We start from the raw sequence: 85,049 nt of genomic DNA on the forward strand, positions 1-85,049 counted from the left end.
TATTACACAGGCTATCTGGTCGAACAGTCGCTTTCGATGGATAACGTCTTTGTCATGGCGCTGATCTTCAGCTTTTTTCAAATTCCGCGTAAATACCAGCATGAAGTCCTGTTCTGGGGTGTACTCGGCGCCATTGTCATGCGTGCCATCATGATTGGCGTTGGCGCTGCGCTGGTACAACGCTTCGATTGGATCCTTTATGTATTTGGCGCGTTCCTATTGATCTCAGGAATCAAAATGCTCTTCAGCCGCCACGACGACCAGCCCGACCTGGCCCAAAATCCCATGCTGCGCTTCTTGCGCAAGCATATCCGCGTGACGGACCAGCTTCATGGTGATCGCTTTCTGATACGCAAGGAAAAGGAAGGCTTCAGCAAGCCCCTGGTCTACGCCACTCCGCTTCTCTTGGCGTTGATACTCATCGAAATGGCGGACCTGGTTTTTGCGGTGGATAGCGTTCCGGCCATCTTCTCGATCACCCAGGAGCCTTTTATCGTTTACACATCAAACATTTGTGCCATTTTGGGCCTTCGAGCGCTCTACTTTGCCTTGGCTGCCATGATCAGCCGATTCGCCTATTTAAAATATGCGTTGGCGTTGGTGCTCATTTTCATCGGGGCCAAGATCTTTGCGCACTCCCTCATTGGCCCAGTCCCGGCACCGCTATCACTGGGTGTGACCTTTAGTCTGCTGGCTGGTGGTATCGTGTTGTCGTTGTTCAAGACCCGCGGACACGCCGAGCACTTAAAGACAGGCACCTCTAAAAACAACTCCGGCTCTTGGGGGGATCATAAATAACGGGTCCAAAGAATCTGGACCGTAGGCTGAGCCCGACCAATATCATACATAGCGCCACTGTTTGTCGTACCAGAGCCTTCCGGCGCATTACCGGGGGCCTGCTCGGGAGAAAAGGTGGAAGGCCACGCTGTGGTATCAATCGTGGTTGAGCCTCCAAGTTGTTGAACGCCTCCGCCTTGAGCGGCAGACGTAATCGTACCGTGGACCCGTGTGTTCCCGGTTGTCACAACGTTATTACCCGCCACTACGCTGCCATAAACATCGTTACTGGCTCCCAAAGTGACCGTCCCCCCAGAGAAAGTGCCGTTGAGGTAACCCCCCGCTAGCAGCGCCACGTTTCCTACAGCAGAGGGCTTATAAAGACCTTTTGCTATATCACAAAGATTCAAAGGATAGAGTCCAGCCAAATCCAGGCTGGCCGGAACGTTGTCTTCTGCGCGTCGCGTATTTCTACAAATCGGATCAAAGCCAGCATAATTGACAGCGATAGTTTTATTTTTGGCGGTAGTTGCTATGTTGCCCGTCGCAATAATGCTGTTGTAATAAACACCGCTCCCAGCTTGAACATCCCCTTGAAACCATAGGACGCCTGGCGCAAGGCTCCAGCCAGAAAGCGACCACAAGCCATCTCTGTAAGTTATGCAGCCATTAAATGTAGTTGCGCCCTGACATATCGTCTTATTAGGCTGAAGCGGAGCGGTACACATACCCTGAGCATTAACTTCGTTACAAAGAAAATCACGGTAACCTCTTCCGCCGGCATCCGGGTAATTTCCCAAGAGATAAACACCATTAGCAATACCACCCACACCCTGGACAGTTACCTGTCGCTGCCCAGTGGATGAGAGTTGGAATACATAATTGGCGTTGGAACGAAGTTGATAAGCGTCTACCTTACTCGTCTGCACTACTGTTTCTTTCACAGTTTGAACAGTAACGCGCGGTACATTGACCTGATAATTAATAGTCCGTACTACGTTTACCTTGGAATTTTTATCTACCGTGAACGCACCGCCAATTGTTCCGCTTGCAACAACAGCAGTACTTGCGGTCAAAGCGCCTTGTCCATCGAGGCGGCTAGTTATCTCTCCTCGATCTATTAGCGTATTACCCTGAGTTCTAACCGTCTGGACCGTGCCGTCATCAATTCGTACATCGCCAATGGCTGCCACAGCCGTACCGTTATTGGAACCGGAATACGTAACCTTACCATTGGTATTGATTTCTCTGGATGAATCCTTACTTGTCCAAAAAACGTCTGCTTGACTATTGAGTGTCGTGATAGCGCCACTGCTTATATTGACATTCCCGGTTACGTTCGCTGTCGAAATCTGACGCCCAGCCATATTAAGCGTGCCATTGGCGGTAACCGTTCCCGCGCTGGCATTTCCGGTTAGAGTTACGTTCTTGATAGCTGAGACGGTTAGTGCCGAAGCGTTTCCTTCCAGCGTCACGTTGCCGTTTGTCGTCAATGAACTGACAGAGACCGAGCTGCCAACCGTAATATCATCTGTTGAACTGATTGCATCCAGACCCGTGACATTACCAGAAAGATTGACCTTTCCTTTGACACTTATATTGGCCTGTTGCGGCCCTTCGAAGCTGACAGACCCATTAAGGTTGAGATCTGTACTAATTCGGATGAGAGGCGGTACTGATGCAGGACTTGAGGGACCGGTCGCACCAGAAGCAGCTCCAGTCGTCGGGCCTGTACCCGTTGAGGTGTAGTCCAGCGGATTGACCTCAAAAATCGCTTGTACGATGGCAGTTGAGTCGGCTGCTCTACCCGTAACATTAGCTACTATGCGGTACTGATCGCTTTTGGGCTTAGTCTTGGACAATAGCTCTACCCGTAATCCTTCAGTTCCACCCACAGCAATTTCTCCCGCTGCAAGCGCCTCCAGATCGTTTGTAGATCGGTTTGTCAAAAATTGCCTCAGCAGCTCCACGCCTGTCCAGGCCTTCAACTGGGCTGGCGTTGTTGCATGAACCGCCAGCTGCCGCTCCTGCGTGCCTTGCACCATGTACATCATGCCTAGCGCTGCAATGGTCAGCGTCATTCCAGTCAGCAGAATGACCATCAGTGAGGCGATACCTCTTTGGCGAGCCGGAAAGCTAATCATGGCGCGAAATTCGACAGGCACGTGGTAAAACTAATCGTCAGCGGCTCAGGCTGCGGTTCCAGATCCAATACGGGAAAACGCACCTGTACCGCATGAACCCCTTCATTTGTACTAAAAGGCCAACATGTCGCTTCGACCACTTGCATATAGGCGCCCTGTGTATCGCTGCCCATCTCGTTGATCAGGTCAGCCGTGATCCAATCCAGCGATGCCCACACCTTCGCACTTGTGCACTTCATGGGTTTGAGCAGTACAAGCCCTGAGGAAGTCGAGACCAGACCGCTGCATTGATAGGCATCCGCGATCGGAGCAGCCGTAATGGTGCTGGCATTGAAGCCCCAGATAATCGCGTTTCCCAACGACCCTTTAATCGGGTCCGCTTTGGTAAAATCGATTACCGTTCCACCCGATAATTTGCGCACATTGTTTTCGTCTGCCTTGGACAGCACTGCATCACGGATGAAGACCAGATCCGTACCTAGTTGAGGTCGCTTGGTACCAGTTACCGGCAAACCAAACCCTGCCTGTTGCAAAGCGATCTGTGCAGTCAAAAGTCCCGAGGCTTTCTGCCCCTCCACCTTAGCCAGGCTTGCCGACTCTACACTTACACCTACCAGGGTCCGGTATAGCGACAACATCGCCAGTATGGTAATCAGCGAAATGACCATGCCTATCATGAGGCTGATCAGGTTGAATCCCCTTTGACGACTGCCTGTCACAGATCGCCCACCTGAATGGGCAGACCAAATACCTCCTGATCCATGGCACGGGTCTGTAGCATAACGTGTTGAGGAGACGCATCTACCGTGCGTCCACCCAGCGAAATAGCACCCGACGTCGTCGTGCATTCCACATCCAGTGGAAATGGGGAACCATCAATGGGTGAATAGACAATGGCTTTGCTATTGGCGCTATTACCTGGACAGAGCGTTGTTCCATAGACATGCAGCAGGTTGCGCATTTGCACCACGATATAGTTCTGGATATGCAGGTCTGTTTGCGTCTGCTGAATACGCGTGGCGATATGAATCATGCCGATGCCTATGATTGACATCAGCAAGACACCCACCAGGGCCTCGATCAGCGTATCACCGCGCTGACAAGACCTGCCATTAGATAATGGTGATCGGAAGCGCATCTTCTCGACCCGCCTTCACTGCCAGATCCACCGTGGCGCAATCAAGTCCCGACGGGCTACTTTGGAAAGGTAGCGCTCGGTTATCCAATGCGACGCACTGGAAGGACTTGTTGTCGGACTCGATGGTAACTTGTTTGGGTAGCGCACTGCTCCATACAACCTGGGCATTACCCACCTGCCCGCAGTTAAAGGCGCTTTGCCCGGCAACTGGCTGGGCCAGCACCAAGGAAGTGTCGTTCAAACAGAGCAAGGCAGCAGGTTTATCCGCTCCGACGACGCCCGCCGGGTTCCTCAATGCCATCGCCTTGGCCCGCGCAATTCCCTGTTGAAGAACACTGGCAGCATCACGCTGATGAGCACTGTTCAACCATCCCTGAGTCAAGGGAACGCCTGCCATCAAAAGAATACTCATCACAGCCAACGTGACCATTAGTTCGATCAGGGTGAAACCCTTGGCCTGTTTTACCATGATGTCACTCCTGGGCACCCGGTCGCGGTACGTTCGTTCTTGCTTGTCAATGTAAGTGTACAGGTGCTCAACTTGGCACTCTTGCCACGGGCAGATACCGTATAGGCCGTATCGGTGACTTGAGTGATCATGTATTCGAAATCCGCACCCTGAGCAGGCTGCCATTTGCCATTGAACAGCGCCTCTGTGGCAGCTGTGGTCGCTGTAACCGGCGCAGAGGAATATTTCAGGGTACGCTGCCGCACGTTCTCCATATTAAGTCCAAGCGCCACAAGGTCGCCCTGCGCTGTCTTGATCTGGCTGCGAGTGACATACGAGCTGTAGGACGGAACCGCGATAGCCGCCAGGATGCCGACTATGGCGACCACAATCAGAATTTCGATAAGTGTAAAACCGCCGCTGCGGCGAGTATCGATATGCTTATGCATGTGTTTGAACCTACGTCTCTTTAACGTCCATGCACGATAATTCCGAACAGTGTTCGGACTTTCCCTGAACCGTTGATCGTTATACAGCCAACTACCAATACCTATTCAAATGCTGTGCCAGCTAAGCAAACTGTTGTTCTGCTTCAGGCTGGACACAGCATCAATAAAGGGCCAGAGCACCTTCAAACTTTATGCATATACGATAAGAGAAGCTGGTAAAGCGCCATGAGGCAAGTCGTTGATGACAATATTCTGGCGCAAAGCTAGCGAAGCGGAAGACGCTGCCAGAAAACAGTCTAGCCAGAAGGACCCTTTCCTCAATCACATACTTACTGTTAGCTTTAACTTTATTAATTAAGTAGCTGATTAATCTGTATAAATTAGACAATCCTAGAAATTACTTTATTTTTTTAATCTGTGTTCTGAAATGAGGTATAGCTTTTTAGGCCTCTCATCCGATAACGCTTTAATACGGCAAATACCTCATGCAGTGGCTTACGTAACGAAACCCTGCTCAGCAGCGTCTACACGGTAATATCGCTTTATTGGATGCTTAGCTAATGATCCAATAAACAGTTCAAACATTCAGGAACGCTTTTGTTGTCCATGTCGAACACCGAGTCCCAATCACAGCGACCTTTTGCAATTACGCTTGTAGTCGTTTCAACTGTCCTCTTTACTTTCCTTGCTTATCTGACCATCGGGATTCCACTTGCGGTCCTGCCCAAATATGTGCACGACCAGTTGGGGTTCAACTCGGTCGTCGCCGGACTCGTCATTAGCAGTCAATATCTCGCTACGCTTCTCTCACGATCCCATGCTGGTAAAGTCATCGATACCATAGGCGCCAAGCAAGCCGTCATTTATGGCATGGCTGGATGTGGCGTAAGTGGAATACTCATGCTGGCATCTACGCTTTTGCAGAACGCACCCTCAATCAGCTTAGGGTGTTTGCTGGCAGGACGCCTTATCCTGGGCTGTTCGGAAAGTCTTGTAGGCACGGGAGCCATCAGTTGGGCGATTGGTCGTACCGGTGCAGCGCATACGGCCAAGGTCATTTCCTGGAATGGCATCGCCAGCTATGGGGCCTTGGCCGTTGGCGCACCCTTGGGCGTCATGCTGGTCAATGGTCTGGGCCTATGGAGCATGGGTGTCAGCATTCTTTTGCTTGCCCTGCTAGGCTTCTACCTGGCCAGACCTAAACCTGCCATTGCAATTGTGCCTGGTAAACGCATGCCCTTTCTCAATGTGCTGGGGCGGGTTGCTCCGTATGGCATGGGCCTTGCCCTAGGCGGAATCGGGTTTGGAACCATCGCAACCTTCATCACACTCTTCTACAGCAGCCGTCATTGGGACAACGCAGCCTTTTGCCTAAGCGTATTCGGCTTTTTCTTCATCTGTGCACGCCTCTTGTTTGCCAATGCCATCAATCGACTAGGCGGATTTCGGGTAGCGATTGTCTGCCTGACCGTTGAGACGTTCGGATTACTGATGCTCTGGCAGGCCTCGACACCCTTCCTTGCGCTTGCAGGCGCAGCCCTGACCGGATTTGGCTTTTCCCTGGTATTTCCTGCACTGGGTGTCGAGGCCGTCCGGCTGGTGCCAGCCGCGAACCGAGGCTCGGCGCTGGGCGCCTACTCAGTTTTCATTGATCTCTCATTAGGTATCACGGGTCCATTGATTGGGGCCATTGCAGCGAACTTTGGCTATTCCATCATGTTCCTAAGCGCAGCCCTGGCGTCGTTAATGGGCTTGGCATTGAGTATCACGCTGCTAAAACGGAATCCTAACGTCTGAGCCGGGAGGCCTTACCTACTGATGAACGCTTCAGAATCCGTTGCCATTACCTTGCGTATCGCCTCAATCGTCGTTTTCAGCTTTTTGACGTTTCTGGCCATTGGTCTACCGCTTGCCATCCTGCCCGGATATGTCCATGACACCCTGGGCTTTGGGTCGGTCATGGCAGGCCTGACCATCAGCATCCAATACATCGCCACCCTGTTTACGCGCCCGATTGCAGGCAAGATTGCTGATAGCATCGGCCCCAAGAAAGGCGTAATCGCAGGGCTGTTTGGCTGCGGCATCTGTGGCATCCTGACTTTCATCTCAACTCTGCTACAGGACTTTCAGGTTGCAAGCCTGGTGCTGCTTATCATAGGGCGAGTCTTTCTAGGATGCGCCCAGGCACTGATTGGTACAGGCTCGCTGAGCTGGGGCATGGGCAGTGTTGGGATGCAGCACGTCAGCAAGGTGATTTCCTGGAACGGGATCGCAGCCTACGGCGCCTTGGCCATTGGTGCTCCGCTAGGCGTTGCCATGGTAAGCAGCCTGGGACTCTGGAGCCTGGGTGTAAGCATTGTTTTACTGGCCGCCATCGGCTTGGCCCTGGCCTGGAATAAAGAGCCAGCTCCTGTCATTCCTGGCGAGCGCCTCCCCTTTCTTCGCGTCTTCTGGCGCATCAGTCCTTATGGATTGGGTCTACTGTTAAGCTCGATTGGCTTTGGCACCATCGCGACGTTCATTACGCTGTACTACGGCAGCCATGGCTGGCCTAACGCTGCCTATAGCCTGACCGCATTTGGTGCTGCGTTCATTTGCGCCCGTCTTTTATTTGCAGGAACAGTCAACCGCTTCGGCGGCTACCCCGTCGCCATTGCCTGCTTTATCGTGGAAACACTAGGTCTGCTGCTTCTGTGGCTAGCCGTTTCACCCGGCATGGCCATGGCAGGAGCCGCGTTAGCAGGCTTTGGCCTCTCGCTTGTTTATCCCGCCCTGGGTGTAGAGGCCATTGTAAAGGTCCCCGCCACTAACAGAAGCGCTGCGCTAGGTGCCTACTCACTGTGCCTAGACATGTCGCTCGGAATTACCGGCCCCGTAGCCGGCAGCATTGCCAATGCGTTTGGCTTCAACTCCATTTATCTCTTTGCTGCAATAATGTCTCTAGCCGGCCTTCTGCTGTGTCTTTATCTTTTCAAACAGGCGCAGCGTGCTATGGAAACACCTAACGCCAGGCAGGATCGGCCAAGCTAGGCTTACAGATGAAATTAGCCAGCTGATACGCATGTCAGCTGGATACTTTCGTTCAGCACACACTAACAACCTATGGCGTAAAAGCTTCGGGCCAAGTTAGCAAGATATTATCAATAATGCCTCGCATTACACATCAAGCACTTACTGTAGAACCCGTGCTCATCATCGTGATGGCTTAACAAGCCCTCACAATGGATACACCCTCCATGCAGCCTTCCTTTTTTCCAGCGCAGCAGTTTTTGGAGGCGTGTTAACAGCCACGACAGACCTATCGACAAACTTACCAACCACATCATCAAGCTAATCAGCTTGGCAGTAATCGCTAGATCCAAAAGCACTAGCGCTTCAACGTTACCCGCCCAAACGAAAAGAACGATCGAAACAGCCTGGCCTACCAACAGCACTAATACAGGCATGGCAAAAAGTCTAAAACCCATAGAGCCCAACACGAATAAAAGACAATTAATGACTCCTTTGAAGATGCCTGGCCATACAAACAACCGGGACAATCTTATCGGGTAAGCCGAAACGTTGACTCAATGTCAATTTAACGGCCTCCTATCCCAAAGCTGAAATGAATATCAGACTCAAAGCATTCAACGCTACGTCGATCCAGGAGAGCCCATTATACAATCACCAGACGCTATCAAATGGCCACTAGTCTAAAAGCTTTGCCGCTGGTGCCATAAGGAGCCAACAGAGCATGGCTCCCATATCCAAGTGATTAATAACAACCCCTTCCGCACTTAAGCCATTAATAAAGCTTACGCCTAGGCTGCTTGTCTTGAAAAAGCCCCTACATCAGGCACCCGCTTAATGCCCATGTTTTTTAGAAATGGAATTTTCTATATAAATTCATATTAGGGCTTCGTAATTTCATTAATGACCTGAAAAACGCCAGCTTATATTTCTTACTCTACGATCTAAACACTTGAAAAAGCGACAAGCGGTCCATACAACCCAAACAATTGATATTGTTTTTAACCCTCTCGACCCCATATCTGTAAAGCACGACCTAGAACTTCGGAAATTTATAACTAGCGCGTAAGTTAATTATAAAGCACGCTTCTGACCGTTTAGATGTCAGCTTACTGAGCAACTCTCAACTTCAGTTTTCAGGAATGATTGAACGTATCGATGGGCAAACTAAAATAGTCGGCTTATACGTATGGACATCAGTAATGTATACAAAAGACCGCAGCCCTAGTGCTGACTGTGAGGTTTCGAATGGCTAGAGGTATCAACAAGGTTATTCTCATTGGCAATGTAGGTGCCGATCCCGAAATCCGCTATACGCCCAATGGTAACCCCATCACCAATATCACCCTTGCAACCAGCGAAAGCTGGAAGGACAAACAGAGTGGTCAGTTGCAAGAACGAACCGAGTGGCATCGGGTCGTCTTTTTTGGCCGGCTGGCCGAGATAGCCGCCGAATACCTTCGCAAAGGGTCACAGGTTTACGTAGAGGGTACATTACGCACACGAAAGTGGCAGGGCCAAGACGGGCAAGACCGCTACACGACTGAAGTTATCGTCGACATAAGCGGTACCATGCAACTGCTTGGCGGCCGAGGGGATAACGAACCATCGAGTAACCAACAATCCGGCAAACAACCCTCTGGGCAAGCCCGTAGGCCTACACAGCCGCAGCCCTCAACCCAGCCGGCTCCAGACTACGACAGCTTCGATGATGATATTCCCTTCTAAAGGCGCTTAGGCGCCTTTTCTTCTGCCATGTGATGGCTGGCTCTCAGTTCTTCAGGGCATACGCACATCGCTTCTCAGGCGGTGAATGATGTGTCATTCACCTTTTGAGCTAATTTTTTTCGCCCACTGTGCAGCGCTTTTAAATTTTTATGGTCATAGCTGGCAGATCAGCTTCATCACTTCGTTTTGTCGCCCAGCTGACTCACGCTTCCGCTCTATCTCTACTCAGCAAGGAATGCTTTATGACCCGCATACAACTTCGCCGTCGACTCATCTGGACAAGTTTTGCTTACGCACTGCTTTTTTATGCAGGGGTTATTTCTGTATTAGGCTTGGCTGATTTTGTATCCAGTTAGTGATAGTTAAGAGTTAACATTAGTCACACCTAGAGCCCCTTCCTCTTTCGTGCAATCTATTAGGCAAAGCACTTATGAGAAGTTAGCTACGCAACTAACTCAAGCTGTTCCACATATTTTTAAAAGACGCTGTTAATTGTTAAACAAGCACTAGCCAACTTCAAACGTTAAGAGTAAAAAGAGAGCGGCACCAAAATGCCATCATCCTTAGCGTATTCATGGAGCGAAACGTTATGAACGAGTCGTCAAAAGTAGAGACCGGTAATTTGCTGAGCTGGCTATTTCTTGCCGCTTTCAGTATGACAGTATGGTGGGCGTATGATGGAGACTCCTGTCTTGAGCAGTGTAGGCCATCGGCTGACATGTTATTAGCGGCCAATGTCAACGACCAACGCAGTGTTGACATGAGCCTGACGGCGAAAACAGATTTCGATGTTTCTCATCGTCGTTATCGCTGACCGTAAAACAAAGCTCCACTGCATGTGGAGCTTTGTTTTTAAAAGGCTTAATGATCGCTATTTACAAGCAGCCTGATACGGTGCTTCTGATTCCAGCAAAAGGAAAGGGATTATTCGCCTTGCCGTCTCGCAGGACGACTTTAGTCCCATGCGAAGTCTTGTCAGCAATAACCAGTGCCGGAGCTGGCGAGGCCAACCCTTGAGGAACCAGGGCCTTGATACTACTTCCCTTCCTCTCAATAATAACTTTTGACTGATTGACAGACAGGTCTGTCATCAGGCACTCCATAAAGGCATCTGGATCTTTATTTGATCTTCCCGCTAGAGAAGGCTGTACCTTTTCAATATCGCCAACCCCAGCGCAACCTGTTAAAGCAAGGCTGATAACTACTACTAAACGCTTCATGCCTACCCCGGCTAAACCGCTCCATTGATTAAATACGAATCCAGAACCTCTGGAGCCGTCTCGATCAATTAACGTCAAGAAAGATGTTCGAATGAAAGCTGCATCAACAGTATTGGTGCGGCCGCGTCAGATTGGCTAAGTGTCACGGTAGTTCTTCAGGATCTTTGTCTGGCATCAGTCGATGCCAATCAACACCCAACCCTAGACACAACGGGACCAGCATCCACAGCCAGTAACTGTGCCTGAATCCAAAGAAAATACAGCCAAACGCCAATAAAAACGCCCACCCCTCTATCTGGAGATTGCGCTTCAGGTTGATCCATTTTCCCATATACACTCAGCCGCTCCAGACTATTCCGTACAGAGCGAACTACAACGTTAAACGTGTAAGGATACTCAAGATTTGAGTGATCGAAAACACAACCCGACACTCAGTACCGATTTCAAGATCGCTGGTTATCGATCAGGATAGCGCGCGTTTCTTTCGATACTCTCTATTTTACACCAAATAAAGTACTGCTTAACCGACTATTGCGGCAGAGTTGTCGATGTGCAGGAAAGGCTTTGTATATCCCACCATCAAAGTTACGCATCGGCGCTTCAGAAATACAAATAATTCTTATTTAGAATACAGACAAAATGCATAATTACGTCTGAAAGTAATTTAAGAGTATTTTAACGCGCTACCAATTAGCGTATTCAATAGCTCGAACTACCCTGAAATACCAGCAGCCCTAGCGCTTGCCTCTGAGTATTCATCGGTCAGTACAAGAGCCACGTCATCATCAGTCGAAGACATTTTTTGTATGGATCTGGGTCGCCCTTCTAGGTGCTTCATTAACTTCCTTGGAAGCCCAGAAGTCCAGCAATGTAAAACTGGTCAGCCAAAAGAAGCATTCAGTACCGAAATGGCTGAGCGCTTATAGCCTGTTTTCTCCAAACAAGCTCCATTTGAGTACTGCTTGCAGATCATCAGTGAGCAGAACACACGTTTGGCTAGTCGCACTAGCCAAGCAGGCAACACCAGACGGCACAACTATTCTCCAAGCCGTTTCAGCCTCAATGAGCCTACTTCCCAATGTTTATGACTCGATCGAATATGACCCGATCAACGACTTTACGCCCCTCGCCTTGTTAGGGACTACACTTATGCTCTTGCTGTAGGGCCAGCAGTTCCGCAGTCTATCCAGAGCGTGGGTGCCTATGTCGACTGGGTTAGCAAAAAACCACACTTCCGAGATGTAGGTATAGCTCTGTATGGGTCTCAAAGTCATCTGGCAGGCTTGATGTTGGGCTGCGAAGAAGAAATTGCTCTGCGCATGCAAACATACAGTCACACCACAGCTATTATCGGCGACCTACTCGAAGGAGGATTGGCCGCCACGATATTTGTATGCGGACAGGTTAACAGCCGTAGAGCAGAAGGAAAGGTACACGCTCTTACTGTAACCAGCAAAGATCGCATTCCTAACTGGCCGGCCGTCAAAACCTTTACTGAGCAAGATATGCCGATGGATATAAATGGCTGGATTGGATGGTTCGTGTCAGCTAATACACCAGACCCAACGATTTCCGACCTTTTTAATAAAGTAGCCCGTATGCAGCAGACCCAGGACTATCAGGAATTGCAAAAGCGTTATCTGCTTACTCAGGCTTCTCTTTCACCCGAGCAAACTCAAACAACGCATCACTGATGAAAATGGTTATTCCGGTAAGCTCATAACAGAATTAGGTATAAGCAAGCTAAGCAATAGCGCCTAAGCGCCACAACGGATAGATTCTGAACTTAACTAGCAACGCTTCGGCAGCCTGTTTAAGGGCCTATCTGCACAATCAGCAGGCACATAAGCTTAGACAACGTGAAGACCAGCTTGATACGAAAGCGAAACCCGACTCATCGGTCGGGTTTCAACAAGCTGAGTTAGCACTTATGAATACTCTCTTCGAAGCAGGCCATATCACTGCGTGCTTCGTACCAGTGTATAAGGCGCTGCTTCCAAACATTATTTCTCTTGTGAAGGAATAAACTCAGCGACTGCCTGATCCGCCGCCCGAGCCGGATGAAGATCCGCCCACCCCGCCAGTGCCGCCCATACCGCTGCCCGCACCTCCAGCTCCACCTGCCGCACCACCTTGCTCCTGCGGACTGACATCTCCGCCCCCTTGATCTTTGCCCCACGGTACACAGCCAGTCGCCAACAATGCCCCGAATAAGATACTCGTCACCCATGCTGCTCGTTTCATTTTGGATCCTCCTGTCTGGACTAAGTGGGACCCTCAACATGGCCAATAAGTGCAAGGCGAGAGGCTCTACGGCGTTTCTTTCCTAGGGTTTGTCTAAAAAGTCGCGTTTGTTAGCTTAATGCCGTTATGGCAAGCGGAGGCAGACATGACAGGTCGCTACGAGCTTTCGAGTCAGCGCTGGGCATTGATTGAAGACATCGCTTCTCCTCCCAGGCCATGGGCCGTCCTCGCCGGGATGATCGACAGATGCTCAATGGTATGTTCTGAATCTTTTGCTCCGGCGCCAAATGGCGTGATCTACCCGAACGCTACGGCCCTTGGAAAACGGTCTATCAGCATTTTCGCCAATGGCGGGACGACGGCACGTTTGAGCGCGTATTGACTCGTCTGCATCTGCGGCTTCGCCAGGGTGGCTTTATCGATCTGGATACCTGGATGGTAGACTCCACGACCATTCGAGCTACCCGTGCTGCGGCAGGAGGCGGAAAAAAGGGGCCGGACGAACCTGTAGATCACTGCCTGGGACGCAGCCGGGGTGGGTTAGGTACCAAGATTCACCTAATCTGCGATACCAATGGTTATCCGCTGAGCTTTACCCTCTCGCCTGGTCAGCAGGCCGATTCGCGCAACTTTATTCCGTTACTGGATCAGGTGCGTCTTCCTGGCTCTCAGGGCAGACCACGCAAGCGTTGCCGGACAGTGATCGCGGACAAGGGCTACGATAGTGAAGGGGTGCGCCGCTATTGCGACCGCTTCGGTATGCAGCCGGTGATTGCCCAGCGCACGACGCACCGCAAACCTCGGCCAGGTCTGCCTCGCCTGTTTGATAGACCCAAGTATCAACAGCGTAACGTGATCGAACGGCTATTCGGTTGGTTAAAGGAGAGGCGTCGGCTCTGTACTCGCTTTGATAAGCTGGCTAACAGCTTCAAGGCCATGGTAACGCTGGCCTGTATCGAACGATGCATGCGTGCCGACTTTTCAGACAAACCCTAGTGTGGTGAATCACAACTACCAAGCACAAATATGGTCTGCAGAGTGAATGCTCAAAGCTGAGTCGAGGAGGCATGCGATGAGAACAGGCCGTCCCGCTGTACAGATCACACTAACCAGGCAAGAACATGCCGAGCTCAGCCGTCGTAGGGCTCAGCGTAAAGGTCCTGCGGATTCAAAACTACGCGCTGAAATCATCCTTTCTTACGCTAGCGGTGAACCTGGCTCATCGATTGCCAGGCGCCTGGGTATTACCGCTCAGACCGTATCGCGGTGGCGTCTTCGCTTCTCACAGTGGGGACTTGAGGGGCTTAATGATGAGCCCAGATCTGGGCGACCCCGCAGTATCAGTGACGAGAAGGTTCAGGAGGTTGTTGATCGGGTCCGGCAAACCAAGCCTGAGGATGCCAGCCACTGGAGTTCGCGCCGCATGAGCAAGGCTACCGATATTTCCATGGCCAGTGTGCAACGTATCTGGCGAGCCTTTGGCCTTAAGCCTCACCTTGAGCAGACGTTCAAACCCTCAACCGATCCGGCCTTCGTTGATAAAGTTCATGACATCGTTGGGCTATACCTGAACCCACCGGATAAGGCTCTGGTGCTGTGTATCGATGAGAAAAGCCAGATCCAGGCCCTGGATCGAACCCAGCCAGGTCTGCCTTTGACATCAGGCCATCCGGTAACTCGAGCACATGATTATTAGCGCTTTGGCACAACGTCCTTGTTTGCTGCGCTGGATGTTGCCACAGGCGAAGTGATCGGGCGTCTCAAGCGTCGTCATCGTAGCGCTGAGTTTGTGGAGTTCTTGAAGGCTATTGATGAAGAGATCTGTACGGACCTACCGGTTCACTTGATCATGGACAACTATGCGGTGCATAAGACCGATCAGGTAAAGGCCTGGCTAGCCGCACACCCTCGTTATCAGGTGCATTTCACCCCAACCTCGGCTTCCTGGCTAAACCTGGTAGAACGCTATTTCTCGACCCTTAGCCAGAGATGGATCAAGCGGCAATCACATACCAGCGTAAGCGATCTTGAGAAGTCTATTAACCATTACCTGGCTACTTACAACCAGAACCCGAGGCCCGTCCGCTGGAGTAGGAGCGCTGGTGAAATCCTGGCTTCGGTAGGTCGGGCAGCACGAGCTTTTCGTAGGAACTAATTAAACGTACTTGTGATTCATCACACTAAGAGTCATCCTGGTGCTTGTCCTGGGCACTATCCATAAGCGTCAGAAGAGCTTCACTAATGAAATCAGCATTTGCTGCAAGCTCTTCAAGATGCTCCATGGCACGACCTGACACATCGGTTGACCCGCGCTGATCAATCCAAATTGCAAGCTCCTCAACCGCTGCGCCGAGCGCTAATTGGTTCCGGTTCAAACGGGACAGTAACGCCACCATGATTTGTTGATCACCGTAAAGCATACCGGGCAGACTCCTGAGCTTAGGAATGAAACTACACATCACTTGAACGTTATACCTAACCTACTCATACGCCGATATGATCAAAAGATCATGAATCGTTAAAGCATGAAAAGACAAGCTCATCACTAGGCTAGCAACCGCACAAAAGGTAGTGATGCCTTCTTTGTAGCTTTTCGCCAGCAAACGCAGCCGTACTCTAAAGCCTGGCCTGAGTATTGCTAGAACATTGAGGCACTATTCCTCAAGCTCTATTCTGTCAAAAAACCATCAAATTAAATTTTCGGCTGGTTTTGACGATAAGCAGACGTGCGCTCCGTTGTCCGTATTAGGTGTGAGCAATGAATATCCTTTTTTATCTGTCCGGCTTTATCAGAAAAGCGCCGCTTTTCCTGTTATTTTTTGTTTTATTGACCGTCCAAACCGAAACTGCTAAGGCATCCGTAGACCTAATAGGTCTAAATATGTCTGGAGCAGGGTTTGCAGGACAAGTGCTGCCTGGCGTAAACGGCCGTAACTACATTTTTCCTACAGAGCCTTACTTTCAGCAATGGAGCACCAAAGGCATACGGCTGATTCGCTTTCCTATTCTTTGGGAACGCCTTCAGCCTACCCTAGGTGGGCCGCTGGATCCGACTTACGCTGCCTTGATAGATGGTACGTTTAATCTTGCCAATAAATATGGCATGAAGGTAATTCTGGACCTGCATAATTACATGCGTTATCGGGGACAGATTATTGGTACAAGTGGTGTGCCTTATCAGAGATATCAGGACATCATGGCCAAGATTGCACAGCGCTGGAGCACCCAACCATCGTTGTATGCTTACGACATCATGAACGAGCCCCATGATGCCCTAGCCTATTGGCCAACGGCTGCTCAATATGGGATTAATGGTGTTCGCAGTATAGATAATGTTCGCCCCATCATGATCGAAGGTAACGGATGGGCTGAGGCCACCCGCTGGGCATACTGGAATGATCCGCTGCTCAAACTGCAGGATCCTGCAAATAATATTATTTTCGAAGCACATACCTACTTTGATGAGGGAGCTGGCGGCACATACGACGCTGTCGACGTTAGCACCCTAAGCCCAACATATGGTGTTGAACGTGTTAAGCCCTTTATAGAATGGCTGAAGAAAAATGGCAGGCGAGGCTTTATTGGAGAATTCGGTGTTCCAGATAACGACCCCCGCTGGCTCACTATTATGGACAACATGCTGGCCTACCTAAGACAGAACTGTATTCCAGCAACTTACTGGGCAGCAGGTCCTGGCTGGGGAACATATAACCTGTCAGTAGAACCCGTTGGCGGACAAGACCGCCCTCAGTGGCCGACACTGAAAAAATATATCGATAATACAAGCTGCTCTTCCTATGGACCTGCAGTAACACCTGTTACAGCTCTGCCATCAGGAGCAGGAGTCATTACTCCGTCGACACCTAATACAGCTATACCAACAGCCACACCTACAAATACGGCTCCTGTTTCAAATATCTCTGTGTCACTAGCCGGGTTTGATGCACTAAATTATATAGCATCGTATCCGGACTTAGCGGCTGCTTTTGGTACAGACGTTCAAGCTGCAACGCAGCACTATATCAATACTGGATACAAGGAAGGACGGGTTATATCATTTAACCCTTTAAGCTATATAGCTTCATACCCTGACCTAACTACAGCCTTTGGTACAGATACTAATGCTGCGACCAGACATTATATCCTTTATGGATATAGGGAAGGCAGAAGGGTACTCTTTAATGCTCTATCTTATATCGCAAGCTATCCTGATCTTATAAAAGCGTTTGGTACTGACATCAATGCAGCAGCCAAACACTACATACTAAATGGATCTAAAGAAGGCAGAAAAATTTCCTTCAGCCCAGATAGATACTTGGCAAAATATGCAGACCTTCGCGCTGCGTTTGGGTCGAATAGAAATTTTGCGACCCTGCACTATATAGATCATGGCTATAAGGAAGGGCGTACACCCTGACGCTCATATAGATTTCGAATCGCACGAAACTATCCGCTTGACGATTCGAAATCCAAAAAATCTTTATAGATATTTCAAAGCAGTTTCTGGTCAGCCAAGACCTTCAACAATCTATTGTTAACCAAGCCAGCCACTTACTTCAGCTATAATGCACTAGGTTTTAATTCTCACTGATCAGCATCACTGAAAAGCGGGCAAAACTAGCGGCAAAATCAGGGTACAGTAGACTCATGTCTAGGCCTGCACAGGCGGACCCGATTACCACCTGCAATATAATTAGCGCTGCGGACTGACAATGCTGACCCCTAGCGATCACAAAGACCTTTTTTGAAGGAATCCCTTAAATGGTATGAGTCTAGGCATAGATCTGCCTCTACTCATGGATCAATAAATAGCAGTTTTCTCGCCACTGAGCTAGGAGTCCCAAGCGCTGCGTTGGCCCTCCCCTTGCTAGCGATGCCCTAATTTGTCAGCCCTCGCGTTGCATAGATAATCGCCTATCGCATATACAACGCCAAAGACAATCTGCGTTTCCCCCGCTCTTCTATCCGCAGCACATGCCGAAGGAAGCGAGCTGGTGGATAGCTTTCCACGCTTGTACAACCGTAATCAATTTTTAATCCCCCAGCGCCCTGGTAAACTGAAAATATAAACCATCTAGACTCTTTCACACCTCTCGGGCGGTCTTTATACTCCGCAACAAACTCACACCCCCTTAAAAGACAATAAGGATATGAAATAAAAAAACACTTCACTTCAAACTTTCATGAATTTTATAAATCATCCATTTTTAAAAAATGGATCAAGAATAAGCAACCAGCCAGATGATTTTAATAAATACTTTAAAAATTTAGCTTTTTAATACGCTCCTGATACTAGTCATGCCTTAATTGGAAGTCCTCATGCTTACTAACGAATCTTATTTATGGCACAACAAAAAAGCACCCAGGTCATCTACTGCAATTTCGGCACTTGTAGCAATAAATCTTTTCGCAATAGCATTCATGTTATTTTTTATGCGAAATTCAGAGCCACTCCTCAATCCGACTGTATTTGCTGAAGATGGTGTTTGGACAGGTATGGGAATGGAGCATGGATGGCTACAAACTGCATGGAATGCAAGGCCTGATTATAAGGTCGTCCTAAATGTCGCTATGCTTTGGCTAGCTGCAAAAACAAGCTATATTTTTACAGGAAGCCACATAGAAGGATTGGCTTTCTTTATAGCTATATTTTCATATGCTTTTTTTGCCGCTATCGCTACGCTTGGCTACCTTGCTACGCAAGGTATTATCAGCCACCCATTGAGGATCGTGCTTTACATTCTAATTGTAATGGCTCCAGTGGGTCTGCATGGAAATGAAATATTTGGAAGGATTCTCCAAATAGGGTTCTTTTTGCCGCTGGCTTCTATTTTTCTTCTGATGATAAGAGACCAAACGCTTGGAATTATCGGCACTATTACTATCGATGCGATTTTAGTTTTGTTCGTGATAACAAACCCAGTCGTTGCGTTACTGGTATTTCTATACGCAGCGCTTTACCTCCTAAAAAACAGGAACCTCCTCGCCACTATTAAAAGCTTAGCACCACTATGCTTGATTTCTCTAACCTACATTATCGCGGTAAAGGACAACGTTCGACCAGGCTCGTCGCTACCTATAGCGTGGGACCAAAATCATGCTGTAGAGGCGATTGTAGCAAGGAGTGTGCTCTACCCATTCGTTCATTTAATTTATAGAAACATGACCGATGTTACTTCTATAGTTTTATTGGTTGTATTTATTACACTTATTGCATGTGCACTTTACCTTTCCCGCAGGAACGGTAAGTGGTTTATACTCGCATTCTCAGCTGCATCGCTGTTCATCTACGTCGCGCTAACATTCAAGATGCGCGGGGGACTGACGACGCTGCTAAACGGATACAACTCGACGTTCCCTGACCGTTATTTTGTCGGAATAAACTTGATTGCGATGCTTTGCTTTGTTCTGGCACTCTCGATTATTATCGAAAGCGCAGGTAGGAATGTGCGCATTGCATGCTATTCATTATTGGCACTGATTGTTTTTTCCTATGTTTGGAAAGCAAGCTCAATATTCGAAAGAGGCAGGCCGACGATGGTAATTTACCAAGACAAATCATTTGGAGACCGACTGTGTGCTGCTAAAAAAACTATGGATGGACTTTATTCTCAAGTGCTAATAGAACCGGCAGGATGGTCAATGAAGATACCAAATGGAGAGCTTCATTTAACCAGATGCCCGTAGCTAGAATAGGCCACGATCAGGCAACCAGAATATACCAAGGTGGCGATATTAACATTTTCACCTTGGCATATACTTATTTCTAGCAATGTGAGCTATATCTGCCATTTAAAACCAAAAGAATTAATTTAGAAACGCGCATCACTACTAGCCACTTTATTATGCACATAAACAGCGAAACCCGATGACTTCTCTCTGTATTCTTATTAGCGCAGCCAGATCAATAAGTTGAATTTAAAAAAATTTCACTTTCTCTAGATAACAAACTTCGCAATATCAAAAATTAATATTCAGATTCCTGATTGGCTAGCTGGATGCCTTGCATCAACACAGTATTTATTCCAATAGAGTCGATCAAAGATCGTTTCTTTGGTACCCAGAATACTCGTATTGTCAGGAGCCTCGACCCATATATTATTTATAACTAATGTATTTTCTTTAACTGACACTGACGAAACATACCTCATGAAACGTGGAGCAGTTTCCCTGACGCCTACCCCGCTTAAGCGTCCACATACATATCCGTCCCCAGTCCCGCTACTCAATGAGCCTAAAAAGTAGGTATACCCAAATTTTGCTGACTTTGGGTCTTTCAGCTCTTTCTTGACTAACGCCTGACTTTTTTCAATAGCATCCTTCTCGGTTGGACTACATCCAGCCAAGCACACAAAAGCAATAGCAATTAACAGGACGTTTCTCTTCATGACTGGTCTCTTCAAACCGCTCAAAGGCTAAATACATTTTTTACATTGAAGTCCGAATATGATTACGCCGGTTTCTACCGTTTCCTATGAACAGTTGGAGGAGTCGAAACCATAAATCTTGCCGTACACCTTTAAGCCAAACCTTCATCATTGGCCACCGTATAACTGTAGGCACAGTTATGCCACAATATGCCTAATGTCGGGAACGAATCCCGCTTTCATCACCGGTCAGCTGGGTCATAGCGTTCAACTGCTGCTATCGCCTTACGCCACTGGATCTCTTCACAATCAGACTGCAACGAGCTGGCAAAACTTCAAATTGGCCTTGAATCGGTCCTCGCCTCGCTTATGACAGTCTGGACACCGCGACAGGTAAGACTCTTGATCTCCACCGCCAATATCACCATGCAGTTCGGGGCAAAGCCCCTGTTTGAAAATGTTTCAGTCAAATTCGGCAATAGCAACCGTTACGGCCTGATCGGCGCGAACGGTTGTGGCAAGTCGACCTTCATGAAGATTCTGGGTGGTGATCTGGAACCATCAGCGGGTCAGGTCATGTTGGAGCCGAATACTCGTCTGGGTAAGCTGCGCCAAGATCAGTTCGCCTATGAGGAGTTTACCGTCATCGATACGGTCATCATGGGGCACACCGAGCTGTGGAGGATTAAAGCCGAGCGTGATCGCATTTATGCACTTCCGGAAATGTCGGAAGACGACGGCATGGCGGTTGCCGAGCTTGAAGTTCAGTTTGCTGAAATGGATGGCTACACAGCCGAATCACGTGCAGGCGAACTACTGCTCGGGCTCGGTATTCCTCTTGAACAGCATTTTGGTCTCATGAGTGCCGTATCGCCAGGCTGGAAGCTTCGCGTGCTTCTCGCGCAGGCGCTGTTTTCAGATCCAGACGTGTTGCTGTTGGACGAACCTACCAACCACCTGGATATCAACACAATCCGCTGGCTCGAAGGTGTACTCACTGCGCGTAACAGCACCATGATCATCATTTCGCACGATCGCCACTTTCTTAACAGCGTCTGCACGCACATGGCCGATCTGGATTATGGTGAGCTGCGTCTGTTTCCTGGCAACTACGACGAATACATGACGGCCGCCACCCAGGCGCGTGAGCGTTTGCTGTCTGATAATGCAAAGAAAAAAGCACAGATTGCCGAGCTTCAGTCCTTTGTCAGCCGTTTCTCGGCTAACGCATCCAAAGCAAAGCAAGCTACAAGCCGAGCACGCCAGATCGACAAGATTCAGCTTGAAGAGGTAAAGCCTTCCAGCCGGGTAAGCCCCTTTATTCGCTTCGAACAGACTAAGAAACTGCATCGCCAGGCTGTAACGTTAGAGAACGTTGCCAAGGGCTATGACGGCAAGCTGCTTTTTGACCGCTTGAGTCTTCAGATTGAAGCCGGTGAGCGCGTAGCCATTATCGGACCGAACGGGATTGGTAAAACCACCCTTCTCCGCTGCCTTGTCGGCGAGTTGCCTGTCGATAAAGGTGAAGTCAAGTGGACAGATAGCGCGGAGGTTGGCTACTTCGCCCAGGATCATGCTGAGGATTTCGAAGACGATATCAACCTGTTCGACTGGATGGGCCAATGGACCCAGGGCGGAGAACAGCTGGTACGTGGAACGCTAGGTCGGATGCTATTCTCCAACGATGACATTCAGAAGTCTGTAAAAGTCATCTCGGGTGGCGAACAGGGTCGTATGCTGTTTGGCAAGCTTATCCTCAAAAAGCCTAACGTACTGGTAATGGACGAGCCGACAAACCACTTGGATATGGAGTCCATCGAAGCCTTGAATCTGGCGCTCGAAAACTATCCCGGTACACTGATTTTTGTCAGCCACGACCGCGAATTTGTGTCCTCGCTCGCCACCCGTATTGTTGAGCTGACCGAAACAGGTATTACTGACTTCAGTGGTACCTATGATGATTACCTGCGTAGCCAAGGTGTAATTGGCTAGGCCAATGTAGCCTTTAGTATATAACGCTACAAAAAGCGGTGAGATTTATTAAAAGTCCACCGCTTTTGGGTTTTATCCTGAGCTCCGCGCTTGTATCATCCGCCATGCTTTTCCGATTCGCCCATGAAACGGATATTTCAAGCATGTTCCGGTATGTCCGGCTGTTGAAAAGAGAAAATGCCTTTTCCTACGTCGCTCACCTTATCGAGTCGTTGTGTACTCGATCCTTCCATCAGGCAGCCATGATGCCTGACCGCAGCGATATTCTTCGTTTCCTTAAGCATCGCCGCCGACTGTCTTCAACAAAATTATCTGTCAGCATTGTTAGTCTGCTTACGATCTGGCTTAAGATTGTTTATAACGTATTTCCGTTTGTGTTTTATGCCTCAAGCCCCATATGGATAAGGTGTGGCTTTGCATCGCGTCACAGCCAGATGTGTCTGGCACGCGAGCTCGAGGTATCTGAACTAGGTAATGCAGGCTCAAGTCGTAAAAGGCTTGGCCTTTATAATTCAAGAATGACCTTGTGCTTCAGGAGTACCATTAATGACCCAACGTGGTAGCGGAGAGTCGGATCTCGTTTTCGTGGGAGCCGGCATCATGAGTGCGACGCTTGCTGTCATGCTCAAGGAACTCGACCCCTCATTGAATGTGGAAGTTCTAGAGCTACTCAGTTCCGGCGCCGCCGAAAGTTCCAACCCTTGGAACAATGCCGGCACAGGTCACGCAGCACTTTGCGAGCTGAACTACACCCCGGAAGGCAAGGACGGTACGGTAAACATTACCAAGGCCATCGATATCAACATCATGTTCGAAACGTCCAAGCAGTTCTGGACCTACCTTGTCGAACAGGGCCATTTCGATTCGCCTAGAAGCTTTATCAATCCTGTTCCTCACCTAAGCTTTGTCCGCGGCGATAAGGATATTTCGTTCCTGCGCAAGCGCTTCGAAGCATTGTCGGCGAACCCCTTGTTTGCCGGGATGGAATACACCGAAGATCGTGCAAAGCTTAAAGAGTGGATGCCCCTGATGATGAAGGGACGCACCACGAATGAAAAGATCGCGGCGACACGCACTGAGAGCGGTACCGACGTGAACTTTGGCGCACTGACCACTAACCTGCTCCATCACCTGACCAAGCAGCCGGGTACCAAGATTACGTATAACCAGAAGGTTACCGATCTGCATCGCGAGCCTGACAATCGCTGGCGACTGACCATCCAAGATACCCAGACCGGCGCAACTCGCACCTTACGGGCCCGGTTTGTTTTTCTTGGCGCAGGCGGCGGTGCTCTACCACTCCTGCAAAAATCCGATATACCGGAAAGCCACGGTTATGGCGGTTTCCCGGTGAGCGGTCAATGGCTGCGCTGTGACAAGCCGGAAGTGGTCAGTCAGCATCAGGCCAAGGTGTATGGCAAGGCAAGCGTAGGCTCGCCCCCCATGTCCGTACCCCATCTGGATACGCGTGTCGTGGACGGCAAGAAATCTCTACTGTTTGGTCCATTTGCAGGCTTCACAACGAAATTCCTGAAGCAAGGCTCCTTTATGGACCTGCCTAAATCCATTCGAGCCAATAATCTGGGCCCCATGCTGGCTGTGGCACGGGATAACATGCCCTTGACCAAGTATCTGATCGGTCAGGTCATGCAGACGTTCGACCAGCGTATCGAGGAGCTTCGGGGCTTTTATCCAGAAGTGGACAAGAATGACTGGCGCCTTGAGATTGCAGGTCAACGCGTTCAGATCATCAAGAAAGATCCCAAGACGGGCGGCACTCTGCAGTTCGGAACGGAAATCGTGTCGGCACAGGACGGATCGATTGCAGCGCTACTGGGTGCCTCTCCAGGCGCGTCGACGTCAGTCTCGATCATGCTTACGCTCATTCAGCGCTGCTTCCCTGAGCAATACAAGAGTGAGGCCTGGCAGGCTCAGTTATTGAGGATGTTCCCAGCACTCAATGGTTCGCTGGATAAGGACCCTGAGCTGCTTCAGCGCGTGCGTTCACACTGTAATGAAGTTTTGCAACTCCGATAATATCGGTGAAAGAGGACGTGTTGAGCACGTCCTCCTAGAATAATTAGAATATCTAGCTAGCGTGTATTCACTGGACAACCGTCCACCCCGCCCCGAATACCGCCTCAGTGACTGTCGAATGCCATGAGAAACTCTTCCATGGCATTCGACTCGCGACCTTACTCAAGCCACTGCAGACGTCCAATCCACCCAGCCAAACTTCCAGGTTGCCAGGATCAGCAGACCAAAGACGATCCGATACCAGGCGAACATCGCATAACTGTGGTTACCAATAAATTTCAGGAGACCACGCACGGCGATCATCGCGAAAATAAAGGACGTGATGAAACCGATAGCGAATACAGGTAGGTCACTGGGCTGAAAAAGATCCCTGTACTTGTAGCCTGAATAGACCGCGGCGCCGACCATGGTAGGCATGGCGAGAAAGAATGAAAACTCGGTTGCAGCTTTTCGAGAAAGGCCAATCAGCAAACCACCAATAATGGTAGACCCCGAACGGGAAGTACCTGGGATCATAGCCAAACATTGAATGCAGCCAATCTTGAGCGCATCGACCCAGGTCATGTCATCGACATGATCGATATTCGTGTTGTGTTGGCGCCGCTCCGCCCACAGCATGATCACGCCACCAATAACCAGTGCCATGGCTACCGTGATGGGATTGAACAGGTATTCATGGATCGCATCGGCAAAGGCAACGCCCAGAATGACGGCTGGAAAGAAGGCTACCATCAGATTTACGGTAAACCGTTGAGCCTCTCGTTGACGGGGCAGGCCGACTACGACATCGATGATCTTGCGGCGAAACTCCCAAACGACAGCCAGAATCGCACCCAACTGAATAATGATGTTGAACGCCATGGCTCTATCGCCACCAAATCCCAACAGGTCGGCCACAATAATCTGGTGACCTGTACTTGAGATCGGCAGAAACTCGGTCAAGCCTTCTACGATGCCCAAAATTAGCGCCTGGATGGCACTCCATAGATCCATTCGTTTCTCCATATAGCTGCCGAGGTAGCAGCGCTAGCTTGCTTATTCAACTGGGGGAGTCAGGTCTACAACCGGAACGCCGTGAACAATACCAGAGGCCTTACTTTTCGTTGGCATACGTTCAATAAAACGGAGCGATACAACTGAAGGTAAGATACGGTCCCTGTCCGACATATTTTCCCAGGGTGCTTAGGGTGTCTTCTTTTGAAATAGTTGCAGCCGTTTTAGGCGTTATCGCGGTCTGGCTCACGGTTCGGCAAAATGTTTGGGCCTGGCCGGTCGGATTAGTCATGGTCGTGATGTATGCCTGGGTCTTTTATGATGTCAAACTGTACTCAGATATGCTGCTTCAGGGCGTTTATGCCGTTCTGCAGCTCTATGGCTGGTGGCAGTGGGTCAAGGGCGGACAAGATCATCAAGGACGACACGTCACTCGTCTTTCAAATGCAGCTCTGCTGGGTAATCTGCTGGTAGGTGCTCTCGGGACAATTGCCTTAGGTTATTTAATGAGCACCCATACCGACGCAAGCCAGCCCTGGCTGGATGCGGGGCTGACCAGCTTTAGCCTGGTTGCTCAGCTCTGGATGGCACAGAAGCGGGTCGAATGTTGGGTGCTTTGGTTCGTAGTCGATGTAATCTACGTTGCGCTCTTTATCTACAAGGCCCTCTACCTGACCGCCCTGCTCTATGTACTGTTTGTTGGTTTGGCCGCGCGCGGCTGGTTTGTATGGCGACGTGAGGTAGCAACCGTATGAAGGTGATCGTACTGACAGGCCCTGAATCCACTGGCAAGTCATGGTTGGCTCAAACGCTCAAAGACAATCTGGACGGAATGCTGGTAGGCGAATATGTGCGGGAATACTTTGCTACGCTAGGGCGCGATACTACCTACGAAGACATCACCCCTATCGCGCGTCGTCAGCTTGAACATGAAGACGCAGCACGCCAGCAGCGCCCCGCTCTTCTGATCCTAGATACTCATCTCTTAAGCAACATCTTGTGGAGCCGCTTTCTATTCGATGATTGCCCAGACTGGCTGGAAGCTGCATTGCTTGCGCGCCACTACGATCTGCATCTGCTGCTGGACCCGCGGGAGGTACCCTGGAACAGCGACGGGCAGCGCTGCCAGCCTGATATGCGAGACCGCCTGGCCTTTTATGAGGCTTGTAAAACGTGGCTGGATAACCATAAGCAAACCTATCGGTGCATCGGAGGCAACTGGGCGAATAGACAACGCCTGGCCTTGCAATATGTCACTGAGTTGCTGGAAGGTTAGCGTACCTGCATGTCTATCCAGTAAAATGATGAAATCATTTGGAGGCCCTATGCCAGACGACGATTTCTCATCATTCGCCAGTGAAATGCGAGGCGTTCGACGCTTGGTAGATGACCATGCAGACACCGGTAAACCGCGCACGGATCGTCAGCAGGTCGTCAAGCGTCGTGAAGCCGCCATACAGTCAACGGCAGCTATCAAGGTTGATGGGTTGTCTGATCAGTTCATCATCGACGTGGGGGCTGAAGACGAGCTTTACTGGGCACGTGATGGTGTTCAGGATAGCCAGATTCGTAAGCTCAAGGCCGGGCAGATTCCGTTTGACGGCAGCCTGGATTTGCATGGCATGACGGTAGAGAAAGCGCGCGCGACACTGTGGGACTTTATCGCTGAGGCAACGAAATTCGAAGTTCGCTGCGTTCGCATTACTCACGGGAAGGCAGCGCGCCTTGATGGACGACGTCCGCTCATCAAGAGTCATGTCAACACTTGGTTGCGTCAACATTCTCAGGTGCTGGGCTTTGTGTCTTGCCAACCGCGCCATGGCGGTACTGGCGCCGTCTATGTACTGCTTAAACGAACCATGCTGGAAGGTCGGGACGAATAACCTAGCTTTCCAGTCAGAATTGATTTTAATCGCCGCAGCCCCTACTCTCCTCATCCCGCATCGCTGCGGTGTCAATATCCATAGGAATTACCATGTCATTGGAACAACACTACTCCGCCATTCTTTCTCAGTTAGGCGAGGATGTTTCCCGGGAAGGCTTGCTGGATACGCCCAAACGTGCCGCCAAAGCCATGCAGTACCTGTGCAAAGGCTACAACCAGACGTTGGAAGAAGTGGTTGGAGATGCGCTGTTCACTTCAGACAATAGCGAGATGGTATTGGTCAAAAACATCGAGCTGTATTCCCTGTGCGAGCACCATATGCTGCCCTTTATCGGCAAAGCTCACGTAGCCTATATGCCAAGCGGCAAGGTGCTGGGCTTGTCCAAAGTTGCCCGCATCGTTGATATGTACGCGCGCCGCCTGCAGATTCAGGAAAACATGACCCGTGAAATTGCGGAGGCGATTCAGAAAGTCACCAACGCGGCGGGTGTCGCGGTAGTCATCGAGGCTCAACATATGTGCATGATGATGCGCGGCGTCGAGAAGCAAAACTCATCGATGGTTACTTCCGTCATGCTTGGCCAGTTCCGTAGCAACGATGCAACACGCGCCGAGTTCATGGGCCTTATTAACCGATAAGTCTGATGCTCGTGAAAAACCGGCCTGAATGGCCGGTTTTTTATTTAACCTGCATTGCGGTGTTGGGCCTGTACGTCATCAAGCCCCTTGGCCTGGATAGTCCATAACGACTCGAACAGTCCTCCACTTCGCTGCAGAACAGCCGGTGGGCCATCTTCGACAATACGCCCTTTGTCCATCACGATGACCCGATCGAACGATGCGACTGTAGACAACCGATGGGCTACTGCCAGAACAGTGCGTCCACGAACCAGGTCCGTCAGCGCCATCTGAATTTCCTTTTCCGAATGCGTGTCCAGCGCAGAGGTCGCCTCATCCAGAATCAGGATGGGGGAGCCTTTCAGAAACGCCCGCGCAATGCCCAAGCGCTGACGCTGCCCTCCTGACAAGCGAGCCCCTCGTTCGCCTACCAGTGTGTTGTACCCTTCGGGTAGCTGGCGTATGAAATGATCGCAATAGGCGTGGCAAGCTGCTTTATAGACCTCTTCATCCGTAGCATCAGGTTTTCCATAACGGATATTTTCACGGATGGAGCGATTGAAGAGAGCGATCTCTTGCGGCACCACTGCAATGGCTGCGCGCAAGCTGTCTTGGCTGACTTCATGAATAGGCTGACCATCGATAAGAATTCGACCGCTATTCACTTCATCCAGACGTTGAAGAAGGTTAATCAACGTAGACTTGCCTGCCCCGGAGGTGCCCACTAGTCCAACCTTTTGGCCTGAGGGAATGTGCAAGGACAGGTCATCAATGACTTTGGATCCGTCAGGATAGCTGAACGAAACATGCTCAAACGTGATGGAGCCTGATTTGGCATTGAGAATAGCAGCGTTTTCCGTGTCCTGAATGCCATGGGGCTGAGCAATCACCTTGAGCGTATCGGCCACCGTTCCGAACTGCTGCGCGGCATCGACCAGTGCCAGCGCCAAGTCTCTGGAGCCATGCAGAATACGGAAGGTCAGTGCACTTACCACGACGACGTCACCAGGCGTAACAGTACCTTGTCGCCACAGGTAAATAGCCCAGAGCAGCATAGAGCCAGCCATCAAGGTCAGGCATATATCGTGTAGAACTCGCGCTTTTTCAACATACATCCAGCTACGACGCTGAGCACGTGCCTCAACACCCAGTTCCTGCGCCAAGCGATCACGCTCTCGAGCCTGAGCCGAAAAAGCCTTGATAGTCCAGACATTGGAAACCATGTCTACAACCTCTCCGCCTACACGCGACGCTTGCTCGGCAAAGGCCTGATGCTTATGGCGACCACGGATGCCAAAACCCGTAATGATGCAGCCAACCAGCAGCACAAAGCCTATCAACGCCAGCGCCATTTCCCAGCGGATGGACAGCATAACGACTACCGCCCCCAGGAAATCGGTACAGGGCGGAACGATACGCCACGTCAACGCGGAAAAAATATTCGCGACGGCTGTGCTGGTCTGATTGATTCGATTGCCCAATGCGCCAGAGAAATGCTCCTTGAAGTAACGCATTGGGTGGCCGGTCAGATACTCGAACAGATCGATTCGCAGATCTACGCCTGTCCTGACAATAGTCCGACAGCCAAGCCACCCACCTCCTCGCCACAGGATGTTTTCAAGAGCAATAAGTCCGATGAAAAAACCAAAGGGGAGCCAGACATTGGCTTCCATTCGGTTGTCACTGGCCATAGCATCCACAAGAAGCTTCATGGCGTACTGAACGGCAACGGCGCAGGTGGCGCCGCCAACCATTAGGAAAAACAACCCTCCAAACGCCAAACGGCGCCGACAGACATAGCGCCATAGAAACGCGATCGGACGAGAGGGGAACGGTCGCCCCCCTGGAGAACTGGAAGTGTTGCTCATGAAGCCTGCCCTTCAGCCATCGCAGCGAACTGAGCCTGTTGACGCTCCAGCTCTTCTGCCAACGGAGAATAAATGGCTCGATGACCCTGAAGATCAGCATAACCATATAAACCGACTTCACATAGGCGCTCATCGTTCCATCCTGGATAGTCCAAGATCGGATACAGGCAAATGCCTTCGACAGGGATATCCTGAGTCATGGCATTACGAACTTCTTCACATACGTATGCCAGCCATGAAGGCCTCGCCTCACCTTCCGCTCCTGTCTCTGCAATCATGAGCGGTCGCTGGTAGCGGGCATAGACCTCAGCCAACATTCCACGCAAGGGACGATACAGTGGATCATCCCGAAAAACGGTTTTACCGCCGTTAAACCATTGATTGTCGGAATAGAAGTTGAGCCCAACGATATCAAGATATTCAGCCTTCCCACCGAGCCCCGGCCAAGCTTTTCCACACAGCATGTCCCAGGCTTCGAACTGAGACTGCCGGTAGGCTTCGGCCGCCTCGCGGTCTGCTGCTCTACCTGAGGCAGGAATCACATTGATGAGTGGGTCCGCCTGGACGAACCGAGCCTTGGGCGCAACACCACGAATGGCTTCGATGGCAGCAATCGAGGCTCGGATCAACTGATGCTTGAGTTCAGCTCCCCGCTTGACACCCTTGGGGTTGAATTGACCCGTATCACCACCACCCCATGCCCAAAAAGATATTTCATTGACTGGACAATAAAAGGGTACCTCTATGCCTTCGTCACGCATAAACGTGGCAACAGCCTTTGTGAATCGCTCAAAGCGTTCCACAAAGCCGGGATACCAAATATCGATGTCGTCAGGCCACCCATAGTGGCACAGGTCCCACACAATCTGGACACCCTCTTCCCGGGCGGCTTTGACCTGGGGAAGCAGGCTCGACCAGTCAAAAAAACCTGGCCGCGTCTCAATCAGATGCCAGCGCACACCATCACGAGCAGCCTGAATACGATGGGTACGCAAGCGCGCAAAGTCGGCTTTCGCAAAGCGATCATGCTCCGTCGCCTGGATTAAATCCAGGCGACGGTTATCGAAACGGCGGTGAGTTGAGCACTCGAACCCACCCAGGAAAAAACTGTTAAAAGTCCCAGGTACATGCATCGTAATGTGCTCCGGTCTTTATACTGCCGAGACTTCAGCAGTGTCCTCAACCACACCTTCCGATTCCGCGATACGCTTGTAGGCTGTCAATGCCTGTCCAACGACCTGGTCCATGTTGTAGTACTTGTACGTACCCAAGCGGCCCAGGAATGTCACGTTAGGAGTCGAGTTAGCCAACTCCTGATATCGCTTGTAGAGCTCGGCATTTTCCGGGCGAGGGATTGGATAATAGGGGTCGCCCTCCGCCGACGGATATTCATAGGTCACGCTGGTTTTCAAATGCTCTTGGCCGGTCAGGTGCTTGTATTCACTGATACGGGTGTATGGAACATCTTCAGAGGGATAATTGACGACTGCCACAGGTTGGAACTGCGCCGAATTGACCGTTTCGTGATGAAACTTTAGCGAGCGGTACGGCAGCTTGCCGTAGCAATAATCAAAATATTCATCGACAGGACCGGTATAGATCAGATGATCGAACTGGACTTCGTTACGGATCTCGCGGTAATCGGTGTTAAGCATGACCTTGATGTTGGGATGATTCAGCATCTTCTCAAACATACGGGTGAAGCCATGCAATGGCATGATCTGGAAGGTATCGCCGAAATAGCGATCATCCGTATTGGTACGGGTAGGAACGCGCGAAGTGACTGATTTATCCAGCTGTGAAGGATCAAGCCCCCATTGCTTGCGGGTGTAGCCACGGAAGAATTTCTCGTAAAGCTCACGGCCTACCTGATTGATGACAACATCCTCAGATGTCCGGATAGGCTCTACCGGTTCAGCCCGACCTTTCAGGAAGCTCTCGGCCTCCTCGTCTGTTTTCAGGTCAAGACCATACAGCGCATTCACCGTGGTACGGTTGATCGGGATCGGTACCAGTTGATCGTCCACATAAGCGAGCACCTTGTGCTCGTAGGTACGCCACTCGGTAAAACGGGAAAGATAGTCCACGATCCGCTGCGAGTTGGTATGAAAAATATGTGGGCCGTAGCGATGAATCAGAACCCCTGCCTCGTCATAGTGATCATAGGCGTTGCCCGCAATATGGGGCCGGCGGTCTACGATCAGGACACGCTTGTTGAGCCCTACGGCCAGACGCTCAGCCAGTACGCTCCCGGCAAATCCGGCGCCTACGATCAGATAGTCGAACCCACGTCTCTGGGATTCTTTTGAACTCGCTGCACCTGCAGACATGGCTTCCCCCTCGTTTATCGTGCGCATTTCATTTGCTCCGTCATGCCCTGCCAAGTGGCATCCCATGACATTTCACCCAGGATAGAGTCGGCCTGTTTCAAAAGCCCTTCCCGGTCCTGGGCATCTACCAGCGAAGCCTCTACGGCACGAATGAATGCTTCAGCGCTATCTGCAATACGGACGATACCCGACTCACCATAGGTGCGTACCACATCGGTAATGGGTGTCGATACGACAGGCTTACCGCCTGCCAAGTATTCGGGCGTCTTGGTAGGACTGATGAAACGTGTCGACTCGTTTAAGGCAAAAGGCATGATCGCGACGTCCCAGCCCGCAAGATAATGGGGCAGCTCGTCATATACCTTGCCGCCCAAGAGATGAATGTTGTCGAGCTTAGGCAAACTATTGGGATCTATCTTGACGACCGGACCAATCAGCACAATGTGCCAATCAGGCCGTTGACGCGCGACCTCGGCCAGCAAGTCGATATCCAGACGCTCGTCAATCACGCCATAAAACCCAAGACGCGGATGCGGAATACTGTTCTGGTCATCAGGATCAAGCTGCTCGGCGCGGACTTGAGCGAAATGAGCGATATCTACACTGCTCGGGAAAGGATGGGCGTTAGGGTGGCGCTCGCGCTTGGCCTCATACAGGCTATAACCGCCCGTAAACACCACATCGGCCTTTTCCAACAGAAGTCGTTCACGTTCCAGCATTTCCGGCGGCGCGCCTCGGAAAGCAGAAAGCTCATCCATGCAGTCATACACGGTAAGCGTAGATTTGAGGTGATGGCTGAAGGGCCAACTCATGGGAGTGTAATACCAGAGAACCGCCTCCTCAATTCCGGACTCTTCGACGTATCTGTCCAGCAGACGCTTCAATACTGCCTCAGCCGCCTCGCCCTGTACGTCCGAAGGCAGTCTGGGTACCAGACGCGTAACGCCTAGATCAGCCTCGATTTCTTCAAGCCAGGGATTGGGTTCATCCGATGGCATCGGCTCTTCAAAGAACAGTACGTTGTAGTCGCGCGCAAAGCGGGACATCAAGTGCTGAGGCCGTTGGTAGACGAAATTCCAGCGCAGATGGGAAAGACAGATCAGGGTAGGAAGGTTTTCCCTGCCTGATGCATCAAAGCCCATTTCCGTTCTGGATGACGGCTTTGACTTGCCAATCTCATATTGAAAGGGTCCAGCCCAGCTCATCGATTACTCCTTAACTCGTGTATGACCAAGTCAGGAACTCGTACAACACGAATCGAGTTCTATGCCTTTTCCCGTTGGAAAGATCCAATTCTTTCCATTTAAGAGCTAAACCCGCCGGCTACTCATTACGCCAAAACCGGCAAAAATCAGAACACCTTGCATTCGAACATCATCGAATATCAATAGAGTCACTGGGCGGTGAGACTGGTTCTGAGCAAACCCAGTTCCAACCCTTTCGTCGATACATGTTTTTTTACACTTACCTCATTCCTATAGGAACTAGTCGTCATATCACCGGGTCTGGCTTTATACATGCATATTCTTTGTGCATGGCCTGTCTTGTTTGCCGCTTCGAATAGGCCGCTGAACCTCGTTCAGCGCTTCGCTGTGTCGGCGTGCTTTGTATTACGACTAGATCAATGGAGCGTGACGATGATTCTTGTGACTGGGGGCGCGGGTTATATAGGGTCGCATGCTGTTTTGGAGCTGTTACTGTCAGGGCAAGACGTTCTCGTGTTGGATAACCTGTGCAACAGTTCACGTGTAGCATTACAACGGGTCGAGCAGCTAGCTGGCCGCAGCGTGCATTTCGTCAAAGGTGATATACGCCGACGCGCGCAGTTGGATGCTCTGTTTGCACAATATCCAATCGAGGCTGTCCTGCACTTTGCCGGGCTCAAAGCAGTAGGCGAAAGCGTAAGACACCCGTTGAGCTATTACGACAATAATGTGGGTGGCAGCCTGACGCTTTGCCAGGCAATGGCTGACGCGGGTGTTTTCAAGCTGGTGTTCAGTTCATCAGCAACCGTTTACGGCATGCCTGACACGGTTCCTATCAGCGAGCAGGCACCTACCGGTATACCAACCAATCCGTACGGGCAATCCAAGCTCATGGTTGAAAACCTGCTGCGCGATCTGGCTGCTGCAGATCCTCGCTGGTCCATTGCCCTGTTGCGCTATTTCAATCCCATAGGTGCACACGAATCCGGCATGATTGGTGAAGACCCAAGTGGCATTCCCAATAACCTTCTGCCATACATCACGCAGGTAGCCATTGGCCGTTTGGAGCGCTTGAGCATTTATGGCTCGGATTACCCTACTCCAGACGGTACCGGGATACGTGATTACATTCATGTAGTCGATCTGGCCAAAGGACATCTTTCCGCCCTGCGCAAGCTACAAAGCGTCAAGGGAGCGCACGTCTGGAACCTCGGAACCGGGCGCGGCTATTCGGTACTGGAGTTAGTAAGGGTGTTTGAAGAGGTTGCACAGATGCAGCTGCCCTATCGCTTGGCGCCTCGCCGCGAGGGGGATGTTGCGGAGTGCTGGGCCGATCCTCACAAAGCCGAACAGGAACTGGGTTGGAGAGCAGAACGCAGCCTGACGCAGATGATTGCCGATGCTTGGCGCTGGCAATCGCAGAATCCAAATGGTTATCGTGTTGCAGAGACAGTGAAGAAGTCCATCAAACAGATTCCAGCAAAGCCTATTACAGGCACTACCGGAAGCCGAATAAACACGTCTGCCAACGCCTCGGCTTGATTCTCAGATATAAAAAGGCCGCTGTAAAACAGCGACCTTTTTATTCCCGTCAATCAGTCATACATGCCCACATGCTGCGGATGGCTTGCAACACGCTGCAGCCAGGCATTGATGGCAGGGTACCGAGACAAGTCGAATCCACCCTCTGCCGCTACGTGCGTATAGGCGTAAAGCGCAATATCGGCAATGGAGTACGTATCGCCTACCAGATACGGTGTCCGGGAGAGTTGCTGCTCCATAACATCCAATGCCTTATAGCCTTCCTTAAGGCAACTTGCATGTTCGGCACGCCGCTCTTCAGGCATGTCAAGGTAAAACTGAATAAACCGCGCCACTGCTACGTAGGGCTCATGACTGTACTGCTCGAAGAATTGCCATTGCAGTACATGAGTCCGCAAACGCGGCTCCTGGGGCAGGAATGTGCTGCCTTCTGCCAGGTAGTTTAGAATGGCATTGGACTCCCATAGGTAGGAGCCATCATCCAGCTCAAGCACAGGAATCTTGCCATTGGGGTTTTTTTCAAGAAACGCTGGAGAGCGTGTCTCGCCCTTTAAGATATCTACATCAACCCATTCATAGGCAAATCCGCGCAAGGCCATCATCAGCTTGACCTTGTAGCAGTTGCCGGAACGCTGGTCTCCATAAATCCGGTACATAATGATCTCCTTTCATTACAAGGCCTGGGCGGCCTTTATGACACTGGCCAAACGGCTCAGCCCTTCATCAACACGCTCAGGTGCCACATGGCTGAAATTCAGGCGCAAGCGACCAAGGTTGCCCTCCGGGTCACTGAAGAAAGGCTCCCCAGGCATGAAGGCCACATCCTGAGCCAAAGCGGGCTCCAACAGCAAGCGTGTGTCGATTGGCTGGCGCAGTGTTAGCCAGAAAAATAGTCCCCCCTGAGGCTGATCCCAGTCTGCAAGCTCACCAAAGTGGCGAACTAACGCAGCCTGGAAGGCATCGCGACGAGCACGATAGAAATTGCGCAGCTCCTGAATATGGGCTTGATAGCGTGGCGTTCCGACCCACTGTAAGGCCTGCCACTGCCCGATACGGTTCGTATGCAGATCAGCGGCCTGCTTGAGGCGCAGCAAATAAGGATACAGATCAGGAGAGGCAATCAGATACCCCACGCGCAAACCGGGCAGTAACGTCTTGGAGACCGTACCGGTATAGATCCAGCTGGTTCTCTTCAAGCGGCTTACGATAGGCGTAGCCGGTGCATCATCAAAGATCAGCTCGCGATATGGCTCATCTTCAATCAGCGTGACGCTGAACTCATCCATCAAGGCCGCCACCTGATCACGGCAGGCTTCGGTGTAACGTACACCGGACGGGTTCTGGAAAGTAGGAATCAGATAGGCAAAGGCTGGCTTGTTGGTCTCGAGGCACTGGCGCAGCGCTTCAATATCCATGCCTTCCGCCGTCAGTGGTACTGTCAGGCAATCAGCACCGAAAAATTGAAAGCTTTGCAGCGCAGCCAGATAGCTGGGGCCTTCTAACAGCACCTGAGTATCTTGGTCGATGTAGAGTTTTGCAGCCAGATCCAATGCCTGTTGCGAACCAGCCGTAACCAGTACTTGACTGGCATCACACTCAACGCCCAAGGCTCTGGCCTGGGCAGCGATCGCTTCGCGCAGCTCCGGCTCTCCTTCGCTCGTTCCATACTGCCCCAGATTCACCGGCAGAGCATCCCATTCCACGCGCGGCAACATCTCCTGCGCAGGCAGACCACCTGCAAAGGACATCACTTCCGGACGCTGTGCCGCTGCCAGAATTTCGCGGATAAGACTGCTTTTTAGACGGGTAACGCGTTCGGAGAAAGCCATGGAAGCACCAGTAGTCAGCGGCCGGAGAATAAGTCAAACTGCTTGACCGAAACTACGCTGAACCGGATAGAAGCGTCAATATGCTTGACCTAAAAAATACCGTAGCCCAACGCCAGGCGATGCAGTCATTCTTCTTCGGCTACCAGGCATTTACCGCCAAGGCCGACGAAATGCTTTCGCGCCGCGGGTTTAGCCGCGTACACCAGCGTATTCTCTTTTTCGTGGCTGGCTCGCCAGGAATCAGCCACAAAGAGTTGCTGGAGGCTTTGGGGGTTACCAAGCAGGCCGCTAATCCGCCCGTTCGCCAGCTAATTGAAAAAGATATGCTTGTGGTGGAGTCAGACGCGGAAGACAAGCGCAAGCGCAAGCTGCGACTGACATCGCACGGTGCAAAGCTTGAGCAGCTCCTGCGGCGGGAACAAGTCAAGCTGCTACAGCGTGCCTTTGACGAAGCCGGAGAAGCCGCGGTAGAGGGATGGATGAAAATCAACCAGACGCTGGCAGGCCAGGAGCGCCAACGCGAATCGAGCCGGAAAGACGGGTCGACTTGAGCACAGCTAGCGGCTTCATTCAGACAAAGCCTGATCGACTGTACGGCTCCTTCTATAGGTGAGTGTATCGGTACGCCAGCCAACAGGCTGTTTATGCTGGAAAAAAAGGGAAGCCCAGCCATGACAGCCGAATTACTTACCGCTTTTATACTTTTTGCCTTCGTATCCTCAGCTACCCCGGGTCCCAATAACATGATGCTGCTCGCGTCAGGCGTTAACTATGGTTTCCGCCGGACACTTCCGCATATGTTCGGCATTAGCCTTGGGCATATGGTGATGGTAATCACAATGGGATTGGGTCTTGGACAATTGTTCAGCCTGTACCCCTCACTGCACATGGCCTTGAAGGTCGTGGCTACTGCATACCTGTTGTACCTGGCATGGAAAATTGCCAACGCCGCACCGCCTACGCCCAAGCAGGCTTCCGGCAAACCATTCGGTTTTTTTCAGGCAGCTGCCTTTCAATGGGTCAATCCAAAAGCCTGGGTAATGGCCATAGGCGCCGTCACTACGTATTTGCCCGTTCAAGATTTCAACAGTAACCTGCTGCTGATAGCGCTGCTGTTTGCGCTTATCAACTTGCCTAGCGTTAGCCTTTGGACGCTGTTTGGTATGGCATTACGTACACTTTTGAATAGCCCGATGCGTCTGCGTGCGTTCAACTGGACGATGGCTGCCCTGCTAGTTATTTCTCTGTACCCGATTCTGCTGTCTACCCATTGAAGACCGTACCATGACCGTATCCACCGCCTTGCGCCCTTTTGCCGACACATCGCCTTCTTCAATCGTTGCCGGTTTCGTAGCGATGCTGGTTGGCTACACCAGCTCCCTGGTGCTTATGTTCCAGGCAGGCCAGAATGCAGGGCTGAACAACGCTCAGATTTCCTCTTGGATCTGGGCGCTGTCCATCGGGATGGCGATAACCACGATCGCGCTCTCGCTGCGCTTCAGGACTCCCATCGTCATCGCATGGTCTACCCCCGGTGCTGCCCTGCTGATGACCAGCTTGCCTCAGGTCCCTTACAGCGAGGCTATTGGCGCTTTCATGTTATGCGCCCTCCTCACGGCCTTCTGCGGTATGACTGGCAGCTTCGAGCGTCTGATGCGCAAGGTTCCTGCTGCATTGGCCGCCGCGCTGCTGGCAGGCATCCTGTTTCGGATCGGCATTGAGATCTGCTCGGCTACTGAGCAGCAACCTCTGCTTGTAATAGGCATGTTCCTGACGTATTTGCTGACCAAACGGCAGGCACCCCGTTATGCCGTATTGGCTGCCCTGATGATTGGAATGATCATCGCCGCCGTCATAGGGCTGTTGCATTTCGAGCACTTTCATTTGCAATTGGCGGTGCCTGTCTGGACCACACCGTCCTTCTCCATGTCCGCCATCATCAGCATTGGTATTCCGCTATTTGTTGTTGCCATGGCTTCTCAAAACATGCCAGGCATTGCGGTTTTGCGGACCGACGGCTACCAGACACCTGCCTCCCCCCTGATATCCGTTACCGGAATAGCCTCGTTACTGTTGGCCCCATTCGGCTCCCACGGAATTAACCTGGCGGCCATCAGCGCAGCCATCTGTACAGGGCCTGAGGCCCACGAAGACTCACAAAAGCGCTACACCGCAGCACTCTGGTGCGGCTTCTTTTACGGTATAGCCGGAACGTTTGGTGCAACACTGGCAGCCCTGTTTGCAGCGCTTCCTAAAGAATTAGTGCTATCCATCGCCGCACTTGCACTGCTTGGGTCCATCATGAATGGGCTTAACAGTGCCATGAGCGACCCTAAACAACGCGAAGCCGCTCTTGTCACTTTTCTTGTAACCGCTTCAGGCATGACATTATTAGGCGTTGGGTCGGCTTTCTGGGGAGTGGTCGCAGGCCTGATCACCCAGCTAGTCCTGAATTGGAAAAAGGCTACTTGATCAACGATATAGGTAGAGCCCATACAAAAACGGCTCGCCTAGGCGAGCCGTTCGAGCACAGGTAACCGCTTAGCGTTTACCGCGATTATTACTACCAAAGCCTGGACGCTGACCTTCACGGGCTGGACCATTACGGCGCTGTGCCGGTGCGGCCCGTTCCCGGGCAGGACGCTCGCGACGTCCGTCATCACCAGAGGCATGCTCTTCACGAGTCCGTACCGGACGCTTGCGCCCACTTTCGGATGGACGCTCGGCTAATGGCGTGCCACCACGGCGGCCTTCGCCCTGCGGCTTGCCAGAGCGCTTGTCACCACGGCCGCCGCGGCCAGCCTCAACAGGCTTGCCGGACTTGCGCTGCATACGCTCAAGCTTTTCGCGAACCTTCGCGGTCACAGGAGGCAATTCAACAGGCGTCAGCCCTACTTCTGCGCTGAGAATATTGATTTCACCCTGCATCATCTCGCGCCAGCGGCCCATGGACAATTCAGCCGTCAGGAAAACCGGTCCGAAACGTACCCGCTTCAAGCGGCTGACCAGCACGCCCTGGGATTCCCACAGGCGACGAACCTCTCGGTTACGTCCTTCCATGACCACGCAATGGAACCAGTGGTTGAAACCGTCACCATTGGGAGCCTGTTGGATATCGGTAAAACGTGCAGGACCGTCTTCCAGCATGACACCTGCCTTGAGACGCTCGATCATGGCCTCATCGACTTCACCACGCACACGTACCGCGTACTCCCGGTCCATCTGATAAGAGGGATGCATCAAGCGGTTGGCCAGCTCACCGTCGGTTGTGAACAAAAGCAGGCCGGTCGTGTTGATATCCAGACGACCAATATTGATCCACCGCCCGCCTCTCAGGCGCGGCAATCGGTCAAACACCGTAGGACGCCCTTCGGGGTCATCACGGGTGCAGACTTCACCTTCAGGCTTGTTGTAAATCAGTACACGGCGAACATTTTCGGTGGCCTCTTCGCGGCGTAGCACACGCCCGTCCACAGCAATGGCATCCTGAGGCGTAACACGCTGACCCAGAGTGGCGACATTTCCGTTTACTTGAATACGGCCCTCGGCAATCCAGGCTTCCACATCACGGCGGGAACCTACACCCATACGGGACAGGACTTTCTGGAGTTTTTCCCCGACTGGGGTATGAGGAGTGTTGTCGTTCATAAGGCACCTCCCGGTGTAAGCGGCAACAAAAAGGCGCGCATCATAGCGTCACCTGGCCTTTGAGCCTAGCGACTAAATGACTCGACGTGCAGGCCTTTCGACAGAAAAGAGATGGATGGTCTGAGATGCAGACGGCCTGCATGATACAGGCCGTCGAACAAGATGACTGCCTTAATCGAGCGCAGCCAGGGCTTCGCGGCAAAGCTGCTCTATCTTTGTCCAGTCACGCGCCTTGATAGCGTCGGAAGGCAGCATCCAGCTACCTCCTACGCACATGACATTGCTTTGCTGGAAATAGGCTTTGACATTACTCGGATTGACGCCGCCCGTTGGGCAGAATCGAAGATCGCCAAAAGGACCGGCAAAGGCTTTAAGCGCGTCTATTCCACCGTAAACGTTGGCCGGGAAGAGCTTGAAGCGACGGTAACCCAGCCGATAGGCACGCATGATGTCTGAAGGCGTAGCAATACCGGGCAGTAGCGGCACATCGCTTTTAACGCCTGCCTCAAGGATTTCGTCCGTGCAGCCGGGCGTTACAATGAACTGAGCACCTGCTTCTACCGCAGCATCAAACATGTGGGTGTCCAGAACAGTACCGACACCCACCGTTAGCTCCGGGCGTTCCTTGCGCAGCAGGCGCACAGCATCCAAACCATGGGCAGAGCGAAGCGTGACTTCCAGTGTCTTGAGCCCCCCCGCTGCCATCGCGTCAGCAAAAGGCAGGACGTCAGCCGGATCGTTGATCACGATGACGGGCAGGATGCGTGCTTTCTGGCTCAGCGCATCAATGGCAGCGATCTTGTTTTGCATGTCACTCATCCTCAAGGGCACCAATAGATCTTCAGCGGCTCTCGCAGGAAGGCGCTGATAGGAGTCGCCAGCTCATCACCGGCAGTTGCAGCGGTTTGCAGAGCGGCCAACTTACTCTGGCCCTGGATGGCCAGGAACTGATTGTGAGCACCAGACAACAATGCGCGTGTCATGGTCAGGCGTTGACGAGGCACGGAAGGTGCCCACATGGGCAGGCACAAGCGCTCGCTCTGTGGATCAAGCGCATCTTCAAGCCCAGGGCTTCCGGGAAACAACGAAGCAGTATGTGCATCGTCGCCCATTCCCAGCACCAGTACATCGATAGGCTTGGGCAGATTCTGCAAGCGGTTATCAGCCTCCTGAGCAGCCGTTTCAGCGTTTTCGCCAGCGGCATAGAGGTCTACAAAAGTCGCTGCACGGGCTGCATTACGCAACAGGTGCTTGCGAATTAGCCCGCCGTTGCTATCCGGATGTTCTAAAGGCACCCAGCGCTCATCGGCGAGCGTAATCGTGACCTTCGCCCAGTCCAGCTCCTGCTCGGATAACTGTTCAAAGAACGGCACTGGGCTACGACCACCCGAAACCACCAGTGTGGCCGCCCCTTTCTGTGCAATAGCCTCACGAAGCGCAGCCGCTACAGCTTGGGTCAGCTGCTCAGCATGGGCCTCACGACCGTTCAGCTCGATGAATTCGACGCCTTGTGGCAGGTTAGATATCGCCATACCAGGATCTCCCGTCACGTGCAATGAGAGCAATGGAAGTCAGCGGGCCCCATGTGCCAGCTGCGTATGATTTCGGGGTATCGCCCATTTTTTCCCAGCCTTCCATGAGCTGGTCGCACCAGCGCCAGGCCGCCTCGATCTCGTCCTTGCGCACGAAGAGAGACTGGTTGCCCTGCATCACTTCCAGCAACAAACGCTCATACGCGTCTGGTACCCGCGCCGACTTGAAGGCCTCGGAGAAATTGAGCTGCAACGGACCGCTGCGCAGCTGCATCCCTTTACTCAAGCCTTGATCCTTGGTCATGACCTGCAGGGAAATCCCTTCGTCCGGCTGAATACGGATGATCAGTCGGTTGTTGATCAGACTCCGCTGCTCAGGCGCGAAGATGTAGTGTGGCGGTTCCTTGAAATGAATAACGATCTGCGAAAGTTTTTGCGGCATACGCTTGCCGGTACGCAAATAGAAAGGCACTCCAGACCAACGCCAGTTACGAATATCGGCGCGAATGGCCACGAATGTTTCCGTGCTGCTGCTCTCGTTGGAGTTTTCTTCCTCCAGATAGCCGGGCACCGGCTTGCCATCGCTGTAACCACTCGTGTACTGGCCCAGCACGACACGGCTGGCCAGCTGATCGGCGGTGATCGGCTCGAGCGCCTTGAGCACCTTGACCTTTTCGTCACGGATACTGTCCGCCGAGAGATCAGCCGGCGGGTCCATTGCAGTCAGGCAAAGCAGCTGCAGCAAGTGGTTCTGCACCATGTCGCGTAGCTGCCCGGCCTGATCGAAATAACCCCAGCGGCCTTCGATCCCTACTTTCTCAGCAACCGTAATCTCCACGTGGGAGATATAGTTCTGGTTCCATTGGGTCTCAAACAGACTGTTTGCAAACCGCAGAGCAATCAGATTCTGTACGGTTTCCTTACCCAGGTAATGGTCGATACGGTAGACCTGACTTTCCGGGAAGAACCGAGCCACGGAGTCGTTCACGACACGCGAAGACTCAAGGTCATGGCCGATGGGCTTTTCCATGACGACACGTGTACGGCTGCTAAGCCCTACCGCATCAAGATTCTCGCAAATCGAGCTGTATACTGAGGCGGGTGTTGCGAAATACGCAATCACCGTTTCGGAGTCACCCACGTCTTCGGCCAGTCCGGCATAGTCTTCCATGCGTCGGAAATCCATGGCACGGTAGCTTAAGCGGGCGGCGAAACGTTCCCAGACGGCTTGATTCCAGTCAGCATTCGGCACGTAATGCCGAACCCGCTCTTCAATATGAGCGAGCTGCTTGGTGCCGTCTCCTTGATCTCGAGCAAGCGCGACGATACGCGTGTCATCATGGAGGAGACCTTCGCGATCGAGTTGGTAGAGAGCCGGAAACAACTTGCGCAGAGCGAGATCGCCCAACGCGCCGAACAGGGCCAAAGTGCAAGGGAGTACGCGAACTGCTGGCATATATTCGTTCTTTTACGAAAAGTTGGTGAATGAAAGCCCAGTTTAAGTGAGCTTTCCCCTTTTACGTAGTATAAAAATCAAAAATTTAATAAAACCTTTTTGTGCAGCCTTATTCCTCTATAGCTGTACGATAAAAGGATGACAACTTTCAGGAGCATTTGATGGATCGGGCCAGCACATTGCTGCAATTGATTCAGACCCGTCTGCCGGAATTGAACCGTGCCGAACGCAAGGTAGCCGAGGTTATTCTAAACAATCCACGGCAGGCTACCCGCCTGACCATTGCCGCCCTGGCACAGGCAGCACACGTCAGCGAACCGACCGTCAACCGCTTCTGCCGATCACTGGGAATCAGCGGCTACCCTGAAATGAAGATTCAGCTGGCCCAGAGCATCGCCAGCGGCGCCGTCTACGTAAGCCAGGCGGTGGAAGCGGATGATGAGCCTGAAGCCTACTCAGAAAAAATTTTCAGTAGCACCATCGCCTCGCTCGATAATGCTCGTCAGCGCATGGATGCTCAAGTGATCAATCGAGCCGTCAATCTCCTGATTCAGGCACGGCAGATTCATTTCTTTGGCCTGGGTGCATCCGCACCCGTAGCGCTGGATGCCCAGCACAAATTCTTTCGCTTCGGTTTAGCTGTTTCGGCCCATTCAGACATTCTGATGCAGCGCATGCTTGCGTCTGTAGCGCAGATGGGCGAAGTCTTTGTCATTATTTCCTACACCGGCCGTACGCGCGAACTGGTGGATGTTGCCAAGCTGGCACGGGATAACGGGGCATCGGTTATCGGGATGACTGCTGCCAACTCTCCGCTTGCGAAGGTTTCAACACTTAGCCTTGATATTCCAGTGCCCGAAGATACTGATATCTACATGCCAATGTCGTCACGTATCGTTCAGCTGACAGTACTCGACATTCTAGCCACTGGCGTTACGCTGCGCCGCGGCGTTGATTTCCAGCCGCACCTGCGCAAAGTAAAGGAAAGTCTGGTAGCAACACGCTATCCAATGGAGCAGGAACAGGAAGAGTTGTAATCGACGAGAAAGGCTGGAGCAGTACGCTTCAGCCTGTAGCGAGGTTATTTCTTCTTGAGCTTCTTGAGACGCTTGCTGGCCTTTTCGACCACATCCTTGCGCTCTTTGTCCTTCATGGACTTCCAGCCCTTGATTTCATCGCGGCTGCGGCCGCATCCCTGACAGACTTCATCCTTGAGCTTGCATTGGCTTACGCAGGGACTCTCAACCTTACCCACAGGGCTACCTCAGCATCTGAACACAGCGAACAGTATAAACACACTGCTCGCTGCGCCCAGTACCATCTGCGGAATTAAAACACCGCTTGGACCTTCAGGCCGCCGACAACAGCATTATCGACTTCCTTGACGCCACCCGGGTTACGCATGTACTGAATATTCGGACGTAGGGTGAGCCAGTTGGTCACGTGTACGCCGTAGTACAGCTCAGCATCGTATTCGCTGTACTGCAGCGGTACGTAGCCTGGGTTGTCATAATCGTCGATACCGGTAGCAAGGTTGGCTGCACGCTGCGCATCACGCGCATCGCTGTTGGTGTGGATACGGGCCACACCGAAACCGATGTCGTCTTTTGGTCGCGCATCGAATGGCCCCTTGTACACCACACCAGCCTGGATGTAGTTGTCTACCTTGTTGGTAGCCTTGTCATGCACCGTGAAGTTGGCGAATACACTCAGACCACGAGAAGCATCACCGTTGTGCTTGGTCAGCTGCTGCTTGGCTACAACCCAGTAGCCATGCTTACTGGAATGACGGCTGGAAACACCATCCACATCATCCGCATCAGCGGTGCTGTAGTAGTAACCAAAGCGGTACTCACCCGGCAGGCTGTTCAGCGTTGACAACCATACCAGCTCAACTGGCAGGATCACACCTTTGGCACCGCTGGTATTCATCTTGAAGCCATTACCGGTTTCAAGCAGCGACGGGTTCTGCTCGTAAACCCCAACCTGGGCAAACAGCTCAGGTGTCAGGTTGTACTTGACGCGCATGGCCCACTGGCTGACCGGCCAGTTGTACCACTGATCACCTACCCAGTTACCCACCTGGGAACCACAGAACGCCAGGTTCTGGAAGTCACAGTCGAACGAGTTGAAATCTTCACCCTCGCCGAAACGACCAGCCTTGATGTCCAGACGGCCATCAAAGAACCCCTTGCTCAACCACAGCTGGGTAAGGCGCCAGGTCTGGCCGCGACCCCAGACTTCTTGTACGGAAGAATACGTACCGGAACGTGGATCACCAATATTGTCGTTGGTCAGGTTACGGCCGTCACGTGAAGTAATGGCAACCTTGAATACGGAATTCTCCCAACCCAACGTCTTGTTCATGTCGACCGCCAGGCCGAACATGTACTGGGAAGACCAACGTGCGGTGTGATCCTTGTCATATCCACCTCGCATGTTGGTAGCGCCTTCCCCGACGTACTCCAACTTGATGTCGTAACCCTTATCTAGCAGTTCAGTACGCAGGCCACCCCAATCGCCTGTCATACCACCTGCTTCAGGGTCGAAGGCATCGGCTGCATGGGCAGTGGCACTGAGTCCACCCAGTGCAGCTAACGACAACACAGCCAAGTGCCGTACGCGTTTGCCTTTATGCTTATACATTCTTCTCGGTCCTTTATAATTTTTAATGGGCTATACGCAACACACCACAGGTCCCGCGCCAATAACTGGCTAAACTTCACGGCAGAACATTAAGTACCTCGTAACAGGCTCCCATGGTGTGGTAGTCGACCTTTCCGGCCGGACTTTTTTCGTCGGAATACTTAGTATTTCGACGGTCGAGAATGCGCCACCAAGCGCCATACTCGTGATCAATGAAATGCTCCCAACTATAGTGCCAGAGCTGTTCATATTGTTTCCAATATTTACCGTTACCGGTGCGCTCGGCAAGCAAGGCTGCAGCCGCCAAGGCCTCGGCCTGAACCCAGAAGTACTTGTCTGGATCACAAACGCTGCCATCCGGAGCGAAACCGTAATATAGGCCACCATGTTCATGATCCCATGAGGTTTTCCACGCGGCATCAAACAGCTCTGCAGCACGTGGCGCCAACCATGCTTGGGGACGATGGCGCTCGAGAATCAGCAAGAGCTTGGCCCACTCGACCTGATGTCCAGGCTGGAAGCCCCAAGGGCGGAACAGGTTGGCAGGATCATCTCTGTTGTAATCCCAATCGATGCTCCAATCCTGATGGTAATGCTCCCAGATCAACCCGCCTGATACATCCTGAGCAACCTCAGCGCTTTCCTGGCTAAGTGCTGCCTGGCGCTGAGTCATGTTGAGTGCAAGCGTTTCGGCGCGGTCCAGATAGCGGGACTCTTGTGTCGCCTCATAGGCAGCCAGAAGCGCCTCGCAGGCATGCATGTTGGCATTTTGTCCACGATAGGAGGAAACCTCGGACCAGTCGGCACTGATCTCATCACAGTACAGACCGTCTTCTTCACGCCAAAAATGACGCTCGAAGGTAACCCACGCTTCAGCCAGCCATGCTCTGGCCTCCTCGACTCCTGCCATGACGCCGTGAGAGTACGCCAGGATAACGAATGCCAGACCATAGGCATGATTGGTGCCGTCTACTACTTTGTCGCCCTTCAGTAGCCAGGCGTAGCTGCCATTGGGCTGCAGATGCTTTTCCCTTAGAAAGCGAAGCCCATGCCGTGTGGCGCCCAAGTATTCAGCGTTGCCAAACTGCCGATGGGCCATTGCAAAATTGAAGACGAAACGGGTACTGGAGACAAGATGGCGCGTCTCTCGATCATAGATATCGCCATTGTCACGGAAGAACTGGAAAAACCCGCCCTGCTCGTCGATGCAGCGTGGATAGTAGAAAGCCAGCGTATGCTGGATATGATCCAGCAGAGTGTCACGTTGACGGAAGTCTGGAAAGTTCATGCGAAGTCCCTTAGGCAGGAAGTGGCGAAGTCGCCATCATGGCGCGAACGTCATCAAGCGTCGGCGCATAGGCCCCCGATTTTTGGCAAGACACCGAGGCACAGGCAGCTGCGAAAAGTAGTCGCTCTTCCAGTGATGCGCTTGAAATGATCCCTGACGCCAACCACCCCGCCATACAGGCGTCACCGGCACCTACGGTGTCCGCCACATGAATCGGAATACCAGGCTGAGTCCACTCCCCCTGGCTGGAAAGCAGCGTGATGCCCTTGGCACCCTGCGTATAGAGGATGTTGGCCTTTGGATTCATCTCCCGCAGGCGGCTCAAGCCCTGTTCAGGCGTTAATCCGGGATAGATATTTTCCAGGTCTTCGTCAGAAAGCTTGATGTCGTCTGCCAGCCTCACAAGGGTTGGAAAGATACGACGACAGTAGTCATCGCCCATCAGGTTTCGCCAGTTGGGGTCGTAGCTGATACGTTTACCTGCTGCCTTGGCCTTTTCTGCCTGTTCAAGCAGTTTGGAAGCCAACGGCTCACGGGCCAGACTGATGCAGCTGAAGTGGCAGAGTTCAGCTGCCTCGAGCCAGCCGTGCGGCAACGCATCCGGATCAAAGGCTAGATCCGCCTCCCCAGCAAAGAAATATCGGGGTGGATTGCTGGACGGTACTACTGCCACCAGCGGATCAGCTTCGACCCGCTGCAGAAAACGCATGTCCAGTCCGGACACCTGAGACTGCTCATGAATCTCATCGCCTAGAGAATCCTGGCTGATTGATCCCGCAAACGCAGCGGGTACGCCCAGACGCGCCAGCGTCCGGGCAACATTCCACGGTGCACCGCCTGGATGGCCTTGCCACTGTCCGGGTGAATGCTGGACCAGATCGGTCAAGGCCTCTCCAAAAACCACCACACGTGGCAATGTCATAACTTTCTCCTAAGCGATACGAGCACCTGAAGCAGGTTCGAATAATACGAGACGCTCTACATCAAGCTCTAGCGTTACGATTGATCCGATTTCAGGAGTGTCGACTGGCGCTACTCGACAACACACCTGGACGCCATTGACCTCGACATAAACCAGAGTGTCGGGGCCTGTTGGCTCTACGACCTGCACTCGGGCGCTGACCAATGGCAAATCGCCGATCTGACCACTGCGAATACAGATTTGCTCAGGTCGAACCCCTAAAATTGCTTCGCGACCGTCTGCCAGAGCGGTTTGAAGCATGGGTAGACCAATAGCGGTACGCTCGCCATGCCCCTGCAAACGCGCCACAGGGCGCCCGTTTTCCTGCTCCAACGCGACAGGAATGAAGTTCATTGGCGGAGAACCAATGAAGCTGGCCACGAAGAGGTTGGCGGGGTTGTTGTAGATTTCCTGGGGAGTACCAAACTGTTGAACTTCTCCCTCTTTCATAACTGCGACACGGTCGCCCAGCGTCATGGCTTCGATCTGGTCGTGAGTAACGTAGACAGTTGTAGTCTTGAGCCGCTGGTGCATTAGCTTGATCTCGGTGCGCATTTCCACACGCAACTTTGCATCAAGATTTGAGAGCGGCTCATCGAACAGGTAAAGCTTGGGGCGGCGCGCCAGTGCGCGCCCCATGGCGACACGTTGTTGTTGCCCACCGGATAGCTGCGAGGGTTTGCGCTCAAGCAGGTGCTCAATCTGCAAAAGCTTGGCGACACGGTCCACTTCCGCCGCGATCTGGTTTGCAGGTGTCTTGCGGATCTTCAATCCAAAGGCGATGTTTTCCCGCACCGTCATGGTCGGATACAACGCATAGGATTGAAATACCATGGCGATATCGCGGTCCTTGGGCTCGACCGCAGTTACATCCTCACCACCCAGCATGATGGCCCCGCTGGAAATATCTTCCAGGCCAGCGATGGCGTTCATCAGCGTAGACTTACCGCAACCGGAAGGACCAACCAGGATCAGGAACTGCCCGGTCTCGATACTGATATTGATACCTTTAAGCGCTTCCTGAGCAGCGTTGCCGTAGGTCTTGCGGACATTTTTAAGTTCTAGTGCGGCCATGATTGTTCTTATCCTTTGACGACGCCCGAGGTCAGACCACGGACGAAATACTTGCCGGCGAAGATGTAAACGAGCAGTGTCGGCAGCGCCGCAATCATCGCAGCGGCCATATCAACGTTGTATTCCTTGGCCCCAGTACTGGTATTGACGAGGTTGTTGAGCGCTACCGTAATCGGCTGCGCAGAGCCGCTGGCGAACACTACGCCAAACAGAAAGTCATTCCAGACCTGAGTGAACTGCCAGATCAGGCTTACCATCACGATAGGGGTGGAAAGCGGCAGCAGGATCTTCCAGAAGATGGTGAAGAAGCCTGCACCATCGAGACGTGCCGCCTTGATCAGGGCATCCGGAATACCGACGTAGTAGTTCCGGAAGAAAAGCGTTGTGAAGGCCAGACCGTAGATGACGTGAACCAGCACGAGTCCGGTGGTGGTATTGGCCAGACCCAGCTTGCCCAGGGTGAATGACATTGGTAACAGAATGACCTGGAACGGGATGAAGCAACCGAACAGCAGCATGCTGAACAATACGTTCGAGCCCTTGAAGCTCCACTTCGACAAGGCGTAGCCGTTAAGCGCACCGATGAAAGTCGAGATGATGACGGCAGGAACCGTGATCATGAAGGAGTTCCAGAAGTACTCGTGAACCGTACTCCAGGCCTTTATCCAGCCAATGAGTGTCCAGTCTACTGGTAACGTCAGCAGGTTACCGGTGCGCACGTCATCCGGTGTCTTAAAGCTGGTTAACAGCATGACTACCAGTGGCACGAGATAGACAGCGCAAGCCACCAGAAGCGTAGTGTGAATTGCAATGCGGTTGAAAGACCAGCGCTTGCTATGGGAAAGATCAGCCATGACGCTTGCTCCGCAGTTCGGAATAAAGGTAAGGCACCAGGATGGCAAGCACCGCGCCAAGCATCAGGACGGAGCTGGCCGCCCCCAACCCCATTTGCCCGCGTGTAAAGGTGTGTTGATACATGAAGACCGCAGGAAGGTCGGATGAGTAACCGGGTCCACCGGCGGTCATGGCCATTACCAAGTCAAAGCTCTTGATCGCAATGTGTGACAGGATCATCACGGCACTGAAAAAAACAGGTCGCAAACTGGGTAGAACGATGCGCAGATAAATCGTGGGCAGCGAGGCTCCGTCAATTTGTGCGGCACGAATGATGGCGCTATCCACGCCGCGTAAACCGGCCAGGAACATTGCCATGACAAAGCCGGAGGCCTGCCAGATCGCAGCGATCAGCAAGCAATAGATGACCCTATCCGTATCAACAAGCCAGTCAAAGCGGAAACCTTCCCATCCCCAGTCGCGCAGGAGCTTGTCCAGGCCTAACCCTGGGTTGAGCAGCCACTTCCAGGCAGTACCGGTAACGATCATCGATAGCGCCATGGGATAAAGATAAATGGTGCGGATAAAACCTTCGCGTCGGATGCGTTGATCCAGCAGGATGGCGAAGAACACGCCGATGATCAGGCAAAGCAGGATAAACATCCCGCCAAAGATGGCCAGGTTTTTACAGGCCACCAGCCAACGGTCGTTGGCCAGTAGGCGTTCAAACTGGGCAAGACCTGCAAAGTTATACACCGGCATGAAGCGGGACGTGGTCAATGAGATCACGGCCGTCCATAGCATGTAGCCGTACAGGCAAACAATCATTGCCACCGCGGTAGGGGCCAGAACCAGCTTGGGAAGCCATTTCTGGAGGCGGTCAGGCTTTCGTACAGACGTGCTGGTACCTGTGCGCATGATTTGCACTTCGCTTAAAGACATCGAAGAACTCCTGATCCAACCCGTAGGTTGGTATTTGCATCAGGACCGGGCGTCTTGCAACGCCCTGCCCTTACTGCATTACTGCATTACTGCGCCGCTTTGATGGAGGCGACCAGTTGTTCGGTCGCCTTTTTGGGGTCGGCGCTTGGATCGTTGAAGAAGTTGGTGATCACATCGAAGACAGCGCCCTGGATATAGCTGGTGTTGGCCATGCTATGCGCCAGGCTTGGCTCCGCTTTGCCCGAGTCGTTGGCTGCCTGGAAATCCTTCATGGACTGTTTGGCACAGTCATCGAACTTCGCCATGTCGATATCATTGCGAACAGGAATCGAGCCTTTGTTCAGGTTGAAGACTTCTTGGAAAGGCTTGTCGATGACAGTACGGGCCAAGTCGTCCTGGGCTTTCCTGTTTGCCTCGTCCTTGAGCTTGAACATGGCCAGGGAATCGATGTTGTAGATGAAGTCACCCTGAGTGCCCGGCATGACTACGCACAGGTAGTCCTTGCCAGCAGTCTTGTTTGCAGCCGTAAACTCGGCCTTGGCCCAGTCGCCCATAATCTGCATACCGGCCTTGCCATTGATGACCATGGCGGTAGCCAGGTTCCAGTCACGGCCCGCTGCATCTGGATCAATGTAGTTGCGAATACGCTTGAAGGTCTTGAACACTTCAACCATCTTGTCGCTGCGCAAAGTGTCTTCGTCAGTTTCGACAAATGCCTTGTGATAGTCCTCTGGCCCCATCATGGCCATGACCAGCGACTCGAAAATGGTGGTGTCCTGCCAGTTCTGACCGCCGTGGGCAATCGGAATGATACCTGCTGCCTTGAGCTTGTCTGCAGCCTCGAAGAACTCATCTAGTGTCGTTGGCACCTTGGCGCCCGCTTTCTGGAAGGCCTCAGGGTTTATCCAGAGCCAGTTGATGCGATGAACACCGGCGGGAACGGCGACGTAATCACCATCATGCTGCATGGTTTCAGCGATGCGCTTGGGCATGATGCTGTCCCATTTTCCGGCCTTGGCGATGTCGTTCAGGTTGGTAAGAAAGCCCATGTCAGCCCACTCCTGAATGTCGGGGCCTTTGAGCTGTGCTGCAGAAGGAGGATTGCCAGAAACCGCACGGGTTTTCAGAACGGTCATCGCGGCCTCACCGGCACCGCCGGCAACCGCGAAATCCTTCCAGGTATCGCCCTGCTTTTGCATCATTTGCTTGAGGGTATCGACAGCCCGAGCTTCACCACCTGAAGTCCACCAATGCAGGACTTCCACTTCGCCCGCCTGGGCGGTTAGGGGTAATTGGCTCAAGCAGGACAAAGAAACCGCGAGGGCGAGACGATTGAGTGCTTTCATGATCAGTGACCTTGTTGTTTTTATAAATCTGATCGGAGTCTAGCCAGCCCTTGGCCAGCGTGGGTAACGAAGGGAATCATTAATGTCACAATGCCGTTACATTAGGCGGCTTTTGTAGATATCGATCACAATTTGACGCCACTCGTTTCAGGACGCCTCTAGCGCGGCAACGTCAGCGTGACCCGCAGGCCCCCTTCCCGACGATTGCGCAAGACCACCTCCCCCCCATGGGCATGGGCTAAATTACGCGCAATCCCGAGCCCCAATCCGTATCCCTGCTGTTGACCTGTCAAGCGGACATGCGGTTCGAAAACCTGCTCTAAATCCTTTTCTGGCACCCCTGGGCCTTCATCATCGACATGCAGCATAAATACCTTGCCATCATCCTCCACCGTCAAATGCGCCCGATTACCGTACTTCAGCGCGTTGTCGAGTACATTGCCGATACAGCGCTTCAAGGCCAGCGGCTTGCCGGAATATAGAGCCACCGCTTTACCTTGCAACGTCGCTCGAGGCTGCTCACCGACCTGGTAAGGCTCGACGATATTGCTCAGCAGGAGATTGAGGTTTACCGACTCGATATTTTCATGAATATCGGTGTCCTTGACGCATTGCAGTGCTCCCTTGACTAGCAGATCCAGTTCGTCGAGGTCTCGATTGAAGCGCGCCTGCAATGCCTCATCCTCCAGTAACTCGGCGCGGAGCCGCAGCCGGGTGATAGGGGTCCGCAGATCATGGGAAATCGCACTGAAAAGCTGGCCCCGCTCGGCCAGGTATCGACTGATACGATCACGCATGGTGTTGAAGGCGCGTGTGACTTCCTGAATTTCACTCGCCCCGACTTCAGGAAGGGGTTGAACCTGTGCCTCCAGCGAAAGCTCACGTGCCTCTTGCGACAAACGTTTAAGCGGCCGGCTCTGCCAGTGGATGAGCAGGCCGATGAACAAGAGTAGAAAAGCGCTGCTGAACAGGATGAACCAAGCCTGCTGCAGAGGCAGGAAGGGCTCATCCAGGGTGAGATAAGGGGCTGGCATCAGTGTCCCGATGTAGACCCACTCCTCCGGACCTATTCGTATCTGGGTGACCAGAATGGGCGGATCTAGTGGTTCAAAGCTGAGAACGTAGTGCGCCCAGGAGCGCGGCAACTCATCCAGGGAAAGATTGCCATTGAACAGGCGCAGGTGCTTGGGGCTGACAAACTCCACATACATCGGCATCCCATTGCCGAGACGCTCCCGCAAGACTGACTCCACAGCATGAAGTACCGCCTGCTTGCCAGGCGAATCGGGCAGCGGCTCCATGATCAAGGGCTTTTCATTAAGCGATACGAAAAACCGTGTACCGCCCATATTACGCAACTGCTCCAGCACTACCGGACGATACGCCGGTGGTAGCAGACTGAAATAACGCACGCTGGCCGCAATGGAGTAACCAAGGCTGCGCGAAGCGTTCAGCAGACCTTCCATTCGGCTGGCACGCAAGTGCGATATCCAGAAGAGGCTGGAAACGCCCTGGGCCAGCAGAACCGCCAGCAGCGTAAGCAACAGCATTCTTCCCAACAATGAGTGCGGTACCAGCCGCTGGAGTGCCTTAAAAAACATCAGCGGTCGGGCCATGCACCTGCGCCGCCAGAAGGTAGCCACTGCCGCGTACCGTGCGAATCAGTCGAGGCGATTTCCCGGTGTCACGCAGCCGTTGACGCAAGCGGCTGACGGCCATGTCCACGATGCGGTCAAGCGGCATGACTTCACGCCCCCGCGTCGCGTTGGCAATCGTGTCACGGTCAAGTATTTGCTGGGGATGATCTAGAAACAGTTTGAGCAGAGTGAAATCAGCGCCGGACAGAATGACCTCTTCTCCGTCCTGGTGGAACAGCCTGTGCGTGACAGTATCAAGACGCCATTCATCAAACACCAATGTGTGTCCCGACTTGGCGTCACCAAAACCTGCGCGCCGGAGAAGCGCTTTGATCCGCGCCTGTAATTCCCGCGGACTGAATGGTTTTCCAATGTAATCGTCAGCGCCCAATTCAAGGCCAATCACACGATCTGCCTCATCGGAGCTGGCGGTCAGCATGATGATAGGTACTTGAGAGATGGAACCACTCAGCGCCCTGACCCAACGGCAAAGACTGAAGCCGTCCTCACCCGGCAGCATGACATCCAGTATCAGAAGATCAGCCGGCTCGGCTTTAAGCGCAGTACGAAATCCGTAGCCGTCTGCCACAGCCCGAACGCTAAATCCGGCACGGCTCAGATAAGCCTCAAGAAGCTCACGAATGTCCTGATCGTCATCGACCAGCAGGATGGATTTACCCATCGGCGTCATAGCGTTGTCCCTTGTCTTTTTTATTATTGCCCTGGTGTCGAAGCATGCACGACACCAGGGGGAACGCCAAGAGGTGAAACGCGGTATTACTGACCGTTCAGGCTTTGCTGCAAGGCAACCCCTGCGCCAAACAGGCCAGGGTATTCGGCGGTGACCAGCCAGGCAGGAATATCCTGCAGGTAGGCACTGCTCGTCTTACCCTTGTCCGCAAACGCCTTGGCAAAGGCGCCGTTCTGGAAGCGCTCGACAAATCGCGGCAGAATTCCACCGGCGATATAAACGCCACCCAACGCACCTAAGGTCAGCGCAGCATTACCTGCCACACGGCCCAGCCATACGAAGAACTGCTCCAGCACCTCGTCGGCATAGGCGTCACCGGACAGCGCCATTTCACAGATCTCGGCAGCGGTCACGCATTTCTCTTCGCGGCCATCCAGCTCACAGCTGGCCTTGTAGAGATTCACCAGGCCATTGCCGGAAATAATACGCTCCGCCGACACGTGGTTACCAAACTGGCGCTTCAGGATCTTCCAGATTTCGAACTCACGTGGCGTGCCGATCGGCAAGTCAACGTGACCGCCTTCGCTGGAAAGTACCATCCAGCGGTCATCCCCGATCGGCAGCAGACCGGCCACACCCAGGCCAGTCCCCGGCCCAATGATCAGACGTGCCCGATTGGCATGCGCCGCTCCCTCACGGACCTGAACGCAATGCGCTTTGTCCAGCTTGGCTACAGCCCAGGCCATTGAACTGAAGTCATTGATCAGAAGCAGGTGAGTCAGACCAAGCTCAGCGCAGAAACGCTCGCGGCTGATAACCCAGTGATTATTGGTAAAACGGAAGTCACCCTCGCCTACCGGCCCCGCGCAGGCGAGACATACGGAGTGGATATCGTCAAGAGCGACACCGGTACGCTTGAGGTATTCACGCACAGCATCTTCGGGACGCTCGAAATCGGCACACGCCATCACCTCGATCGCATCAAGCTGCTGGTCACGCCACAATGCGAAACGGGCATTCGTGCCCCCGATATCCCCTACCAAAGCCAAATTCATTTCAGCGCCTCCAGGCTGGATGTAAATGCACTCGCACCCTTTTCGGCGGTGCTCATTGCTTGCCGCATGAACGCAAAGAGTTCACGTCCCGTTCCAATTCCCATGCCTTGCGGGGGCGCCACCTGCTCCCGAGCATTCCACTCGGCAGGATCAACCACCACGATCAACTCTCCGGTTTGTCCATTGACACGCACCAGATCACCGTCACGTACTTTCGACAACGGACCGCCATCGGTTGCCTCAGGGCATACATGGATAGCCGCTGGCACCTTGCCGGATGCTCCAGACATACGTCCATCAGTCACCAGAGCGACCTTAAAGCCTCGATCCTGCAACACGCCCAGGTAAGGCGTCAGCTTATGTAACTCCGGCATACCAAGGGCCTTGGGTCCTTGAAAGCGGACCACCGCTACAAAATCGCGGTCCAGCTCACCCGCCTTGAAGGCATTAGCAAGCTCGGCTTGATCAGCAAATACTCTAGCAGGCGCTTCTACGATCTGGTGATCAGGCGCTACGGCAGATACCTTCATGACCCCACGGCCAAGGTTGCCATCCATCACACGCAAACCACCTTCAGGGCGGAACGGGCGCTCGACCGGACGCAGGATTTCTTCATCCAAGCTCGCCACAGGTCCTTCACGCCATGTCAATGTGCCATTCTCCAAGAATGGCTCCTGCAAGTAACGACGTAATCCATGACCCATGACGGTGTTCACATCTTCATGCAGCAAACCGGCATCCAAAAGGGTGCGAATCAGGAAATTGGTGCCACCAGCCGCATGAAAATGGTTCACATCCGCCTTGCCGTTGGGGTAAACCTGCGCCAGCGTTGGAACGACAGCCGACAGATCCGCCATATCCTGCCAGGTTAGTTCGATACCAGCCGCCTGTGCGATGGCGGGAATATGCAGGGTATGGTTGGTAGAACCACCGGTTGCATGCAAGGCCACGACCGAGTTGATAATGGCTTTTTCGTCAACGATCTCACCCAGCGGGATGAAATTACCGCTTTGCTGCGTGATACGTGTCACCTGACGCGCCGCTTCACGGGTCAGCTCGTCACGCAGAGGCGTATACGGATTCACGAAGGACGAGCCCGGCAGGTGCAGTCCCATCACTTCCATAACGACCTGATTGGTATTGGCTGTACCGTAGAAGGTGCAGGTGCCGGGACTATGGTAGGACTTCATTTCGGACTCAAGCAGCTCCTCGCGGGTTGCCTTACCCTCCGCAAAAAGCTGACGCACTCGCGCCTTTTCCTTGTTGGAAATGCCCGAAGGCATTGGACCACCTGGCACAAAAACGAATGGCAGATGACCAAAACGTAGAGAGCCAATCATCAGGCCAGGAATGATCTTGTCGCAGATGCCCAAGCACAATGCGGCATCGAACATATTGTGGGACAGTGCCACAGCGGTGGACATTGCGATGACTTCACGGCTCAGCAAGCTGAGTTCCATACCCGCTTCGCCCTGGGTTACGCCGTCACACATGGCTGGCACTCCACCGGCGAACTGACCAACGGAGCCTATTTCGCGCAGGGCATCTTTGATGATCTGGGGGAAATGTTCGTAAGGCTGGTGCGCAGACAACATGTCGTTGTAAGACGAAACGATAGCGACGTTAACCTCATCCATAAGGCGCAGACGTTGCTTGTCCGCAGGACCGCACCCGGCTACGCCGTGGGCAAAGTTGGCGCATTGCAGCTTGGCACGCTGAGGGCCTTCGCTCGCAGCTGCCCGGATCATTTCAAGGTAGCGCGTACGCGTAGGGCGGCTACGCTCAATGAGACGCTGTGTAACTTCAAGGACGCGAGGATGCATGGTTCCGATTCTCCAGGCAGGCGAAAAATTTGTTGTTTTTAAAACAAATTTGATCTGAGTGGCTATTATTCCTCTCAAAATACGCGATAGTGTAATTGTTTTTACAACAAATCCTGCCAGAACGAGGTTTCAAATATGAGCATTCGTATTGCTATCAATGGTTTCGGGCGTATCGGCCGTAATGTTCTTCGTGCGCTTTACTCCGGAAATTATCGTCAGCATATGCAGGTTGTCGCCATCAATGACTTGGGTGACGCGTCCATTAATGCCCATCTCCTGGAATTCGACAGCGTGCATGATCGTTTCAATGCTGAGATTTCCGTTGATGAGAACAGCCTGACCGTGAATGGCGACCGTATTGCGGTATCCGCCATCCGAAATCCGGCAGAGCTTCCCTGGAAAGACCTGAATGTTGACGTGGTGTTCGAATGCACCGGTCTGTTCACCAGCCGCAGCAAGGCGGCGGCTCACCTGGACGCAGGTGCTTCCAAGGTCATTATCTCCGCACCTGGTAAGGAGGTTGACGCCACAATTGTTTATGGTGTGAATGACAATATCCTGCGTCAGTCCCACCAGATCATTTCCAATGCGTCCTGCACAACCAACTGTCTGGCCCCGGTCGCTCAGGTCCTGAACCGTGAGTTGGGTATCGAGCATGGTCTGATGACCACAATCCATGCCTATACCAATGACCAGAACCTGTCGGATGTCTATCATTCCGACCCCTTCCGTGCCCGCTCGGCTACTCAGTCGATGATTCCAACCAAGACCGGTGCGGCTGAAGCCGTGGGTCTGGTGCTGCCAGAGCTGGTCGGTAAGTTCAGCGGCATGGCTGTACGTGTGCCGACTATCAACGTGTCGCTGGTCGACCTGACAATTCAGGTTTCCAAGACAGCAGATGCCAAGACAATCAATGCCTTCATGAAAGCGGCCAGCGAAGCCTCGCCGGTATTGGGTTATAACGACCGTCCACTGGTGTCGATCGACTTCAACCATAACCCGCTGTCCTCAATCTTCGATGCCAACCACACCAAGGTCACCGGCAATTTGGTGAAGGTCATGGCTTGGTACGACAACGAGTGGGGATTCTCCAACCGTATGCTCGATACCTGTCAGGCACTGGTAAACGCTCCGGCGTAACACAGAACCTGACACAGACGAATCGGCCGGATCATCTCCGGCCGATTTTCATTATAGCGGCTATTGCCTCATTGCTCTTCCCGATCCTCTCCCATCGGATCGATGGCCTCTTCCAGACGCAGATCGTTAAAGTCGATCTTGAGTCCGGTCTCCATGACATCCAGCTCCGCCAGTAATGTCCGAAAACTGGTCTCCTCTGCCGGCTTGGCTGTTGTTTCGGCAGGCTCCGGTGACATGACTGACACATCTTCTGCTGCCAGCGCGTGATCGTCGAGAACAGGTTCTGGATCGAACTCCATCTCCCGAATAGCGGCCAGCGTTGGCAACTCATCCAGGCTTTTCAGGTTGAAATAATCCAGAAACGCTCTGGTAGTGGCAAACATGGCCGGGCGGCCCGGCACATCACGATAGCCAACCACGCGAATCCATTCGCGCTCAAGCAATGTCTTGACGATCTGGCTGTTGACTGCAACACCACGCACCTCTTCGATTTCACCACGGGTGATTGGCTGCCGGTAGGCAATCAGCGCCAAGGTTTCCAGAAGCGCTCGCGAATAACGTGGCGGACGCTCATCCCAAAGACGACCGACCCAGGTTGAATACCGCTCCTTGACCTGCAAGCGATAACCGCTGGCCACTTCCTTGAGCTCAAAACCACGCTTCTTGCACGAGCCGGCCAGCACAGCGAGTCCATCGCGTAACTGCTTGGGCTCGGGCCGCTCATAGTCATCGAAGAGTTCCGCGAGGCGTTCCAGCGTCAGCGGTTTACCCGCAGCCAGCAGTATTGCTTCGAGCAAAGGCGCAAGTTCTTTAGGGTCAGAAACATTCATGGAGCGCATCTTAAATAGGTTGTTGCCAGAGCAGAAGCCACCCTGAAGAATTTCCGATGATCTTATCCTGATGTCCATATTTGTGTGGCACTTGTCATTGCAGACAGACACAGCGCGCAGCACACTTGATTGATCAGTCCTGAGTATGAACCATGAGTGCCGTCCGCATTGTTGCCAGCCTTCTCTATCCAGACGTAATGAGCCTAGATGTAACCGGGCCATTGCAGGTTTTTGCGTCTGCCAATGTTGAACGGCAGCGACAAGGGCTGCCTCCGGCTTATCAGATAAGTCTTCTGGCTAATCAGCCCGGCCCAATCATGACCTCATCTGGCATTCAGATCGTGGCGGATCAATCCTGGCGTGACATGCCTGCGGAGCAGCTCGATACCCTACTGATTCCTGGCGGTATTGGCGTCGAGCAGCAATGTCGACATACCGAACTGCTGGACTGGCTGCAACAGAGCCAGCCTCGCCTGCGTCGCCTGGGGTCCGTTTGCTCCGGCGCCCTAATCCTGGCTGAGGCAGGACTGCTGAAGGGCCGACGCGCCACGACACACTGGGCTGACCTGGAAGCGTTGCAGCGTTACACCGCTATACAAGTCGAGGGAGACCGCTTACATACCTACGATCCTGGCGGGCAGGACGGTTATGCCGATGTCTTTACTTCCGCCGGTGTTACGGCAGGCATTGACCTTGCGCTGGCCCTGATTGAAGCGGACTTGGATCGACCTACAGCATTAAGCGTAGCGCGCAGACTCGTCATGTTTTTACGTCGTCCCGGTGGTCAGGCACAGTTCAGCGCCTGTCTTTCGCCGGAGCCCAGCCGAACTCCTCGTTTGGCCGCATTGTTGGACTGGATACCCGCGCACTTGGGGGAAGATCTTTCCATCGAGCGTCTGGCAGAGCAGGTCAACATGACGCCTCGCACCTTGTCGCGTGCATTTGGCAGGGAGTTGGGCATCACTCCGGGACGCTATGTAGAACAGGTTCGCCTGGAGACCGCCAGAGCACTTCTACATGATGCACAAGCCTCAATCAGCACCGTTGCTCGCCTCTGTGGCTTCGGCCACCCGGAAAGCCTTCGCCGGACGTTTCAGAAACACTTGTCAGTCAGCCCGCAGGCGTATAGCGCCCGATTCGGTGACCCCATACGAGGACTTGATCATGCTTGAGCTACGCCCTAACTGTGAATGCTGTGATCAAGACCTACCACCTGACACAAGCGACGCATTCATTTGCTCTTTCGAGTGCACATTCTGCAAGACATGCGCCTTGAGTCACCTGCATGGCTGCTGCCCCAACTGTGGAGGTGAGCTGGTCAGAAGACCGGTTAGACCGGCACAAAAACTAGAGCGCTTTCCTGCCAGCCTGAACAGAAAGATACAGCCCTGCCGATAACCATGCAGGCTTTCTGATGGACACGCTCTTAAGATCCATACCTAGTACATCAACGCTATCGCCGCCTCAAGCGGAGCGGATTTGAGCGGCAAGGTAGCGCAGAACGCAGCATTCAGGATTCGCCAGCGCTTGGTTGAATTTGCGGCTCGCACTATGGTGCCCGCGAAGAAAATGTTGCCTTCACTAACGGCTATGTAGCATATGGGAACAGCAGCCGGCCTTCGAAAAGTTGATCCGCAGGGGCTATATCGGTCAGATATCTCTCGAAATTCCTACAATAACGGATACCCCCCTGATTTCCGCATCAAGCCGGTGGAAGATCGAGCCCGAGGGCAACCGTATCTCACTCCTACGCCGTAGGCGAGCCGCCCTTCATACGAGGCATTGCTGTCTGGTACAAATTAAAGGACGCCGTTGCCAGCCTAGCGGATTACCGGATTCACCCAAATGTTGATGCCCTCCCCACTCGAGTATGTACTGTAGGACATGAAACTGACGAAACGCCTGGAGCAGGCCGAGGCCTGCACCACGGCAAACCCCGCCACTGAGCAGGTAAGTGCATGAAAGAAAAGACGGGCTGGTTAGCCGAGCTGGCCACTTTTGAATCCCAGGGCATTCCGTGCGTGTTGGTCACCGTTGTTGAAGAGAAAGGCTCAACGCCGCGTACTACAGGGACAAAAATGATAGTCACTGCCGATAGTTTACGTCTGACGATTGGCAGCGGTCACCTCAAGTACAAGGCCATCGAGATTGCGCGGCAGATGCTCAAGGAAGGAATACGCGAGCCGCGCATCGAACGGTTTACGCTGGGTGAAAGTCAGGAACCATGCGGCACGGAAGCCACAGAATTGCTGTTTGACCCCATGGGCCAGCACACGGTGCACGTCGCCGTGTTTGGTAATGGACATGTGGCGCGTGCCCTAGGGTTTGTCTGAAAAGTCGGCACGCATGCATCGTTCGATACAGGCCAGCGTTACCATGGCCTTGAAGCTGCTAGCCAGCTTGTCAAAGCGAGTACAGAGCCGACGCTTTTCCTTTAACCAACTGAACAGCCGCTCGATCACGTTACGCTGTTGATACTTAGGCCTATCAAACAGGCGAGGCAGACCTGGCAGGGACTTGCGGTGCATCGTGCGCTGGGCAATCACCGGCTGCATACCGAAGCGGTCGCAATAGCGGCGCACCCCTTCACTATCGTAGCCCTTGTCCGCGATCACTGTCCGGCAACGCTTGCGTGGTCTGCCCTGAGAGCCAGGAAGACGCACCTGATCCAGTAACGGAATAAAGTTGCGCGAATCGGCCTGCTGACCAGGCGAGAGGGTAAAGCTCAGCGGATAACCATTGGTATCGCAAAGCAGGTGAATCTTGGTACCTAACCCACCCCGGCTGCGTCCCAAGCAATGATCTACAGGTTCGTCCGGGCCCCTTTTTTTCCGCCTCCTGCCGCGGCACGGGTAGTTCGAATGGTCGTAGAGTCCACCATCCAGGTATCCAGATCGATAAAGCCATCTTGGCGAAGCTGCAGATGCAGACGAGTCAATACGTGCTCAAACGTTCCGTCGTCCCGCCATTGGCGAAAACGCTGATAGACCGTTTTCCAAGGGCCATAGCGTTCGGGTAGATCACGCCGTTTAGCGCCGGAGCAAAGGATCCAGAAGATACCATTGAGCATCTGTCGATCATCCCGGCGAGGACGGCCCATGGTCTGGGGAGGAGAAACGATGTCTTCAATCAATGCCCAGCGCTGACTCGAAAGCTCGTAGCGACCTGTCATGTCTGCCTCCGCTTGCCACAACGGCATTAGGCTAACAAACGCGACTTTTCAGACAAACCCTAGTACCACTACTAGCCAGCCTGCCATGCGAGATACGCTGGATCGACTCACGTGTTCGGGAGTTTCCAGACACTCTTCCTAGGGGAGTTACCAAAATCGTCACGGACGAACCTCTGGATGAAGTAGACGCCATGCCAGGCGGCACCTACTTTATCGTCATGACGCATAATCATCCGTTAGACCTTGAGCTGACCGAGCGCATCCTGACCCGTAACGATTTTGGCTATTACGGACTGATAGGCTCTAAAACCAAGTGGGTGAAGTTTCAGCATCACCTTGCAGCCAAGGGTTTTACAACCGAACAGATCGGTCGCGTACGTTGCCCTCTGGGAATCCCGCAGATTAAAGGTAAACTTCCTGCGGAAATTGCGATCTCTGTAGCGGGAGAAGTTATCGCGACCTATAGCGCACAGGCTACGCTACAAGAAGCCTCTCCACTGCGTCTCGTTCAGCCGACACATAACCATTCCTAATAATGTCGCGCGGGTTTGAATTGTCGACCTTGCAGTGGTTGATCGTGCGCGACAGGTTGCATGCTTGACCTGTCTACCGTTAACACACTGGATGATTAAGAAGGGATATGACTACTCAAGCCTACCGTGCCGCTCTGCTCCACTGCGTTGCCGATCCGAATGATGTCGGCATTGAGGCTGCCTGTGAGTTCGTTGAAGACGGATTGCTGGTCGTAACTGATGGTCGCATCGATGCAATGGGAAACGCAGCCACGCTGTTGCCCGTACTGCCCGAAGGAACCGAGGTCATTGAGCACCCGGATGCGCTGATTACACCAGGCTTTATCGACACGCACATCCATTACCCACAGACAGGAATCATCGCGTCCTATGGCGAGCAGTTGCTGGACTGGTTAAACAACTACACCTTCCCGGCCGAGGGAGCGTTTGCTGACTCAGCCAAAGCGGCGGAAGTCGCCGATATTTTCCTCAAGGAGCTGTTACGTAACGGCACCACAACTGCTCTGGTGTTTGGCACTGTACACAAGCAGTCTGTAGAGGCATTCTTCGAAGCGGCTGAAAAGCTCAATTTGCGCATGATCGCCGGCAAGGTCCTGATGGATCGAAATGCTCCCGACTTTCTGGTAGATACGCCAGAGTCCGGCTATGCAGACAGCAAGGAGCTGATCGAGCGCTGGCATGGCAAAGGCCGCCTGCACTATGCCGTGACACCGCGCTTTGCACCAACGAGCACGCCAGAGCAGCTAACGCTTGCAGGCCAGTTGCTTGGGGAATATCCGGATATCTACCTGCACACGCACCTTTCCGAAAACATCAAGGAGATCGAATGGGTAAAGTCGCTTTTCCCCGAGCGCAGCGGTTATCTTGATGTCTACGATCATTATCAGCTGCTAGGTAAACGATCGGTGTTTGCACACGGTGTACACCTTTGCGATGAAGAATGTGCCCGCTTGAGTGAGACTGGATCAGCCGTAGCCTTCTGCCCTACTTCGAATCTATTCCTGGGTAGCGGCCTTTTCAAACTGCCACAACTTGAGCAGTATAAGGTGAACGTTGGCCTGGGCACGGACGTTGGTGCCGGCACAAGTTTCTCGATGCTGCAGACGGTCAACGAGGCGTACAAGGTTATGCAGTTGCAAGGCAAAAAACTGCACCCGTTCAAGGCCTTTTACCTTGCTACGCTAGGCGGAGCTCGTGCATTACGCCTGGAGGATAGGATTGGTAGCTTCGCTCAGGGTAACGACGCAGACTTCGTGGTGCTCGACTACCACGCAACACCTCTGCTGAGTTATCGCCTGAAGCAGGCCAAGTCGCTGGAAGAAAAACTGTTTGCCTTGATGATGCTGGGTGATGATCGAACCGTTAAGGAAACCTACGCCATGGGCGTGAAGGTTCATCAGCGCTAAGGCGCCAATGAAAAGGCCGGCTAGAAAGCCGGCCTTTTGTTAAGGGCAAATAGTTATTCACCTACGATCAGCAGCGGGTTGAATCCGCTTCGATCAAATTGCCCTTCTTCTGCAAGCTTCATATCCAGCATCAGGCTAGCCAGATCATCCGCCATTGGTTCCGCTCCCAAATTGAACTCTTTGGTTACAATCTTGAGATAGCTGTTGCAGTCGCTACATGTTTCCGCCTGCGCAGCCACCGGCACTTTGCCTTGCTCATCTTCGAGGCTCAGGTACTTCACCGTACGGCCTTCCCCGCACACGCTGCACTTGCTGCGCTCCAGATGCCATTCAGTCGAACACAGACCACAGTGCAAGTAGCGTACGCCACTGCGGTCTCGATCAGCATGAATGATACTGGCAACAGGAGCCGACCCGCAGCATGGACAAATCGTTCGTGCATTACCGGATGGCCTTCTGGGTGGCGAAGATAGACACTGCGTAAGACGAACCCAGGCGATCTGCAATGCTGCCGAGATAAAAGGAAGCAAGGCACGATGCTCTACAGGGCCTGGACGGCCATCCAGAATATCGTCCGCTAGTGCTTCCCTTGTCTCATGGTCCAGATGACGCAGTGCAGTCAAAAGCTCACGCTGCTTATCGGCCACGTGGAGCTCAAGCGTATCAAGCAATGCGTTCAGCTCAGCCTGCCAATCAATGTCACGACGCAAAGCATTGATTCCAAGCGGCGGCATACCATGCTCCAGCGCCAGCGTGAAAGCGCTTGGATCAGGTAGCCAACTGGCTTCATGCTCGTTCAAGACAATGTCCTGCGCCTTGACGAGCTGCGACATGAACAGCAAGAACCCGCTGAGCGGCTCGACTTTCTCAGAAAGCTCCTTGAGCCGTCGCGCCCGCATGGCAAATACCTGCTTTTTAGGCAGTACAACGGGAGCCGGATCCATGATCCCCGTCGGCGAGGTCCCATATTGGTGAGTGGCAGTGGCTGTCACGGCGTCCCCTTCGTTGGCATATGATGCTCATTGACCGCACCCGAACGCGAGCCGGTTCTTTCCTTTTCTTTGCGCTCCTGCTCCACAATATCATCGTACCAGAGGCGATGATGATGCTTGGCCCAGGCACGGCTAACCCGTCCCTGCGTCATCGCTCGGAAGGAGCCTTTCACCCAGATCGCCGAGTAGACGTGAATGATCAGCGTGATGATCGCAACAAAGGCGACATAGGCGTGTACCAGACTGGAGAGTCGCAACCATTCACGCGGAAAATATTCCGCGAAATAAGGCCGCCAGATAACGATACCCGAGATCAACAGCAACGGCACACTCATGACCATTAGCCAGTACACCAGCTTCTGACCGGGATTGTTGATGCCGATCGGTGGCGCCAGTTCGTCCCGGTTACTGAGTACATCACCAATGTGCTTCATCCACTCGATATCATGACGCTTGAACAAGTTGACCTTGAAAAAGCGTATGGCCATGACCACGAAACAGAGTGCCATGATCACCCCGATAAAGGGGTGAACCATGCGCGTCATTGTCGGACCGCCAAACAGGGCGGTCAGGTCAAAAAAGAAGGGGTGAAAGAACGCCAGACCGCTGAGCACCAGACATACGAATGTAATCGCGATGACCCAATGGTTCAGACGGCTAAACGTGCTGTACCGCAGAATGCCTTTCTCGCTGCTTGAAGGGGTCATTTGCGATCCTCCTCTAGGGCCTCGTGACGAATCTCCTCATCCGGCGTGTCTTCCGGCTCCTCCTTGGGGCCCTTCATCACGTAGTGCGCAAAGCCTGCCAGGGCAGTCAAACCAATCATCGCGGACATGATGGGCTTGGTAATGCCCTTCCACAGCCCTACCAGCGGACTGATCTGCGGATCGCTCGGCAGATTACTATAGAGCTCTGGTTTGTCGGCATGCTGCAACACATACATGACATGGGTACCGCCCACACCCGGTGGATCGTACAGACCAGCATTGGCGTAACCACGATCATTGAGCTGGCCTACCCGCATCAAGGCATGCTCGGTCATGTCCTCCTTGGTACCAAACATGATCGCGCCAGTTGGGCAGGTTTTAACGCAGGCAGGCTCTAGGCCGTGATAGACACGGTCCGAGCACAATGTGCATTTATAGGCCTTTTGATCCTTCTTGGAGATACGCGGAATATTGAATGGGCAGCCTGATACGCAGTAACCACAACCGATGCAATGCTCGGAGTTGAAGTCCACGATGCCGTTGGCGTATTGCACAATCGCCCCGGGTGCCGGACAGGCCTTCATGCAACCAGGCTCTGCACAGTGCATGCAGTTGTCCTTACGGATCAACCACTCCAGATTGCCCTGCTCGTTCACATACTCATTGAATCGCATGACCTGGAAGGTAGTAGGGCTAAGGTCTGCCGGATTATTGTAGCTACCATCGCAATGACCGATCTCATCACGCAGATCGTTCCACTCCGAACACGCTACCTGACAAGCCTTACACCCGATGCACCGGGAAACGTCGATCAGCTTGGCGACCTTCTCCACCCCACCGTCACGTGTGTGCGGCGAGGCTTCGGTGGTCGCGGACCGGGCGACGATGTTTTGAAAGTTGACTTGATCGCCTCTCATGATTATCGCGTCCTCATACCTTCTCGACGTTCACTAGGAACGACTTGAACTCAGGCGTCTGCGTGTTGGCATCGCCCACCACTGGAGTCAGGGTATTGGTCAGGAAACCTTTCCTGGCCACGCCTTTGAAGCCCCAGTGAATAGGAATACCGATCTGGTGCACCGTGCGTCCCTCCACTTGAAGCTTATGGATACGCTTGGTAACCACCGCAATGGCACGGATGAAGCCACGTTTTGACGTAACCTTTACCGTATCACCAGCCTTGATACCGAGTTCACCTGCCAGATCTTCGCCAATCTCCACAAACTTCTCCGGCTGCGCGATGGCATTGAGTCGTGCATGAGTCGTCCAGAAGTGGAAATGCTCAGTAATCCGGTAAGTTGTCGCGGCGTAAGGGAAGTCCTTGCTGGTGCCCAATTGCTCACGATCTTTTACAAAGATACGGGCAGCAGGGTTGTTCTTGGCTGCAGGGTTATCAGGATGCATCGGGTTGTAATCGAGCGGCGACTCGAAAGGCTCATAATGCTCAGGGAACGGCCCCTCCGCCATCATGCTGCCACCAAAGAAATGCGCAACGCCTTCCTGGTTGAGAATGAACGGACTGGCACCAGCCTCCGGCGGCGATGTCCACGGGAAGTCCGGAATATCCGGTCCTGCCCATCGCTCACCATTCCACCAGATCAATCGCTTTTCAGGTGCCCAAGAGGTCCCATCAGGACGCGCGCTTGCACGGTTATACAAAATGCGTCGATTGAGAGGCCACGACCAGGCCCATCCCAATGTAATACCGACATTGTAAGGATCAGCGTTATCGCGTCTATCCATCATATTGCCGGCACGAGTCCAGCAGCCAGAGTAAATCCAGCAGCCACAGGCTGTACGACCATCATCCGTCAGATAACCAAAGTCATCCAGCAGATCGCCCTTCTTATGGGTAATAGTCTTGCCATCAGCGCTCGGCAGATCAGCCAACGCGCGACCGTTGTACTCCTGAGCAATATCCTCTGGATTAGGCTCCTCGGGATTGCTATAGGGCCAGGTCAGATTAAGGATTGGATCAGGAAACGCTCCACCTTCGTCACGGTACATCTGCTGCAGGCGATGGAAAATACCTGCCATGATGGCCACATCCGGACGTGATTCACCAGGTGGTGGTGCCGCACGCCAGTGCCACTGCAACCAACGACAGCTGTTGACGATGGAGCCATTTTCTTCGGCGAAACAGGTCGTGGGTAGACGGAAGACTTCAGTCTGAATCTTTGACGAGTCTACATCATTGTACTCGCCATGGTTTTTCCAGAACTCGGTCGTCTCGATATCCAGAGGATCCATGACTACTAGGAACTTGAGCTTGGAGAGTGCTTCCACGTTCTTGTTCTTGTTCGGGAACGAAGCCAGGAAGTTGAAGCCTTGCGCCAGGTAGCCTGTTATCTCGCCATTGTGCATACGCTCAAGGGTATGCATAACGTCATACAACGGTTCTGTGAGCTTGGGCAGCCAGTCATAACACCAGTTGTTTTCTGCCGTGGCTGCATCGCCATACCATGACTTCATAAGGCTGACATGGAAGCGCTTGAAGTATTTCCAATAAGACACCTGCCCTGGACGTAACGGCTGCTTGGCACGCCGCTCGATATAACCGTCAAAATCCTGCTCTTCATGAGAAGGCAGACGGATATAGCCAGGAAGCTGGTTTGAGAGCAGACCCAAATCGGTCAGGCCCTGAATGTTGGAGTGCCCACGCAAGGCATTAACCCCACCACCCAGCATGCCGATGTTACCCAGGAGTAACTGCACCATACTGCCGGCACGAATCATCTGCGCGCCAACAGAATGCTGTGTCCAACCCAGCGCGTAGAGAATGGTCATGGTTTTGTCTTCGGCAGCCGTCTCGGCAATCATGTCCCAGACTTTCTGGACTTGATCACGTGGCATACCGCAGACGCTTTCAACCTTCTCGATGGTGTAGCGGCTGTAGTGCTTACGCATCAGCTGATAAACGCAGCGGGGATGCTGTAGGGTTGGGTCTTCCTTCACCATACCCTTTTCATCGAACTCGTAACTCCAGCTCGACTTGTCATAAGCACGGATATCGTCCTGCTTATAGCCGGAGAACAAGCCATCATGAAAGTCGAAATCCTCTTTTACGATGATTGCGACGTCTGTATAGGCCTTGACGTACTCATGGTTGATCTTGTCAGTGGTCAACAAATAGTTGATCAGACCACCCAACCACACGATGTCAGTGCCTGTCCGAATGGAGGCATGGTAATCCGCCACGGCGCCCGTACGGGTGAAGCGCGGATCGATTGAAATGAGTTTGGCGTTGTTCTTTTCCTTTGCCTCGATTACCCAGCGAAAGCCTACAGGATGCGCCTCAGCCGAGTTGCCGCCCATGGAAAGGATCAGATTGGCATTGCGGATATCAGTCCAAGAATTCGTCATCGCACCGCGACCGTAAGTTGGGGCAAGACCTGCCACCGTCGGTCCGTGTCAAACGCGTGCTTGGTTATCCATTACAACAACACCAAGACTCCGTGCGATTTTCTGCGTAAGGTAAGCCGTCTCATTCGAGGTAGCAGACGCTGCGAGAAAGCCTGTTGTAGTCCAGTGGTTGACCAGATGACCATGCTGATCACGGGTCACAAAATTCTTGTCCCGGTCATCCTTCAAATGACGCGCAATGCGGTCCAACGCCTCATTCCAGCTGATGCGTTTCCATTCGTTGGAACCCGGTTCGCGAACGGAGGGATGAGAAAGGCGAGATTCACTCTTGACGAAGTCGAGTGCGCCAGCACCACGAGGACACAGGGAGCCGCGACTGACCGGATGATCCGGATCGCCCTCAATGTGGTAAATATCCTCAACGGTATTGATGCTGTTATCGCCTCGGCTATAAATCAGCATGCCGCATCCTACGGAACAGTAGGTGCAGGTGTTTCGAGTTACCTTGGCTGCAGCAAGTTTGAAATAACGGATGGACGCCATAGCAGGTTCAGGCGCAAAGCCCAACATTGCCATACTCGACGTTGCCACCCCGGTCGCGCTTAATTTTAAGAAGTTTCTTCGCGATACACGGATCGACATGGGGGTTACTCCAGGCACAACTTTCACGGATCAACCCTTCGGCCCCAAGATATTCGCAATTGTTCCCCAAAAAGTTCCAATACCTTACGAAAGGTTACAAAGGATAAATATATAAATAGGCATGTCTTGGCTCTCTACTGTACGCGTTGCGCTGCTAAAAGGACTGTCTGCTGCCCGGTACACGTTGTGTTCCATTGCTGTTTACCTATGCCGACAATGCGCCAGATCGGTATCCACACAGTACAACGCCGGAGCGATATCGGCACTTGGAGAGCCGTGCGCAGTGTGCAGTACATGGGCTGTTAATCGCCCCATGACCAGCCTCTTGAAATGGCATTGAATCAGGCAATGCGTGATGAGCCAGAGCAAACTAGGAAGCCAGCCGTTTGTCCCGCTCAGACAAGCCTTTTCTGATCGTAGTCACGTCTGCGGGTGATACGCCTGGTCCTGACCCTATTAGGACCTTCCTTACCAACGAAGAGCAAGGCATCAGTTGTCACCAAGGAGTCTTGCATTACTCTATGCGAGCACTCGTGGATATCGAAGACTTTCCAATTGTTGACCAAAGCGGCACAGCCAATCGACAACCCGCGACTGGCCGTCATCAGGTCCACATACCGCTTGGTTATACTGATAGCTTTAGCCAGTGATCGCGACATGCAAAAACTCAGATGGATGCTGTTTGGCTCAGGGCTAACCCTGGTAGTGCTGGGCCTCTTCCTGTGGTTTGACAATGAGCAGATGTCTCCATTGATACAATCCACTAACACGCCCTCACCTATCAAAAATCCAGGCAGCCTTTACGCCACTGTACAATCGCAACAGAGGTTACCTACCGCTACAGGTGAGTTCGCTCAGGTAGAAGGCATCATTCACGAACGCTGTACGGTCTGTCATTCCAGTCAACCCACCAGCCCCTTGTTTAGTGAGGCATCGGCTGCGGTTCTATTGGATACGCCTGATCAGATCCGGCAAATGGCCCCGCGAATCAAGCAGCAAGCCATAGATTCCAATGCCATGCCTTTAGGCAATGTCACGCAGATGACCCAGTCCGAGCGAGACCTCATAGGACGCTGGATTTCAACGCTTAATGGCGGCCGCTGAAGCTATCAGACATTTTCCAGCCCTCGACGCAACTGCTTCTTAAGCAAACGGGCACTGTCCAGGCAAACAAGCAGTACGGCAATCCAGATCGGTCCGTATGTCCAGAGTTGGGAAGAGACAAATGCTTCGTCCAGCAGCAGGATCGCGACAAACACAAGCAGGGCCGGCTCGATGTAGCTTAGGATACCAAACAGTCCCATTGGCAACAGTCGGCTTGCAGCCATCATGGCGCCAAAGGCCACCGCGCTTAACAAGCCAAGCCCCGGTAGAAGGATCCACAAGCTCGGCGCCACCTGCAGAGCCGAGGCAGGACTAAAGAAATAGAGCAGCACGATAGCCAAAGGCGCCATGCACAGCATTTCTAGAATAAAGCCGGACAGCGCATCAATTTTCATCCAGCGCCGCAACATGAAATAAGGTGGATAACCCAGAGCCGACACCAGCGTAACCCAGGAAAACGCCCCGGTAGCCCACCACTCATGAATGACGCCGATCAAGGCGAAGACTACAGCGACCCGATATAACGGTCTCATCTCTTCGCCGTAAAACATGCGGCCGACTATGACCATCACCAGAGGCAACAGGAAATAGCCCAGTGTTATATCCAGGGTATGCCCTGTCATCGTTGCCCAGACAAATACCCCCCATTGCGACCCAACCAGTAAGGTGCTGCCTATTAGAGCCAAAATCAGCCGAGGCTCACGAAGCAATCGAGCAAGCGCCTGTCGCAGCATGGCGCCCTGTCGTGTCAGTACCAGAAGCAGCAATACCATGGGAATCGACCAGAGAATGCGTTGCGTCAGCACCTGAACACCGTCCAATGGCTCCAGATAATTGAAGTACACCGGCATCACAGCGAACAGTACAGAAGAAAGCACCGACAGCGCCATACCCCGGCCAGATAGAGTCATGCGAATGCCCTGCGTCCCAAACGATTAATCATCAAAGAGGCCACGATAACCCCACCACCCAATAGCAACCGAACAAGATCCACATCTCGATTCCAGATAAGGATATTCACGATTAGACCGGCAGGTACATGCAGTTCGTTCAAAATTGCCAGTGTTCCGCCGTTGACCCGGGTTGAGCCGATCGTCCACCAGTACATGCCCAGCGCCGTGGCAAACAGTCCCATCCAGATCAGTACGCCCCACTGTACGGCTGTTTGGGGCATACGCTCCAGGTTGCCAAACAATAGAAATGACGGCAGCGCAATCAGTAATGCGCCTAGGAAAAAGTATCCAAAACGGTGATACAGCGGGATATCCGAGGGATGACGCTGTACCAGGTACTTACACAATACCTGTCCTGCCGCGAAGGTCAGATTGGCCAGCTGCAACAACAGAAATCCTGACAGATACTCACCTTCGAACCGCTCCAAGCGAATCACGACGGCCCCTAGAACCGCCACCACAGCGGCGACCAATGACCACGGATTGAAGCGGCGACACACCACATCATCCAAAAGCGTCACATAAATAGGCGTCAGTACGGTAAAAAGGAGTACTTCCGGTACCGTCAGAACTGCAAAGCTTCGGTATAGGCACAGGTATGTAATGCCGAATTGAAAGGCACCCGCCACCATCAAGCCTGCAATGAAGCGCGGCGCAACACCTCGCCACTGAGTAAACGGCAGAAACACAGCGGCGGCCAGCAATACTCTGATCAATACAGCAAAATCACTGTCGACCTTACCGGCCAGGTATTCCCCTATCAAGCTGAAGGAAAACGCCCAAAGTACAGTGACAGACAACAGATACGGCATAACGACCACTCAGCAAAAGGTGCGCGACAGTACCGCGCTTTTTAGCATCAGAAAAGTCTTCACCTCTTGATACCGAATCCACGAGACCCCAGGAATAACCAATGCCCAGACGAAAAAAAGCCTCCCGAAGGAGGCTCAATCCAAAGGTAAACGCCTGAACTTAGAGTGCTTCGGCCAATTGAGCCTTCGCCAGTTCCAGTCCCTTGGCCATTGCTTCTGGCCCCATCGCAACGCCCTCTACATGGATAAACGTCACATCAGTAATGCCAATGAAGCCCAGCACCTGCCGCAGGTAAGGCTCCTGATGATCAAAGGTATTTGCAGGACTTCCGGTGTAAACACCACCGCGCGCCGTCAGAATATATGCGCGCTTGCCTTCAAGAAGCCCTTGGGGCCCCTGCTCAGTGTACTTGAACGTCACACCTGCACGTAGTACATGATCCAGCCAGGCCTTCAGGGTACTAGGGATAGCAAAGTTGTACATGGGTGCGGCCAGTACGAGAACATCGGCTGCCAACAGCTCTTGGGTCAGCTCGTTCGAACGTGCAAGAGCTGCTTTTTGTGCCTCGGAATGTGTCTCGGCTGGGGTCATCCAACCTGCCAGAAGGTTTTCATCCAGGTGAGGAATAACATCAACGGCAACATCCCGTACCGAGATTTTGCCTTCTGGATGTTTATGCTGCCACGCTTCGATGAACTCAGCGGTAATCTGACGAGAAATCGAACCTTCTTTACGAGCACTGCTTTCAATCACGAGAACCTGAGACATTATGCTGGCGTCCTTTGTAATGGGAGAATGAGCACAGCTTAATAACAATTAAGTTGATATAAAAACGGAATTTATAGCTAATACCAATCAACTTTATTGATATAACAATGACTTATCATGGCGTTTACGCTGCCCGATTCGCTAAGGAATAGGTATGAAGGCTCCTCGAGTTACGCTAGACCAATGGCGCACCTTACAGTCAGTGGTTGACCACGGCGGTTTCGCACAAGCTGCCGAGGTGCTACATCGCTCTCAGTCATCCATCAGTTATACCGTTGCGCGCATGCAGGAGCAGCTGGGCGTTCCGCTGCTACGTATCGAGGGGCGCAAGGCGGTACTGACAGAAGCCGGAGACGTCTTGCTAAGGCGCTCACGCCAACTGGTTAAACAGGCCAGCCAGCTGGAAGAGCTTGCCCACCATATGGAGCAAGGCTGGGAAGCAGAGGTACGCCTGGTAGTCGATGCAGCCTACCCTACTTCCCGTTTGGTCAGCGCACTGACCGAATTCATGCCACAAAGCCGTGGATGCCGGGTTCGCCTGAGGGAAGAGGTACTGTCTGGTGTAGAAGAAGCCTTACTTGAAGGCATGGCCGATCTTGCTATCAGCGGTCTGAATATTGCGGCTCACCTAGGCGCAGGCTTGGGTACAGTCGAATTCGTCGCAGTCGCCCATCCAGATCATCATCTGCATCGACTGCAGCGTGAGCTGACGTTTCAGGACCTTGAGGCTCAGATGCAGATTGTCATACGAGATTCCGGTCGCACCCAACCACGAGACGCTGGCTGGCTGGGCGCGGAACAGCGCTGGACCGTTGGGAGCCTTGCTACAGCCGCCACCTTTGTCCGCAATGGGCTGGGGTTCGCCTGGCTACCTCGTCATTCTATCGAGCGCGAAATCAATGAAGGTACGCTAAAACCTCTTTCGCTGAGCCAAGGAGGTAACCGCTTCCATCCTTTTTATATGTATCAGAGTCGAGAGCGCCCGCTCGGTCCTGCCTCTCAGATACTGGTTGAATTGATCAAGAAACAAGGTACAGGGCATGGCCAGTCTTGATAAGTGCCATGCAAACCGCGCTACGCTCATACATAACCAACCCTAACCCCAAAAGGAGCGCTTATGCTCAAAGCTTTCTTTACTGCCGCCACGCTTGTGCTGGCTTCTTCTGCCTGGGCTGCCGAAAATCCTCATGTCGTGCTGACCACCAACCAGGGCGAAATTGAACTGGAACTGGATGCACAAAAAGCGCCTGTCAGCGTACAGAATTTTCTTTCTTACGTAGATTCAGGTTTTTACAAAGGCACCATCTTCCATCGCGTCATTCCAGGCTTCATGATCCAGGGCGGCGGATTTACCCAGGACATGCAGCAAAAAGACACACAAGCCCCTATTCACAATGAAGCGGACAATGGGCTTAAAAACACACGCGGTACCGTATCCATGGCACGCACCGCAGCGGTCAATTCGGCAACCAGCCAGTTTTTCATCAACGTCTCAGACAATGCCTTTCTTGATCATGGCCAGCGGGATTTTGGTTATGCCGTCTTCGCAAAAGTTACTCGCGGCATGGACGTAGTAGATAAGATCGCCGGTGTCTCGACTGTTAGCAAAGGCATGTTCCAGAACGTTCCACGCGAACCGATTTTGATCCTCGCGGCCAAAAAATCATAAGCCTGCTTCCGATTAAAGTGTGACTGCTTATTCTGCTGACAGGCAGTCACACGCCTCTGAGGATCAGGCTTAAGACAGCGCGGCTTCCTGCCGCATACACTGAACGGCAACGAGAGCGCATATGGTTTTTCGCCTGTTTGAAACTATTATTGATCCCTTCAAGCCTGCCTCCGACGAAACACCTCCCAGCAACGTGATGCGGTTCTACATCCACTACCTTAAACAGGCCTGGCCTGCTTTTCTCTTTCTATTGGTAGTGGGCCTGGTAGGTTCCCTTATCGAGGTCGCACTCTTCAGCTTCCTGGGTCGAATCGTCGACTTGGCACAGAGTTCTGCTAACAGCACGGTTTTCTTTCAGGAGCATGGCCATGAACTAGTCTGGATGGCAGTCGTTACACTCTTGTTGCGTCCACTTTTTATCAGCCTGCATGACCTGCTGGTCCATCAAACCATTACTCCTAGCCTGACTACACTGATTCGTTGGCAAAATCATCGCTATGTCTTGAAGCAGAGCCTCAGCTTCTTCCATAACGATTTTGCAGGTCGTATTGCCAACCGTATTATGCAAACCGGAGCATCGCTACGGGACTCCGCTGTCCAGGCAGTGGATGCCATCTGGCATGTACTTATCTATGCCGGCAGCGCCCTGGTTCTTTTTGCCCAGGCTGACGTCTGGCTTATGGTTCCCCTGATTATTTGGATCATCGCGTACATCCTTACCCTCTGGTACTTCGTACCCAAGACCAAGGAGCGATCCGTCATCTCGTCCGAAGCACGCTCAAAACTGTCCGGACGGATTGTTGATGGCTACACAAACATCATGACGCTCAAACTCTTTGCTCATACTCGGCAAGAGGAAGACTACGCTCATGAAGCCATGGCAGAACAAACAGAACAAGCTCGCTATGCGTCACGTCTGATTACCGCTATGGGTGTCACTATTTCCCTGTTGAATGGCTTCCTGATCGCCGGAACGACGGGACTTGCCCTGTGGCTTTGGCATAAAGGTCTTATCTCAATCGGAGCGATCGCTCTTTCTACAGGACTTGTCATCCGTATCAACAACATGTCCGGCTGGATCATGTGGGTAGTCAATGGCATCTTCGAAAACATTGGTATGGTTCAGGATGGCCTGGAAACTATTTCCCGCCCCCGCACCGTCATTGATCAAAGCAGTGCCAAACCACTTGAGATTGAGCGAGGCGGAATCCGCTTTCAAGAGATTGCCTTTCACTATGGCAAAACCCGTGGCGTTATCGAAAACCTTAATCTGGACGTAAAGCCCGGAGAGAAAATAGGCCTTGTCGGACCCTCTGGCGCAGGGAAATCCACGCTGGTTAACGTCCTGCTTCGCCTGTATGACTTGGAAAAAGGGCAAATCTTGATTGATGGCCAGGATATTGCTCACGTCACTCAGGAAAGCCTTCGCAGCAACATAGGTGTTGTAACTCAAGACACATCACTACTGCATCGCTCGATTCGCGAGAACCTGACGTATGGCCGACCCAATGCAACAGACGAAGAAATTCAAGCAGCCGTACATAAGGCTAGAGCAGATGAATTCATTCCATTACTGACTGATGCGCAAGGACGAACCGGGCTCGATGCGCAAGTAGGCGAGCGCGGGGTCAAGTTGTCCGGCGGGCAACGCCAGCGTATTGCGATTGCACGCACCCTACTCAAGGACGCGCCTATTCTTCTGCTGGATGAGGCAACATCAGCACTGGACTCAGAGGTCGAGGCTGCCATTCAGGAAAGTCTCGAAACGCTTATGAAAGGCAAGACTGTGATAGCCATCGCTCACCGTCTCTCTACCATCGCACGTATGGACCGACTTGTTGTGATGGATAAAGGCCAGATCGTTGAAATTGGCTCCCATGAAGAATTGATTGCTCAAGGAGGGTTATATGCCCGTCTATGGCATCACCAGACGGGCGGATTCGTAGGAGAAAGCTGAGGCTATTTCAAAAGAGCTGTTTGGCAATATTGGTCAAGCAGCTTTTTTTGGTTTTCAATATCCAAGCCAGGATAGAAACCCTGAATCTTCTGAAAACCACCAAACCACCATTGCTTTTCAGTCACACACTCATAAACAGGGCATTGCTCGCTACGGGCGGCACAGTCCTGGTAGTACGTAAGCATTTGGCTTTTGTCAGCGCTGCCTTGAAAACTTCCCTTGCGGTCCCTCAAGGAAAAGAAGTCAATAAAGGCTGGACCGCTGTAATGTCTGACCTGCACTTCAAGCGCGGATGGGTAAAAAATCACCAGCAATACGTTAAAAAGCAGCCACATGATCAGCGCTGTAACGGGTACAGGCAGTCGTGCGCGATAACGCCCTCCCGCCTTTATGAAAGCAGCAGTGACTGCAGTTGTAAGTGCCAAGGCGAACAATAACGATGTCAGGCCATTGACAACATACCCACGTGTACCCGCCTCCAGTCCATTGGGTAGCGACATTGAGTCATAACCAATATGTATCAGCTCCCATCCGAGCTGATTACCAAGTACAGCGAGCATTACCAGCACTGCAGCAATTCCAATAAGCACCCAAAAAGTGAGCTTGGTTGGCGACTCCGTTGATACGTTCTTTGCCACGGGATCCCTCATACATGATTAAAGCCGCGAGCCTGCCTTGCTTGCTATCACAGCGCAACGACTTTCAGCGAGCACCGAATGCCCATAATTGTTAATCAAAAAAAATGCTTGATTAGAAACCGCTTTTGCTTCAACCAAGAGCATCTTCACAGGTTGCTTCTCCCTCTATTCACGCCTCTACAGCCCGCTCGTATTCGTCTAACATGAACCATGTGATCTTCAGGTACACCTTACCGATAAGCGCAGTCAGTCGGCGAAGTGGGATATAAAACATGAGAAGTCGAAAAAATTATGACGAAACTGTTAAACTCCGCGCCTATCAGAACCGCATGTCGCGGTAGTTCGAGCTGATCACGTGGAAATTTTTAAAGAATTCACCTTCGAAGCAGCCCATTTCCTACCTAATGTTCCAGAAGGACATAAGTGTGGGCGCCTACATGGGCACTCCTTCAAAGTAGCCATCTATCTTGAAGGGCCGGTTGATCCCCACACAGGCTGGCTACGGGATTTTGCTGATATCAAAGCGATCTTCAAGCCCATCTATGAGAGACTCGATCACTACTATCTGAACGATATTCAGGGTTTAGAGAACCCGACCAGTGAAAATCTGGCAATCTGGATTTGGCGTGAACTGAAACCACAGTTACCCGAACTCTCTCGGGTCCGTGTTCACGAGACCTGCACAAGCGGCTGCGAATACCGCGGCGACTGAATATTACCCATTTATTACACAAAGGGTCAGTTGTCTGGCTGCTTTCTGACATAATTGCTGCCTTTCAACTGTCGATGAAACGATATGTTCGATCTTTTCAGCGGGCTAGATGTCTGGGTAGGCATTAGTCTGGTTCTTGCCTTGGCTTTCGTGCTGACATTTGAATTCATTAACGGTTTTCATGACACCGCAAATGCTGTCGCAACCGTCATTTACACCAAGGCAATGCCGCCTCATTTAGCGGTTATGTTCTCAGGTATATTCAATTTCTTAGGCGTTCTGTTTGGTGGTGTTGGTGTTGCCTATGCCATTGTTCACCTCTTGCCAGTCGATCTACTCATTAATGTGAATACAGGCCATGGCCTCGCCATGGTCTTTTCGCTTTTGGCTGCTGCCATTACCTGGAACCTAGGCACTTGGTATTTCGGTATACCAGCCTCTAGCTCTCACACTCTGATTGGCTCAATTTTGGGTGTTGGCCTTACTAACTCCCTTATCACAGGTATCCCCTTAAGCGAGGGCGTTAACTGGCAGAAAGTAATTGATATCGGCCTTTCGCTTATTGCCTCTCCAATAGCGGGTTTTGTACTGGCAGGCGCTATTCTTATAGGTCTAAAGCGCTGGCGCCCCCGTTCCAAAATGCATAAGACACCTGAGCAACGCCGCGAAATAGACTCAAAAAAGCATCCACCTTTCTGGAACCGTTTGATGCTAGTCATCTCGGCCATGGGTATGAGCTTCGTGCACGGCTCCAATGACGGCCAAAAAGGGATTGGCCTCATCATGCTGGTACTCATAGGCATCGTGCCAGGTAAGTTCGTCTTGGATCTGACTAGCACCACCTATCAGATTGAACGCACCCGTGATGCGGCTATTCACTTGGGTCAGTTCTACGAGCGTCAATCGAGTGTTCTGAAGGAGTACTTGGATTACACAACTGGCAATCGGGATCTTCCTGAAGAGTTCAGCTGTGAAACTAGGCTTACAATCCCTACACTTAATGCGTTGTTAAGCAATCTGAATGGTGTGACCGACTATCGCGCCATGACCGTGGATCAGCGGACCCAAGTACGCCGCTATTTGCTTTGCCTGGACGATTCCGCAAAGAAAATTAGCAAGCTTCCCGTTCTGGAAGGCCGCGATGTTGAAGACCTGAACAGGCTGCGTAAAGACCTTACCAGCACAACAGAATATGCTCCGTACTGGGTGATCATCGCAGTAGCATTGGCTCTAGGGATCGGAACCATGGTCGGTTGGAAGCGAGTGGTACTGACAGTAGGTGAAAAGATAGGCCGGCAAGGAATGACTTATGCACAAGGTGTCAGCGCGCAGTTTACTGCCGTAATCGCCATCGGCGCCGCGAACATTTATAGTCTGCCCGTATCCACTACACACGTTCTATCTTCTGGTGTAGCAGGCACAATGATCGCCAACCGCAGCGGTCTGCAGGGCGGTACGGTACGTAATATTCTATTAGCTTGGGTACTAACTCTACCCGCCTCGATGCTGCTTTCAGCTGCCCTTTTCTGGTTGTCCAACCAGTTTATTGGGTAAGATCTTAGCTTGGTAGCTAACTAGCTATGATTGCTAGTTAGCTACTCGCCTCAGGCGACTACTCGTCGAATTCTTGTAGAAGCTCTAAACATCTCTTGCTTTAGCGAGTCTGTATAGGTATAGCCCCTTTAAGGGATATCAATACGCTTGAGCAGTATGGTGACGCCATGAGCCCAGCAGCCTATATAGTATTATTGATTATCGGATGGCTCGCATTAGCCGGTACGATGTTATGGGCAATGCTTAGAATAAGCCGATCTCCACGGCATCATAGACATTCGCACTCTGAAACAGACAAGCCGGTTACAGTAAACCCCACTGGCTCGGAACCTCCGCAGCATCTTTTAAACCTATCTCATAAGGCTCGCTCCTTCCACGCCTGAGCGGCTAATAAAAACCGACCTATTAAGGTCGGTTTTATTTATCTCTTCGCTATATCGAGCTGATCAACAAGGGCACTACTTCCGTACTGCTTTCGAACTCTCGTTCAATCATCTTTTTCAAAGTCAATAACGAATCCTGAGAAGCTGGCTTTTCAAAAAGTTTACGTGAGAAGTGATAAGGCCATTTAGCCAAGCGGCTAATTGCTCAGCAATTGTCTCCTTAGCATCACCTTTGACTTGAAAGGCAAAGCCAGGAACTTCCCCAATAACAAAACCAGAACCAATAGCAGCAAACATAAATCCACCTCACTCAATGCTTGTATCTAGTTGAGTGAGCAAGCGAGAGGGAGTTCGTGACTGTTTATCGGGAAAGAGCTTTTTCCTGAAAAGAAGAGGCCTAGCCTCAGTAAGCAGACAGGCGCAAGCAAATAAGCAGCTCTTGTAGGCCACGCAGGAAAAGCAGCCTATCTCTTTTATTTCTGCTGCAAAAGCAAAACCCCCGGGCGGTTAGGCCTGGGGGTTTTGGGTATAGGTGCTTGACGATGACCTACTCTCACATGGGGAAACCCCACACTACCATCGGCGATGCATCGTTTCACTTCTGAGTTCGGAAAGGGATCAGGTGGTTCCAACGCTCTATGGTCGTCAAGCAATTCGGGTGGGGAACCGGTGTCTAGTCGTTTCCCCGAATGGGTATGTGATTGGTATTTTGCGGTTCAACCAAGCTTTCGGCTGGTCTTTACCAAACAACAGATTGTTTGGGTGTTATATGGTCAAGCCTCACGGGCAATTAGTATCGGTTAGCTCAACGCCTCACAGCGCTTACACACCCGACCTATCAACGTTGTAGTCTTCAACGGCCCTTCAGGAAGCTCAAGGCTCCAGTGAGATCTCATCTTGAGGCAAGTTTCCCGCTTAGATGCTTTCAGCGGTTATCTTTTCCGAACATAGCTACCCGGCAATGCCACTGGCGTGACAACCGGAACACCAGAGGTTCGTCCACTCCGGTCCTCTCGTACTAGGAGCAGCCCCTCTCAAATCTCAAACGTCCACGGCAGATAGGGACCGAACTGTCTCACGACGTTCTAAACCCAGCTCGCGTACCACTTTAAATGGCGAACAGCCATACCCTTGGGACCGGCTTCAGCCCCAGGATGTGATGAGCCGACATCGAGGTGCCAAACACCGCCGTCGATATGAACTCTTGGGCGGTATCAGCCTGTTATCCCCGGAGTACCTTTTATCCGTTGAGCGATGGCCCTTCCATACAGAACCACCGGATCACTAAGACCTACTTTCGTACCTGCTCGACGTGTCTGTCTCGCAGTCAAGCGCGCTTTTGCCTTTATACTCTGCGACCGATTTCCGACCGGTCTGAGCGCACCTTCGTACTCCTCCGTTACTCTTTAGGAGGAGACCGCCCCAGTCAAACTGCCCACCATACACTGTCCTCGATCCGGATAACGGACCAGAGTTAGAACCTCAAGCATGCCAGGGTGGTATTTCAAGGATGGCTCCACGAGAACTGGCGTCCTCGCTTCAAAGCCTCCCACCTATCCTACACAAGCAGGCTCAAAGTCCAGTGCAAAGCTACAGTAAAGGTTCACGGGGTCTTTCCGTCTAGCCGCGGATACACTGCATCTTCACAGCGATTTCAATTTCACTGAGTCTCGGGTGGAGACAGCGCCGCCATCGTTACGCCATTCGTGCAGGTCGGAACTTACCCGACAAGGAATTTCGCTACCTTAGGACCGTTATAGTTACGGCCGCCGTTTACCGGGGCTTCGATCAAGAGCTTCGCTTGCGCTAACCCCATCAATTAACCTTCCGGCACCGGGCAGGCGTCACACCCTATACGTCCACTTTCGTGTTTGCAGAGTGCTGTGTTTTTAATAAACAGTCGCAGCGGCCTGGTATCTTCGACCGGCATGGGCTTACGGAGCAAGTCCTTCACCCTCACCGGCGCACCTTCTCCCGAAGTTACGGTGCCATTTTGCCTAGTTCCTTCACCCGAGTTCTCTCAAGCGCCTTGGTATTCTCTACCCGACCACCTGTGTCGGTTTGGGGTACGATTTCTAATTACCTGAAGCTTAGAGGCTTTTCCTGGAAGCATGGCATCAACCACTTCCTCTTCATAAGAAGAGTCGTCATCAGCTCTCGGCCTTAACTGTCCGGATTTACCTAAACAGTCAGCCTACCGCCTTAAACTTGGACAACCAACGCCAAGCTGGCCTAGCCTTCTCCGTCCCCCCATCGCAGTAATTAGAAGTACAGGAATATTAACCTGTTTCCCATCGACTACGCCTTTCAGCCTCGCCTTAGGGGTCGACTCACCCTGCGTCGATTAACGTTGCGCAGGAACCCTTGGTCTTTCGGCGTGCGAGTTTTTCACTCGCATTGTCGTTACTCATGTCAGCATTCGCACTTCTGATACCTCCAGCAAGCTTCTCAACTCACCTTCACAGGCTTACAGAACGCTCCTCTACCGCTCATCTTGCGATGAACCCGTAGCTTCGGTGTGTAGTTTGAGCCCCGTTACATCTTCCGCGCAGGCCGACTCGACTAGTGAGCTATTACGCTTTCTTTAAAGGGTGGCTGCTTCTAAGCCAACCTCCTAGCTGTCTAAGCCTTCCCACATCGTTTACCACTTAACTACAACTTTGGGACCTTAGCTGACGGTCTGGGTTGTTTCCCTTTTCACGACGGACGTTAGCACCCGCCGTGTGTCTCCCATGCTTGCACTTCTGGGTATTCGGAGTTTGCATCGGTTTGGTAAGTCGGGATGACCCCCTAGCCGAAACAGTGCTCTACCCCCCAGAGTGATACATGAGGCGCTACCTAAATAGCTTTCGAGGAGAACCAGCTATCTCCGAGCTTGATTAGCCTTTCACTCCGATCCACAAGTCATCCCCTGCCTTTTCAACGGAAGTGGGTTCGGTCCTCCAGTCAGTGTTACCTAACCTTCAACCTGCTCATGGATAGATCGCCCGGTTTCGGGTCTATACCCAGCGACTAAAACGCCCTATTAAGACTCGCTTTCGCTACGCCTTCCCTATACGGTTAAGCTTGCCACTGAATATAAGTCGCTGACCCATTATACAAAAGGTACGCAGTCACCCAACAAAGTAGGCTCCCACTGCTTGTACGCATACGGTTTCAGGTTCTATTTCACTCCCCTCTCCGGGGTTCTTTTCGCCTTTCCCTCACGGTACTGGTTCACTATCGGTCAGTCAGTAGTATTTAGCCTTGGAGGATGGTCCCCCCATATTCAGACAACGTTTCACGTGCGCCGTCCTACTCGATTTCACTCAAAAGATCCTTTCACCTACGGGGCTATCACCCACTATGGCCGCACTTTCCAGAGCGTTCGGTTAAAATCAATTGAGCTTAAGGGCTAGTCCCCGTTCGCTCGCCACTACTTAGGGAATCTCGGTTGATTTCTTTTCCTCAGGGTACTTAGATGTTTCAGTTCCCCTGGTTCGCCTCTCACACCTATGGATTCAGTGTGAGATACCTGACTTATGTCAGGTGGGTTCCCCCATTCAGAGATCTCCGGATCACAGTCTATTTGCCGACTCCCCGAAGCTTATCGCAGGCTATCACGTCTTTCATCGCCTCTGACTGCCAAGGCATCCACCGTATGCGCTTATTCACTTGACCATATAACCCCAAAGAATCTGAAGTTATGTCTGGTTTGGAACACGACATTCGCCGAAAACTTGCGCTTGAACTCGCAAATTTACCTTGACCACATAGTCTGCAGTGAAACAGCCTATGTGTTCGTACTTCTATCACATACCCAAATTTTTAAAGAACAGTCTGAAAACAAAGTTCAGAAGTCAATGCTCCGACCCAACCCTTAGGGGGGGGGGTAAGCACTCAGTTCTGAGCTTTAACGCGGTGTTAGATGGTGGAGCCAAGGAGGATCGAACTCCTGACCTCCTGCGTGCAAAGCAG

General features: G+C 52.4%; 73 protein-coding genes, 1 tRNA gene, 2 rRNA genes and 6 pseudogenes (2 of these 82 only partly in view). 35 read left to right on the plus strand and 47 right to left on the minus strand.

Features of this window, described 5'->3' with window-relative positions; genetic code table 11:
- Positions 1–798 carry the 3' portion of a TerC family protein gene (locus tag HMPREF1487_RS19300; protein ID WP_010798392.1) on the plus strand. The gene continues 237 nt to the left of window position 1, outside the view, so the window shows 798 of its 1,035 coding nt (coding positions 238–1,035); the start codon falls outside the window, past its left edge; its stop codon occupies positions 796–798.
- Here the strand turns inward: HMPREF1487_RS19300 and HMPREF1487_RS19305 are convergent.
- From HMPREF1487_RS19305 to HMPREF1487_RS19325, 5 genes are read right to left on the minus strand one after another with little or no spacing between them, the layout of a single operon-like run.
- Positions 789–2,942, minus strand: coding sequence for an autotransporter outer membrane beta-barrel domain-containing protein (locus HMPREF1487_RS19305; RefSeq protein WP_125912933.1), 2,154 nt, complete (start codon positions 2,940–2,942; stop codon positions 789–791). The genes HMPREF1487_RS19300 and HMPREF1487_RS19305 overlap by 10 nt on opposite strands.
- Positions 2,918–3,640 (minus strand): PilW family protein, encoded by a 723-nt coding sequence (locus HMPREF1487_RS19310; protein WP_010798394.1) that lies wholly within the window; start codon positions 3,638–3,640, stop codon positions 2,918–2,920. The genes HMPREF1487_RS19305 and HMPREF1487_RS19310 overlap by 25 nt, the downstream gene beginning before the upstream one ends.
- The gene (locus tag HMPREF1487_RS19315) at positions 3,637–4,059 is read right to left on the minus strand and encodes a type IV pilus modification PilV family protein (protein ID WP_010798395.1); all 423 of its coding nucleotides are present in this window, start codon (positions 4,057–4,059) and stop codon (positions 3,637–3,639) included. Before HMPREF1487_RS19315 ends, HMPREF1487_RS19310 begins: the two co-directional genes overlap by 4 nt.
- Entirely contained in the window at positions 4,034–4,528 is a 495-nt protein-coding gene (locus HMPREF1487_RS19320; RefSeq protein WP_010798396.1) for a pilus assembly FimT family protein, read from the minus strand. Before HMPREF1487_RS19320 ends, HMPREF1487_RS19315 begins: the two co-directional genes overlap by 26 nt.
- Positions 4,522–4,956, minus strand: a complete 435-nt coding sequence (locus HMPREF1487_RS19325) for a type IV pilin protein (protein ID WP_010798397.1) — start codon at positions 4,954–4,956, stop codon at positions 4,522–4,524. Before HMPREF1487_RS19325 ends, HMPREF1487_RS19320 begins: the two co-directional genes overlap by 7 nt.
- A 606-nt stretch (positions 4,957–5,562) precedes the next feature.
- Between HMPREF1487_RS19325 and HMPREF1487_RS19330 the strand changes: the two genes are divergently transcribed.
- The 4 genes from HMPREF1487_RS19330 (at position 5,563) to HMPREF1487_RS19350 (ending at position 10,507) form a co-directional block, all read left to right on the plus strand.
- Entirely contained in the window at positions 5,563–6,753 is a 1,191-nt protein-coding gene (locus HMPREF1487_RS19330; RefSeq protein WP_010798399.1) for an MFS transporter, read from the plus strand.
- 21 nt (positions 6,754–6,774) lie between these two features.
- Positions 6,775–7,986, plus strand: coding sequence for an MFS transporter (locus tag HMPREF1487_RS19335; RefSeq protein WP_010798400.1), 1,212 nt, complete (start codon positions 6,775–6,777; stop codon positions 7,984–7,986).
- A 1,227-nt stretch (positions 7,987–9,213) separates the two neighbouring features.
- Positions 9,214–9,693 (plus strand): single-stranded DNA-binding protein, encoded by a 480-nt coding sequence (gene ssb, locus HMPREF1487_RS19345; RefSeq protein ID WP_010798402.1) that lies wholly within the window; start codon positions 9,214–9,216, stop codon positions 9,691–9,693.
- A gap of 589 nt (positions 9,694–10,282) precedes the next feature.
- On the plus strand, positions 10,283–10,507 hold the full coding sequence (locus tag HMPREF1487_RS19350; RefSeq protein ID WP_010798404.1) for a hypothetical protein: 225 nt from the start codon (positions 10,283–10,285) through the stop codon (positions 10,505–10,507).
- A 61-nt stretch (positions 10,508–10,568) separates the two neighbouring features.
- Here HMPREF1487_RS19350 and HMPREF1487_RS19355 read toward each other — a convergent pair whose 3' ends face one another.
- A complete protein-coding gene (locus tag HMPREF1487_RS19355; protein ID WP_019365581.1) occupies positions 10,569–10,913 on the minus strand; it encodes a hypothetical protein in 345 nt (114 codons plus the stop codon).
- Between the two features lie 142 nt (positions 10,914–11,055).
- On the minus strand, positions 11,056–11,244 hold the full coding sequence (locus tag HMPREF1487_RS19360) for a hypothetical protein (protein WP_010798406.1): 189 nt from the start codon (positions 11,242–11,244) through the stop codon (positions 11,056–11,058).
- An 823-nt stretch (positions 11,245–12,067) separates the two neighbouring features.
- Here HMPREF1487_RS19360 and HMPREF1487_RS19365 point away from each other — a divergent pair.
- Positions 12,068–12,607 (plus strand): annotated as a pseudogene (locus HMPREF1487_RS19365) (tripartite tricarboxylate transporter substrate-binding protein); the annotation flags it as partial.
- Positions 12,608–12,941: 334 nt separating this feature from the next.
- On the opposite strand, the gene HMPREF1487_RS27795 reads toward HMPREF1487_RS19365, so the two are convergent.
- The gene (locus HMPREF1487_RS27795; protein ID WP_010798408.1) at positions 12,942–13,157 is read right to left on the minus strand and encodes a hypothetical protein; all 216 of its coding nucleotides are present in this window, start codon (positions 13,155–13,157) and stop codon (positions 12,942–12,944) included.
- A 145-nt stretch (positions 13,158–13,302) separates the two neighbouring features.
- Between HMPREF1487_RS27795 and HMPREF1487_RS26855 the strand changes: the two are divergent.
- Positions 13,303–14,153 (plus strand): annotated as a pseudogene (locus tag HMPREF1487_RS26855) (IS5 family transposase).
- A 76-nt stretch (positions 14,154–14,229) separates the two neighbouring features.
- Positions 14,230–15,312: pseudogene (locus HMPREF1487_RS19380) on the plus strand (IS630 family transposase).
- 25 nt (positions 15,313–15,337) lie between these two features.
- Here the strand turns inward: HMPREF1487_RS19380 and HMPREF1487_RS19385 are convergent.
- Positions 15,338–15,577, minus strand: coding sequence for a hypothetical protein (locus HMPREF1487_RS19385; RefSeq protein ID WP_010798413.1), 240 nt, complete (start codon positions 15,575–15,577; stop codon positions 15,338–15,340).
- 338 nt (positions 15,578–15,915) lie between these two features.
- On the opposite strand from HMPREF1487_RS19385, the gene HMPREF1487_RS26860 reads away from it, so the two are divergent.
- Positions 15,916–17,574: a glycoside hydrolase family 5 protein gene (locus HMPREF1487_RS26860; protein ID WP_010798414.1), complete on the plus strand. Its 1,659-nt coding sequence runs from the start codon at positions 15,916–15,918 to the stop codon at positions 17,572–17,574.
- A gap of 902 nt (positions 17,575–18,476) precedes the next feature.
- Positions 18,477–19,844, plus strand: coding sequence for a hypothetical protein (locus HMPREF1487_RS19395; RefSeq protein ID WP_010798415.1), 1,368 nt, complete (start codon positions 18,477–18,479; stop codon positions 19,842–19,844).
- Between the two features lie 287 nt (positions 19,845–20,131).
- Here the strand turns inward: HMPREF1487_RS19395 and HMPREF1487_RS19400 are convergent, their stop codons facing one another.
- Positions 20,132–20,545 (minus strand): hypothetical protein, encoded by a 414-nt coding sequence (locus tag HMPREF1487_RS19400; RefSeq protein ID WP_010798416.1) that lies wholly within the window; start codon positions 20,543–20,545, stop codon positions 20,132–20,134.
- Positions 20,546–20,687: 142 nt separating this feature from the next.
- Between HMPREF1487_RS19400 and HMPREF1487_RS28000 the strand changes: the two are divergent.
- From HMPREF1487_RS28000 to mqo, 3 genes and pseudogenes are all read left to right on the plus strand, one after another.
- Positions 20,688–20,887: pseudogene (locus HMPREF1487_RS28000) on the plus strand (site-specific integrase); the annotation flags it as partial.
- A 39-nt stretch (positions 20,888–20,926) separates the two neighbouring features.
- Positions 20,927–22,516, plus strand: a complete 1,590-nt coding sequence (locus HMPREF1487_RS19405) for an ABC-F family ATPase (RefSeq protein ID WP_037030283.1) — start codon at positions 20,927–20,929, stop codon at positions 22,514–22,516.
- A 546-nt stretch (positions 22,517–23,062) separates the two neighbouring features.
- Positions 23,063–24,553, plus strand: coding sequence for a malate dehydrogenase (quinone) (gene mqo, locus HMPREF1487_RS19410; protein WP_010798419.1), 1,491 nt, complete (start codon positions 23,063–23,065; stop codon positions 24,551–24,553).
- 162 nt (positions 24,554–24,715) lie between these two features.
- Here mqo and HMPREF1487_RS19415 read toward each other — a convergent pair whose 3' ends face one another.
- The gene (locus tag HMPREF1487_RS19415; protein ID WP_010798420.1) at positions 24,716–25,546 is read right to left on the minus strand and encodes an undecaprenyl-diphosphate phosphatase; all 831 of its coding nucleotides are present in this window, start codon (positions 25,544–25,546) and stop codon (positions 24,716–24,718) included.
- A gap of 194 nt (positions 25,547–25,740) precedes the next feature.
- Here HMPREF1487_RS19415 and pnuC point away from each other — a divergent pair, with 194 nt between their 5' ends.
- The 4 genes from pnuC (at position 25,741) to folE (ending at position 28,070) form a co-directional block, all read left to right on the plus strand.
- Entirely contained in the window at positions 25,741–26,301 is a 561-nt protein-coding gene (pnuC, locus tag HMPREF1487_RS19420; RefSeq protein WP_037030284.1) for a nicotinamide riboside transporter PnuC, read from the plus strand.
- Positions 26,298–26,822, plus strand: coding sequence for an AAA family ATPase (locus HMPREF1487_RS19425; protein WP_010798422.1), 525 nt, complete (start codon positions 26,298–26,300; stop codon positions 26,820–26,822). The genes pnuC and HMPREF1487_RS19425 overlap by 4 nt, the downstream gene beginning before the upstream one ends.
- A gap of 49 nt (positions 26,823–26,871) precedes the next feature.
- On the plus strand, positions 26,872–27,429 hold the full coding sequence (locus tag HMPREF1487_RS19430; RefSeq protein WP_010798423.1) for a Smr/MutS family protein: 558 nt from the start codon (positions 26,872–26,874) through the stop codon (positions 27,427–27,429).
- Positions 27,430–27,521: 92 nt separating this feature from the next.
- Positions 27,522–28,070 carry a GTP cyclohydrolase I FolE gene (gene folE, locus HMPREF1487_RS19435; RefSeq protein WP_010798424.1) on the plus strand — a complete coding sequence of 183 codons (549 nt, stop codon included), beginning with the start codon at positions 27,522–27,524 and terminating at the stop codon, positions 28,068–28,070.
- Positions 28,071–28,114: 44 nt separating this feature from the next.
- On the opposite strand, the gene HMPREF1487_RS19440 is transcribed toward folE, so the two are convergent.
- From HMPREF1487_RS19440 to HMPREF1487_RS19455, 4 genes are read right to left on the minus strand one after another with little or no spacing between them, the layout of a single operon-like run.
- Positions 28,115–29,917, minus strand: coding sequence for an ABC transporter ATP-binding protein (locus HMPREF1487_RS19440; protein ID WP_010798425.1), 1,803 nt, complete (start codon positions 29,915–29,917; stop codon positions 28,115–28,117).
- Positions 29,914–31,050, minus strand: coding sequence for a family 1 glycosylhydrolase (locus tag HMPREF1487_RS19445; RefSeq protein WP_010798426.1), 1,137 nt, complete (start codon positions 31,048–31,050; stop codon positions 29,914–29,916). The genes HMPREF1487_RS19440 and HMPREF1487_RS19445 overlap by 4 nt, the downstream gene beginning before the upstream one ends.
- An 18-nt stretch (positions 31,051–31,068) precedes the next feature.
- Positions 31,069–32,274, minus strand: a complete 1,206-nt coding sequence (gene glf / locus HMPREF1487_RS19450) for a UDP-galactopyranose mutase (RefSeq protein ID WP_010798427.1) — start codon at positions 32,272–32,274, stop codon at positions 31,069–31,071.
- Positions 32,262–33,452, minus strand: coding sequence for a glycosyltransferase family 1 protein (locus tag HMPREF1487_RS19455; protein WP_010798428.1), 1,191 nt, complete (start codon positions 33,450–33,452; stop codon positions 32,262–32,264). The genes glf and HMPREF1487_RS19455 overlap by 13 nt, the downstream gene beginning before the upstream one ends.
- A gap of 432 nt (positions 33,453–33,884) precedes the next feature.
- Here HMPREF1487_RS19455 and galE point away from each other — a divergent pair, with 432 nt between their 5' ends.
- Positions 33,885–34,994: a UDP-glucose 4-epimerase GalE gene (gene galE / locus HMPREF1487_RS19460; RefSeq protein ID WP_010798429.1), complete on the plus strand. Its 1,110-nt coding sequence runs from the start codon at positions 33,885–33,887 to the stop codon at positions 34,992–34,994.
- 53 nt (positions 34,995–35,047) lie between these two features.
- Here the strand turns inward: galE and HMPREF1487_RS19465 are convergent, their stop codons facing one another.
- Both HMPREF1487_RS19465 and HMPREF1487_RS19470 read right to left on the minus strand, forming a co-directional pair.
- A complete protein-coding gene (locus HMPREF1487_RS19465; RefSeq protein WP_010798430.1) occupies positions 35,048–35,650 on the minus strand; it encodes a glutathione S-transferase family protein in 603 nt (200 codons plus the stop codon).
- A gap of 15 nt (positions 35,651–35,665) precedes the next feature.
- Complete coding sequence (locus HMPREF1487_RS19470) at positions 35,666–36,823, minus strand: aminotransferase-like domain-containing protein (RefSeq protein ID WP_010798431.1); 1,158 nt, start codon at positions 36,821–36,823, stop codon at positions 35,666–35,668.
- A gap of 80 nt (positions 36,824–36,903) precedes the next feature.
- Here HMPREF1487_RS19470 and HMPREF1487_RS19475 point away from each other — a divergent pair, with 80 nt between their 5' ends.
- The 3 genes from HMPREF1487_RS19475 to HMPREF1487_RS19485 all read left to right on the plus strand — a co-directional run bounded on the left by HMPREF1487_RS19475 (position 36,904) and on the right by HMPREF1487_RS19485 (position 39,295).
- On the plus strand, positions 36,904–37,374 hold the full coding sequence (locus HMPREF1487_RS19475) for a MarR family winged helix-turn-helix transcriptional regulator (protein ID WP_010798432.1): 471 nt from the start codon (positions 36,904–36,906) through the stop codon (positions 37,372–37,374).
- A gap of 120 nt (positions 37,375–37,494) precedes the next feature.
- On the plus strand, positions 37,495–38,097 hold the full coding sequence (locus tag HMPREF1487_RS19480; protein ID WP_037030959.1) for a LysE family translocator: 603 nt from the start codon (positions 37,495–37,497) through the stop codon (positions 38,095–38,097).
- 10 nt (positions 38,098–38,107) lie between these two features.
- Positions 38,108–39,295 (plus strand): benzoate/H(+) symporter BenE family transporter, encoded by a 1,188-nt coding sequence (locus HMPREF1487_RS19485; protein ID WP_010798434.1) that lies wholly within the window; start codon positions 38,108–38,110, stop codon positions 39,293–39,295.
- Positions 39,296–39,364: 69 nt separating this feature from the next.
- On the opposite strand, the gene rluB is transcribed toward HMPREF1487_RS19485, so the two are convergent.
- The 4 genes from rluB to zwf all read right to left on the minus strand — a co-directional run bounded on the left by rluB (position 39,365) and on the right by zwf (position 43,459).
- Complete coding sequence (gene rluB / locus HMPREF1487_RS19490; RefSeq protein WP_010798435.1) at positions 39,365–40,471, minus strand: 23S rRNA pseudouridine(2605) synthase RluB; 1,107 nt, start codon at positions 40,469–40,471, stop codon at positions 39,365–39,367.
- Between the two features lie 171 nt (positions 40,472–40,642).
- The gene (locus tag HMPREF1487_RS19495; RefSeq protein ID WP_010798436.1) at positions 40,643–41,281 is read right to left on the minus strand and encodes a bifunctional 4-hydroxy-2-oxoglutarate aldolase/2-dehydro-3-deoxy-phosphogluconate aldolase; all 639 of its coding nucleotides are present in this window, start codon (positions 41,279–41,281) and stop codon (positions 40,643–40,645) included.
- Positions 41,282–41,292: 11 nt separating this feature from the next.
- On the minus strand, positions 41,293–42,003 hold the full coding sequence (gene pgl / locus HMPREF1487_RS19500; RefSeq protein WP_010798437.1) for a 6-phosphogluconolactonase: 711 nt from the start codon (positions 42,001–42,003) through the stop codon (positions 41,293–41,295).
- Positions 41,990–43,459 (minus strand): glucose-6-phosphate dehydrogenase, encoded by a 1,470-nt coding sequence (gene zwf, locus HMPREF1487_RS19505; RefSeq protein WP_010798438.1) that lies wholly within the window; start codon positions 43,457–43,459, stop codon positions 41,990–41,992. Before zwf ends, pgl begins: the two co-directional genes overlap by 14 nt.
- A gap of 161 nt (positions 43,460–43,620) precedes the next feature.
- On the opposite strand from zwf, the gene HMPREF1487_RS19510 reads away from it, so the two are divergent.
- A complete protein-coding gene (locus tag HMPREF1487_RS19510; RefSeq protein WP_010798439.1) occupies positions 43,621–44,496 on the plus strand; it encodes a MurR/RpiR family transcriptional regulator in 876 nt (291 codons plus the stop codon).
- 44 nt (positions 44,497–44,540) lie between these two features.
- On the opposite strand, the gene HMPREF1487_RS26870 is transcribed toward HMPREF1487_RS19510, so the two are convergent.
- The 12 genes from HMPREF1487_RS26870 to edd form a co-directional block, all read right to left on the minus strand.
- Complete coding sequence (locus HMPREF1487_RS26870) at positions 44,541–44,714, minus strand: DUF1289 domain-containing protein (RefSeq protein WP_010798440.1); 174 nt, start codon at positions 44,712–44,714, stop codon at positions 44,541–44,543.
- Positions 44,715–44,788: 74 nt separating this feature from the next.
- Complete coding sequence (locus tag HMPREF1487_RS19515) at positions 44,789–46,105, minus strand: carbohydrate porin (RefSeq protein WP_010798441.1); 1,317 nt, start codon at positions 46,103–46,105, stop codon at positions 44,789–44,791.
- Between the two features lie 76 nt (positions 46,106–46,181).
- Entirely contained in the window at positions 46,182–47,393 is a 1,212-nt protein-coding gene (locus HMPREF1487_RS19520) for an AGE family epimerase/isomerase (protein ID WP_010798442.1), read from the minus strand.
- 10 nt (positions 47,394–47,403) lie between these two features.
- Complete coding sequence (locus HMPREF1487_RS19525; protein WP_010798443.1) at positions 47,404–48,315, minus strand: carbohydrate kinase family protein; 912 nt, start codon at positions 48,313–48,315, stop codon at positions 47,404–47,406.
- Positions 48,316–48,324: 9 nt separating this feature from the next.
- Positions 48,325–49,428: an ABC transporter ATP-binding protein gene (locus HMPREF1487_RS19530; RefSeq protein WP_010798444.1), complete on the minus strand. Its 1,104-nt coding sequence runs from the start codon at positions 49,426–49,428 to the stop codon at positions 48,325–48,327.
- 8 nt (positions 49,429–49,436) lie between these two features.
- Positions 49,437–50,282, minus strand: a complete 846-nt coding sequence (locus tag HMPREF1487_RS19535) for a carbohydrate ABC transporter permease (RefSeq protein WP_010798445.1) — start codon at positions 50,280–50,282, stop codon at positions 49,437–49,439.
- Entirely contained in the window at positions 50,275–51,204 is a 930-nt protein-coding gene (locus HMPREF1487_RS19540) for a carbohydrate ABC transporter permease (RefSeq protein WP_010798446.1), read from the minus strand. The genes HMPREF1487_RS19535 and HMPREF1487_RS19540 overlap by 8 nt, the downstream gene beginning before the upstream one ends.
- An 86-nt stretch (positions 51,205–51,290) precedes the next feature.
- Complete coding sequence (locus tag HMPREF1487_RS19545; protein WP_010798447.1) at positions 51,291–52,550, minus strand: ABC transporter substrate-binding protein; 1,260 nt, start codon at positions 52,548–52,550, stop codon at positions 51,291–51,293.
- 158 nt (positions 52,551–52,708) lie between these two features.
- Positions 52,709–54,166, minus strand: a complete 1,458-nt coding sequence (locus HMPREF1487_RS19550; protein ID WP_010798448.1) for an ATP-binding protein — start codon at positions 54,164–54,166, stop codon at positions 52,709–52,711.
- On the minus strand, positions 54,141–54,878 hold the full coding sequence (locus HMPREF1487_RS19555; RefSeq protein WP_010798449.1) for a response regulator: 738 nt from the start codon (positions 54,876–54,878) through the stop codon (positions 54,141–54,143). The genes HMPREF1487_RS19550 and HMPREF1487_RS19555 overlap by 26 nt, the downstream gene beginning before the upstream one ends.
- An 86-nt stretch (positions 54,879–54,964) precedes the next feature.
- A complete protein-coding gene (locus tag HMPREF1487_RS19560) occupies positions 54,965–55,933 on the minus strand; it encodes a glucokinase (RefSeq protein ID WP_010798450.1) in 969 nt (322 codons plus the stop codon).
- Complete coding sequence (gene edd / locus HMPREF1487_RS19565; RefSeq protein ID WP_010798451.1) at positions 55,930–57,756, minus strand: phosphogluconate dehydratase; 1,827 nt, start codon at positions 57,754–57,756, stop codon at positions 55,930–55,932. Before edd ends, HMPREF1487_RS19560 begins: the two co-directional genes overlap by 4 nt.
- A 135-nt stretch (positions 57,757–57,891) precedes the next feature.
- Here edd and gap point away from each other — a divergent pair, with 135 nt between their 5' ends.
- Positions 57,892–58,896: a type I glyceraldehyde-3-phosphate dehydrogenase gene (gap, locus tag HMPREF1487_RS19570; RefSeq protein WP_010798452.1), complete on the plus strand. Its 1,005-nt coding sequence runs from the start codon at positions 57,892–57,894 to the stop codon at positions 58,894–58,896.
- Between the two features lie 68 nt (positions 58,897–58,964).
- On the opposite strand, the gene scpB is transcribed toward gap, so the two are convergent.
- The gene (gene scpB / locus HMPREF1487_RS19575) at positions 58,965–59,726 is read right to left on the minus strand and encodes an SMC-Scp complex subunit ScpB (RefSeq protein ID WP_037030289.1); all 762 of its coding nucleotides are present in this window, start codon (positions 59,724–59,726) and stop codon (positions 58,965–58,967) included.
- A gap of 152 nt (positions 59,727–59,878) precedes the next feature.
- Between scpB and HMPREF1487_RS19580 the strand changes: the two genes are divergently transcribed.
- From HMPREF1487_RS19580 to HMPREF1487_RS19585, 3 genes are all read left to right on the plus strand, one after another.
- Positions 59,879–60,898, plus strand: coding sequence for a GlxA family transcriptional regulator (locus tag HMPREF1487_RS19580; RefSeq protein WP_010798454.1), 1,020 nt, complete (start codon positions 59,879–59,881; stop codon positions 60,896–60,898).
- Entirely contained in the window at positions 60,891–61,124 is a 234-nt protein-coding gene (locus tag HMPREF1487_RS26875) for a DUF1272 domain-containing protein (protein WP_073450718.1), read from the plus strand. Before HMPREF1487_RS19580 ends, HMPREF1487_RS26875 begins: the two co-directional genes overlap by 8 nt.
- Before the next feature lie 560 nt (positions 61,125–61,684).
- Positions 61,685–62,059, plus strand: coding sequence for an XdhC family protein (locus HMPREF1487_RS19585; RefSeq protein WP_010798455.1), 375 nt, complete (start codon positions 61,685–61,687; stop codon positions 62,057–62,059).
- Here HMPREF1487_RS19585 and HMPREF1487_RS26880 read toward each other — a convergent pair.
- Positions 62,045–62,898 (minus strand): IS5 family transposase gene (locus tag HMPREF1487_RS26880; protein ID WP_125913069.1). Its coding sequence is split into 2 segments (ribosomal slippage): positions 62,045–62,550 and positions 62,550–62,898, totalling 855 coding nucleotides; the frame shifts between segments, so codons are not numbered across the junction. The genes HMPREF1487_RS19585 and HMPREF1487_RS26880 overlap by 15 nt on opposite strands.
- A gap of 53 nt (positions 62,899–62,951) precedes the next feature.
- Between HMPREF1487_RS26880 and xdhC the strand changes: the two are divergent.
- Together xdhC and guaD are read left to right on the plus strand one after the other, a co-directional pair.
- Positions 62,952–63,431: pseudogene (gene xdhC, locus HMPREF1487_RS19600) on the plus strand (xanthine dehydrogenase accessory protein XdhC); the annotation flags it as partial.
- Positions 63,432–63,538: 107 nt separating this feature from the next.
- Positions 63,539–64,837: a guanine deaminase gene (guaD, locus tag HMPREF1487_RS19605; protein WP_010798459.1), complete on the plus strand. Its 1,299-nt coding sequence runs from the start codon at positions 63,539–63,541 to the stop codon at positions 64,835–64,837.
- Between the two features lie 53 nt (positions 64,838–64,890).
- Here guaD and fdhE read toward each other — a convergent pair whose 3' ends face one another.
- The 4 genes from fdhE to fdnG are packed head-to-tail and all read right to left on the minus strand — an operon-like array spanning position 64,891 to position 70,535.
- Positions 64,891–65,781: a formate dehydrogenase accessory protein FdhE gene (fdhE, locus tag HMPREF1487_RS19610; RefSeq protein WP_037030969.1), complete on the minus strand. Its 891-nt coding sequence runs from the start codon at positions 65,779–65,781 to the stop codon at positions 64,891–64,893.
- Positions 65,782–65,825: 44 nt separating this feature from the next.
- Complete coding sequence (locus HMPREF1487_RS19615; protein ID WP_010798461.1) at positions 65,826–66,536, minus strand: formate dehydrogenase subunit gamma; 711 nt, start codon at positions 66,534–66,536, stop codon at positions 65,826–65,828.
- Positions 66,533–67,453: a formate dehydrogenase subunit beta gene (gene fdxH, locus HMPREF1487_RS19620; RefSeq protein WP_010798462.1), complete on the minus strand. Its 921-nt coding sequence runs from the start codon at positions 67,451–67,453 to the stop codon at positions 66,533–66,535. Before fdxH ends, HMPREF1487_RS19615 begins: the two co-directional genes overlap by 4 nt.
- Before the next feature lie 13 nt (positions 67,454–67,466).
- Complete coding sequence (gene fdnG, locus HMPREF1487_RS19625; RefSeq protein ID WP_139272289.1) at positions 67,467–70,535, minus strand: formate dehydrogenase-N subunit alpha; 3,069 nt, start codon at positions 70,533–70,535, stop codon at positions 67,467–67,469.
- Between the two features lie 392 nt (positions 70,536–70,927).
- On the opposite strand from fdnG, the gene HMPREF1487_RS28450 reads away from it, so the two are divergent.
- Positions 70,928–71,191 carry an ureidoglycolate lyase gene (locus tag HMPREF1487_RS28450; RefSeq protein ID WP_084213911.1) on the plus strand — a complete coding sequence of 88 codons (264 nt, stop codon included), beginning with the start codon at positions 70,928–70,930 and terminating at the stop codon, positions 71,189–71,191.
- 214 nt (positions 71,192–71,405) lie between these two features.
- Positions 71,406–71,645, plus strand: a pseudogene (locus HMPREF1487_RS28010) (hypothetical protein); the annotation flags it as partial.
- A gap of 5 nt (positions 71,646–71,650) precedes the next feature.
- Here the strand turns inward: HMPREF1487_RS28010 and rarD are convergent.
- From rarD to HMPREF1487_RS19655, 3 genes are all read right to left on the minus strand, one after another.
- Positions 71,651–72,556: an EamA family transporter RarD gene (gene rarD, locus HMPREF1487_RS19645; RefSeq protein WP_010798466.1), complete on the minus strand. Its 906-nt coding sequence runs from the start codon at positions 72,554–72,556 to the stop codon at positions 71,651–71,653.
- The gene (locus HMPREF1487_RS19650; RefSeq protein ID WP_010798467.1) at positions 72,553–73,410 is read right to left on the minus strand and encodes a carboxylate/amino acid/amine transporter; all 858 of its coding nucleotides are present in this window, start codon (positions 73,408–73,410) and stop codon (positions 72,553–72,555) included. The genes rarD and HMPREF1487_RS19650 overlap by 4 nt, the downstream gene beginning before the upstream one ends.
- A 160-nt stretch (positions 73,411–73,570) precedes the next feature.
- A complete protein-coding gene (locus HMPREF1487_RS19655) occupies positions 73,571–74,179 on the minus strand; it encodes an FMN-dependent NADH-azoreductase (protein WP_010798468.1) in 609 nt (202 codons plus the stop codon).
- Positions 74,180–74,333: 154 nt separating this feature from the next.
- Between HMPREF1487_RS19655 and HMPREF1487_RS19660 the strand changes: the two genes are divergently transcribed.
- The 3 genes from HMPREF1487_RS19660 (at position 74,334) to HMPREF1487_RS19670 (ending at position 77,805) form a co-directional block, all read left to right on the plus strand.
- Positions 74,334–75,233: a PA3225 family LysR-type transcriptional regulator gene (locus tag HMPREF1487_RS19660; protein WP_010798469.1), complete on the plus strand. Its 900-nt coding sequence runs from the start codon at positions 74,334–74,336 to the stop codon at positions 75,231–75,233.
- 63 nt (positions 75,234–75,296) lie between these two features.
- A complete protein-coding gene (locus HMPREF1487_RS19665; RefSeq protein ID WP_010798470.1) occupies positions 75,297–75,848 on the plus strand; it encodes a peptidylprolyl isomerase in 552 nt (183 codons plus the stop codon).
- A 121-nt stretch (positions 75,849–75,969) separates the two neighbouring features.
- Positions 75,970–77,805, plus strand: coding sequence for an ABC transporter ATP-binding protein (locus HMPREF1487_RS19670; protein WP_010798471.1), 1,836 nt, complete (start codon positions 75,970–75,972; stop codon positions 77,803–77,805).
- 2 nt (positions 77,806–77,807) lie between these two features.
- On the opposite strand, the gene HMPREF1487_RS19675 is transcribed toward HMPREF1487_RS19670, so the two are convergent.
- Positions 77,808–78,443, minus strand: coding sequence for a hypothetical protein (locus HMPREF1487_RS19675; RefSeq protein ID WP_010798472.1), 636 nt, complete (start codon positions 78,441–78,443; stop codon positions 77,808–77,810).
- Positions 78,444–78,798: 355 nt separating this feature from the next.
- Here HMPREF1487_RS19675 and queD point away from each other — a divergent pair, with 355 nt between their 5' ends.
- Both queD and HMPREF1487_RS19685 read left to right on the plus strand, forming a co-directional pair.
- Positions 78,799–79,155 carry a 6-carboxytetrahydropterin synthase QueD gene (gene queD / locus HMPREF1487_RS19680; protein ID WP_010798473.1) on the plus strand — a complete coding sequence of 119 codons (357 nt, stop codon included), beginning with the start codon at positions 78,799–78,801 and terminating at the stop codon, positions 79,153–79,155.
- A gap of 84 nt (positions 79,156–79,239) precedes the next feature.
- Complete coding sequence (locus tag HMPREF1487_RS19685) at positions 79,240–80,709, plus strand: inorganic phosphate transporter (RefSeq protein WP_010798474.1); 1,470 nt, start codon at positions 79,240–79,242, stop codon at positions 80,707–80,709.
- A 506-nt stretch (positions 80,710–81,215) separates the two neighbouring features.
- Here the strand turns inward: HMPREF1487_RS19685 and HMPREF1487_RS27370 are convergent.
- The 4 genes from HMPREF1487_RS27370 to HMPREF1487_RS19700 all read right to left on the minus strand — a co-directional run.
- Complete coding sequence (locus tag HMPREF1487_RS27370) at positions 81,216–81,389, minus strand: hypothetical protein (protein WP_010798475.1); 174 nt, start codon at positions 81,387–81,389, stop codon at positions 81,216–81,218.
- Positions 81,390–81,626: 237 nt separating this feature from the next.
- Positions 81,627–81,742, minus strand: a 5S ribosomal RNA gene (gene rrf, locus HMPREF1487_RS19690).
- Positions 81,743–81,861: 119 nt separating this feature from the next.
- Positions 81,862–84,752 (minus strand): 23S ribosomal RNA (locus HMPREF1487_RS19695).
- A 248-nt stretch (positions 84,753–85,000) separates the two neighbouring features.
- Positions 85,001–85,049 (minus strand) — tRNA-Ala (locus HMPREF1487_RS19700) (it continues 27 nt past the right edge of the window).

It is taken from the genome of Pseudomonas sp. HPB0071, assembly GCF_000478505.2.
Lineage (GTDB): Bacteria > Pseudomonadota > Gammaproteobacteria > Pseudomonadales > Pseudomonadaceae > Chryseomonas > Chryseomonas luteola.

Coding starts and splice junctions, on each gene's coding strand:
- HMPREF1487_RS19455 (WP_010798428.1), bottom strand. CDS start 33,452: ATGAGCTGGGCTGGACCCTTTCAATATGAGATTGGCAAGTCAAAGCCG.
- HMPREF1487_RS19685 (WP_010798474.1), top strand. CDS start 79,240: ATGTTCGATCTTTTCAGCGGGCTAGATGTCTGGGTAGGCATTAGTCTG.
- HMPREF1487_RS19520 (WP_010798442.1), bottom strand. CDS start 47,393: ATGAACTTTCCAGACTTCCGTCAACGTGACACTCTGCTGGATCATATC.
- HMPREF1487_RS19320 (WP_010798396.1), bottom strand. CDS start 4,528: ATGGTAAAACAGGCCAAGGGTTTCACCCTGATCGAACTAATGGTCACG.
- HMPREF1487_RS19535 (WP_010798445.1), bottom strand. CDS start 50,282: ATGGCTGATCTTTCCCATAGCAAGCGCTGGTCTTTCAACCGCATTGCA.
- scpB (WP_037030289.1), bottom strand. CDS start 59,726: ATGAATGTTTCTGACCCTAAAGAACTTGCGCCTTTGCTCGAAGCAATA.
- HMPREF1487_RS19475 (WP_010798432.1), top strand. CDS start 36,904: ATGCTTGACCTAAAAAATACCGTAGCCCAACGCCAGGCGATGCAGTCA.
- HMPREF1487_RS19440 (WP_010798425.1), bottom strand. CDS start 29,917: ATGAGCAACACTTCCAGTTCTCCAGGGGGGCGACCGTTCCCCTCTCGT.
- HMPREF1487_RS19355 (WP_019365581.1), bottom strand. CDS start 10,913: ATGAAGCGTTTAGTAGTAGTTATCAGCCTTGCTTTAACAGGTTGCGCT.
- HMPREF1487_RS19525 (WP_010798443.1), bottom strand. CDS start 48,315: ATGACATTGCCACGTGTGGTGGTTTTTGGAGAGGCCTTGACCGATCTG.
- HMPREF1487_RS19335 (WP_010798400.1), top strand. CDS start 6,775: ATGAACGCTTCAGAATCCGTTGCCATTACCTTGCGTATCGCCTCAATC.
- HMPREF1487_RS27795 (WP_010798408.1), bottom strand. CDS start 13,157: ATGAAACGAGCAGCATGGGTGACGAGTATCTTATTCGGGGCATTGTTG.
- HMPREF1487_RS19315 (WP_010798395.1), bottom strand. CDS start 4,059: ATGCGCTTCCGATCACCATTATCTAATGGCAGGTCTTGTCAGCGCGGT.
- HMPREF1487_RS19495 (WP_010798436.1), bottom strand. CDS start 41,281: ATGCAAAACAAGATCGCTGCCATTGATGCGCTGAGCCAGAAAGCACGC.
- HMPREF1487_RS19425 (WP_010798422.1), top strand. CDS start 26,298: ATGAAGGTGATCGTACTGACAGGCCCTGAATCCACTGGCAAGTCATGG.
- HMPREF1487_RS19585 (WP_010798455.1), top strand. CDS start 61,685: ATGAAAGAAAAGACGGGCTGGTTAGCCGAGCTGGCCACTTTTGAATCC.
- HMPREF1487_RS19515 (WP_010798441.1), bottom strand. CDS start 46,105: ATGTATAAGCATAAAGGCAAACGCGTACGGCACTTGGCTGTGTTGTCG.
- pgl (WP_010798437.1), bottom strand. CDS start 42,003: ATGGCGATATCTAACCTGCCACAAGGCGTCGAATTCATCGAGCTGAAC.
- HMPREF1487_RS19540 (WP_010798446.1), bottom strand. CDS start 51,204: ATGTCTTTAAGCGAAGTGCAAATCATGCGCACAGGTACCAGCACGTCT.
- HMPREF1487_RS19470 (WP_010798431.1), bottom strand. CDS start 36,823: ATGGCTTTCTCCGAACGCGTTACCCGTCTAAAAAGCAGTCTTATCCGC.
- HMPREF1487_RS19415 (WP_010798420.1), bottom strand. CDS start 25,546: ATGGATCTATGGAGTGCCATCCAGGCGCTAATTTTGGGCATCGTAGAA.
- HMPREF1487_RS27370 (WP_010798475.1), bottom strand. CDS start 81,389: ATGTTTGCTGCTATTGGTTCTGGTTTTGTTATTGGGGAAGTTCCTGGC.
- HMPREF1487_RS19385 (WP_010798413.1), bottom strand. CDS start 15,577: ATGCTTTACGGTGATCAACAAATCATGGTGGCGTTACTGTCCCGTTTG.
- HMPREF1487_RS19395 (WP_010798415.1), top strand. CDS start 18,477: ATGCTTACTAACGAATCTTATTTATGGCACAACAAAAAAGCACCCAGG.
- HMPREF1487_RS19545 (WP_010798447.1), bottom strand. CDS start 52,550: ATGAAAGCACTCAATCGTCTCGCCCTCGCGGTTTCTTTGTCCTGCTTG.
- folE (WP_010798424.1), top strand. CDS start 27,522: ATGTCATTGGAACAACACTACTCCGCCATTCTTTCTCAGTTAGGCGAG.
- HMPREF1487_RS19615 (WP_010798461.1), bottom strand. CDS start 66,536: ATGACCCCTTCAAGCAGCGAGAAAGGCATTCTGCGGTACAGCACGTTT.
- HMPREF1487_RS19655 (WP_010798468.1), bottom strand. CDS start 74,179: ATGTCTCAGGTTCTCGTGATTGAAAGCAGTGCTCGTAAAGAAGGTTCG.
- ssb (WP_010798402.1), top strand. CDS start 9,214: ATGGCTAGAGGTATCAACAAGGTTATTCTCATTGGCAATGTAGGTGCC.
- HMPREF1487_RS19510 (WP_010798439.1), top strand. CDS start 43,621: ATGGATCGGGCCAGCACATTGCTGCAATTGATTCAGACCCGTCTGCCG.
- fdxH (WP_010798462.1), bottom strand. CDS start 67,453: ATGAGAGGCGATCAAGTCAACTTTCAAAACATCGTCGCCCGGTCCGCG.
- HMPREF1487_RS19360 (WP_010798406.1), bottom strand. CDS start 11,244: ATGGGAAAATGGATCAACCTGAAGCGCAATCTCCAGATAGAGGGGTGG.
- mqo (WP_010798419.1), top strand. CDS start 23,063: ATGACCCAACGTGGTAGCGGAGAGTCGGATCTCGTTTTCGTGGGAGCC.
- HMPREF1487_RS19670 (WP_010798471.1), top strand. CDS start 75,970: ATGGTTTTTCGCCTGTTTGAAACTATTATTGATCCCTTCAAGCCTGCC.
- HMPREF1487_RS19485 (WP_010798434.1), top strand. CDS start 38,108: ATGACCGTATCCACCGCCTTGCGCCCTTTTGCCGACACATCGCCTTCT.
- zwf (WP_010798438.1), bottom strand. CDS start 43,459: ATGCCAGCAGTTCGCGTACTCCCTTGCACTTTGGCCCTGTTCGGCGCG.
- HMPREF1487_RS19660 (WP_010798469.1), top strand. CDS start 74,334: ATGAAGGCTCCTCGAGTTACGCTAGACCAATGGCGCACCTTACAGTCA.
- HMPREF1487_RS19650 (WP_010798467.1), bottom strand. CDS start 73,410: ATGCCGTATCTGTTGTCTGTCACTGTACTTTGGGCGTTTTCCTTCAGC.
- HMPREF1487_RS19480 (WP_037030959.1), top strand. CDS start 37,495: ATGACAGCCGAATTACTTACCGCTTTTATACTTTTTGCCTTCGTATCC.
- HMPREF1487_RS26860 (WP_010798414.1), top strand. CDS start 15,916: ATGAATATCCTTTTTTATCTGTCCGGCTTTATCAGAAAAGCGCCGCTT.
- HMPREF1487_RS19325 (WP_010798397.1), bottom strand. CDS start 4,956: ATGCATAAGCATATCGATACTCGCCGCAGCGGCGGTTTTACACTTATC.
- gap (WP_010798452.1), top strand. CDS start 57,892: ATGAGCATTCGTATTGCTATCAATGGTTTCGGGCGTATCGGCCGTAAT.
- HMPREF1487_RS19350 (WP_010798404.1), top strand. CDS start 10,283: ATGAACGAGTCGTCAAAAGTAGAGACCGGTAATTTGCTGAGCTGGCTA.
- HMPREF1487_RS19465 (WP_010798430.1), bottom strand. CDS start 35,650: ATGTACCGGATTTATGGAGACCAGCGTTCCGGCAACTGCTACAAGGTC.
- fdhE (WP_037030969.1), bottom strand. CDS start 65,781: ATGGATCCGGCTCCCGTTGTACTGCCTAAAAAGCAGGTATTTGCCATG.
- HMPREF1487_RS26875 (WP_073450718.1), top strand. CDS start 60,891: ATGCTTGAGCTACGCCCTAACTGTGAATGCTGTGATCAAGACCTACCA.
- HMPREF1487_RS19445 (WP_010798426.1), bottom strand. CDS start 31,050: ATGCATGTACCTGGGACTTTTAACAGTTTTTTCCTGGGTGGGTTCGAG.
- glf (WP_010798427.1), bottom strand. CDS start 32,274: ATGCGCACGATAAACGAGGGGGAAGCCATGTCTGCAGGTGCAGCGAGT.
- HMPREF1487_RS19665 (WP_010798470.1), top strand. CDS start 75,297: ATGCTCAAAGCTTTCTTTACTGCCGCCACGCTTGTGCTGGCTTCTTCT.
- HMPREF1487_RS19530 (WP_010798444.1), bottom strand. CDS start 49,428: ATGGCCGCACTAGAACTTAAAAATGTCCGCAAGACCTACGGCAACGCT.
- rarD (WP_010798466.1), bottom strand. CDS start 72,556: ATGACTCTATCTGGCCGGGGTATGGCGCTGTCGGTGCTTTCTTCTGTA.
- HMPREF1487_RS19580 (WP_010798454.1), top strand. CDS start 59,879: ATGAGTGCCGTCCGCATTGTTGCCAGCCTTCTCTATCCAGACGTAATG.
- guaD (WP_010798459.1), top strand. CDS start 63,539: ATGACTACTCAAGCCTACCGTGCCGCTCTGCTCCACTGCGTTGCCGAT.
- HMPREF1487_RS19550 (WP_010798448.1), bottom strand. CDS start 54,166: ATGGCCCGACCGCTGATGTTTTTTAAGGCACTCCAGCGGCTGGTACCG.
- HMPREF1487_RS19400 (WP_010798416.1), bottom strand. CDS start 20,545: ATGAAGAGAAACGTCCTGTTAATTGCTATTGCTTTTGTGTGCTTGGCT.
- rluB (WP_010798435.1), bottom strand. CDS start 40,471: ATGAACGACAACACTCCTCATACCCCAGTCGGGGAAAAACTCCAGAAA.
- galE (WP_010798429.1), top strand. CDS start 33,885: ATGATTCTTGTGACTGGGGGCGCGGGTTATATAGGGTCGCATGCTGTT.
- HMPREF1487_RS19560 (WP_010798450.1), bottom strand. CDS start 55,933: ATGAATTTGGCTTTGGTAGGGGATATCGGGGGCACGAATGCCCGTTTC.
- HMPREF1487_RS19330 (WP_010798399.1), top strand. CDS start 5,563: ATGTCGAACACCGAGTCCCAATCACAGCGACCTTTTGCAATTACGCTT.
- HMPREF1487_RS19430 (WP_010798423.1), top strand. CDS start 26,872: ATGCCAGACGACGATTTCTCATCATTCGCCAGTGAAATGCGAGGCGTT.
- HMPREF1487_RS19555 (WP_010798449.1), bottom strand. CDS start 54,878: ATGACGCCGATGGGTAAATCCATCCTGCTGGTCGATGACGATCAGGAC.
- edd (WP_010798451.1), bottom strand. CDS start 57,756: ATGCATCCTCGCGTCCTTGAAGTTACACAGCGTCTCATTGAGCGTAGC.